106 protein-coding genes and 1 tRNA gene (1 of these 107 cut by a window edge) are annotated in these 113,857 nt (G+C 65.1%); 72 read left to right on the top strand and 35 right to left on the bottom strand.

From position 1 onward, the window contains the following. Window positions 1–569 carry the beginning of a replicative DNA helicase gene (locus ACJ8FR_RS02640; RefSeq protein WP_407827054.1) on the bottom strand. It extends 928 nt beyond the left edge of the window, so only the first 569 of its 1,497 coding nucleotides appear in the window; it begins with the start codon at window positions 567–569; its stop codon lies beyond the left edge, outside the window. Window positions 570–749: 180 nt separating this feature from the next. Here ACJ8FR_RS02640 and dcd point away from each other — a divergent pair, with 180 nt between their 5' ends. Together dcd and kynU are read left to right on the top strand one after the other, a co-directional pair. After that, window positions 750–1,304: a dCTP deaminase gene (gene dcd, locus ACJ8FR_RS02635; protein WP_407827053.1), complete on the top strand. Its 555-nt coding sequence runs from the start codon at window positions 750–752 to the stop codon at window positions 1,302–1,304. Window positions 1,305–1,341: 37 nt separating this feature from the next. Then, the gene (gene kynU / locus ACJ8FR_RS02630; protein WP_407827052.1) at window positions 1,342–2,565 is read left to right on the top strand and encodes a kynureninase; all 1,224 of its coding nucleotides are present in this window, start codon (window positions 1,342–1,344) and stop codon (window positions 2,563–2,565) included. On the opposite strand, the gene ACJ8FR_RS02625 is transcribed toward kynU, so the two are convergent. The 5 genes from ACJ8FR_RS02625 to rnr form a co-directional block, all read right to left on the bottom strand. Then, entirely contained in the window at window positions 2,562–2,969 is a 408-nt protein-coding gene (locus tag ACJ8FR_RS02625) for a DoxX family protein (protein ID WP_407827051.1), read from the bottom strand. The two genes, kynU and ACJ8FR_RS02625, sit on opposite strands and share 4 nt — an antisense overlap. 65 nt (window positions 2,970–3,034) lie before the next feature. Next, entirely contained in the window at window positions 3,035–3,646 is a 612-nt protein-coding gene (locus ACJ8FR_RS02620) for an NADPH-dependent FMN reductase (protein WP_407827050.1), read from the bottom strand. A gap of 105 nt (window positions 3,647–3,751) precedes the next feature. Then, entirely contained in the window at window positions 3,752–4,045 is a 294-nt protein-coding gene (locus tag ACJ8FR_RS02615; protein ID WP_407827049.1) for a hypothetical protein, read from the bottom strand. Between the two features lie 213 nt (window positions 4,046–4,258). Next, complete coding sequence (locus ACJ8FR_RS02610) at window positions 4,259–4,573, bottom strand: hypothetical protein (RefSeq protein ID WP_407827048.1); 315 nt, start codon at window positions 4,571–4,573, stop codon at window positions 4,259–4,261. A 47-nt stretch (window positions 4,574–4,620) separates the two neighbouring features. Then, entirely contained in the window at window positions 4,621–6,894 is a 2,274-nt protein-coding gene (rnr, locus tag ACJ8FR_RS02605) for a ribonuclease R (protein ID WP_407827047.1), read from the bottom strand. Between the two features lie 45 nt (window positions 6,895–6,939). On the opposite strand from rnr, the gene ACJ8FR_RS02600 reads away from it, so the two are divergent. Then, entirely contained in the window at window positions 6,940–7,482 is a 543-nt protein-coding gene (locus ACJ8FR_RS02600) for a hypothetical protein (protein WP_407827046.1), read from the top strand. A gap of 7 nt (window positions 7,483–7,489) precedes the next feature. Here ACJ8FR_RS02600 and ACJ8FR_RS02595 read toward each other — a convergent pair whose 3' ends face one another. Both ACJ8FR_RS02595 and ACJ8FR_RS02590 read right to left on the bottom strand, forming a co-directional pair. Then, window positions 7,490–7,753 carry a DksA/TraR family C4-type zinc finger protein gene (locus ACJ8FR_RS02595; protein WP_407827045.1) on the bottom strand — a complete coding sequence of 88 codons (264 nt, stop codon included), beginning with the start codon at window positions 7,751–7,753 and terminating at the stop codon, window positions 7,490–7,492. Window positions 7,754–7,845: 92 nt separating this feature from the next. Further along, window positions 7,846–9,222 (bottom strand): M28 family peptidase, encoded by a 1,377-nt coding sequence (locus tag ACJ8FR_RS02590; protein ID WP_407827044.1) that lies wholly within the window; start codon window positions 9,220–9,222, stop codon window positions 7,846–7,848. A 111-nt stretch (window positions 9,223–9,333) separates the two neighbouring features. On the opposite strand from ACJ8FR_RS02590, the gene ACJ8FR_RS02585 reads away from it, so the two are divergent. From ACJ8FR_RS02585 to ACJ8FR_RS02485, 21 genes are all read left to right on the top strand, one after another. Continuing rightward, on the top strand, window positions 9,334–11,316 hold the full coding sequence (locus tag ACJ8FR_RS02585) for a M3 family metallopeptidase (protein WP_407827043.1): 1,983 nt from the start codon (window positions 9,334–9,336) through the stop codon (window positions 11,314–11,316). An 81-nt stretch (window positions 11,317–11,397) separates the two neighbouring features. Beyond that, window positions 11,398–12,897: a CoA-acylating methylmalonate-semialdehyde dehydrogenase gene (locus tag ACJ8FR_RS02580; protein ID WP_407827042.1), complete on the top strand. Its 1,500-nt coding sequence runs from the start codon at window positions 11,398–11,400 to the stop codon at window positions 12,895–12,897. A 61-nt stretch (window positions 12,898–12,958) separates the two neighbouring features. After that, window positions 12,959–13,396, top strand: a complete 438-nt coding sequence (locus tag ACJ8FR_RS02575; protein ID WP_407827041.1) for a hypothetical protein — start codon at window positions 12,959–12,961, stop codon at window positions 13,394–13,396. 58 nt (window positions 13,397–13,454) lie between these two features. Next, window positions 13,455–13,697 (top strand): hypothetical protein, encoded by a 243-nt coding sequence (locus tag ACJ8FR_RS02570; protein WP_407827040.1) that lies wholly within the window; start codon window positions 13,455–13,457, stop codon window positions 13,695–13,697. A gap of 12 nt (window positions 13,698–13,709) precedes the next feature. After that, complete coding sequence (gene gstA, locus ACJ8FR_RS02565; protein ID WP_407827039.1) at window positions 13,710–14,333, top strand: glutathione transferase GstA; 624 nt, start codon at window positions 13,710–13,712, stop codon at window positions 14,331–14,333. A 117-nt stretch (window positions 14,334–14,450) separates the two neighbouring features. After that, window positions 14,451–15,593, top strand: coding sequence for an acyl-CoA dehydrogenase family protein (locus ACJ8FR_RS02560; RefSeq protein ID WP_407827038.1), 1,143 nt, complete (start codon window positions 14,451–14,453; stop codon window positions 15,591–15,593). 14 nt (window positions 15,594–15,607) lie between these two features. Further along, window positions 15,608–16,666, top strand: coding sequence for an enoyl-CoA hydratase/isomerase family protein (locus tag ACJ8FR_RS02555; RefSeq protein ID WP_407827069.1), 1,059 nt, complete (start codon window positions 15,608–15,610; stop codon window positions 16,664–16,666). Continuing rightward, window positions 16,663–17,439 (top strand): enoyl-CoA hydratase, encoded by a 777-nt coding sequence (locus ACJ8FR_RS02550; protein WP_407827037.1) that lies wholly within the window; start codon window positions 16,663–16,665, stop codon window positions 17,437–17,439. The genes ACJ8FR_RS02555 and ACJ8FR_RS02550 overlap by 4 nt, the downstream gene beginning before the upstream one ends. Window positions 17,440–17,441: 2 nt before the next feature. Then, complete coding sequence (gene mmsB, locus ACJ8FR_RS02545) at window positions 17,442–18,341, top strand: 3-hydroxyisobutyrate dehydrogenase (RefSeq protein WP_407827036.1); 900 nt, start codon at window positions 17,442–17,444, stop codon at window positions 18,339–18,341. Window positions 18,342–18,362: 21 nt separating this feature from the next. After that, the gene (locus ACJ8FR_RS02540; RefSeq protein WP_407827035.1) at window positions 18,363–18,920 is read left to right on the top strand and encodes a c-type cytochrome; all 558 of its coding nucleotides are present in this window, start codon (window positions 18,363–18,365) and stop codon (window positions 18,918–18,920) included. A gap of 41 nt (window positions 18,921–18,961) precedes the next feature. Beyond that, window positions 18,962–19,579, top strand: coding sequence for a cytochrome b/b6 domain-containing protein (locus tag ACJ8FR_RS02535; protein ID WP_407827034.1), 618 nt, complete (start codon window positions 18,962–18,964; stop codon window positions 19,577–19,579). Between the two features lie 31 nt (window positions 19,580–19,610). Continuing rightward, window positions 19,611–20,183, top strand: coding sequence for a NifU family protein (locus ACJ8FR_RS02530; RefSeq protein WP_407827033.1), 573 nt, complete (start codon window positions 19,611–19,613; stop codon window positions 20,181–20,183). A gap of 45 nt (window positions 20,184–20,228) precedes the next feature. Next, window positions 20,229–20,846: a tRNA (adenosine(37)-N6)-threonylcarbamoyltransferase complex dimerization subunit type 1 TsaB gene (tsaB, locus tag ACJ8FR_RS02525; RefSeq protein WP_407827032.1), complete on the top strand. Its 618-nt coding sequence runs from the start codon at window positions 20,229–20,231 to the stop codon at window positions 20,844–20,846. Next, a complete protein-coding gene (locus ACJ8FR_RS02520) occupies window positions 20,846–21,328 on the top strand; it encodes a GNAT family N-acetyltransferase (RefSeq protein ID WP_407827031.1) in 483 nt (160 codons plus the stop codon). Before tsaB ends, ACJ8FR_RS02520 begins: the two co-directional genes overlap by 1 nt. Before the next feature lie 116 nt (window positions 21,329–21,444). Continuing rightward, window positions 21,445–21,870 (top strand): MucR family transcriptional regulator, encoded by a 426-nt coding sequence (locus ACJ8FR_RS02515; RefSeq protein ID WP_407827030.1) that lies wholly within the window; start codon window positions 21,445–21,447, stop codon window positions 21,868–21,870. Window positions 21,871–21,908: 38 nt separating this feature from the next. Next, window positions 21,909–22,331: a Fur family transcriptional regulator gene (locus tag ACJ8FR_RS02510; RefSeq protein ID WP_407827029.1), complete on the top strand. Its 423-nt coding sequence runs from the start codon at window positions 21,909–21,911 to the stop codon at window positions 22,329–22,331. A 64-nt stretch (window positions 22,332–22,395) separates the two neighbouring features. Then, window positions 22,396–23,091 carry a lysophospholipid acyltransferase family protein gene (locus tag ACJ8FR_RS02505; RefSeq protein ID WP_407827028.1) on the top strand — a complete coding sequence of 232 codons (696 nt, stop codon included), beginning with the start codon at window positions 22,396–22,398 and terminating at the stop codon, window positions 23,089–23,091. Continuing rightward, a complete protein-coding gene (gene miaB, locus ACJ8FR_RS02500; RefSeq protein ID WP_407827027.1) occupies window positions 23,088–24,395 on the top strand; it encodes a tRNA (N6-isopentenyl adenosine(37)-C2)-methylthiotransferase MiaB in 1,308 nt (435 codons plus the stop codon). Before ACJ8FR_RS02505 ends, miaB begins: the two co-directional genes overlap by 4 nt. After that, window positions 24,395–25,399: a PhoH family protein gene (locus ACJ8FR_RS02495; RefSeq protein WP_407827026.1), complete on the top strand. Its 1,005-nt coding sequence runs from the start codon at window positions 24,395–24,397 to the stop codon at window positions 25,397–25,399. Before miaB ends, ACJ8FR_RS02495 begins: the two co-directional genes overlap by 1 nt. After that, a complete protein-coding gene (gene ybeY / locus ACJ8FR_RS02490; RefSeq protein WP_407827025.1) occupies window positions 25,399–25,902 on the top strand; it encodes an rRNA maturation RNase YbeY in 504 nt (167 codons plus the stop codon). The genes ACJ8FR_RS02495 and ybeY overlap by 1 nt, the downstream gene beginning before the upstream one ends. Beyond that, window positions 25,902–26,783 (top strand): hemolysin family protein, encoded by an 882-nt coding sequence (locus ACJ8FR_RS02485; RefSeq protein ID WP_407827024.1) that lies wholly within the window; start codon window positions 25,902–25,904, stop codon window positions 26,781–26,783. The genes ybeY and ACJ8FR_RS02485 overlap by 1 nt, the downstream gene beginning before the upstream one ends. Here the strand turns inward: ACJ8FR_RS02485 and ACJ8FR_RS02480 are convergent. Then, window positions 26,780–27,202: a VOC family protein gene (locus ACJ8FR_RS02480; RefSeq protein WP_407827023.1), complete on the bottom strand. Its 423-nt coding sequence runs from the start codon at window positions 27,200–27,202 to the stop codon at window positions 26,780–26,782. The two genes, ACJ8FR_RS02485 and ACJ8FR_RS02480, sit on opposite strands and share 4 nt — an antisense overlap. Window positions 27,203–27,291: 89 nt before the next feature. Between ACJ8FR_RS02480 and lnt the strand changes: the two genes are divergently transcribed. From lnt to ACJ8FR_RS02460, 4 genes are all read left to right on the top strand, one after another. Beyond that, window positions 27,292–28,806 carry an apolipoprotein N-acyltransferase gene (gene lnt / locus ACJ8FR_RS02475; RefSeq protein WP_407827022.1) on the top strand — a complete coding sequence of 505 codons (1,515 nt, stop codon included), beginning with the start codon at window positions 27,292–27,294 and terminating at the stop codon, window positions 28,804–28,806. A 54-nt stretch (window positions 28,807–28,860) separates the two neighbouring features. Next, window positions 28,861–30,075, top strand: a complete 1,215-nt coding sequence (gene metK / locus ACJ8FR_RS02470) for a methionine adenosyltransferase (protein ID WP_407827021.1) — start codon at window positions 28,861–28,863, stop codon at window positions 30,073–30,075. A 74-nt stretch (window positions 30,076–30,149) separates the two neighbouring features. Then, window positions 30,150–30,848, top strand: coding sequence for a tRNA (guanosine(46)-N7)-methyltransferase TrmB (gene trmB / locus ACJ8FR_RS02465; protein WP_407827020.1), 699 nt, complete (start codon window positions 30,150–30,152; stop codon window positions 30,846–30,848). A gap of 11 nt (window positions 30,849–30,859) precedes the next feature. Next, on the top strand, window positions 30,860–32,092 hold the full coding sequence (locus ACJ8FR_RS02460) for an aminotransferase class V-fold PLP-dependent enzyme (RefSeq protein ID WP_407827019.1): 1,233 nt from the start codon (window positions 30,860–30,862) through the stop codon (window positions 32,090–32,092). Here the strand turns inward: ACJ8FR_RS02460 and ACJ8FR_RS02455 are convergent. Next, complete coding sequence (locus ACJ8FR_RS02455; protein ID WP_407827018.1) at window positions 32,085–33,308, bottom strand: PQQ-dependent sugar dehydrogenase; 1,224 nt, start codon at window positions 33,306–33,308, stop codon at window positions 32,085–32,087. The two genes, ACJ8FR_RS02460 and ACJ8FR_RS02455, sit on opposite strands and share 8 nt — an antisense overlap. 81 nt (window positions 33,309–33,389) lie before the next feature. On the opposite strand from ACJ8FR_RS02455, the gene ACJ8FR_RS02450 reads away from it, so the two are divergent. From ACJ8FR_RS02450 to pnp, 13 genes are all read left to right on the top strand, one after another. After that, a complete protein-coding gene (locus tag ACJ8FR_RS02450; RefSeq protein WP_407827017.1) occupies window positions 33,390–34,433 on the top strand; it encodes a type III polyketide synthase in 1,044 nt (347 codons plus the stop codon). Next, entirely contained in the window at window positions 34,430–34,915 is a 486-nt protein-coding gene (locus tag ACJ8FR_RS02445) for an isoprenylcysteine carboxyl methyltransferase family protein (protein ID WP_407827016.1), read from the top strand. Before ACJ8FR_RS02450 ends, ACJ8FR_RS02445 begins: the two co-directional genes overlap by 4 nt. 135 nt (window positions 34,916–35,050) lie before the next feature. Beyond that, window positions 35,051–35,581 (top strand): ribosome maturation protein RimP, encoded by a 531-nt coding sequence (gene rimP / locus ACJ8FR_RS02440; protein WP_407827015.1) that lies wholly within the window; start codon window positions 35,051–35,053, stop codon window positions 35,579–35,581. Continuing rightward, complete coding sequence (gene nusA / locus ACJ8FR_RS02435; RefSeq protein WP_407827014.1) at window positions 35,582–37,219, top strand: transcription termination factor NusA; 1,638 nt, start codon at window positions 35,582–35,584, stop codon at window positions 37,217–37,219. Continuing rightward, a complete protein-coding gene (locus ACJ8FR_RS02430) occupies window positions 37,200–37,913 on the top strand; it encodes a DUF448 domain-containing protein (RefSeq protein ID WP_407827013.1) in 714 nt (237 codons plus the stop codon). The genes nusA and ACJ8FR_RS02430 overlap by 20 nt, the downstream gene beginning before the upstream one ends. Window position 37,914: 1 nt before the next feature. Then, complete coding sequence (gene infB / locus ACJ8FR_RS02425; RefSeq protein WP_407827012.1) at window positions 37,915–40,425, top strand: translation initiation factor IF-2; 2,511 nt, start codon at window positions 37,915–37,917, stop codon at window positions 40,423–40,425. Window positions 40,426–40,428: 3 nt separating this feature from the next. After that, complete coding sequence (rbfA, locus tag ACJ8FR_RS02420) at window positions 40,429–40,821, top strand: 30S ribosome-binding factor RbfA (RefSeq protein ID WP_407827011.1); 393 nt, start codon at window positions 40,429–40,431, stop codon at window positions 40,819–40,821. Beyond that, on the top strand, window positions 40,818–41,360 hold the full coding sequence (locus tag ACJ8FR_RS02415) for a GNAT family N-acetyltransferase (RefSeq protein ID WP_407827010.1): 543 nt from the start codon (window positions 40,818–40,820) through the stop codon (window positions 41,358–41,360). The genes rbfA and ACJ8FR_RS02415 overlap by 4 nt, the downstream gene beginning before the upstream one ends. Window positions 41,361–41,843: 483 nt before the next feature. Beyond that, window positions 41,844–42,275, top strand: a complete 432-nt coding sequence (locus ACJ8FR_RS02410; RefSeq protein ID WP_407827009.1) for a hypothetical protein — start codon at window positions 41,844–41,846, stop codon at window positions 42,273–42,275. Window positions 42,276–42,404: 129 nt separating this feature from the next. Then, window positions 42,405–43,019 carry a thymidine kinase gene (locus ACJ8FR_RS02405; RefSeq protein ID WP_407827008.1) on the top strand — a complete coding sequence of 205 codons (615 nt, stop codon included), beginning with the start codon at window positions 42,405–42,407 and terminating at the stop codon, window positions 43,017–43,019. Window positions 43,020–43,022: 3 nt separating this feature from the next. Continuing rightward, complete coding sequence (truB, locus tag ACJ8FR_RS02400) at window positions 43,023–43,970, top strand: tRNA pseudouridine(55) synthase TruB (RefSeq protein WP_407827007.1); 948 nt, start codon at window positions 43,023–43,025, stop codon at window positions 43,968–43,970. 18 nt (window positions 43,971–43,988) lie between these two features. Then, entirely contained in the window at window positions 43,989–44,258 is a 270-nt protein-coding gene (gene rpsO / locus ACJ8FR_RS02395) for a 30S ribosomal protein S15 (RefSeq protein WP_407827006.1), read from the top strand. Between the two features lie 159 nt (window positions 44,259–44,417). Next, window positions 44,418–46,814, top strand: a complete 2,397-nt coding sequence (gene pnp / locus ACJ8FR_RS02390; protein WP_407827005.1) for a polyribonucleotide nucleotidyltransferase — start codon at window positions 44,418–44,420, stop codon at window positions 46,812–46,814. A gap of 83 nt (window positions 46,815–46,897) precedes the next feature. Here the strand turns inward: pnp and ACJ8FR_RS02385 are convergent, their stop codons facing one another. The 9 genes from ACJ8FR_RS02385 to ACJ8FR_RS02345 form a co-directional block, all read right to left on the bottom strand. Further along, on the bottom strand, window positions 46,898–47,197 hold the full coding sequence (locus ACJ8FR_RS02385; protein ID WP_407827004.1) for a hypothetical protein: 300 nt from the start codon (window positions 47,195–47,197) through the stop codon (window positions 46,898–46,900). Window positions 47,198–47,294: 97 nt separating this feature from the next. Then, window positions 47,295–47,630 carry a hypothetical protein gene (locus ACJ8FR_RS02380; RefSeq protein ID WP_407827003.1) on the bottom strand — a complete coding sequence of 112 codons (336 nt, stop codon included), beginning with the start codon at window positions 47,628–47,630 and terminating at the stop codon, window positions 47,295–47,297. 179 nt (window positions 47,631–47,809) lie between these two features. Beyond that, on the bottom strand, window positions 47,810–47,938 hold the full coding sequence (locus ACJ8FR_RS02375) for a hypothetical protein (protein ID WP_407827002.1): 129 nt from the start codon (window positions 47,936–47,938) through the stop codon (window positions 47,810–47,812). 39 nt (window positions 47,939–47,977) lie between these two features. Further along, a complete protein-coding gene (locus ACJ8FR_RS02370) occupies window positions 47,978–48,316 on the bottom strand; it encodes a hypothetical protein (protein WP_407827001.1) in 339 nt (112 codons plus the stop codon). A 325-nt stretch (window positions 48,317–48,641) separates the two neighbouring features. Beyond that, entirely contained in the window at window positions 48,642–50,039 is a 1,398-nt protein-coding gene (locus ACJ8FR_RS02365; protein ID WP_407827000.1) for a hypothetical protein, read from the bottom strand. A gap of 557 nt (window positions 50,040–50,596) precedes the next feature. Beyond that, window positions 50,597–51,355 carry a TorF family putative porin gene (locus ACJ8FR_RS02360; RefSeq protein ID WP_407826999.1) on the bottom strand — a complete coding sequence of 253 codons (759 nt, stop codon included), beginning with the start codon at window positions 51,353–51,355 and terminating at the stop codon, window positions 50,597–50,599. After that, on the bottom strand, window positions 51,303–52,547 hold the full coding sequence (locus tag ACJ8FR_RS02355) for a S8 family peptidase (RefSeq protein ID WP_407826998.1): 1,245 nt from the start codon (window positions 52,545–52,547) through the stop codon (window positions 51,303–51,305). The genes ACJ8FR_RS02360 and ACJ8FR_RS02355 overlap by 53 nt, the downstream gene beginning before the upstream one ends. Beyond that, window positions 52,544–53,176: an anti-sigma factor family protein gene (locus ACJ8FR_RS02350; protein ID WP_407826997.1), complete on the bottom strand. Its 633-nt coding sequence runs from the start codon at window positions 53,174–53,176 to the stop codon at window positions 52,544–52,546. Before ACJ8FR_RS02350 ends, ACJ8FR_RS02355 begins: the two co-directional genes overlap by 4 nt. Before the next feature lie 4 nt (window positions 53,177–53,180). After that, window positions 53,181–53,627, bottom strand: coding sequence for an RNA polymerase sigma factor (locus tag ACJ8FR_RS02345; protein ID WP_407826996.1), 447 nt, complete (start codon window positions 53,625–53,627; stop codon window positions 53,181–53,183). A 449-nt stretch (window positions 53,628–54,076) separates the two neighbouring features. On the opposite strand from ACJ8FR_RS02345, the gene ACJ8FR_RS02340 reads away from it, so the two are divergent. After that, window positions 54,077–55,408, top strand: coding sequence for an MFS transporter (locus ACJ8FR_RS02340; RefSeq protein ID WP_407826995.1), 1,332 nt, complete (start codon window positions 54,077–54,079; stop codon window positions 55,406–55,408). 9 nt (window positions 55,409–55,417) lie between these two features. Here ACJ8FR_RS02340 and ACJ8FR_RS02335 read toward each other — a convergent pair whose 3' ends face one another. After that, window positions 55,418–57,706: a glycoside hydrolase family 3 N-terminal domain-containing protein gene (locus ACJ8FR_RS02335; protein WP_407826994.1), complete on the bottom strand. Its 2,289-nt coding sequence runs from the start codon at window positions 57,704–57,706 to the stop codon at window positions 55,418–55,420. 167 nt (window positions 57,707–57,873) lie between these two features. Here ACJ8FR_RS02335 and ACJ8FR_RS02330 point away from each other — a divergent pair, with 167 nt between their 5' ends. Further along, window positions 57,874–58,872 (top strand): LacI family DNA-binding transcriptional regulator, encoded by a 999-nt coding sequence (locus ACJ8FR_RS02330; protein ID WP_407826993.1) that lies wholly within the window; start codon window positions 57,874–57,876, stop codon window positions 58,870–58,872. Next, window positions 58,872–60,305: a glucoamylase family protein gene (locus ACJ8FR_RS02325; RefSeq protein ID WP_407826992.1), complete on the top strand. Its 1,434-nt coding sequence runs from the start codon at window positions 58,872–58,874 to the stop codon at window positions 60,303–60,305. Before ACJ8FR_RS02330 ends, ACJ8FR_RS02325 begins: the two co-directional genes overlap by 1 nt. On the opposite strand, the gene ACJ8FR_RS02320 is transcribed toward ACJ8FR_RS02325, so the two are convergent. From ACJ8FR_RS02320 to ACJ8FR_RS02300, 5 genes are all read right to left on the bottom strand, one after another. Further along, the gene (locus tag ACJ8FR_RS02320) at window positions 60,262–62,097 is read right to left on the bottom strand and encodes a family 43 glycosylhydrolase (protein WP_407826991.1); all 1,836 of its coding nucleotides are present in this window, start codon (window positions 62,095–62,097) and stop codon (window positions 60,262–60,264) included. The genes ACJ8FR_RS02325 and ACJ8FR_RS02320 overlap by 44 nt on opposite strands. A gap of 12 nt (window positions 62,098–62,109) precedes the next feature. Beyond that, window positions 62,110–62,796, bottom strand: coding sequence for a DUF6445 family protein (locus tag ACJ8FR_RS02315; RefSeq protein WP_407826990.1), 687 nt, complete (start codon window positions 62,794–62,796; stop codon window positions 62,110–62,112). A gap of 64 nt (window positions 62,797–62,860) precedes the next feature. Next, the gene (locus ACJ8FR_RS02310; protein ID WP_407826989.1) at window positions 62,861–65,953 is read right to left on the bottom strand and encodes a TonB-dependent receptor domain-containing protein; all 3,093 of its coding nucleotides are present in this window, start codon (window positions 65,951–65,953) and stop codon (window positions 62,861–62,863) included. A gap of 175 nt (window positions 65,954–66,128) precedes the next feature. Further along, entirely contained in the window at window positions 66,129–67,727 is a 1,599-nt protein-coding gene (locus tag ACJ8FR_RS02305; RefSeq protein ID WP_407826988.1) for a tryptophan halogenase family protein, read from the bottom strand. Between the two features lie 190 nt (window positions 67,728–67,917). Continuing rightward, a complete protein-coding gene (locus ACJ8FR_RS02300) occupies window positions 67,918–68,133 on the bottom strand; it encodes a cold-shock protein (RefSeq protein ID WP_407826987.1) in 216 nt (71 codons plus the stop codon). Between the two features lie 335 nt (window positions 68,134–68,468). Here ACJ8FR_RS02300 and ACJ8FR_RS02295 point away from each other — a divergent pair, with 335 nt between their 5' ends. The 3 genes from ACJ8FR_RS02295 (at window position 68,469) to ACJ8FR_RS02285 (ending at window position 70,728) form a co-directional block, all read left to right on the top strand. Beyond that, entirely contained in the window at window positions 68,469–68,879 is a 411-nt protein-coding gene (locus ACJ8FR_RS02295) for a hypothetical protein (protein ID WP_407826986.1), read from the top strand. Between the two features lie 86 nt (window positions 68,880–68,965). After that, window positions 68,966–69,940 (top strand): PQQ-dependent catabolism-associated beta-propeller protein, encoded by a 975-nt coding sequence (locus ACJ8FR_RS02290; protein ID WP_407826985.1) that lies wholly within the window; start codon window positions 68,966–68,968, stop codon window positions 69,938–69,940. Beyond that, on the top strand, window positions 69,937–70,728 hold the full coding sequence (locus ACJ8FR_RS02285; RefSeq protein WP_407826984.1) for a quinoprotein dehydrogenase-associated putative ABC transporter substrate-binding protein: 792 nt from the start codon (window positions 69,937–69,939) through the stop codon (window positions 70,726–70,728). The genes ACJ8FR_RS02290 and ACJ8FR_RS02285 overlap by 4 nt, the downstream gene beginning before the upstream one ends. Window positions 70,729–70,738: 10 nt before the next feature. Here ACJ8FR_RS02285 and ACJ8FR_RS02280 read toward each other — a convergent pair whose 3' ends face one another. The 3 genes from ACJ8FR_RS02280 to ACJ8FR_RS02270 form a co-directional block, all read right to left on the bottom strand. After that, window positions 70,739–74,164 carry a glycosyltransferase gene (locus ACJ8FR_RS02280; RefSeq protein ID WP_407826983.1) on the bottom strand — a complete coding sequence of 1,142 codons (3,426 nt, stop codon included), beginning with the start codon at window positions 74,162–74,164 and terminating at the stop codon, window positions 70,739–70,741. A gap of 47 nt (window positions 74,165–74,211) precedes the next feature. Further along, window positions 74,212–75,735, bottom strand: a complete 1,524-nt coding sequence (locus ACJ8FR_RS02275) for a hypothetical protein (protein ID WP_407826982.1) — start codon at window positions 75,733–75,735, stop codon at window positions 74,212–74,214. 84 nt (window positions 75,736–75,819) lie between these two features. After that, a tRNA-Ala gene (locus ACJ8FR_RS02270) sits at window positions 75,820–75,895 on the bottom strand. 224 nt (window positions 75,896–76,119) lie between these two features. On the opposite strand from ACJ8FR_RS02270, the gene ACJ8FR_RS02265 reads away from it, so the two are divergent. After that, on the top strand, window positions 76,120–77,124 hold the full coding sequence (locus tag ACJ8FR_RS02265) for a DUF2171 domain-containing protein (protein ID WP_407826981.1): 1,005 nt from the start codon (window positions 76,120–76,122) through the stop codon (window positions 77,122–77,124). A gap of 122 nt (window positions 77,125–77,246) precedes the next feature. Beyond that, window positions 77,247–78,233, top strand: a complete 987-nt coding sequence (locus tag ACJ8FR_RS02260; RefSeq protein WP_407826980.1) for an NADP-dependent oxidoreductase — start codon at window positions 77,247–77,249, stop codon at window positions 78,231–78,233. Here the strand turns inward: ACJ8FR_RS02260 and ACJ8FR_RS02255 are convergent. After that, window positions 78,230–79,123 carry a neutral zinc metallopeptidase gene (locus ACJ8FR_RS02255; RefSeq protein WP_407826979.1) on the bottom strand — a complete coding sequence of 298 codons (894 nt, stop codon included), beginning with the start codon at window positions 79,121–79,123 and terminating at the stop codon, window positions 78,230–78,232. The genes ACJ8FR_RS02260 and ACJ8FR_RS02255 overlap by 4 nt on opposite strands. Window positions 79,124–79,253: 130 nt before the next feature. Here ACJ8FR_RS02255 and ACJ8FR_RS02250 point away from each other — a divergent pair, with 130 nt between their 5' ends. The 3 genes from ACJ8FR_RS02250 to ACJ8FR_RS02240 all read left to right on the top strand — a co-directional run bounded on the left by ACJ8FR_RS02250 (window position 79,254) and on the right by ACJ8FR_RS02240 (window position 82,040). Continuing rightward, window positions 79,254–80,021, top strand: a complete 768-nt coding sequence (locus tag ACJ8FR_RS02250) for a 3-hydroxybutyrate dehydrogenase (protein WP_407826978.1) — start codon at window positions 79,254–79,256, stop codon at window positions 80,019–80,021. A gap of 79 nt (window positions 80,022–80,100) precedes the next feature. Further along, window positions 80,101–80,730, top strand: a complete 630-nt coding sequence (locus ACJ8FR_RS02245) for a DUF4893 domain-containing protein (RefSeq protein WP_407826977.1) — start codon at window positions 80,101–80,103, stop codon at window positions 80,728–80,730. A 5-nt stretch (window positions 80,731–80,735) separates the two neighbouring features. Next, entirely contained in the window at window positions 80,736–82,040 is a 1,305-nt protein-coding gene (locus ACJ8FR_RS02240; RefSeq protein ID WP_407827068.1) for an amidohydrolase, read from the top strand. Here ACJ8FR_RS02240 and ACJ8FR_RS02235 read toward each other — a convergent pair. After that, a complete protein-coding gene (locus ACJ8FR_RS02235; RefSeq protein WP_407826976.1) occupies window positions 82,037–82,972 on the bottom strand; it encodes an aldo/keto reductase in 936 nt (311 codons plus the stop codon). The genes ACJ8FR_RS02240 and ACJ8FR_RS02235 overlap by 4 nt on opposite strands. Window positions 82,973–83,152: 180 nt before the next feature. Between ACJ8FR_RS02235 and prsK the strand changes: the two genes are divergently transcribed. The 3 genes from prsK (at window position 83,153) to ACJ8FR_RS02220 (ending at window position 88,481) form a co-directional block, all read left to right on the top strand. After that, on the top strand, window positions 83,153–85,210 hold the full coding sequence (prsK, locus tag ACJ8FR_RS02230; protein WP_407826975.1) for an XrtA/PEP-CTERM system histidine kinase PrsK: 2,058 nt from the start codon (window positions 83,153–83,155) through the stop codon (window positions 85,208–85,210). Next, entirely contained in the window at window positions 85,207–86,568 is a 1,362-nt protein-coding gene (prsR, locus tag ACJ8FR_RS02225) for a PEP-CTERM-box response regulator transcription factor (RefSeq protein ID WP_407826974.1), read from the top strand. The genes prsK and prsR overlap by 4 nt, the downstream gene beginning before the upstream one ends. 98 nt (window positions 86,569–86,666) lie before the next feature. After that, window positions 86,667–88,481 carry a DUF885 domain-containing protein gene (locus ACJ8FR_RS02220; protein WP_407826973.1) on the top strand — a complete coding sequence of 605 codons (1,815 nt, stop codon included), beginning with the start codon at window positions 86,667–86,669 and terminating at the stop codon, window positions 88,479–88,481. Here ACJ8FR_RS02220 and ACJ8FR_RS02215 read toward each other — a convergent pair. Further along, a complete protein-coding gene (locus tag ACJ8FR_RS02215) occupies window positions 88,478–90,283 on the bottom strand; it encodes an ABC-F family ATP-binding cassette domain-containing protein (RefSeq protein WP_407826972.1) in 1,806 nt (601 codons plus the stop codon). The genes ACJ8FR_RS02220 and ACJ8FR_RS02215 overlap by 4 nt on opposite strands. Window positions 90,284–90,422: 139 nt before the next feature. Between ACJ8FR_RS02215 and ACJ8FR_RS02210 the strand changes: the two genes are divergently transcribed. The 11 genes from ACJ8FR_RS02210 to ACJ8FR_RS02160 all read left to right on the top strand — a co-directional run bounded on the left by ACJ8FR_RS02210 (window position 90,423) and on the right by ACJ8FR_RS02160 (window position 103,699). Next, window positions 90,423–90,725: a hypothetical protein gene (locus ACJ8FR_RS02210; protein WP_407826971.1), complete on the top strand. Its 303-nt coding sequence runs from the start codon at window positions 90,423–90,425 to the stop codon at window positions 90,723–90,725. Window positions 90,726–90,837: 112 nt separating this feature from the next. Continuing rightward, window positions 90,838–91,503, top strand: coding sequence for a response regulator transcription factor (locus tag ACJ8FR_RS02205; RefSeq protein WP_407826970.1), 666 nt, complete (start codon window positions 90,838–90,840; stop codon window positions 91,501–91,503). A gap of 92 nt (window positions 91,504–91,595) precedes the next feature. Continuing rightward, window positions 91,596–92,915: a sensor histidine kinase gene (locus tag ACJ8FR_RS02200; protein ID WP_407827067.1), complete on the top strand. Its 1,320-nt coding sequence runs from the start codon at window positions 91,596–91,598 to the stop codon at window positions 92,913–92,915. A gap of 88 nt (window positions 92,916–93,003) precedes the next feature. Then, window positions 93,004–95,019, top strand: a complete 2,016-nt coding sequence (locus tag ACJ8FR_RS02195) for a M13 family metallopeptidase (protein WP_407826969.1) — start codon at window positions 93,004–93,006, stop codon at window positions 95,017–95,019. 41 nt (window positions 95,020–95,060) lie between these two features. Further along, window positions 95,061–96,074, top strand: coding sequence for a polyprenyl synthetase family protein (locus ACJ8FR_RS02190; RefSeq protein ID WP_407826968.1), 1,014 nt, complete (start codon window positions 95,061–95,063; stop codon window positions 96,072–96,074). 59 nt (window positions 96,075–96,133) lie between these two features. Then, a complete protein-coding gene (locus ACJ8FR_RS02185; RefSeq protein WP_407826967.1) occupies window positions 96,134–98,062 on the top strand; it encodes a S9 family peptidase in 1,929 nt (642 codons plus the stop codon). Between the two features lie 149 nt (window positions 98,063–98,211). Next, entirely contained in the window at window positions 98,212–100,656 is a 2,445-nt protein-coding gene (gene hrpB, locus ACJ8FR_RS02180) for an ATP-dependent helicase HrpB (protein ID WP_407826966.1), read from the top strand. 63 nt (window positions 100,657–100,719) lie between these two features. Next, on the top strand, window positions 100,720–101,001 hold the full coding sequence (locus tag ACJ8FR_RS02175; RefSeq protein ID WP_407826965.1) for an NADH dehydrogenase ubiquinone Fe-S protein 4: 282 nt from the start codon (window positions 100,720–100,722) through the stop codon (window positions 100,999–101,001). A gap of 49 nt (window positions 101,002–101,050) precedes the next feature. Continuing rightward, a complete protein-coding gene (gene wecB / locus ACJ8FR_RS02170) occupies window positions 101,051–102,154 on the top strand; it encodes a non-hydrolyzing UDP-N-acetylglucosamine 2-epimerase (RefSeq protein ID WP_407827066.1) in 1,104 nt (367 codons plus the stop codon). A gap of 31 nt (window positions 102,155–102,185) precedes the next feature. Further along, window positions 102,186–102,956: a cytochrome b/b6 domain-containing protein gene (locus ACJ8FR_RS02165; RefSeq protein WP_407826964.1), complete on the top strand. Its 771-nt coding sequence runs from the start codon at window positions 102,186–102,188 to the stop codon at window positions 102,954–102,956. Next, on the top strand, window positions 102,953–103,699 hold the full coding sequence (locus ACJ8FR_RS02160; protein WP_407826963.1) for a molybdopterin-dependent oxidoreductase: 747 nt from the start codon (window positions 102,953–102,955) through the stop codon (window positions 103,697–103,699). The genes ACJ8FR_RS02165 and ACJ8FR_RS02160 overlap by 4 nt, the downstream gene beginning before the upstream one ends. Before the next feature lie 85 nt (window positions 103,700–103,784). Here the strand turns inward: ACJ8FR_RS02160 and ACJ8FR_RS02155 are convergent, their stop codons facing one another. After that, window positions 103,785–104,954 (bottom strand): glycosyltransferase family 4 protein, encoded by a 1,170-nt coding sequence (locus ACJ8FR_RS02155; protein ID WP_407826962.1) that lies wholly within the window; start codon window positions 104,952–104,954, stop codon window positions 103,785–103,787. Continuing rightward, complete coding sequence (locus tag ACJ8FR_RS02150; RefSeq protein WP_407826961.1) at window positions 104,947–105,513, bottom strand: serine O-acetyltransferase; 567 nt, start codon at window positions 105,511–105,513, stop codon at window positions 104,947–104,949. Before ACJ8FR_RS02150 ends, ACJ8FR_RS02155 begins: the two co-directional genes overlap by 8 nt. Before the next feature lie 183 nt (window positions 105,514–105,696). On the opposite strand from ACJ8FR_RS02150, the gene ACJ8FR_RS02145 reads away from it, so the two are divergent. From ACJ8FR_RS02145 to ACJ8FR_RS02135, 3 genes are read left to right on the top strand one after another with little or no spacing between them, the layout of a single operon-like run. Further along, window positions 105,697–106,521 (top strand): FkbM family methyltransferase, encoded by an 825-nt coding sequence (locus tag ACJ8FR_RS02145; RefSeq protein WP_407827065.1) that lies wholly within the window; start codon window positions 105,697–105,699, stop codon window positions 106,519–106,521. A 5-nt stretch (window positions 106,522–106,526) separates the two neighbouring features. Further along, window positions 106,527–107,198, top strand: coding sequence for a class I SAM-dependent methyltransferase (locus tag ACJ8FR_RS02140; RefSeq protein WP_407826960.1), 672 nt, complete (start codon window positions 106,527–106,529; stop codon window positions 107,196–107,198). Between the two features lie 22 nt (window positions 107,199–107,220). Beyond that, window positions 107,221–108,042 (top strand): glycosyltransferase, encoded by an 822-nt coding sequence (locus tag ACJ8FR_RS02135; protein ID WP_407826959.1) that lies wholly within the window; start codon window positions 107,221–107,223, stop codon window positions 108,040–108,042. A gap of 48 nt (window positions 108,043–108,090) precedes the next feature. Here ACJ8FR_RS02135 and ACJ8FR_RS02130 read toward each other — a convergent pair whose 3' ends face one another. Both ACJ8FR_RS02130 and ACJ8FR_RS02125 read right to left on the bottom strand, forming a co-directional pair. Continuing rightward, entirely contained in the window at window positions 108,091–109,170 is a 1,080-nt protein-coding gene (locus tag ACJ8FR_RS02130; RefSeq protein WP_407826958.1) for an acyltransferase family protein, read from the bottom strand. An 84-nt stretch (window positions 109,171–109,254) separates the two neighbouring features. Then, a complete protein-coding gene (locus tag ACJ8FR_RS02125; protein ID WP_407826957.1) occupies window positions 109,255–110,541 on the bottom strand; it encodes a glycosyltransferase in 1,287 nt (428 codons plus the stop codon). A 245-nt stretch (window positions 110,542–110,786) separates the two neighbouring features. Here ACJ8FR_RS02125 and ACJ8FR_RS02120 point away from each other — a divergent pair, with 245 nt between their 5' ends. The 3 genes from ACJ8FR_RS02120 to ACJ8FR_RS02110 form a co-directional block, all read left to right on the top strand. Continuing rightward, window positions 110,787–112,079 carry an oligosaccharide flippase family protein gene (locus ACJ8FR_RS02120; RefSeq protein WP_407826956.1) on the top strand — a complete coding sequence of 431 codons (1,293 nt, stop codon included), beginning with the start codon at window positions 110,787–110,789 and terminating at the stop codon, window positions 112,077–112,079. Between the two features lie 80 nt (window positions 112,080–112,159). Continuing rightward, complete coding sequence (locus ACJ8FR_RS02115) at window positions 112,160–113,173, top strand: glycosyltransferase (RefSeq protein WP_407826955.1); 1,014 nt, start codon at window positions 112,160–112,162, stop codon at window positions 113,171–113,173. A gap of 212 nt (window positions 113,174–113,385) precedes the next feature. Next, window positions 113,386–113,857, top strand: a 472-nt coding sequence (locus tag ACJ8FR_RS02110; RefSeq protein ID WP_407826954.1) for a hypothetical protein, incomplete at its 3' end; no start/stop codon positions are given.

Genomic DNA, 113,857 nt, shown 5'->3' with positions numbered 1-113,857 from the left:
TTGAGCGCTTTCTCGGCGAGCTGGAGCGCTTCCTTGCTTGCTTCGCCGAAGCTCTTGGCCTTGCCGTCGGCGCCGCCTTCCTCGGCGACGCGGTAAAGCTCGGTCTCGGCGCGCTCGATCTGAGCGAGGGGGGCAACGTCCTCACTCGTATCGAGCGCGCCTTCCACGAGCTCGCGGCCGACGCCGACGAGGGCGCGCAGCAACGCAAGATCGTAGATTTGGGCCGCGAAATCGCGGGCGCCGATCACCGCCGCGCCGGAGCCGGTCAATTGCGCGAGGTAGGAGGGCCCGCCGACCTCTTTCATCCCCTCGTCGCCCTCGAACAACGGCTTGAGCGTTACCGGGTTGGCGATGCGGTTGCTGTCGGTCAGCCGCAGGATCGCTTCGTAGACGCGCCCGTGCAGCGGCTCGAAGAAATGCAGCGGCTTCAATTTGAGCTGGATGTCCTCGACCAGCCGGTTGTCGATCATCAGCGCGCCCAGCAGCGCGGCCTCCGCTTCGACATTTTGTGGGAGGGTGGGAGTTGCAACTTCTGACGCAGACTCGGCGATGCGGATGACTTCGGCCATGCGCGGCTCCTACGCTCGTGCGGCCCCACATCAAGCGCGGCAAAAGTAGCACAACTGTGGATTGGTTGTGCACGAATCGGACTCAGGTTCATGCGAATTGCGGAATCTCGTTTCCGCGCCGTCCACAGAAATAATCCGGGCGAATTTGCTGCTGTCAAACCGGCCCGTTACGCATTCGTCATGTCGATTTTGTCCGACCGCTGGATTCGCGAGCAGGCGCTTAACGCGGCGATGATCGAGCCGTTCGTGGAAGCCCAGCGGCGCGAGGGCTGCATCAGCTACGGCCTTTCGTCCTACGGCTATGACGCGCGCGTCGCCGACGAGTTCAAGATCTTCACCAATGTCGACTCAGCGACCGTCGACCCCAAGGATTTCGCGTCCAACAGCTTCGTCGACCGCAAGACCGACGTCTGCATCATCCCGCCCAACAGCTTCGCGCTCGCGCGAACGGTCGAATATTTCCGGGTGCCGCGCGACGTAATGGTGATCTGCCTCGGCAAATCGACCTATGCGCGCTGCGGGATCATCGTCAACGTGACCCCGCTCGAGCCTGAGTGGGAAGGCCATGTGACGCTCGAATTCTCCAACACCACGCCGCTGCCGGCCAAGGTATATGCCAACGAAGGCGCGTGCCAGTTCTTGTTCCTTCAAGGCAGCGAGCCGTGCGAGGTGAGCTACGCCGACCGCGCCGGCAAATATATGGGGCAAAAGGGCGTAACCCTGCCGAAGCTGTGACTTGCTCTTCTTGTCATTCCCGCGAAAGCGGGAATCCATGAACGTCGCAGACGCCGAACAACTCGACGCTGCCGCTCCGCTCGCCTTCACCCGCGAGCGGTTCCGGCTCCCGGAGGGCGTCGTCTACCTCGATGGCAATTCGCTCGGCGCCCTGCCAGCCGTAGCGTCAGCAGCGCTCGCGAACACGGCCGAGCAGCAGTGGGGCGAGGACCTCATCGCCAGCTGGAACAAGCATGGCTGGATCGACTGGCCGACCCGGCTCGCGGCCAAGCTGGCGCCCATTGTCGGCGCGAAATCGAACGAGCTCCTGATCGCGGATTCGACCAGCATCTGCCTGTTCAAGCTGCTCGCCGCCGCGGTCGGCGCACGGCCTGGGCGCAAAACGATCCTGACGCAAAGGCGGAACTTCCCGACCGACCTCTACGTGGCCCAAGGCCTCGCCGAAATGCTGGGCCTGACGCTTAAGGCGGTCGAGCCCGACGGAATCCTGGCCGCGATCGACGCCGATACCGCAGTCGTGACGGTGACCCATGTCGATTATCGGTCGGCTGCCTTCTTCGACATGCGAGGCATCAACGAGGCTGCGCGCGCAGCCGGTGCGCTGGTCGTGTGGGACCTGTCGCATAGCGCCGGCGCGATCGAGCTCGACCTCAACGGCAGCGGCGCCGAACTCGCGATCGGATGCGGCTATAAATATCTCAACGGCGGCCCCGGCGCGCCCGCGTTCCTCTACGCTGCCAGGCATCTCCAGGATGGGCTCATCAACCCGCTGCAAGGCTGGATGGGCCATGCCGAGCCGTTCGCGTTCGTCGACGATTATCGCCCGGCTGACGGCATGCTGAAATTCCTCACCGGCACGCCGTCGATCCTCGCGCTCGCCGCGCTTGAAGCCGGGCTCGCCACCTTCGACGGCATCGCGATGCGCGACATCGTCGCCAAGTCGCGCTCGCTCTCACAGCTGTTTATTGCCGAAGTCGAGGCGCGCTGCGGCGGCGAGGTCCGCCTCGCGTCCCCGCGCGACCCGGCGATGCGCGGCAGCCACGTCGTCTTCGCGCATCCCGACGGTTATGCGGTGATGCAGGCGCTGATTTCGCGCGGCGTCGTTGGCGATTTCCGCGCCCCCGACCTGATGCGCTTCGGCTTCGCGCCGCTCTACAACAGCCACGCCGAGATCGTCCGCGCCGCCGAAATCCTCGCGGACATCCTCGCCACGCGCGAGTGGGACCAGCCGCGCTTCAAGGCGCGGGCCAGGGTAACCTAGGGCGCCGGCGCCTTCATCCGCATCGCGTCAACGCTCCACGCACCCGGCCCAGCGGCCGCGAAGTAAAGGAAGATGAAGCAGTAGAGGATCGCAGCCTCGCCCATATTGACGATGGGCCAGAAGCTCTTCGGGAAATGAAACAGGAAATAACCGATCGCCATCTCGCCTGCGCAGATGAACGCAACCAGCCGGGTAAACAGGCCGATGGTGATGAGAATCCCGCCGCCCACCTCGATGATTGCAGCCGCGAGGAGCAGCGGCGGAAGCGGGCTTGGAGCGCCAGGCTGGGGCACGGGGAAATGGACCAGTTTCGCCAGTCCGTGTTCCATGAAGAGCAGTGCCGTGACGATCCGCAGGAGAGCGCGAAGCTGCGGCTGATACTTTTCGAGATGCCGGAAATCCATGGCATTCCTCCCCTTGTTGCAATCGTTACGGGCTTAACGGAACGCTTGTTCCGTCGCCAGAAGGATCATGCGTGTTCCCGAGCCTGCGCCGCGTGCGCCGAATCTTCGGCAAGCAGCCGGCGCGAGCGTTGGATCATATCGACCCAGTCGTGAAAAGCGTGCGCCAGGACCGTGACCAGATCCTTGAGCGGCCCCTCCTTGAGCTTTCCATCCTCGTCGAAGCTGTCGTCGGTCACGTGGCCGAGATAGGCCTCCGGCTGCTGCATCATCGGCATGTTGAGGAACACGCCGGCCTGGCGGATCTGGTGATTGGCGCCGAAACCGCCGATGCCGCCGGGCGAAGCAGTAACGATCGCCGCGGGCTTCTTGTCGAACACGCTTTGCCCATAGGGCCGCGAACCGACGTCGATCGCATTCTTGAGTACCCCCGGGATGCCGCGATTATATTCGGGGCTGCAGAACAGCACGCCGTCGGCCTCCGCCACCTGGTCGCGGAACCGGCGCCATTGCTCGGGCGGGTTGCTGTCGAGGTCCTGGTTGTAGAGCGGCAGGTCGCCGATCTCGATCATCGAGCAGTCGAGATTGTCGTTGCGCAAGCCACAGATCGAGCGCGCGACCCTGCGGTTGATACTTCCTTCGCGAAGGCTGCCGACGATGATCGCGATCTTATAGGCCATTGGGCACCTCCTGTCGGGTCGGTCGCCCAATACGCTCCCCAGCTAGAATTTGCGAAATTCAAAATGGCGCCGGCCGCTGGGGACGGCCGGCGCCGCTTTCATGCCTTAGTAGCCGTTGTCACCGTCGACACCGGCTTCGACCTGCTTCCACTCCTTGTCCGTCAAGCATGCCCTCTTGGTGAACCGCGTTCCGCTGGAGGGCAGCAGCTTGCAGGTTTTCTTTTCTTCGACGGCCGGAGCCTGGGCGACTGGTGCCGAATTCGACTGACCGGCGGCAGGCACCACCTGCGCCATTTGGCCGGCGCCCGTGGCGTCGCCGGCAGTTCCGGTGGCGGTCGTCGCCGGCGCGGCGGCCATCGAGGCAAACGCGATCGCAGTCATCAGGATGAGTTTACGCATGTCCCGTCTCCACTTTTTGGGTCCGGGGAAGCTACATCTGTAGCGCACAGGTTTGCCATCCGCCCGTCGTCGAATAGCAGACATGCAAAGCCGCTTTATCGAAGCGATTTCGACGAACGCCGTTTGTCGATGAACGTCAGATAAACGGGCGCTTTTTGGCGGCGCCGACTCGGGAACGTCATGCTGGCGCGTCGTCCGCGCAGGAGAACGCGCTCAGCGAATATGCTGAACCGCTTGGACAGCCACGATCACGAGGAAGATTATCGTCGCGGCGCCAAGAACGCGCATTGTCCAGATGAACCTTTGCCGACGCAACTCCTCATAAATATGCAGGTCGAGCCAATAGCGTCCGGAGCCTGCCTCGCGAACGACGCCTTCGGCGATCAGTTGCTCAAGGTAGCGTTGCTGAATCGGCGCGCGCGGTTCGAACTCGACGGCGCGGTCGGGACTGAAGGCCTCATTGTCGAAAAATAGCTGGTCGACTTCTCGCCGGAGGCGGCCAATGATTGCTGCGGCGGCGGTGGCCATGGGTCACTCCGTACTGGGCTCAACAAGTCGCCACGGCATAGCCGAAGTCAGCGGCGCTTGCGATTATCGTGGCGGATGTTGGGCGGGCGGCCGCGGCGGGTCCGGTCGCGACGCTGCGGCTCTGTCCGCGACCCGCCGTAGCTCCCCTCGGGAAGCTCGAAGCGAAGCGATCCGGACACCGGATTGGCTTCCGCCAGCCGCAGCGTCAGCCGCTGCCCCATCCGATAGGTGTCCCCGCTCTCGTCGCCGACCAACGTCCGCGCTGCTTCGTCGTAGCGGAAATATTCGCGGCCGAGGTCCTTGGCGAGCACCAGCCCGTCGCCGCCGAAATCTTCGACCGTTGCGAAAAAGCCGAACGGCTGCACGCCGCTGATCCGGCATTTCACCAACTGTCCGACCTGGTCGGCGAGGAACGCCGCGACGTAGCGGTCGACCGTGTCGCGCTCCGCCTCCATCGCACGCCGTTCGAGCATCGAGATTTGCGCGCCGATCTGTTCGAACCGTTGCTCTTCGCCGGGCGGCAGACCGCCCTCGCCCAACCGATAGGCACTGACCAACGCCCGGTGGACCAGCAGGTCGGCGTAGCGGCGGATCGGCGAGGTGAAATGGGCATAGGTCGCGAGCGCCAGCCCGAAATGCCCGAGCCGCTCCGGCCCGTAGCGCGCCTGCATCTGGGTGCGGAGCAGCTGCTCCATGATCTCCTCTCGGCCCTCACCGTCGCCAAGCCGATCGATGATTCGGTTGAAGGTGCCCGGCTTCACCACTTGCCCCAGCGCGAACTCGATTCCGAAGGTCGCGAGATAATCCTTGAGCGCGACCAGTTTCTCGCGGCTCGGCGGCTCGTGGACGCGGTACATTACCGGCGACTTCTTCGCTTCGAGCGCGCGCGCGGCGGCAACATTGGCGGCGATCATATAATCCTCGACCAACCGGTGCGCGTCGAGCCGGTCGCGCGGCGCGATCGACATGATCCGGCCCTTCTCGTCGAGCACCACCCGCCGTTCGGGCAAATCGAGCTCCAGCGGGTCGCGTTTCTGCCGCGCCGCGTACAGCGCGCGCCAGCAGGCCCACAATGGCTTCAGCGCTTTCTCGACCAGTTCCTGCGGCACCGGGCCCTCGATCGGCGGCATCGAGCAGGTCGGCGAGCTGACATCGGTCCGCTCCTCGTTCGCTGCGTCCATGGCCGCCTGCGCGTCTTCGTAGGCGATGTTGGCCGCAATCCGGACCTTTGCCCTCGTGAAGCGCCACGACTTCAAAGTGCCGTCCTTGGCGATCTTCAAATGGCAGGCCATCGCCGCCCGGTCCTCGCCCTCCTTCAGCGAGCAGATGTCGGCCGACAGCTCCTCGGGAAGCATCGGCACGACCCGGTCGGGAAAATAGACGCTGTTGCCGCGCGCCCGCGCCTCGCGGTCGAGCTCGGACCCTGGCCGCACGTAGAAGCTGACGTCGGCGATGGCGACGATCGCGTTCCACCCGCCCTCATTGTCGGGCTCTTTGGCGGCTTCGGCCCAGATCGCGTCATCATGGTCGCGCGCATCCTCGGGATCGATCGCGACGATCGGCAGATGCGTCAGGTCCTCGCGCTCAGCCAGCGGTAACTTGGACACACGGTGCGCCTCGTCGATGGCTTCCTGCGCGAATTCATGCCGAAGCCCGTGCTTGTGAATCGCGATCAGGCTGAAGCTGCGCGGTGCGAACGGGTCGCCGAGCACGGCATCAACGCGCGCGCTGACCCGCGGCGGACGGCCGGTGACCTCGCACAGCACGAGGTCGCCGACCTCGGCATCCTTCAAGTCGCTGATGAACAGCTCGCGCCGTTCACGCTTGTCGACCGGCGACAGCCAGAAGCGCTCGCCTTCGCGCTTGACTACGCCGAGAGTCAGCTCAGCGGAGCGCGCGAGCTTCTTCATCGGGTGGGCGATGAAGCCGTCGCCTTTCTGTTCGGTCCGCGACAGCACACGATCGCCAATGCCGAGCGCGCTGCGTTTGCCGCGCTCGACCAGCCGGATCCGCGGCGGCGGGGTCTCGGCATGCCATTGCTCGGGTACCGCGAACGCGTTGCCGCTGTTGTCGACGTGGGTCACCCGCAGCACGGTGACCTTGGGCACGCCGCCCGACTGATGGAAGGCGCGCCCGGGCGATGAGTCGATCAACCCCTCGTCGGCCATGTCCTTGAGCAGGCGCTTGAGGTCGATCTTGTCCTGTCCCGAAAGTCCGAACGCCCGCGCGATCTCACGCTTGCCTGCAGGCTGGTCGGACGACGCGATGAAGTCGAGGATCTGCTTGCGGCTGGGGAGGCCGGCGGAGCGCTTGCGGGGCATCGCATTGGTCTAGACACGACAGACGGGCAAAGCGACAACCCCGCCATGAATCTTGAGATTTTCGGATGGACTCCGACGATCGGTGATCCGACGATCTACGGCTGGCTCACGGTCGCGGCATATGCCCTCGGCGCATTCGTTTGCTGGCGAGCGGCGGCATCCGCCCCCACAAAGGAACGACGGTTCTGGATCGTCCTCGCCGCGATCATGGCTTTCCTCTGCATCAACAAGCAGCTCGACCTTCAGACGCTGATGACCGATTTCGGCCGCTTCCAAGCGAAAAAGCACGGCTGGTACGATGAGCGGCGAATCTACCAGCTTGCCTTCATTTTCGCGTTGGGGGCAGTGAGCGCGCTCGCGACCAGTGCTCTGCTGGTGCGCATGCGGCGCGCGCGCCCACCCGTCTGGGGCGGCATCGCAGGGTTGGCGCTGCTGCTGTTTTTCATCTTCGTTCGAGCGATTTCGTTCGACAAGATGGACTGGCTCATCAGCCAGCACCTTGGCACCGTCCGCGTGAATCACCTGATGGAGCTCGGCGGCATTGCCATGGTGGCAATATCCGCCTTGGCCGCCGCGCGCAGGCGCTGACCGGCAATCAGCGCAGCTGGCTGTCCTTGCTGCCGCGGCGGTTGATGGTCGAGTGGGTCACGGTCTTGTCGCGAACCGACTGGCAAGCGATGCAGGTGCGCACCCCTGGCAGCGCCTCGCGCCGCTTCTTGGGGATCGGCTCGCCGCAATCATCGCATTCCTCGGCGCTTTCGCCCTGCGGCGTCAGCGCGCGGGCGCGCAGCACGGCATCCTTCACCGTGTCCTCGATCTGGTCCTGAACGGCGCCGTCGCGCGTCCATCCGCCGGCCATGGCTGCTCCTTCCGGTGCACAACAAACGTCTCGCCGGACTTGATCCGGCATCTGCCTACTTCTTAGCCATGTGGGAAAGGCACCGCCCCAGCTCAACGCAGGGGTGACACCTTATCCGGGGGCGGCACGTAAGGCTTGAACTCACCGCCAGGCACCGCGGAAGCGACGGGGCTTTCGAAACCGTCTTTGCTGACGGACGAGACGCCGAACACCCAATCGTCGACGCGGATGTGCGGCAGGACGACTATGCAAACGGCGGCGCACTCTCGCGAGGTGACGTTCCGCGAGACCTGCCAATTGTTCGCATCGGTTCGCCGCCACCACACGCGATAGCCAGGCTGTCCCGCCGTCCAGACCAGCCTGGTATCGGTGCTCACTGCCCCGTTGACTTTCGGGTCGGGCGGCGGCGGGACGCTGGCCAGCCCGGCGAGCGCGGCGATGTTCAGCTTCGCGACCTTCGCCAAATAGGGGAAATTCATGTGGTCGACCGTGTCGCCATAGTGGATGCCCTTTTCGACCCGCACGTCCTGGTGCTGCCAGTTGTAATTCTCGACCGCGACAGTGAAGCGCACCGCGGGGAAGCCGAGGTTCAGGAACTCGGTATGGTCGCCGCCGCGGCCGAAGCGGTCGTTGCGCCACACCTGGCGGACGTCGAGGCCGATCCTGAGCCGGTCGGCGAGGCTGTCGAGATAGCGCGAGATGTTGCGGCCGGGCGCGTCATTTTCGCCGCCGAGGCTGCGCTGCGGCCCCGCGAGCGCCTCGTGTCCCTGCCACCGCGGCCCTTCGGAGAAGACTCGGACATGCGTAGAATCGCACACCCCGTCAGATCCGCAGCTGTTGCCGATGATGTCGTTGTTGAGGTTAGCGACAACGTTCCAGCCCTGCGCCTTGGCATAAGCGGCGAGCACCTTGCCGCCGAACAGGCCCTGCTCCTCGCCCATCAGTGCCGCATAGACGATCGTGCCCGGGAATTTGTGCTTCGACAGCACCCGCGCCGCTTCCGTCACCGTTGCCACTCCGGACCCGTCGTCGTTGGCGCCCGGTTCGAAGGCGTTGGAGTTCATGATGTCAGTGACCCGGCTATCGATATGGCCGGTGATGATAACGACGTCGTTGGGCCGCTCGGTCCCGCGCTGGATGGCGAACACGTCAGTGACCCGCGTCGGGGTCGGAATGCGGTCGCCGACGAAGAGGTCGCTCGTCCGACCGACCGTGAGGCAGCCGCCGCACTCCGCGGAGTAGCGATTGAGCTCGGCCTCGGCCCAGTTGAGCGCCGCTCCGATCCCCCGCTTCGGGTCGGTCTGCGATGACAAAGTGTGGCGGGTGCCGAAGCTGACCAGAGTCTCGACCGTTTTTATCATCTGCGCCGCGCTGACCGGCGCAATGATCGCGCGCAGCCTGGCGTCCGAGGACGGCGGCGGCGCCGCGCCCATCACGGCCAGGCTGCTCAAGGCGATCAGTTTGCGCATCACCGCTCTCCCTCGTTCGTCGCCGCTAACCCCCCGCGCCGTCGAATGCGAGTGGCATTGTCGCGCAACAAGCGCTGGTTTACGCAAACGCCGATTCTCGGGAGGGTATTCATGCGTAAATGCGTTGCTCCGCTGCTTGCAGCATCCTGCCTCGTCGCCACTGCCGCGGAGGCGGCACCGAACGCCATTCCGCCGATCCTGACCGGCGCGCCGAGCGCGGCGGCAATCAACGCCCGCTGCGACTGGTTCGTCGGCCGTAGTACCGCGATGCGCAAGGCGCTTGAGCAATCGAAGGCCAAGGCCTCGGTCGTCACCACGCTCACTGCTTACGACAAGCTCAATGAGCTTCTCAACGACGGCAATGGCGAGGCTGGTCTCTACCGCCAGGTGTCCCCGACCGCCGCCAGCCGCGAGGCCGGCGAAAAATGCGAAGTCAGGATGGCGAGCGAGCAGACCAAGCTGTCGCTCTCACGACCGATCTACGATCATCTGAAAGCGATCCCGGCACCGGCCGATGCGGCGACCAAGCTCTACATGACGCGGATCATCAGCGCGTTCGAGCGCGCCGGGATCGGCCTCGATGCCGTCGGCCGCGCCAAGGCGCAGATGCTGTCGGACGAGGTGTCGAACCTCAGCACGAGCTTCGAGGCGAACATTCCGAAGGGTCAGAAGACCATCACCGCTAGCGTCGCCGAGCTCGAAGGCCTCCCACAGGACTTTATTGCGTCGAAAAAGCCCAACGCCGATGGGACGATCACGCTCAAGACCGACAGTACCGACTACGTGCCGGTAATGACCTATGCGAAGAGCAGCGCTCTCCGCGAGCGCTTCTACCGCGCCTACAATTTGCGCGCTTATCCCGAGAATGACGCGGTCCTTCGCGACATGATCAACAAGCGCGGCGAGCTCGCGCAGCTGGTCGGGCGCCCGAACTACGCGACGCTCAATTTCGAGGACCGGATGCTGAACACGCCGGACAAGGTGCAGACCCTGCTCGACGCCATGTCGGCGGCGGCCAAGCCGGCCGGCGAGCGCGATTATACGAAGAAGCTCGCGCTGCTGCAGCAGCTCCAGCCGGGCGCCAAGGCGCTGCAACCGTGGGACAGCGGCTACGTATCGCAACTCGTCCAGAAGCAATCCTATGGCTACGACCGGCAGGAGGCGCGGAAGTATTTCACCTACAGTCGCGTTCGCGACGGTATCCTCAAGCTGACCGAGGACCTGTTCGGGGTCGATATCCGACCGTGGAAGACTCCGAAATGGGATCCGCTCGCCGAATCCTACGAGATCTATGATCACGGCAAGCTGATCGGACGCATTTACTTCGACGCCCATCCGCGCGACGGCAAGTACGAGCACGCCAATGCCATCCCGCTGCGCTACGGAGCACGAACGGCGCTTCCCGTCGGAGCCCTGGTGTTCAACGTCCCCAACGGTTTGATGGAGCACGGCGACGTCGTCACCTTCCTCCATGAATATGGCCATTTGCTGCACCACATCTTCGGCGGGCAGAACCAGCGCTGGGCGGGCCTCAGCAGCTTCTCGACCGAATGGGATTTCGTCGAGGCGCCGTCGCAAATGCTCGAGAACTGGGTCTATGATTATGACACGCTGAAGCAGTTCGGCGTCGATGCGTCAGGAAACCCGATCCCGCGCGACCTGGTCGAGAAGATGAACCGCGCACGCTACTTCGACCTCGGCATGGGCGACATGCGCCAACTTGGCCTGTCAAACATCGCCCTGCAATATTATCTGCGGCCCGCGCCGGCCGACCTCGGCACCGCGGCGCACGAATATGACGCCAAGTACGACCTGCTTCCGCCCGCTCCCGGATCGCAGTTCCAAGACTCTTTCCCCCATCTCGCCGGCTATGGCGCAGCCTACTACACCTACCGCTGGTCGATCGTGATCGCCGACGATCTGTTCACCCAGTTCCAAAAGAACGGGCTGCACGACCGAGCGACGGCCGAGCGCTACCGCCGGCTGGTGCTTGGGCCGGGTGGATCGAAGCCGGCCGCCGAGCTGGTCGCCGACTTCCTCGGCCGGCCGGTCAGCCTCGACGCTTACCGCGCGAAACTGGCCAAGGACCAGTAAGCCCGGCAACTGGAATTCGCTTGTCCGCGGGTCTAGGGGGTCGGCCCAGTCGACCCCCTAAGATTTTGAGGACGCGTACCCATGCTTCGCAGCATCGATCATTTCATCGGCGGTTCCAGCTTTGCCAGCGGCGAGCGGCAAGGCGATGTGTTCGACCCGAACCAGGGCCAGGTCCAGGCCAACGTCCGCTTCGGCACCGCCGCCGACCTCCAGAAAGCGATCGACGCCGCCAAGGCCGCCCAGCCGGCGTGGGCGGCGACCAACCCGCAGCGCCGCGCCCGCGTGATGTTCAAGTATAAGGAGCTGGTCGAAGCCCATATGGACGAGCTCGCCCATCTGCTGAGCTCAGAACACGGCAAGGTGATCGCGGACTCCAAGGGGGACGTCCAACGGGGCCTCGAGGTGATCGAATATGCCTGCGGGATCCCGCAGTCGTTGAAAGGCGAATATACGGTTGGCGCCGGGCCCGGGATCGATGTCTATTCGATGCGCCAGCCGCTCGGCATCGGCGCGGGGATCACGCCGTTCAACTTCCCCGCGATGATCCCGATGTGGATGTTCGGAATGGCCATCGCCTGCGGCAACGCGTTCGTCCTGAAACCCTCGGAGCGTGACCCGAGCGTCCCCATCCGTCTCGCCGAGCTGATGAAGGAAGCCGGCCTTCCCGACGGAATCCTGAATGTCGTCCATGGCGACAAGGAGATGGTCGACGCGATCCTCGACCATCCGGACATCGCCGCGGTGAGCTTCGTCGGCAGCAGCGACATCGCGCAATATATCTATTTGCGCGGCACAGCTCACAACAAGCGCGTCCAGGCGTTCGGCGGGGCCAAGAACCACGGCATCGTCATGCCCGACGCCGACCTCGACCAGGTCGTCAACGACATCGCCGGCGCGGCCTTCGGCTCGGCCGGCGAGCGCTGCATGGCTCTTCCGGTCGTCGTTCCGGTCGGCGACGAAACCGCCGATGCGCTGCGCGCCAAGCTCATCCCGGCTATCGAAGCCCTGCGCGTCGGCGTCTCGACCGATCCAGACGCCCATTACGGCCCGGTGGTCAGCAAGGCGCACCGGGAACGGATCGAGAATTACATCCAGATGGGCATCGACGAAGGGTCCGAGCTGGTCGTCGACGGCCGCGGCTTCACGCTTCAGGGCCACGAGCAGGGCTTCTTCATCGGGCCCACCTTCTTCGACCATGTGAAGCCGAGCATGAAGTCCTACCAGGACGAGATTTTCGGGCCGGTGCTACAAATGGTCCGCGCGGCCGATTTCGAGGAAGCGGTGAGGCTTCCCTCCGAGCACCTCTACGGCAACGGGGTTGCGATCTTCACCCGCAATGGTCACGCCGCGCGCGAATTCACGGCCCGCGTGAACGTCGGGATGGTCGGGATCAACGTGCCGATCCCGGTGCCGGTCTCCTACCACAGCTTCGGCGGATGGAAGCGCTCGGGCTTCGGCGACATCGGCCAGTACGGCATGGAAGGCCTGCGCTTCTGGACCAAGAACAAGGTCGTCACCCAGCGCTGGCCCGACGGCGGGCCGCATGGCGAGAACGCGTTCAATATCCCGACGATGGGCTAGTGGCCCCGCGCTGCAGTTCGCGGTAATAGCATTCGCATCGTTCCGGCGATGGGGGTGAATCATGATCCTGCTTGCGCTTGCGCTCGTTGCCCAGGGCCAATGGACCGGCCCGCGCACCGAGGAATATCGCGGTCCCGGCTATTTCTGCGGGGGCGGCTATGCGATCCGCCTCGCCAGGGGCGACCGCGCCCTGATCCTGCCGCAGGGGCAGGCGCCCCAGGCTACTCGCCTCGTCCTCGCCGGACGCGAGGTCAACGTCCACTCGGGCGAGAGGCCTGAGCCCGGACGCGTCGTAATGCACTATCGCGGCGGTACGGCGGTCAGCCAGCAGAGCGACGACGGCGTCTCTTACGTCGTTGCCGATGAGACCAGCTTCGCGCTGCGCGTCACCAGCGACTCATTTCGCGGGTTCAAGCGGGACGGCTGGTTCTTCGCCAAAGCCAACTTCGCCGGTGACGCCGATCAGCGCGTGAGCTGCCTCGCCGCCTACAGCAACTAGACGGTCGCCTGCGCGAGAGGCAGTGCAACAACTTGCCCACCAAGGTTGTTGAACGGTCGTGCTTCGTCTTTTCTGGATCGGCTGCTCGCTCGTGCTGACCCTGGCCGCCTGCCACAAGCAGCAGCCACAGGCGCCATTGAACCAGACCATGGCGATCGACGAGAATGCGCCCGGGAGCCAGATTCCGCCCAATGCCGACATCGAAACTTTGCCGCCGGACGAAAGCAGTGTCGCGTCGAACGGAGAGCTTGCCAAGGGCGACGATAATCCCGACGTGAACGACCTTGGCAACAGTCACTGAAAGGAGCGCGCGATGAAGCTCTATTACTCGCCCGGCGCCTGCAGCCAGGCGCCCCACATCCTGCTCCACGAGATCGGCCTCGAGCATGACGCCGCGCGCGTCGACCTTCGAGCCAAAAGGCTCGAGGACGGCAGCGACTATCTCGCCGTGAACCCGAAGGGCGCGGTGCCCGCCCTCGAGCTCGACAGCGGCGAGGTGCTGACCGAGAATGCCGTTATCCTCCAATATCTCGGCGACCGCGCGAACTGGCCCGAGGTGCTTCCGCCGATGGGCGACTTCCGCCGCTACCGAGTGCTCGAGATGGTCAACTTCATCACCACCGAGCTGCACAAGCGCTTCGGCTTCCTGTTTAACCCGAACGCGACCGACGAAATGAAGCAGCTAGTCATTAGCGACCTCGGCAAGAAGCTCGACTATATCGACCAGGAGCTCGGCGCCGGTCCCTATCTGTTCGGCGAGGATGTGAAGCTCCCTGACCCCTATCTGTTTGTCATAACCAGCTGGACCGACAAGATGCTCGGCGGCCTCGATCGCTGGCCGAATCTCAAGGCCTTCCACGAAGGGATGCTGGAGCGACGGTCGGTGCGCAACGTCCTCCGCTTCGAAGGATTGCTTGAGGAGGAGACGACAACTTAATCGTCATTGCGAGGGAGCGCAGGCGACGCGGCAATCCAGACCCGTGGATGGCTTCGCCACGCTCGCAATGACGGCACGCCTTGATGACGGCCAGTCCGCCCCCTAATGCCCGCCGCAATGAGCCAGTTCGACCTGACCGACGACCAGCTCCAGATCCAGGAGATGGCGGCCAAATTCACCGCGGACGCGATCACCCCGTTCGCGGCGGAGTGGGACGAGAAGCATATCTTCCCGAAGGACACGATCCGCGAGGCCGCCGAGCTCGGCTTCGGCTCGATCTACGTGTCCGAGGAGAGCGGCGGGATCGGGCTCGGGCGCTTGGAAGCCGCGCTGATCTTCGAAGCGATGGCGTACGGCTGCCCGTCGACCAGCGCGTTCATCTCGATCCACAACATGGTCGCCTGGATGATCGACCGTTTCGGCCCGGCCGAACTCAAGCAGAAATATCTGCCGGCAATGATCACGATGGAGTCGATGGGCAGCTACTGCCTGACCGAGCCGTCCTCCGGCTCGGATGCCGCAGCGCTCAAGACCAAGGCGGTGCTCGATGGCGACCATTATGTCGTCTCCGGGTCGAAGGCCTTCATCTCGGGGGCCGGCGCGAACGACGTGATGGTGGCGATGGTCCGCACGGGCGAAGACGGCCCCAAGGGGATCAGCGCGCTGGTGATCGAAAAGGATATGCCCGGAGTGAGCTTCGGGGCGCAGGAGAAGAAGCTCGGCTGGCACTCGCAGCCGACGAGCCAGGTCAATTTCGACGAGGTCCGGGTCCCGCTCGCGAACCGCGTCGGCGCCGAAGGCGAGGGCTTCCGCATCGCCATGATGGGCCTCGACGGCGGGCGGCTGAACATTGGCGCCTGCTCATTGGGCGGCGCGCAGCGCTGCCTCGACGAGGCGATCCGCTACACCAAGGAGCGCAAGCAGTTCGGCCAGCCGATCGCCGATTTCCAGGCGACACAATTCACGCTCGCCGACATGGAGACCGAGCTCCAGGCCGCGCGATATTTGCTTTACGTCGCCGCTGCCAAGGTCACCGCCAACGCCCCCGACAAGACCAAGTTCGCGGCGATGGCCAAGCGGCTTGCCACGGACACTGGCTCCTCGGTAGTCGACCGCGCGCTCCAGCTCCACGGCGGCTACGGCTATCTGATGGATTATCCCATCGAGCGGTTCTGGCGCGACCTTCGAGTCCACTCGATCCTCGAAGGCACCAACCAGATCATGCGCGTGATCGTCAGCCGCGACCTGCTCCGCCAGTGAATCTGGTCAGCGAAATGACTGGCGACGTCCTGATCTCGACCCAGGACCGGGTCGGACGAATCCGCCTCAACCGCCCCAAGGCGATTCACGCGCTCACCACCCAGATGTGCGAGGCGATGAGCGCCGCATTGCTCGGCTGGATGCAGGACGACAGCGTCGAAGCGGTGGTCATCGACCATGCCGAGGGCCGCGGCTTCTGCGCCGGCGGCGACGTGGTGATGATCGCGCGCAGCGGAAATCAGGACGCGGCCGAGGCCAAGCGGTTCTTTTTCGCCGAATACCGGCTCAACCATCTGCTGTTCACTTACCCCAAGCCGACCGTCGCGATCATGGATGGGATCACGATGGGCGGCGGGGTCGGAATCTCGCTCCCGTGCGATTTCCGGATCGCGACCGAGAACACGCGATTCGCCATGCCGGAGACCGGCATCGGCCTGTTTCCCGACGTCGGCGGCGGCTGGTATTTGCCGCGCCTGCCCGGCCGCGTCGGCGAGTTCATGGCGCTGACCGGGGCGAGGCTCGACGGCGCCGAGTGTCAATATCTTGGCTTGGCCACTCACTATGTCGAGCAGGCGGCATTGCCCGACATGATCGACCGAATCGCCACGACTCCCCAGCGCGTGCAGGGGCCGATCGGTGCGTTCGCGGCCAATCCGCCGGAAGCCAAGATCGAGCAGAACCTGCCCTTGATCACCAAGCTGTTCGCGTCCGACCGCCTGGAGGACGTGCTCGCCGCGCTCGAGGCCGACGAGAGTGATTGGGCGCTGACCGAGCTCGGGACCCTGCGCAACAAGAGCCCTCTGTCGTGCAAGGTGTCGCTGCGGCTGATGGCCGAGGGCGCGAAGCGGACCAGCTTCGCCGAGGAGATGAAGACCGAATATGCGCTCGCCGGTCGCGTCGCCCGCACCCACGATTTTCGCGAGGGGGTGCGCGCGCTGCTGATCGACAAAAGCGGCGACCCGCAATGGGACCCGGCAACGCCCGAAGAGGTCACGGACGAGATGCTCGACGTCCTCTTCGCGCCACTGCCCGAAACCGAAGGCTGGACGCCGTTCCCGGAGACGAACGCATGAGCGAGTACCATACCATCCTGGTTGAGCAGCGCGGCGCGGTGACGCTCGTCACCCTGAACCGGCCGCAGGCGCTGAATGCGCTCAACAGCGAGGTGCTGAAAGAGCTGATCCAGGTCTTTGCCGTCTATGACGCCGATCCCGGGCAGCGCTGTCTCGTGCTCACCGGCTCGGACAAAGCATTCGCCGCTGGCGCCGACATCAAGCAGATGTCGGACCAGGGCTTTGCAGACATGTATTCGTCGGACTTCTTCGCCGGCTGGGAGAAAGTCACAGCGACCCGCAAGCCATGGATCGCCGCGGTCGCGGGCTACGCGCTCGGCGGCGGCTGCGAAGTGGCGATGATGGCCGATTTCATCATTGCCGCGGATACGGCGAAGTTCGGCCAGCCGGAGATCAAGCTTGGCGTCACGCCCGGCATGGGCGGCTCGCAGCGCCTGGCGCATGCCGTCGGCAAGGCGAAGGCGATGGAAATGTGCCTGACCGGCCGGATGATGGGAGCGGAGGAAGCCGACCGCTCCGGCCTCGTTGCCAAGGTCGTTCCCGCCGCTGAGTTGCTCGACGAGGCGCTCAAGACCGCCGAAGCAATCGCTGCCATGCCGCCGCTAGCGGCGATGGCGGTCAAGGAAATGGTCAACGCCGCGTTCGAAATCCCGCTCGGCCAAGGCATCCGCTTCGAGCGCCGGCTATTCCACGGCCTGTTCGGCACCGAGGACCAGAAGGAAGGCATGGCCGCCTTCGTCGAAAAGCGGCCCGGCAACTGGAAGGGACGCTAGCCATGGCGAAGATCGCATTCATCGGCCTCGGCCACATGGGCGGCGGGATGGCGCCGAACCTTGCCAAGGCGGGGCATGAGGTCCGCGCGTTCGACCTCGTTCCCGATGCGGTTAAGCATGCGCAGGAGGGCGGCTGCACCCCGGCCGCTTCCGTGGCCGATGCGGTCAAGGACGCCGACGTCGTCATCACCATGCTCCCCGCCGCGCAGCATGTCCGCGCCGTCTTCACCAACGACATTGCTCCGAACGCCAAGCCCGGCACCCTGCTGATCGACTGCTCGACGATCGACGTCGCCAGCGCGCGCGAGGTCGGCGAGGCGATGCAGGCCAAGGGCTTCGATTTCCTCGACGCCCCGGTCTCGGGCGGAATCGCGGCCGCGGCCTCGGGAGCCCTCACTTTCATGGTCGGGGGCAGCGACGCGCAGTTCGAGCGCGCGCGGCCCTTCATCGAACCGATGGCCAAGGCGGTGATCCACGCCGGCCAGCTCGGGGCGGGCCAGGCGGCGAAGATCTGCAACAACATGATTCTCGGCGCGACCATGGTCGCCACCTGCGAGGGATTCGCGCTGGCCGAGAAGCTCGGCCTCGACCTCCAAACCTTCTTCGACATCTCGTCCAAGGCGTCGGGCCAGAGCTGGTCGATGACCAGTTACTGCCCGGTGCCGGGCGTCGGCCCTGAAACGCCCGCCGACCATGGCTACGAGGGCGGGTTCGCTGCCGCGCTGATGCTCAAGGACCTGAAGCTCGCCGCCGATGCGGCGCGCAGCGTCGGCGCCTATACGCCGATGGGCGCCGAGGCCGAGGCGCTCTATGAGCGCTTCGTCGAGGGCGGCGGCGGTTCGAAGGACTTCTCGGGGATCATCAGGATGATCGACGAACCAGGACAAGGTCGGCAAAACTAGCCCGTCAAACTAGGAGTAACCATGCGTATCGCACCTTTCGCCATCGCCGCCTGTCTCGCCATCACCAGCGGCTGCGGCGGTCCGGAGACGAGCCAGGCGAACAATGCCCAGGCGAACATCAGCAATGATTCGCGCGACGTGAACCAGGCCGCGTCCAACCTCGAAGCGCGCCTGTCGCTCGGCAACGCAACGAAAGTCATGCACGAGCGGCACGAGGGCATGGAAACGATCGGCAAGAATTTCAAAGCGCTCCACCGCGAGCTTGGCGGGCCCTCGCCCGATCTGGGCGTGGTCCGCGCTTCCGCGACGACGATCAACCAGCTGGCCAGCAAGGCTTCCGGCTGGTTTCCCGAAGGCACCGGGCCGGAAGTCGGCAAGACCGGGGCCAAGCCCGAAATCTGGCAACCTCAGAACAAGGCGGATTTCGCGCTCAAGCTTCGCAATTTCCAAGACGCTGCGCAGCGGTTCAGCGCCGCCGCCGCTGGCAATGATCCGAATGCAGCGAAGGCGCGCTTCGCCGACCTCGGCGGTGCCTGCAAGGCTTGCCACGACAAGTACCGGTCGGAGATGCACCACTGAGCTCGGCTGAAGACATGTCGCAGCCGCTCTGGGACTTGCCCGTGCGACTGGTTCATTGGCTGCTCGCCGGTTTGATCGCGTTCAGCTGGTGGTCGGTCCACAACCACCACACCGACTGGCACATCTGGTCGGGATGCGCGATCCTGACGCTGCTGATCTTCCGCCTTCTGTGGGGTTTCGTCGGCAGCTCGACCGCGCGCTTCGCCAGCTTCGTGCGCGGCCCAAGGGCGGTGGCCGATTACCTCCGCGGCCGGTGGAGTGGGGCCGGCCACACGCCGCTCGGCGCTCTCAGCGTCATCGCCATCTTCCTGGCGGTCATCGTCCAAGTTGGGCTGGGCCTGGTCAGCCAGGACGAAGACGGCCTCTACATGGGCCCGCTCGCCCGGCTGGTCGGCAGCGATACGTCGGACAAGGCGCGCGACATCCACGAGCTATGGTTCAACGTGGTCCTCGCGCTGATCGTCCTGCACGTCGCCGCGATCATTTTCTACCGCTTCAGGGGCAAGCGCTTAACCAAGCCGATGATCACCGGCCGCGCCGTGCTCGACCCCGGCACCCGGCCGATGCGTCCCGCCAAATGGTGGCTCGCCCTGATTTGCCTTGCGGCCGCGCTCGGGATCGTGCGCTGGATCGTCGCCGGCGCGCCGCCCTTCTCTTGATTGAGACGAGCCTTAGGGCCACATCGCCGCCATGCTGATCCGTACCGAGCAAACGCCCAACCCCGCTACCCGCAAGTTCCTGCCGGGCCAGAATGTGATGGACGCAGGCACGCGCGACTTCGCCGATGCGGAGAGCGCCCAAGCCTCGCCGCTCGCTCGGGCGCTGTTCGACAGCGGCATGGTCGAAGGCGTGTTCTACGGCCGCGACTTCATCTCTGTGACCGCCGCGCCGGGGGTGTCGTGGACCGACCTCGAGCCGCTGGTGCTCGAGACCCTGCTCGACCACTTCGTCAGCGGCGCGCCGTTGTTCGCGGCTGGATCCGCCGCAGGCATCCTCGTCGCCGATGACACCGACTATGGCGAGGACCCGGCCGACGCCGAGATCATCGACCAGATCAAGGAACTGATCGAAACGCGGGTGCGGCCGGCGGTCGCGCAGGACGGCGGCGACATTGTCTACAAAGGCTACAAGGACGGGCACCTTTATCTGTCGATGCACGGCGCCTGCTCGGGCTGCCCGTCGTCGACCGTGACCCTGAAGCGCGGCATCGAAAGCCTGATTCGCCATTACGTGCCCGAAGTGGAGTCGGTCGAAGCCGTCTAATTCAAGGGGTTGCGGCTGCGCGCGGCTTGTGACCATCATCCGTCGATGATCCTGGCCTTCGACACCTCGAGTGCCGCCTGCACGGCTGCTCTGTTCGATGGCGCCGGCGCGTGCCTGGGCCAGGTCGACGAAATGATCGGGCGCGGCCATGCCGAACGGCTTTTGCCGATGATCGCCGAGCTTCTGAACGGCCGCGCGCCCAGGGACATCCTGGTCGGGGTCGGCCCGGGCAGCTTTACCGGCATCCGGGTTGCGATCGCCGCGGCACACGGCCTCGCGATCGGTTGGGGCGCGGAACTCCGCGGCATGTCCTCGCTTGCTCTGCTGGCGGCCGGCGCCAACGATGACGACGACGACGACGTCGCCGCTGCGGTCACTGGCGGCCATGGCGAGCTGTTCGTGCAGCAGTTCGATGCGGCGAGCCTCGCGCCGACATCTCCACTCCTCAACCTGCCGCCGGCAGATGCCGCTCACGCGATCCGTTCCGAGCTGGTCGTCGGATCCGGCGCGGCGCAGCTCGTTGCTGCTCGCGGTTGGGGCGAAGCGCGCGAGCTCTGGCCCTCGGCGGCGAACGCACTGCGCCTGTCCACATCGCAGCGGGCCCTGGCCCCGCGGCCGGTCTATGCCCGCGCCCCCGACGCCCGGGTGCCCGAGGCGGCATGATGGCGACGGTCGAGCAACGGTTCCGCGTCGAAGCCGGATCGTCGGAGGATATGGACGCGGTGATGACGATCATGGACGACGCCTTCGGCCGCCGCTTTGGCGAGGCGTGGACGCGTTCTCAGCTCGGCGGCATCCTGCCGATGGCCGGCGTCTCCTTGATCCTTGCGCGCGACCCGGACAGCCGACACGCCATCGGCTTCTCGCTGTTTCGCACGGTCGCCGACGAATCGGAGTTGCTGCTGATCGCGGTCCTGCCGACTCACCACCGCCGCGGCGTCGGCCAAATGCTGCTTGACGACTTCTTGTACCGCGCCCGAAACGATGGAGTGGTCCGCGTCCATCTCGAAGTTCGCGACGGCAATTCCGCGGTCGGCTTATACCGCAAGGCCGGGTTCGCGCCGGTGGGCCGCCGCCGCAACTATTATCATGCCTCGGACGGACGCCGTTTCGACGCAGTCACATTGGCTCATCAGCTTAGTTAAGTATTTGTAATGGGTCGGCACTTAGCCTGATTGTTGCAGAGCTTCGAAGAGCGGCGTAGTAATCGCGCTGTGCAGTGCTTGACTGCACTGCCTCTGCTCGAAGTCAGGATAGTGTAATGGCCGAATTGGAAACCAACGAAGATACTTTGCTCACGCTTACGGCCGACATCGTCGCCGCCCACGTCAGCAATAATAGCGTCGCCGTCAACGACTTGCCGAATCTTATTCAGAACGTGCACGGCGCGTTGTCCGCCATTTCCGGGAGCGCAGCCGCGGCGGAGCCTAAGCTCGAACCGAAAGTCTCGATCCGCTCCTCGATCAAACCGGACTACATCGTTTGTCTGGAAGACGGGAAACGTTTGAAGATGCTCAAGCGGCATCTGATGACCCACTATAATCTGACGCCCGACCAGTACCGCCAGAAGTGGGGCCTTTCCGCCGATTACCCGATGGTCGCACCCAATTATGCCGAGCAACGACGCGCGCTCGCCAAGTCGATTGGCCTGGGAACCAAGCGGCGGCGCCCGCGCGGCGGCAAGTAACGCTCGCAAATCGCGAGCCGCGCACTTAACTTGGCCGAATGACGCGCAAGATCGACATCGAGGCGCTGTGCGCCGACAAGGGGCTGCGCATTACCGAGCAGCGCAAGACGATCGCGCGCGTGCTCGGCGACAGCGAGGACCATCCCGACGTCGAGACGCTGCACGCCCGCGCGGTCGCGGTCGACCCGAACATTTCGATCGCGACCGTCTATCGCACCGTCCGGCTGTTCGAGGAGGCGGGAATCCTCGAACGCCATGAGTTCGGCGATGGCCGCTCGCGCTACGAGGCTGCCTCGGAAAGCCACCACGACCATCTGATCGACGTCGAGACCGGGAATGTGATCGAATTCGTCGACGACGAGCTCGAAACCTTGCAGAAGCGGATCGCGGAAAAGCTAGGCTTCCGCCTCGTCGACCATCGCATGGAGCTCTACGGCGTCTCGGTCGATCGCGATCGTTGAGCCGACCGCCGTTCGACTGAATGGCCGGGCCGCGCTGCGCATTGCGGGGCTCGCCGGCCTGTTCATGCTGGTCGGCCCGATTCATATCCTCACCAAGGCGGTGTTCCGCCGCTCTCGCTGGCCCAGGCGTTTCCTGGCCGCCGCCGCCTGGATCGCGGGCGCGCGCGTTCGCGTCAAAGGGCGCGCCATCGGCCAGCATACATTGCTCGTCTCCAACCATGTCAGCTGGCTCGACATCCTCGTGCTGGGCGGCTCGACCGACTGCGCGTTCGTGTCGAAGAACGAGCTCGGCCATCCATTCATTCACTGGCTCGCCGACCAGAACGCGACGGTTTACGTCAAGCGCACGCACCGCAAAGGTGCAAAAGACCAGGCGGTGGGCATTGCCCAGGCGCTGGAGCGCGGCAAACCGATCATGCTTTTTCCGGAAGGCACGACCGGTCCCGGCACGCACCTGCTTCCGTTCCGCTCGGCGTTGCTCGAGGCGGCCAACTTCGCCGGGCGGGACGTCGAGATCCGCCCTATCGCCATCGACTATGGGAATACGGCAGCCGAGATCGGCTGGTGGGATGAGCCGGGCAAGGACAATGTGCTTCGCCTGCTCGGCCGCCGCGGTACGCTGCAGGTGACGATCGACGTCCTCGAGCCGCTCCACCGCACCGGCGACCGCAAGCAGCTCACGCAGGCGGCGCGCGAGGCGATCGTGCAAAGGCTCGGCTTAACCTCGCCGGGACACTCGCCTATAGGTGGGGTCGAATGACCCCCAAGACTTTCAGAATCAAAAATTTCGGCTGCCAGATGAACGTCTACGACGGCGAGCGCATGGCCGAGCTACTGGGCGATCAGGGCATGAACGCTGCCGCCGATGGTGAGGACGCCGATTTGGTCGTGCTCAACACCTGCCACATCCGCGAGAAGGCGGCCGAGAAAGCCTATTCGGACGTCGGGCGGTTGCGCCGCGAGGATGGCTCGAAACCGCTGATCGCGCTGGCCGGCTGCGTCGCCCAGGCCGAGGGCGCTGAAGCGAAGCGGCGGTCGCCAATGATCGACCTGGTGGTCGGTCCGCAGGCCTATCACCGGCTCCCGGAAATGGTGGCCGAAGCGAGCCGGGGTGCGCGCCCGGTCGACACCGACATGCCCGCTGCGGCGAAGTTCGACGCGCTTCCCGCGCGACGCCGTGCCGCGCCCTCCGCATTTCTCACGGTCCAGGAAGGCTGCGACAAATTCTGCACCTATTGCGTCGTGCCCTACACCCGTGGCGCCGAGATCTCGCGGCCCTGGCCGGATATCGTCGCAGAGGCACATTTGCTGGTCGAGGCCGGCGCGCGCGAGATCGTTCTGCTCGGACAGAATGTGAATGCCTGGGCGGACGGGGACCGCGGCCTTGCGGAGCTGATCCGCGCGCTTGCCAGAATCGATGGCCTCGAGCGGATCCGCTACACCACCAGCCACCCCTCCGACATGTCGGATACACTGATCGCCGCTCATGGCGAGATCGACAAGTTGATGCCCTATTTGCACCTGCCGGTGCAGTCGGGCAGCAACCGCATCCTGAAAGCCATGAACCGCAATCATACGACAGACACCTATCTCGCCATTATCGAAAAGGTGCGCGCGGCCCGTCCCGACATTGCGATCTCCGGCGATTTCATCACTGGCTTCCCCGGTGAGACCGAGGAGGATTTCGAAGCCACGCTGAACATCGTCGATGCGGTGCGTTACGCCTCAGCCTATTCGTTCAAATATAGCTCGCGGCCCGGCACTCCGGCCGCGACCATGGAGGACCACATAGCAACCGAGACCATGGACGAGCGGCTGCGCCGGCTCCAGGCGCGGATCGGCGAGCACAGCCTTGCCTTCAATCGATCGAAGGTCGGCTGCGAGACTCGGGTCCTGGTCGAACGCAAAGGGCGGCGCCCCGGACAGATGATCGGCCGCTCGCCGTGGCTGCAGTCGGTCCACGTCGAGACCGATGCGCAGCCCGGCGCCATCCTCGACCTGACCCTCGTAGCAGCCGGGCCGAACAGCATGACCGGCGCGGTCCGCCGCCGGGCGGCCGCCTGATGGCGCGCCGCGACCTTGCCGCCGTCGGCGCCAACGATGCCGGCCGCGCCCGACTCGAGCTGGAGTTCGAGCAGCCGTACCTGCTCGGCCCCCTGTTCGGCGACTATGACCGCCACCTGATCACCATCGAGCAGCGGCTCGGCGTGCACATCTCGGCCCGCGGCAATCGCGTTCAGATCGAGGGCGAAGCGGACGCCGCGTCGCGTGCCCGCGACGTGCTGACCGGCCTCTACAATCGGCTCGACCACGGCCAGGACGTGGATGCCGAAGCCGTCGACGCGGTGCTCGGCATGGCCGCCCAGCCCAACCTCGACGGCATCATCCAGGAGGAGGTCACCTCGGCGCCGCGGGTGATGATCCGCACGCGCAAGAAGACCATCGTCCCGCGCTCGCCGGTGCAGACCATCTACATGGAAGCGCTGGGGCGCGACGACATGATCTTCGCACTCGGGCCGGCGGGCACCGGCAAGACCTATCTCGCGGTCGCCCAGGCGGTGTCGCAGCTAATCAGCGGCAGCGTCGACCGGCTGATCCTGTCGCGGCCCGCGGTCGAGGCCGGCGAGCGCCTCGGCTTCCTCCCCGGCGATATGAAGGAGAAGGTCGACCCCTATCTCCGCCCGCTCTACGACGCGCTGTACGACATGCTCCCGACCGAGCAGGTCGAGCGCCGAATCACCTCGGGCGAAATCGAGATCGCGCCAATCGCATTCATGCGCGGCCGAACGCTCAACGACGCCTTCATCATCCTCGACGAAGCGCAGAACACCACGCCGCTACAGATGAAGATGTTCCTCACCCGCTTCGGCATGCGCAGCCGGATGGTGATCTGCGGCGATCCCCACCAGGTCGACCTGCCCGACCCCACCAAGTCGGGCCTCGCCGACGCCGTGCAGAAACTCGACCAGGTGAAGGGCATCGCGACCGTCCGGTTCACCGCCGCCGACGTGGTGCGCCACCCGCTGGTCGGGCGGATCGTCGAAGCCTATGAGGGACCGGGGCGGTGATGCTTGAGATTGCGCTCGACGCCGATGAGGAATGGGACAGTAGCCGCTTCTCGGAGCAGCTCGTCCGCCGCGCCGCCGAGGCCGCCATCGCCGAAAGCGCCTTTCCGCAGCTCGCCGAGTTCGGACGGACAATCGAGCTGTCGGTGCGGCTGACGAAGGACGAGCAGGTACGCACGCTTAACGCGCATTGGCGGGGCCAGGACAAAGCGACCAACGTCCTCTCTTTCCCGATGGCGGAAGAGCATGAGTTGCGCGACGAAAGGTTTGCCCAAACGGAACTGTTGCTTGGCGACATCGTTCTCGCCCGCGGAGTGTGCGAGGCGGAGGCCAGGGAGAAGGGCATTACGTTGGAGAGCCATGCAACCCATCTGATCGTCCATGGCACTCTGCACCTGCTCGGTTACGATCATGGGGACGAGCGCGACGCCGCGGACATGGAGGCGCGCGAGGCCCGCGCACTTGAACGCCTCGGCATCGCCAACCCCTACGAGGTCCCCGCCTGATGGCGACGCGCGGGGACGAGGGCGGATCATCGCGGCTGTGGCGCGGCATGCGTCACCTGATCTTCGGCGAGGACAGCGAGCCGACCCTTCGGGAGGAGATCGAAGAGGCGATCGACGAGGCCGAAGATTCCCGGCCCGTCGCCGGCGACCTTTCGCCGACCGAGCGGCAGATGCTCCGCAACCTGCTGCACTTCGGCGAGCAGACCGCGGGCGAGATCGCCGTGACTCGCGGCGACATCATGGCTGTCCCGTCCGACATCAGTTTCGATGATCTGGTCCGCGCTTTCGCCGACGCCGGCCACAGCCGGCTGCCGGTCTACGGCGAAAGCCTCGATAACGTCGTCGGCATGGTCCACATCAAGGACGTCTTCATCGCGAACGTCGACCCGTCGCGCGATCGGTCGCTCGCCGCACTGATGCGTGTGCCGCTGTTCGTGCCCGAGTCGATGAGCGTCATTGAGCTGCTCGCGCGGATGCGCAGTCAGCGCGTCCATCTGGCGATCATCGTCGACGAATTCGGCGGGACGGAAGGGCTGGTGACCATCGAAGACGTGGTCGAGGAGATCGTTGGCGACATCGAGGACGAGCATGACGAAGCCGAGGCCGGTATGCTGACGATGCTCGACGACGGCCTGTGGGAAGCCGATGCGCGGGTCGAGATCGAGGAGCTGGCCGAAACGGTCGATCCGCGGCTGTCGTCCGCCGAGGACGAGGTCGACACGCTGGGCGGCCTGATGTTCCTGCTCGCCGGCCGCATCCCGGGCAAGGGCGAGTGCGTGACCCATCCGTCGGGCTGGAAGCTCGAAACGGTCGATTCCGACCCCCGCCGAATCATCCGGGTACGGCTGCACGCGCCACAAATGTCTTCCGACCGAACCTAGTCTTTGGCGAACAGATTCTCCGGCTTCGCCATCGCTTTGAACTCGAGCGCGTTGCCGGCGGGATCGAGGAAGAACATCGTCGCCTGCTCCCCCGGCTGTCCTTCAAATCGGACCGTGGGCTCGATGACGAAGTCGACGCCGGCGCCCTGCAGCCGCTGCGCGAGTGGCTTCCACTCGTCCATCGGCAACACGATCCCGAAATGCGGCACCGGCACGTTCTCGCCATCGACCGGGTTGGTGATGCGGCCCTGAACCTTCTCTGGCGCGAGGTGCGCGACGATCTGGTGGCCATAGAGATCGAAATCGACCCAATGATCCGCGCTGCGCCCTTCGGCGCAACCGAGCGCCCCACCATAGAAACGGCGCGCGGCGGCGAGATCGTCGACCGGGAAAGCAAGATGGAACGGCGGCAGGCTCATCGGCCTGTCATGTCATTGCGAGCGTAGCGAAGCAATCGAGCCGTTTGTGGATTGCTTCGTCGCTGCGCTCCCCGCAATGACGGGATCCGATGCTCTACGTTCTGTACGCCCTTCTTGCCGGCGCAGCCTCGGCCTTCGCGTTCCAGCCGGTGGGCCTGTGGCCGCTGCTCCTCGTTGCGTTTGCGTTGCTCTGCGAATTCCTGTGCCGCTCGAAGAGCATGGGGAGCGCGCTGCTCATCGGCTGGGCGTTCGGCCTGGGACAATTCGTCATCGGCCTCAACTGGATCGCGACCGCCTTCACCTTTCAGTCGAACATGCCCGCCTGGCTCGGCTGGGTCGCGGTCCTTCTCCTGTCGCTCTACCTCGCCGTCTATCCGGCGCTCGCCGCGGGCCTCGCATGGCGGTTCGGCCGCGAGGACCGCGCGGTCCTGGTGATCGTGCTCGGGGGGGCCTGGGCAATCACGGAATGGCTGCGCGGGGGGATGTTCACGGGCTTCCCGTGGAACCCGGCGGCGGCTGCGCTCGCCTCGACTCCGCTGATCAGAACCACGCCGCTGATCGGCAGTTATGGCCTCTCCGGGCTCGCCGTCATGCTCGGCGGCGCGATCTGGCTCGAGTACCACCGCAAGTGGCTGCCGCTGGTGGTGATCGTCGGCGCCACGATCTTGCTCTGCGTCCTGCCGTCCTCGTCGGTTCCGGCGGACCCGCTTGCCGTCGTCGACGTTCGGGTCATCCAGCCGAACATTGGCCAGGAGGACAAATGGCGCCCCGGCTTCGGCGAGGAGGCCGCGCGGCGGCTCGCGATGCTGTCGGGTCCGCCCTCCGCCGAGCCACGGCTCCTGCTGTGGCCCGAGGCCGCGGTTACCGAGCCGCTCGACGACGCCCGCACCGATGAGCACCAGACCTTTGCCGACTTCCAGCGCACGCGGGCCGCCTCGCTGCTCGGACCCAACGACCGTCTGCTGACCGGCGGCATCGCGATCGCATCGAAGGACGGCGTCCACGTCGACGGCGCCGCCAACAGCGTGTTCGCCCTCGCTCCGGGCGGGAAGGTGCTCGGCCGCTACGACAAGGCGCACCTCGTCCCCTACGGCGAATATCTTCCGATGCGGCCGCTGCTGTCGGCGATCGGCCTTTCACGCCTCGCGCCAGGCGACCTCGATTTCACCTCGGGTCCCGGCCCTCGCACCATCGACATCGGCGGGGAGTGGGGCAAGATCGGATTCGAGCTGTGCTACGAGATCATCTTCTCCGGCCACGTAGTCGACGAGAAGCATCGTCCCGCGTTCATCTTCAATCCCTCCAACGATGCCTGGTTCGGCCGCTGGGGCCCACCGCAGCACCTCGCCCAGGCGCGGCTTCGGGCCGCCGAGGAAGGATTGCCGGTCCTGCGCTCGACGCCCACCGGAATCAGCGCGGTGATCGACGCGCGCGGCCAAGTCGTGAAATCGCTGCCGTGGCGCACCGCCGGAGTGATCGACGCGGTGCTGCCGCCAGCCGCCAACTCGCCACCGCCCTTTGCCCGGTTCGGCAATGTCATCCCCCTGCTGCTCGGCCTCGCCTTGATCGTCGGCGGCATTGTGCTCGGCCGCCGCCGCCGCTAGGACGCGCGCATATAAAGCTTTCCTTATATCCCTAATTCAGGACGCCACTCCCTCATGCGCAGCTCGTACCTGTTCACCTCCGAATCCGTGTCCGAAGGCCACCCCGACAAGGTCGCCGACCAGATTTCCGACGCGATCGTCGACCTGTTCCTGTCGAAAGACCCGGAAGCGCGCGTCGCCTGCGAGACGATGACCACGACCAACCGCGTCATGCTTGCCGGTGAGATCCGCGGGCATGGCATCATGGATTCGGAAGGCAATTGGGCGCCGGGCATCCGCGAGGAGATCGAGGAAGCCGTGCGCGGCGTCGTCAAGCGCATCGGCTACGAGCAGCAGGGCTTCCACTGGGACCGCTTCGATTTCGCCAACCACCTCCACCCGCAGTCGGCGCACATCGCCCAGGGCGTCGACGCGGCCGAGAACAAGGATGAGGGCGCGGGCGACCAAGGCATCATGTTCGGCTTTGCCTGCGACGAGACGCCCGACCTCATGCCGGCGACGCTCGATTACAGCCACAAGATCCTCGCCGAGATGGCCAGGGATCGGCACTCGGGCGCGGCGCCGTTCCTCGAGCCCGACGCCAAGAGCCAGGTCACGTTGCGCTTCGAGGACGGCCACCCGGCCAAGGCGACCGCCATCGTCGTCTCGACCCAGCACAAGCCGGGCTACGACAAGGGCGAGAAGCAGGCGCAGCTCCACGCTTATGTGAAGGATGTCGTCGCCCGAGTCATGCCCGCGCGCCTGCTCGGCAACGAAACCGTCTATCACATCAACCCCACCGGCAGCTTCGAGATCGGCGGGCCCGACGGCGACGCCGGAGTCACCGGCCGCAAGATCATCGTTGACACCTATGGCGGCGCCGCTCCGCACGGCGGCGGCGCCTTCTCTGGCAAGGACCCGACAAAAGTCGACCGTTCGGCCGCTTACGCCGCCCGCTACCTCGCCAAGAACATCGTCGCGGCGGGGCTGGCCAGCCGTTGCACCATCCAGCTTGCCTATGCGATCGGCGTCAGCGAGCCATTGTCGCTTTACGTCGACACCCACGGTACGGGCACGATCGGCGATGATGCCATCGAAGCGGCGATCGGCCGCATCGACAAGCTCGGCAAGCTGACCCCGCGCGGCATCCGCACGCACCTGGATCTCAACAAGCCGATCTACGCCGTCACGGCCGCATACGGCCACTTCGGGCGCAAGGCGGAAGGCGACCTGTTCCCGTGGGAGCGGCTCGACCTCGTCGAGGACCTCAAGGCGGCGGTCGCGGCCTAGCCCGGCAGCACGCGTCGAACTGCTCCGAATATGAAGCGCTGCAAGCCGCCGCTCTGAGTGCTAGCGCGCCGCTTATGTCTTCGCATAAGCCTGGCGATCCCTTATCCCTCAACCGCCTCTACGGCCGGTCGAGCGGACACCCGTTGCGCAAGGGACAGCAGGAACTGATCGATCGGCTGCTCCCGGCGATCGCGGTGCCGGCCGAGGGCGAGATCACCGCCGCAGCATTGTTCGGCGAGGATCGCCCGCTGCACTTCGAGATCGGCTTCGGCTCGGGCGAGCATCTTGCCGCGCGCGCAGAAATGCTTCCCGACGACGGCTTCATCGGCGCCGAGCCGTTTTTGAACGGCGTGGCGACGGCGCTTGGCCATGTCCGCGACCGCCGCCTCGCCAATGTCCGGCTATGGCGCGGCGACGCGCTCGACGTGTTGCAGCGCCTGCCCAACGGTGCTTTGAACTTCCTCTATTTGCTCCACCCTGACCCGTGGCCCAAGGCGCGCCACGCCAAGCGGCGGATGGTCAACGACCGCCCGCTCGACCTGTTCGCATCCAAGCTCAGGCCGGGCGGCGAGTTCCGCCTCGCGACCGACGATCCGACCTATCTCGCCTGGTCGCTGATGGTGATGCAGCGCCATTCGGCTCAATTCGAATGGCTCGCCCAAAGCCCCAAGGACTTCCTCGAGCCGCCACACGGCTGGATAGAGACTCGCTACGGCGCCAAGTCACGGCGCGAGGGCCGCAGGCCCTATTATCTGCGCTATGTTCGGACGTAAGTGGGGGGATGATGGAAGTTGATCGCAGGACCGTGCTCGGCGGCGCCGCTTTGCCCTTCGCGGCCGGACCGATCGCCGCCGCGGCCGCGAGCGATGACTGGGAGCGTATTGCGCGCGAATATGACGTAACGCGCGAAGTCGTTCAGCTCGAACATGGCAATTGGGGGATGATGGCCCGGCCGGTGCTCGCCGCCTATCGAGCGCACGTCGAGCGGGTGAACCGCGACACCAGTTTTTATGCGCGCCGCGGGATGGTCGGCGACCTCGAGGGCGTGCGCGCCACGCTGGCCAGCGCGATGGGTGCGGCGGTCGAAGAGATCGCCTTCACCCGCAACGCGACCGAGGCGATGAAAGCGCTGATCTTGCAGTACAATCGCCTCAAGCCCGGGGACGCGGTGCTCTACGCCGACCTTGATTACGACAGCATGCAGACGAGCATGGAATCACTGGCCGTGCGGCGCGGCGTGCGAGTGATCAAGATCAGCTTGCCCGAACCCGCGACCCGTCAGTCCCTGATCGACACCTATCGCGCGGCCTTCGACGCCAATCCCGTAATCAAAATGGTACTCCTGACGCACCTGAGCCATCGCACCGGCCTGGTGCTGCCGATCGCCGATATCGTGACGATCGCCCGCTCGCGCGGAATCGACGCGGTGGTCGACGCGGCCCACAGCGTTGGGCAGCTCGACTTCCGCCTTCCGGACCTGAACGCGGATTTTGTCGGGATGAACCTGCACAAGTGGATTGGCGCGCCGCTCGGCGTCGGCGCGATCTACGTCCGGCGTGAGCGGATCGGCGCGATCGACCCCGACCCGGCGGAACACCCGGCGAGCAGCGACATTCTCACCCGCGTTCATACCGGCACGCCCGACTATGCCGCGCAGCTGACCATCCCGGCGGCACTGGCGTTCCAATCGGCGATCGGCGGCGCCCGGCGCCAAGCTCGGTTGCGGGCCCTGCGCGATCGTTGGGTGCGTCAGGTTGTTGGATTGCCGCAGGTCGAGGTCCTGACGCCGCAAGAGCCGGGAATGTATGGCGCGATCACCGCCTTCCGCCTGCGCGGCCGGACCAGCCACGAGGACAATGTCGCGCTGGCCAAGGCGCTGCTCGACAAGTACCGCATCTTCACGGTCCACCGCGACGGCCTCGCCTCGGGATCGTGCGTCCGCGTCACGCCCGCACTCGCCAGTCGGATGAGCGACTGCGACGCCCTTGCCGCCGCAATCCGCTCGCTTGTTACTTAGCCTGAGTCAGCCGCAGCAGCCGCGCACCATCCCCGTCCTCGAGGAGGTAGACCTCGCCGCGCGGCCCCTGCTCGACCTCGCGGATGCGGTGGTCCAAGTCCCACTGGTCGGCCTTACTCGCCTGGTCGCCGCGGATGCGGACGTGGATCAGCGCTTCCCCCGATAGTGCGCCGAGCAGCGCATCGCCCTTCCATTGAGGGAACAGTTCGCCCGTGTAGATGATCAGACCCGCGGGGCTGACCGACGGATTCCACCAGACCTTGGGCGCTTCATATCCGTCGCCCGGGCGGTGATCGGGGATCTCGACCCCGTCGTAATTGCTGCCGTTCGACACGTTGGGCCATCCGTAGTTGCGCCCGGGCAGGATCAGATTGACCTCGTCGCCGCCGCGCGGGCCCATCTCATTCTCCCACAGCCGCCCGTCGGGCGCGAAGGCGAGGCCGAGCGAGTTGCGGTGCCCGCTAGTCCAGGTCTCGGCGGGCGTCAGGTTCGGGCCGGGCCATCTGAAAGGCCGGCCGGTCGCATGCTTTGCCGCCTCGGTGTCGCGTGGCGGATTGGTGATGGTGACGGACGCGGCGCCGATCCGGCCGGCCATCGGGTTGCCGGGCGTCGGATTGCCGTCGAGCGTCAGGTGCAAGATCTTGCCAAGCGGCTGGCTCGGGTCCTGCGCCGGGGTAAAGCGCTGCCGCTCGCCCGAGCTCAGGAACAGCGACTTGCCGTCCGGCGCAAAGACGATTCGCGCGCCGAACTGGCCGCCCTCACCACCCGCCGGGTCGTGCCACAGCACCGCCAGATTCTGCAGCCGCGCACCGGTGCGATCCACGACGAGCTGCGCCCGCGCCAGCGCGAGACCGCTCCCGCCGTTCGCCGAGGGCTCGGAATAGGTCAGATAGACCAGGCGGTCCCCCGCGAAATCTGGCGAAGGGACGATGTCGAGCAGGCCGCCCTGGCTCGACACGACGACGCGGGGAGCCCCCGAGACCGGCTGCTTCTGACCGGTCGCAACATTCACCAGCCAAATGCGGCCGGGCTTCTCGGTCACCAGCGCCGTGTTGGTCGTGCGAATTCCGGAGCCGGGCAAGAACGCCATTGCCCACGGCGAATCGAACTTCGCGACCTGAATCATCGTGAACGGCGGGTTGGCGCCGGCCGACGGCGATGCACCGCATGCGCCGAGCATCAGCAACAGCGCGCATTGAATTAAGCGTGGCGTCATCTCATCTGTTCCATTGCCGTAATCTTGGTTAGTGCTGCGTCATCGCGGGGGCGATCGTGGAATACGAAGGAAAACGTCCACATGCCCCCCTGCAGTTTACTCTCACTCGCGACGGCGGTTCCGCCGTTCGTCGTCGAACAGGCCGACGCGAAGGCGACCGCGCGGCGCGCCTTCAACCGCAAGAACCTCTTCGACAAGCTGTCGGGCGTCTTCGACAATGCGGAGATCGCCACCCGGCACCTGGTCGCGCCGCTCGAATGGTACGAACGTCCGCACGGCTGGCATGACCGCAACGCCGTCTACCTGGAAGCCGCCGAGCAGTTGTTCATCGACGCGGCGACCGCGGCGATCGAAAAGGCCGGCCTGACGCCGCGCGACATCGACGGTGTTGTCACCGTCTCGACCACCGGCATTGCCACCCCCAGTCTCGAAGCGCGCGCCGCGAGCCGCGTCGGCTTTCGCGACAATGTGCGCCGCGTGCCGGTCTTCGGCCTTGGCTGCGCCGGCGGCGTCAACGGCCTCGCCCTCGCCTCGCGGCTCGCAACCGCCGACCCCGGAAGCATCTGGCTGTTCGTCACGGTCGAGACCTGCTCGATCTCGATCCGCCTCGACAGCGACGATCCCGCGGCGGTCGTCGCGACGGCATTGTTCGGCGACGGCGCCGCTGCCGCCGTCGTCACCAGCGGCCTCCACAGCCTCGCGCGCATCACCGGCTCGGCCGAGAAGTTATGGCCCGGGACTCTCCGCATCATGGGCTGGGATGTCGAGGATCCGGGTCTCGCCGTGGTGTTCGACCGGGCGATCCCGCCGTTTATCGATGCGGAGCTCGAAGCTGCGGCCGAGGGCATGTGCTCCGACCTCGGCATTACCCGCGATGAGATCGACCGGTTCTGTTGCCATCCGGGCGGGGTAAAAGTGATCGATGCGATCGAGAGCGCGCTTCAGCTCAACCAGGGCGAACTCAACCTCGAGCGCGAGGTGCTTCGCGGCTATGGCAATATGAGCGCGCCGACTGTGATGTTCGTGCTCGACCGGCTGCTCAAGCAAGGGCTGCCCGACAAGGTGATGATGACCGCGTTCGGCCCCGGCTTCACCTGCGCCGGGCTTCTGCTCGAAGCGGCGTGACGCTCAACCTCGTCGTCATCGCGCTGGTCACTTTGTCGCGGGCGGTCGAGCTGCCCATGGCGCGAGCGAATACCCGCCGATTGCTTGCGGCTGGCGGCCGCGAGGTCGCGCCCGGTCATTACCCGCTGATCGTCGCGCTTCATGCGTCGTGGCTGCTGTCTCTTTGGTGGCTCGCCCCGGATCGGTCGGTCAATCTTCCGCTGCTCGGACTGTTCGGCCTGGTCGAGCTCGGCCGCATCTGGGTGATCCAGACGCTCGGCAAGAGGTGGACGACGAGGATCGTCGTCGTTCCCGGCGAGACGCTCGTCGCCCGCGGCCCCTATCGGTGGATCAACCACCCGAACTACGCGGTCGTGGTCGCCGAGATCGCCCTCCTCCCCCTGGTCTTCGGCCTGTGGCAGGTCGCGTTGATGTTCACCGTCTTGAATGCCGCCGCGCTCACCATCCGCATCCGCGAGGAAAATCGCGCGCTGGGGCGCTAGCGCGGTCGGTCAACATCGCTTGCTCTTGCCATTGGCCGCGCCTATATCGCGGCTCTCTCCTCGACATCGTCAGATGCTGAGGCTGGGGCCCCCAAGGCTCCGGTCCGAGAGGCGTTTGGGTTCAATGGAGTTCGAGTGGCCGAGATCACAGAAGTCGCGCAAAGGATCGAGCCCGAGGTGCAGAGCCTCGGCTACGACCTCGTGCGCGTCGCGATGATCGGCGGCACGTCGGACCCGACGCTGCAAGTGATGGCCGAGCGGCCCGATACGCGCCAGCTCAACCTTTCCGATTGCGAAACCATTTCGCGCCGGCTGTCCGAGTGGCTTGACGCCAACGACCCGATCGAGGGCAGTTATCGGCTCGAGGTCAGTTCGCCCGGGATCGACCGGCCGCTCACTCGTCCGCGCGACTATTCCGACTGGGCGGGGCACGAGGCCCGGCTTAGCCTCAAGGAGCCGCTAGGCGGGCGTAAGCAATATTCCGGGACGCTGGGAGGCCTCGACGGCGATCGCGTGAAGCTCACCGACAAGAGCGGCGCCGCCCACGTTTTGCCGTTCTCCGACATCTCATCGGCCAAGCTGCTCTTGACCGACAAGCTCATCAACGCCACCGCGCCGCTCAGCACCGACGGCGCGGAACACATCGAAACCGTAGAGGAAGAATAAATGGCAACTGCCGCACCCGCTGCCGTCAGCGCCAACCGCGCCGAGCTGATCGCGATCGCCGACGCCGTCGCGCGCGAGAAGCTGATCGACAGGGGTATCGTCATCGAGGCGATGGAAGACGCGATCCAGCGCGCCGCCCGCTCCCGCTACGGCGCCGAGAACGACATTCGCGCCAAGCTCGACGCGGAGACGGGCGACCTCCGCCTTTGGCGCGTGCTCGAAGTGGTCGAAGAACCCGAAGACCATTTCAAGCAGATCGACGAGAAGGCTGCACAGAAGCTTCAGAAAGGGGCCACGATCGGCGATTTCATCGTCGACCCGCTACCGCCGATCGAATTCGGCCGAATCGCCGCCCAGGCGGCCAAGCAGGTGATCTTCCAGAAGGTCCGCGATGCCGAGCGCGAGCGCCAGTTCGAGGAGTTCAAGGACCGGGTCACCGAAGTCATCACCGGCGTCGTCAAGCGCGTCGAGTTCGGCCACGTCGTCGTCGATTTGGGCCGCGCCGAGGGCGTGATCCGCCGCGACCAGCAGATCCCGCGCGAGATGGTACGCGTCGGCGACCGCATTCGCTCGCTGATCATGTCGGTGCGCCGCGAGGCGCGCGGGCCGCAGATATTCCTCTCCCGCGCCCATCCCGATTTCATGAAGAAGCTGTTCGCCCAGGAAGTCCCCGAGATTTACGACGGCATCATCGAGATCAAGGCGGCCGCGCGCGACCCCGGCAGCCGCGCCAAGATCGGCGTCATCAGCCACGACAGCTCGATCGACCCGGTCGGCGCCTGCGTCGGCATGAAGGGCAGCCGAGTCCAGGCCGTGGTCCAGGAGCTCCAGGGCGAGAAGATCGATATCATTCCGTGGAGCCAGGACCTCGCGACCTTCGTCGTCAACGCGCTCCAGCCGGCCACCGTCAGCCGCGTCGTCATCGACGAGGAAGAAAGCCGGATCGAGGTGGTCGTCCCCGATGACCAGCTCAGTCTCGCGATCGGCCGTCGCGGCCAGAACGTGCGGCTCGCGAGCCAGCTCACCACCTCGCAGATCGACATCCTCACCGAGGCCGATGCCAGCGAGAAGCGCCAGCGCGAGTTCGTCGAGCGTTCGGCCCTGTTCCAGAACGAGCTCGACGTCGACGAGACCCTGTCGCAGCTGCTGGTCGCCGAAGGCTTCACCAGCCTCGAGGAAGTCGCCTACGTCTCCATCGACGAGATCGCGTCGATCGAAGGCCTCGATGACGATATCGCGTCGGAGCTGCAGAACCGCGCCGCCGAGGCGCTCGAGCGGCGCGAGGCCGCGTCACGCGAAGAGCGCCGCGCGCTCGGCGTGTCCGACGACCTCGCCGAAATCCCGCACCTCACCGAGCAGATGCTGGTGACCCTGGGCAAGGCGGGCATCAAGACCCTCGACGACCTCGCCGACCTTGCAACCGACGAGCTGGTGCAAAAGAAGCGGCCCGAGCAGCGCCGCCAACGCGAGCCGAGCAACCGTCCGGAGGACAAGGGCGGGATCCTCGCCGACTATGCCTTGAGCGAAGAGCAGGGCAACGAGATCATCATGGCGGCGCGTGCCCACTGGTTCGACGACGAAGCACCGGCTGAGACTGCCCAAACCGAGGAGGCCGCCAATGCGGAATCCTCAGAATGAGGCGTTAAAGCTAGCAGACGAGGTTGAGGCGCATGCTCCCGAACGGACGTGCGTCCTCACCCGCAGCAAGGGCAGCCGCGACACGCTAATCCGGCTCGCGCTTGGTCCGGACGGCGGCGTCGCGCCCGACGTCCGAGCCCGCGCGCCGGGCCGCGGCGCGTGGATTTCCGTCACCCGCGCCGAGCTCGACGCCGCCAACGCCAAGGGCAAACTCAGGGCCGCGCTCCAGCGCGCCTTCAAGACCAACGACCTGAGCGTCCCCGCCGACCTCGGCGAGCGGACCGAGGCGGCGCTGCGCCAGGCGGCGCTGGACCGCCTCGGCATGGAAGCGCGCGCCGGCAACCTGGTCAACGGCACCGATCGGGTCGAGCAGGCCGCCCGCTTGGGCAAGGTCGCGCTGCTGATCCACGCCGCCGACGCCGGTGAAGACGGCCGAAGGAAGCTCGATCAGGCGTGGAGAGTCGGCGGAGGTGACCCACGGGGGGTGATCTTCCCGCTCGGCCGCACTATCTTGTCGATGGCGCTGGGCCGCGAAAATGTGGTACATGTTGCCCTGATTGATCCCGCTGCCGCTTCGCGTGTCCGTCACGCGCTTGACCGGTGGCGGAATTTCACTGGCCCCGATTGCGGTCTGGAAGGCGCTGAACCCGCCTTGGGGACGCTTTCGGCTGAAGACGATTTGACGAAGGAATAGAATGGCAGACCAGACCGAAAAACCGAAGCTTGGCACCCGGCCGCCGCTGGGCCTCAAGCGCACGGTCGAGACCGGCAAGGTCAAGCAGAGCTTCAGTCACGGCCGCTCCAACACGGTCGTGGTCGAGGTCAAGAAGCGCCGCATCCTCGGCCGTCCGGGCGAAGCACCGCCCGCGCCGGCGCCCGAGCCCGTGGCCGAAGTACCCAAGCCCGCGCCGAAGTCGGCCGCGGCCGCCGCGCCGACTGCGCGCAAGCCCTCGCCCCAGGACGACATCACCAGCCGAAAGGAGCTTCAGACGAAGCTTCTCCGGGAGGCCGAGGAAGCGCGTCTTACATCGCTTGAAGAGGCCCGCCGGCGCGAGGAGCGCGTCCGCTCCGCGCAGAGCGAGGACGAACGCCGCCGCGCCGAAGAGAATCGCAAGGCCGAGGAGCAGACCGCCGAGGAGGCTCGCCTCCGCGCCGAGGAAGAAGCGCGCGTTGCCGAAACGCCCGCCGAGCCCGCAGCCGCCCCACCGGTCGTCGATGACGACGAAGATCGCGGCCCCGCACGCCGTCCCGGCGGCCATGCGGCCGCGCCCAAGCGCCCCGAGCCCGCTCGCCCCGGCCGCGGCCGCGGCGACGACCATCGCCAGCGCGGCAAGCTCACCGTTACCCGCGCCCTCTCCGACGAGGACGACAGCCGCGCCCGTTCGCTCGCCGCTCTTCGCCGCTCGCGCGAGAAGGAAAAGCGCCACCACATGGAGGCGGGCCCGTCGGCCAAGCAGGTCCGCGACGTCGTCGTCCCGGAGGCTATCACGGTGCAGGAGCTCGCCAACCGCATGGCCGAGCGCGGCGCCGACCTGGTCAAAGCGCTGTTCAAGATGGGCAGCCCGGTCACGCTCACGCAGACCATCGACCAGGACACGGCCGAGTTGCTGGTGACCGAGTTCGGGCACCGCATCAAACGCGTCAGCGAAGCCGATATCGACATCGACAGCTCGGCCGACGTCGACGCTCCCGAAAGCCTCAAGCCGCGCCCACCCGTGGTCACGATCATGGGCCACGTCGACCATGGCAAGACTTCGTTGCTGGATGCGATCCGCGGCGCGGACGTCGTCGCGCATGAGGCCGGCGGCATCACCCAGCACATCGGCGCTTATCAGGTGACCCTGCCGGACAAGTCGAAGATCACCTTCCTCGACACGCCGGGCCACGAAGCGTTCTCGGAGATGCGCGCGCGCGGCGCCAACGTCACCGACATCGTCATCCTGGTGGTCGCGGCCGACGACGGCCTGCGCCCACAGACGATCGAGGCAATCAACCATACCAAGGCGGCCGGCGTTCCTATGATCGTCGCGATCAACAAGATCGATAAGCCCGACGCCAAGCCGCAGAAGGTCCGCGAGGAACTGCTGCAGCATGAGATCATCGTCGAGGACATGGGCGGCGAGGTCCAGGACGTCGAAGTCTCGGCGACCAAGAAGACCAATCTCGACAAGCTCCTGGAAGCAATCGAGCTCCAGGCCGAAATCCTCGAATTGAAGGCCAACCCGGAACGCGCCGCGGAAGGCACGGTGATCGAGGCCAAGCTCGACAAGGGCCGCGGTCCGCTCGCCACCGTGCTGGTCGAGCGCGGAACTCTGCGCGTCGGCGCCGTGTTCGTCGCCGGTGCCTCGTCGGGCAAGGTCCGCGCTTTGGTCGACGACCACGGCCGCCAGGTGAAGGAAGCCGGGCCGTCGGTCCCGGTCGAGGTCCTCGGCCTCTCCGCTGTCCCGTCGGCCGGCGATCCGTTCACGGTCGTCGAGAACGAGGCGCGGGCTCGCGAAGTCGCAACTTATCGCCAAGGCGTGCTCGACCTCAAGCGGACCACCTCGGCACCGATCAGCCTCGAGAACATGTTCGCGAGCCACGCCTCTACCACCAAGGAACTGCCGCTGGTCGTCAAGGCCGACGTCCAGGGCTCGGTCGAAGCGATCGTCCATGCGCTGAACCGCCTGTCGACCGACGAGATCAAGGTCCGCGTGCTCCATTCGGGTGTCGGCGCGATCACCGAGAGCGACGTGACCCTCGCCAGCGCCAGCGGCGCCCCGATCATCGGCTTCAACGTCCGACCCAACGCCAAGGCGCGCGAGGTTGCGGACCGCAACAAGGTCGAATTCCGCTATTACGACGTCATCTACCACCTCACCGACTGGGTGAAGGGTGCGATGGCGGGCGAGCTCGGGCCCGAGATCATCGAGACGGTCGTCGGCCGCGCCGAGGTCAAGGAAGTCTTCCCCGCGGGCAAGAAGGACAAGGCGGCCGGCCTGCTCGTTCTCGAAGGCGTTATCCGCAAGGGCCTCAACGCGCGGCTGACGCGCGAGGACGTGATCGTTTCGGCGACGACCATCAGCTCGCTTCGGCGGTTCAAGGACGACGTGGCCGAAGTCGCATCGGGCCTTGAGTGCGGCGTGATGCTGGCCGACACCAACGACATCAAGCCGGGCGACACGCTCGAGGTGTTCGAGGTCGAGGAGCGCGCGCGGACGCTGTAACCGATGCGGACGAAGGAAACGCCCGAAGGCCGCTCGGTCCGCCTGCTCCGCGTCGGCGAGCAGGTTCGGCATATTCTGAGCGAACTGCTCCAGCGCGGGAATGTCCATGATGATGTGCTGCAATCGCACCTCGTTAGCGTCACCGAGGTGCGCATGTCGCCCGATCTCCGGCACGCGACGGTGTTCGTGAAACCGCTGCTCGGCCAGGACGAGGAAGCTGTGCTCAAGGCGCTCCGCCAGAACACCGCCTTCCTTCAGCGCGAAGTCGCCCGCCGCGTGCGCCTGAAATATGCGGCGAAGCTGAAATTTCTCGCCGACGAAAGCTTCGACGAGGGCACGCATATCGACCGGCTGCTGCGCTCGGAGAAAATCGCACAGGATCTGAAGAGCGAATGATCGGCCTGGACCGGCTCGGCGAGCCGATGACCGGCGAGAGCTGCCGCGCCGAGCTGTTCTCCGAACAATATCGCGAACGGCTCAAGGCGGCCTGCGCCGAGGACGGCGAGATCTGGCAGCTCTACGCCAACAATTTCGGCCGCGATGGTTTCGACGCGAGCATCGACAACTACACGTCGAACCCGCGCAACCTCACCTTCGTCCTGTTCGAGGGCGATGAGCTCGCCGGGATGTCGAGCTATCTCGGCATCGACGAAGGCCGCCAGGTGCTGGAGATCGGCGGAACCTACTGCCGCCCGCATCTGCGCGGCACCGGCTTCAACCGGCGCGTCAAGGACATGATGCTTGCCCGCGCCTTCGATTGCGGCATCCGCCGCGTCGAGTTCCGCGTCGACCGGCGCAACGCGCGCAGCCAAGCGGCGATGAAAAAGCTCGGCGCTGTGCGCGAAGGCGTGCTCCGCGCCGACCGCATCACCTGGACCGGCCACGTCCGCGACACCGTGCTGTTCAGCATTCTGAAGGACGAGTGGCCGGCTTAGTGCGCGTCAGATGTTCGACGGCCTCAGCGTGATGATCCTCACGCCGTTCGTCGCCCATTCCTTGTCGACATCCACCTCGAGCTGAGCCCAGGCGTCGCGAGTCTCGCAACGAATGGTCTCCATCCTGCTTCCCGTAATGGGGTCGACCCGAAGGCAATAGCGTGCTTCCGGGGGGGCAGCCGGAGCGCCCGGCTGCTGAGGCGGCGGGGGCTGCGACGCCCATAAAGGCGAAGGAAGCGCGGTCACGCTCAAAGCGAAAAGTATGTGCTTGTGGGCCATTTCGTTCTCCTCAAACGGCAACGGTGGCAGGCCAAGTCGGCGTCAGGACACTAGCGCGACTTGCGAGCCGGCGCGAGGCCGCGGAGGCGCTGAGCGCCTTTGCCTGACCAGACGAATTAAAGTTCGTCCACAAATGAGTTGCATTGTGGAACTGGCTTTATCGCTCCCCACTTGAGTCTGTCCTCAATGCGGAAGGACAACATCATGCGAATCCGGACTGCATCCCTGCTCGGCGCGGCCGCTCTGTCGGTCAGCGCCTGCGCTGCCTCGAACGGCGCCTATCGTCCGGGCTATGCCTATGGCTACGGGCCTCCCAATGCTTTCGGCTGCGCAGACGGCACCTACGACGGCTATGGTGTGTACGGACTCGGCTATTGCGGCTGCTATGATGGGTTCTTCTACCCCGGCTTCGGCAACTCCGTATTCGATCGGCACCACCACAGGCGCGAAATGACCAGCCGCCAACACGACTATTTCACCCGCCAGGCGGCAGCAACCGACGGCGGTCGCAGGGTCGGGCTCGGCAGCAGTGGCGGAACAATCCCGCCGGCCGTCTCCGGGCAGCAGTCCATGCCCCGGAACGGCGGCGTCGCCGCTCGTGGAGGCTCCAGTCGCGGCGGTATGCGGGGCCGATAGCTCTTCGCAGCGCAAACAGCGGTGGCGGCGTCATGTTCGCGCCGCCGCCCTGTCCGCGGGGGGTCGAAGCTGGAGCGCGATGCATTGATGCGATGGCCGGTCTGACGCGACCGCGCTAACAGGCGCTCGATGGCTAAGCTTTATTTCTACTATGCGGCGATGAACGCCGGCAAATCGACCACGCTGCTCCAGGCCGACTTCAACTATCGCGAGCGCGGCATGGAGACGATGCTGTGGACCGCGCGCCTCGACGACCGCGCCGGCGGGGGCACCATCGGCTCGCGCATCGCATTGTCGGCCCCGGCCTACAGCTATGACGAAAGCGTCGACCTGTTGCTCGCGATCACCGACGAACTGAAGCGGCGCACGCTCGACTGCATCCTTGTCGACGAGGCGCAATTCCTCACGCAACGTCACGTCCTCCAGCTGTGCGAGGTCGCCGACCGGTTCGGAATCCCCGTGCTCTGCTACGGCCTCAGGACGGACTTCCAGGCCAAGCTGTTCCCCGGCTCGGCGGCACTGCTCGCGCTGGCTGATGTGCTGATCGAATTGAAGGCGGTGTGCGAATGCGGGCGCAAGGCGACCATGAACCTGCGCGTCGATGCCGAAGGCCATGCGGTGGCCGCCGGCGCGCAGACGGAGATCGGCGGCAACGACCGCTACGTCGCTTTGTGCCGGCGCCATTTCTTCGAACGCTTGCGCGAAAGCGAAGCCCGCCAGCTCAGCCTCGACATCCCGCGTTAGCTGATGCTCCACGGCTGGATCATCCTCGACAAGCCGGTCGGCCTTGGCTCGACCCAGGCCGTTGCCGCGGTCAAGCGCATCCTGCGCGCGGCCGGCGAGCCCAGGACCAAGGTCGGCCACGGCGGCACGCTCGATCCGCTGGCGAGCGGCGTGCTGCCGATCGCGCTCGGCGAAGCGACCAAGCTCGCCGGGCGAATGCTCGACGCGACCAAGGCGTACGACTTCACGATTAGGTTCGGCACGGAGACCGACACGCTCGATGCGGAAGGGTCTGTCGTAACGACCAGCGACGTGCGCCCAATGCTCGATCAGATCGAGGCAGTGCTCCCCCCCTTCACCGGCGAAATCGAGCAGGTCCCGCCGGCTTATTCGGCGCTCAAGATCGGCGGGAAAGCGGCCTATGCCCGGACGAGAGCGGGCGAAGCGCTGGAGATGAAGGCGCGGCGCGTCACGGTCCACGAATTTTCCATTCGTCATCCCCGCGAAAGCGGGGACCCAGCCAAGGAAGAAAAAGCGGGCTCCGGCTTTCGCGCGAATGACAAGGTTGTGCACGAAATCACTCTGTCCGCCACCGTTTCCAAGGGCACCTATGTCCGCAGCCTCGCCCGCGACATCGCCCGCGCGTTGAACACGGTCGGTCACGTCACCATGTTGCGGCGGACGCGCGCCGGGCCCTTCGGCCTCGACCAAGCCATTTCACTGGACTTTCTTGAGGAAGCCGCTAAGGCGCGCGCACTGACGAGGACGGTACTTCCGCTAATCGCGGCGCTGGACGACATCCCGGCCCTCCCCGTCACTCCCGATCAGGCCCGTCTGCTCCGTCATGGTCAGATGCTGTTCGGGGTCCCCGCACCGCCGGGGCTGAGCCTTGCGACATCGGACGAGGTTCCGGTCGCTTTGGTCGAAGCCACGGCCGACGGCCTTCGGGTCGTCCGGGGGTTCAACCTTTAAGACATAAGGAGTGACCCGATGTCGATTACCGCGGAGCGCAAGGAAGCGCTGATCAAGGAGCATGCGCAAGGCAAGGGCGACACCGGTTCGCCCGAAGTCCAGGTCGCGATCCTGACCGAGCGCATCACCAATCTCACCCAGCATTTCAAGACCCATGCGAAAGATAACCATTCGCGCCGCGGCCTCCTCATGCTGGTCAACAAGCGCCGCTCGCTGCTCGATTATCTCCGCCGCGAGGACGAGGACCGCTACACCGGCCTCATCGCCAAGCTCGGCCTTCGCAAATAGCCTAAGGGCGCCGCGCGCGGCGCCCTTTGCATATCGGGGCCAACCGCAATTCGGCGGGAGGCCTTAGGGGCATAACAAGGCCCCGAACCGCTCGCAGGCCGGCTTGCCTGCCTTAGCTGTCCCCGCCGGCATCCGGCCGCCGGGACTGAAGGAAATATAATGTTCAATACCAAAACTGTCGAAATCGAGTGGGGCGGAAAAACCCTCAAGCTCGAAACGGGCCGCGTTGCCCGCCAGGCTGACGGCGCGGTCATCGCGACCCTCGGCGAAACCGTGGTGCTGTGCGCGGTCACCGCCGCCAAGTCGGTGAAGCCGGGGCAGGATTTCTTCCCCCTGACCGTCCACTACCAGGAAAAATTCTCCGCGGCCGGCCGCATCCCCGGCGGCTTCTTCAAGCGCGAGCGCGGCGCGACCGAAAAGGAAACGCTGACCAGCCGCCTGATCGACCGCCCTATCCGCCCGCTCTTCCCGCAGGGGTTCTACAACGAGATCCTCGTGATCGCGCAAGTCATGTCCTACGACGGCGAGAACGAGCCCGACATCCTGGCGATGATCGCCGCGTCGGCCGCACTGACCCTCTCGGGCGTGCCGTTCATGGGCCCGATCGGCGCCGCCCGCGTCGGCTTCTCCACTGACGGCGAATATATCCTCAACCCGACCCAAGCCGAGGTCGCCGAAGGCCGCCTTGACCTGGTCGTCGCCGGCACCCGCGACGCGGTGATGATGGTTGAATCCGAAGCCAAGGAGCTGTCCGAGGACGAGATGCTCGGCGCCGTGATGTTCGCGCATCGCGAGAGCCAAAAGGTGATCGAGGCGATCATCGACCTGGCCGAACAGGCCGCCAAGGAACCGTGGGAACTCGCCGCCAGGGGCGACAAGGCCGCGATCAAGAAGAAGCTCAAGGACCTCATAGGCAAGGACATCGAGGCCGCCTACAAGCTGACCGACAAACAGCAGCGCCAGACCGCGCTCAACCAGGCGCGCGTCAAGGCCGCCGAGGCGTTTGCCGAGGCCGATCCGCAGGACCAGCTCGCCGCGTCAAAGCTCGTCAAGAGCCTCGAGGCCGACATCGTCCGCGGCGCGATCCTCAAGGAAGGCCGCCGTATCGACGGCCGCGACACCAAGACGGTGCGCCCGATCGACATCATGGTTGGTTTCCTGCCGCGCACCCACGGCTCGGCCTTGTTCACCCGCGGCGAGACGCAGGCGATTGTCTCGACCACGCTCGGCACCAAGGAATCCGAGCAGATGATCGACGGTCTGGAGGGCCTCTCCTACCAGCGCTTCATGCTGCACTATAACTTCCCGCCCTACTCGGTCGGTGAAGTCGGGCGCTTCGGCGCTCCGTCGCGGCGCGAGACCGGCCACGGCAAGCTCGCCTGGCGCGCGCTCCGCCCGATGCTGCCGAGCGTGGAGGACTTCCCCTATACCGTCCGTGTCCTCTCCGACATCACCGAGTCCAACGGCTCGTCGTCGATGGCGACGGTGTGCGGCGGCAGCCTTGCGCTGATGGACGCCGGCGTGCCCTTGAAGCGTCCGGTGGCCGGAATCGCCATGGGCCTGATCCTCGAGGGCAAGGACTTCGCGGTGATCAGCGACATCCTCGGCGACGAGGACCATCTCGGCGACATGGACTTCAAGGTTGCGGGCACCAGCGATGGCGTCACCGCGCTGCAGATGGACATCAAGGTCGCCGGCATCACCGAGGAGATCATGAAGACCGCACTCGCCCAGGCGAAGGACGGCCGCGCGCACATCCTCGGCGAAATGGCCAAGGCGCTCGATCATAGCCGCGAAGAGCTCAGCGCCCATGCGCCGCGCATCGAGACCATGTCGATTCCCAAGGACAAGATCCGCGAAGTCATCGGTACCGGTGGCAAGGTCATCCGCGAGATCGTCGCGACGACCGGCGCCAAGGTCGACATTGACGACGAAGGAGTCATCAAGATTTCCTCGTCCGACCTGTCGCAGATCGAGGCCGCGCGCCAGTGGATCCGCGGTATCGTCGCAGAGCCCGAGCCCGGCACCGTGTACACCGGCAAGGTAGCGAGCATCGTTGATTTCGGCGCGTTCGTGACCTTCATGCCCGGCAAGGACGGGCTGGTGCACGTGTCCGAGATCAGGAACGAGCGGGTCGAGAACGTCCGCGACGTCCTCTCGGAAGGCCAAGAGGTCAAGGTCAAGCTGCTCGAGGTCGACCAGCGCGGCAAGGTCCGCTTGTCGATGCGCCTCGTCGACCAGGAAACCGGCGAGGAGCTGCCCGACACCCGTCCCCCGCGCGAACCGCGTGAAGGCGGCGACCGCGGCCCGCGCGGTGACCGTCATCGCGGCGGCGGCGGGCGTGACCGCGACCGTGGACCGCGCCGTGAAGGCGGCGGCGGACGCGGCGGCGAGCGCGATCGCGGACCGCGTGAAGATCGCGGCCCCAGAGGCGAAGGACGCGGCGAAGGACGCGGTGACCGTGGTCCCCGTCGCGAGGGCGGCGAAGGCGGCCGTGACGAAGGGCCCGCGCCCGAGTTCGCCCCGGCGTTCCTCACCGGCGACGACGCGGATTGATCCGGTTCTCGGCGTAGGCCGGGGCGCAGTCCGCTAATACGACAAGGGCCCCGCAAGCGATTGCGGGGCCTTTTTGTAATTGCTCAGTGCACCGCTTTTTGACTGATCCGGTGGTCGAGCCACGCGGCCGCGATCGAGCGGAGCTTGTCGCGCGCATCCAGCATCTGAGCCGAATCGCCGCGGGCGACCGCGGCTTCGAGAAAATGGAGTTGCAGCGAGATGCCTTCGGCCTGCTCGATCAACCGCCGCGGTGCCGACGCCGCATAAAGATCGTCGATGACCGAGTGGATGGTCGCCTTGGCGCCTGGGGGCGCGACATTGGCGACCAGGACTTGGTCGAGCACTTGATAGACCGCCACATGAATGTTCGATGAGTACGCCATCAAACCTCTCCTCACGGTCTATGAATTGAAGGAAGATGGTTAACAAACCCTAAGCTGCTCGCTGAGCTTCCTCGGGGAGCGGCCCGGGGCCGTCGTGTTATCCGCAATCAACCTCGACGATCTGGTTCGACCCTGCGTCATACACGATTGTGAGTCGCTTCGGCTTCGTCGCTCCGCGCGCGCTGCCTTGTGTCACCACGCGATAATCGCCGTTAACGGACCGCGCCTCCTCAAGGCTTTTGCCGACGAGATAGCCGTAATATTTCGCGTCGCATGTCGCGAGACCCTGGCCGGCCGCAGCCACCGCATTGCGCGCCGCCGCGGTCCCTGCGCCGCCGAGCGCTGCCAATCCAACACCGCATATCATCAGCTTGAACATCACGTCTCCCTCCGCTTTCAGGCCGGCGAGACTCGTCGGCTGGAGAGAGTTCATCACATCGGCGCCGCCAAACTTAGCGCATGTCGACCGGCGGCGTGAGCTTCTCGGCGAAGCGGCCGCGGCATCGACGAGTGGGCGCCGGGCGAAGACCAATGCGAGCGAGACGAACGTCGTCCCGCAAAAAAAGGGTGCCCGGCCCTTTCGAACCGGACACCCTCCTTACCGCGCTTTGCCTATTTGCCTTGCGGGCAATCGGGGCAAGAACCCGTGCAGTCGACCATCGCCTTTGCGACCGCCGGAGCCGCGGCGATTGCAGCCGTGCTCGCGGACAGCAGCACGATGGCTGCGAGGAATTTCCTCATAATACTCTCCGTTGTTTGGATTGAATGAAAAGTCTCGTTTCACACCGCTCGCGGAGGCGGCGGATCGAGACCCGGGTCGATCCCGGACAGCGGCTGGAGACCGGCCTGCGCCGGCGCCAAGTGCGGCAGCGCCCGCGGGGCAATCCGCGCCAGCGGCGGAAGCACCGCGCAGCAGGTCGCACACATCTCGTCGGCGAGGCTCATTGGCCCGTGGCGATGCGAGGGCGCCATCGCGTGCCCGCAGACATCTTCATGCGCCTGGGTGGCTGCCGGCGGCCCGAACGGCGGCGCCGCGAGCGACGCGCCGGTCCAGCCGAGCGCGGTCAGCAGACCCAGCGCGGCGAGCAGCACGAGCAGCGAACGCGGGACCTTCGCCATGCGGCCGGTTCTACGCGCGTTGCGCTGTACGCGCCATCCTGAGCGAAAATGTTGGCACGCTGCGGCTTGCCACTCTGTCATTTGGGCCTGAAGAGCATGCACCAACCTGACGGACTGATTGACCCGTTCACGAAGTTACATCCGGAAGGAGCCTGGAAGTAGGCGCAGGCAGCACAATGCGCCGGCCCCCGCGGGCTCGGCTGATAATTCACCGTTTCCTTTGCGACTTTGGCGGTCGCGGCTTTCGCTGCGGATCCAAAACCGACGATTCCGCTTGCCGCGAGGGCGCTGGCGTTCAGGAAGACGCGCCTTGAAAGGCGCGCACTCAAAATGCGATCCATGTGAACAGCCTCAATGCATTGTTGTCGTTAGCGTTGGCGCCCGCGCCGTCGAAGTTGTGCCGGGCGCCGTTGAACTTGCCGTAGAGTGTGTACTGAACGCCAACCCTGGCATTGACGAGCGGGCCCAGCCGCCCTTTGCCGTCGGGCCAGAATGTATAGTCTACCTGCCCCATCAAGCCGTTGCTGTCGGGAAGGCCGTCCCCGTCGAAGACGTTGGTGTTGCGCGAGCCGTAAATGTCGAAGGCGGAGAGTGTTAGGCCGAGCCGGTCGTGGAGCGTGTAGCGCGCGGCGGCGCGCAGTTCGTTCAGCCGGTACCGGCCCCCTTCCGGATCATTGCTCTCGCCGATCAATCCCAGCGCAGAGCTCGCCCGGAGGTTCGCGCGCTCATGCTCATAGCGGAAATTGGCCGAGAAGATGTCCGAACCAAACCCCTTCTGCCACGACAGATCGAGACCCAGGTCCGCGTACTGGTCCGTCAGGCCGCTCGAGCGGTCACGGCCGGGGATGAGCGCAGTCTTCAAGGCGCTTCCGCCGACCTCAAAGGTCCCGCCGCCGACCTTGCTCTGCCAGGCGACGCGTCCGTACGGCGCGACGCCATGGATCGATCCGGGATCGAAGGGATCGGCCCCCAGCCAGTTCAGCGCGCCCCGCGACGGCGAAGTGTAACCTCCGGCTTCGACGTAGACCTTGTGACTGATCCAGCCATAGGCGGTCATGCCCAAGACGTTTTGCGCCAGCGCTCCATCGATAAGCGGCGACGCCGCCGGAGTAGGCGAGACTCCGGTGTCGGTGAACGGGAATCGCCAGGCGGGGAGCGTGTTCCAGGCATCCTGAACGGTCGGGCTGTTGTTGACGGACACGCCGAGGATTGAATCCTCGCCGAAGATCTTCGCCTTGGTCACGGCTCTGAGATCGACGTTGTCCCACGACCAATGCCGGGCAACACCGTCGTAGGTGACTTGAGCGAAGCCGCCAAAATGCTGGCCCAAGCCGCCCGCCACGAACAGGCTGGCCTGGTCGAGCACAACATTGTCGTTTCGGTTGAGGTGCTCGCCCGGCGGATTCTGGTCCTTGCTCGTGTGCGTCACCGACGCAATCGCCATCGCTGCCAAAGGAACCGAGCCGTGCGCACGTAATGTGTAGCCGCCAAGCTTGAACTCCCTACCAAAGGGGGTGAGCTCGGGTCCGAAGCCGCCGACATGGCACGCCTTGCACGGCTGTCCGGTCTGCTGTGCGAATGCGGGGACGGCTCGTGCCGCGCGGGTCATCAGGAGCGTAGCCGTTCCGATCAGCGCAAGACCGGCCAGCCAGAATACGCCCACGATCTTTGCCGTCCGCGCGTCGCATAGGGGCGCGATCGGCCGGTTGGGCGTTGTACCCAAGGCCATTTCCTTCAAGCGATGTTTGGGAGCGGTAGGCTGGCCCGCCAAAGGGAAGCGGGCCAGCCCTCTAGCCGCGGACTAGATAAGATCAGAGTGGTCGCGCGCAAGCGACATCGTACTGCGACACACTCGTTGTATTCTTGGAGTTCTGCGGTTGCTCCCCCGCATACTTGGAACCCGCAACTCCACCCGGGTCTTCATTGAACGCCGATCCCGGCGAAGTGGTCGCGTGTCCCGGGAATGATCCTTCGCCACTCGTCACCAGATCGACGCAGTCCTGGCTTGGCTGCCCAGCCGTGATTGGACGATTGGTTGGACTGGCGTTCGTGCCACCGTTGCCGCCGGGCGCGGCTGACGCGACGCTCGGCGCGACTGCAAGTGCGACGGCGCCGATCATGAGAATCGTGGCTTTCATCGTTCGGAGCTCCTTTTAATGGTGCTCACCGAGGCCGGGTCGCGCGCGTGGGGGCTGAACAGTCATCGCGATCCGGCTCTCGGTGGCTTTGGTAAGTGCCGGGAAAGGAGCGACCGGTTCATTCCGGTGCCGTGGGTCTCGCCTACAGGGTGGTGCTGATGCCGAGGATCAGCGCGGTGTGGCTATGTCCCCGGGAAGCATAGAAGTCGCTGGGTCGACTGCGCGTGGTGACCGCCATATGGAGCGTGACCGTGCCGAAGCTGCGGGCGATTCCAGCGCGGGCATCTACCTGGGGTCGCAGGCTTCCTTGATAATCCTCTGCCCCCAGCGGCACCAGCAACCCGACTTCGCCTTCTGCGAATAGCCGCCTCGACAAGTCGACATGACCGTTGAGCTCGAGATGCGTCGTCCAGCGCGCGGATCCGAGATAGTCGGGAGAGACTGAGATTCGCGCGCCGACGAGCTTGCCTGCGAGCCCCGCATAGACCTCGGTATATGACAGGCCGGAGGCTAGCCCCGAGTAGCGCGAATAACGCGAATGAATGGCGCCGACGTCGATCGTGAGACCGGACCGTAGGCGTCGGGCATAGCCGCCGTTCACCGATGCCCCGAGCAACTTCAACCCCTCGCCGCGACCTGCGACGACGCTCCCCGACGCCGCCGCATACAAGCCGTTGTGAGCGTCATACGACAGATCCAGAGTTCCGACCGGCCGACCGTCGCTGAGCGAGACCCCGCGAAACCGCTCGTCGCTGAAGGCAGAGACGACCGCCCCGACCCGCGCTTGCGCCGACGATGCAACCGCGCTCGCGACGAGGAACGCGATCAGCGCGCGGGCGCCAAAGCGCCTACCGTTCGCCCCTCGCGGCCGCCGACCGACTCGGGTTGCAAGTGCACTCACACGGACCCATCGCTCGAACCAAGGTCGCGCAAGCGTCGATCGCCCCGCCCCCTCGAGATACAAAGACAACGGGCGCCGCGCGGCGCCGCTCGCGCATCAGTGCGATGAGACCGCTGACATGAGCTGCGGCGAACGAGCTCCCGTTGACGAGAATCCATCGACCTCCTGGCTCAGTGGTTGGCACATCGCGGCCCGGGGCGAGATAAACTTCGCCGTGCGGCCCGGCCACTGGCGCATCCGCGACGGCAATAACGCCGGGAACCGATGCCGGGAACCCGCCGTCGGATCGCTTGGAGTCGAACGCCGCAACGATGGCCGTGCCGTGAGCATAAGCGATTTTCAGGATCTCTCGCAGCAGCCTGGCATCGGGGCCACTGAGGCTGAGGTTGATGACATCAGCCCGGTTCTCGACCGCAAAATAGAGGGCCTTGGCAAGGCTGAGCGTGTCGCATGCCGTCGACGCGCGGCTTTGCCAGCAGGCGCGGAGGCCGAGCAGCTTCGTGCCGGGGGCCACTCCGACGATGCCGATGCGATTATTGCCCTTGGCGGCGATGATTCCGGCGACTGCTGTACCGTGTTGTTCAGCGACGAGCGGCCGTCCGAAAACGAAGTTGCGATTGACCACTATCTGGCCGGCAAGGTCCGGGTGGCGCTCGTCGATGCCGCTGTCGACGACCGCGACGCGGGTGCCGCGGCCGTCCGCTAGCCGGTGCAGGTCGGCCAGCCGCCATTGTGCGGTCACAGGCTCAGTTGCAAACCGGGGATCGTTGGGCGACGATTCGGGGGCAGCGCCGCGCGATGTGTACAGCTCGACGGGCTCGGCCCAGGAGACGTCGGCATCGTGGGAGACTAGCTCGGCCACGGCGCTGGTCGGCCGGCCGTCAGGCACGAGCATCACGAAACAGTCGACGCCAACCATCGGCATTGGCCATTCCTCGACCAAGGTCAGGCCATACTTGTGAGCAATGCCGCGCGAGACTCGGTCACGGGCGCTGCGCGCAAGTTCGTCGCCATAGCTACCGCCGTAAGCGCCATTGGCGCGATAGTGGTCGGGCGAATGAGGAATCATGACCAGGATCTGGCGATCCGTCGACGCGGTCCGGCGATCCGCCGCGATAGCCGGCGCGAACCAGCTCGCCGCGACGGCCGCCAGCACCAACGCGATGAGCCGCCAAAGTCGGCTCCGTGTCACGACGCGGCTCCGTCGATCGGCTGCGCCATCTGAATATTGTCGTCGGACTGCAGCTTGGCGAGCGCTCTCTGGCGTTGTTGCGGCGCGACGTGAAGGAGATAGGCATCGGCGGTCGTAGGCCCGTCGACGATCGAGGCTCCCGCCGACTTGAGCGTGCCGCGAACGTCTTCGATCGTTGCATCAGCGCGGAACATGACGATGATGTTGGCCGATACCGGGACGGGAGCCGAACCCAGCGTGTGATAGGCCGGCCTGCTCAGCGAAAGCAGCACGGCGCCCGAGGCGATGACGAAGGCGAGCTGGGCCGCGGCGAGTCCAGCCACGGCCGGACGCGTGATCAAGGCCCAGAATTCCGCCAGCCGACCCGCCCGCCTTTGGCGCTTCGCGATCGGTGCCTGGACGCGCTCTCGCAGCCGCGCCCAGCCGGACTCGATCTCGGGAGACATGGCCTGGAACTCGTCGATCAACTGACGCTCCAGAGCGAGCTGCTGGCGACAAGAGGCGCAGGACGAGAGATGTTTCTCAACCCGTGATCGGTCCGCGTCGTCGAGTTGGCCGTTGGCGTACCACGGGAGCAGCTCTTCGGCCTCGGCATGAGGCTCGCGCTCGAACAGGTTTGGGCCAGCCATCGTCCTAGATCCAGTCTGCGAGACTGCCGGACATCGCCTTCTGGAGGCGGCGCCGGGCGTGGAACATGCGCGTCTTCACGGTGTCGACCGGGCAATCGACAATCTCTGCAATCTCGCGATAGCCCATGCCATGGAAATAGGTGAGGTCGACGACGGCGCGATGGTCGGACGACAATTGGTTCATCGCCTGTATCAGCGCGTCGCGAAGCCGTTGCTGTTGAAATTTCTCGTCCGGCCCCGGATCCGTGCTGACGCGTGTGTCGAACTCCGGATCCTCGATCGGGTCGGGCCATCGTATCCTGGCCTTTTGCGCCTTGCGGTAGGCAATGGCAAAGATCCAGGTCGAAGGCTTGCTCGACCCCCTGAAGCTTCCTGCCGATTTCCACACCACCATCATCGTATCGTCCAGCACTTCCTCGATCAGTTGGGGACGCTTGAGGAGCGTGGTCAAAAACCTGGTCAGGCGCGGCTGATAGATTCGATACAGCCTCTCAAACGCCCTCAGGTCCCCGCTCGCAATGTGCGCAAGCAGCTCCCTCTCGTCCGGAGTGGGCGATCGTGCTGTCTCGGCCCGGGGCCTCTTCAAGATCCCTGACCAACTCACTTCCGGACATTCCCCACAAGCATAGGTGCCTCCAGGTCCCGGAAAGGTTCATCAGCCGCGCAGCTACGTTAGCGCGGTTGGTTTCGGGATGAAACCAAATTGACCGCCCATCCCGTTGTTCCGCTTCTGCCAATGCTCGCCTTCGACCCAAAGCGGACATTAGCGACCTGCCACTGGTTTGACGTCCGTTGCGGTCAATGTTTGCTGCTGTATCACTAATCGAATTCGCCTGCTCGGAGGGTAGTTCGGTGAACATTGTCAACGATCGACCGCGCGCAGCGACGATCCCGAGTCCCATGATCGGCCACCCCTCAAAGGCGCGGTTGCTGCTGTTTGCGTTCGGCGACTTCGCCTTCAACCTTTTTTGGCAGAGCATCATGCTCTTCCTGCTGTTCTATTATACCGACGCGCTGAGCATCCCGATCGGAGTTGCGGCGACCACCTACATGGTGGCGTCGGTTTGGGACGGAATCGCCAATTTGCTGGCAGGGATCCTGGTCGACCGCCGCCACGACAGCTTCCGCTACGGGGCATTGCTCGCCGCGGGCGGGGTGCCGCTCGGGCTAAGCTTCGTGCTCGCCTATTTCCCGCCGCTTGGGTCCGGCGGCTGGGCGGTGGCCAGCATCTTCGGTGCCCACCTGTTGTTCCGCACCTTCTATGCCGCGGTGAATGTCCCCTATCTCGCGATGACCGCGCGGATCAGTGCCGATCCCGGCGATCGGGCATTCATCGCGGGGACTCGGATGATGTTCGGGACCGCGGCCTCGGTCGTCGTCGCTTTGTCGACCGTGCCGCTCGGCCGCCGGCTGATGGGAGCGAGCGCGGCGAATGCCTATTTCGGCGCGGCCATGCTGTTCGCCTGCGTCGGCGCCGCGATCCTGATCGTCGTCGGCCTGACCTATCGCGAGTTCGCGCCGCCGAAACGCCCCTTGCCACCGAGTCTTGGGGCAGCACTGCTGAGCCTCGTGCGCAATCGCGCGTTCCTCGCCTTGAATGCCGCGATGATGGCGATGATCGTAGCGGTGACCGTGCTCAGCAAGGCGGTGCTCTATTATTTCAAATATCTTCTCGACGATCCTGACGCGGGACAGCTGGCGCTTGCCTCCATGGGGCTGGTGAGCGGAATCGCGATCCCGTTGTGGATGCTGCTCGGCCGACATCTTGGCCTCAGAGCCTTGTGGCTCGTTGCCGCCGGCCTGGCGATGATCGGGCTCGTCTTCTTCACGCTTGGCAACTTCGATGGAACGCGGGCAATGCAGCTGTTCTTGGTCGGCATGCAGGCGGCGATCGTCGGCCTGCATTTCGTCTTCTGGGCGATGCTTCCCAATACGATCGAATATGGCGAGCAGGCGACGGGCGTGCGCGTCGAAGGCACCGTCTTCGGAGTTGCCGCGCTCCTGCAGCGGGTCGCGATCGGGATCGCCACCGCGATTCTCGGGTGGAGCTTCGCGTCAGCCGGCTATGTTGCCAACATCCACCAGAGCGCGGCGACGCTGGCGGCGATGCGTGCAACGGTAGCGCTGGTACCCCTCGGCTTCCTCGCGCTGTCCTGCGCGGCGATGATCCTGAACCCGCTGGGGCGTCGTTCGAGACCGGCCTTCGACGCGCTCAGTCCGTCCTCCGGATGAGGCGAGCGGCTAGGCGGTCAGCTGGAAGATGCCGTGGACGCCCTCGGCCTCGGCCGAAGGCGCGATCCACACATCGAACGTGCCGGGCTCCACCTTCAGGCGATTGTCGCGGCCGTAGAAACTGAGGTCGCTTGCCCGCAAGGTGAAGCGCACGACCTGCGACTGGCCGGGCACGAGCGAGATTTTGCGGAACGCCTTAAGCTCGCGGACCGGACGAGTGACGCTCGCCACCCGGTCGTGGGTATAGAGCTGGACGACTTCCTCGGCGCCGCGGGTTCCGCGGTTGGTGACCGTCGCCGTCACCTCAATCGTACCGTTCATCGACATCGTCGGGCCGCTCTGGCTGAAGCCCGAATATCCGATCTTGCCGTACGTGAGGCCATGACCGAACGGGTAGAGCGCGCTATTCGGGATGCCCCTGAAATGCGCTTTGTAAGGCTGCAGCTCGCCCGGCGGATTCGGGCGGCCGGTGCTTTTGTGCGCATAATAATATGGTTCTTGGCCGGAGCGGCGCGGGAAGCTTGCGGGTAGCCGGCCCGATGGGCTGTACGCACCGAACAGGACGTCGGCGATTGAGTTGCCCGTCTCGGTACCGAGAAACCAGGTCGCGAGGATCGCCTGCGCATTCGCAACGGCACCCTCCAGGGCCAGTGCGCGGCCGTGCTTGAGCACGACAACGACCGGCTTGCCGACGGCCGCAATGGCTTCGGCGAGTTGCTGCTGCGGCTCGGGCACTACGATCTCGGTCCGCGATTGCGCCTCACCGGACATGCCGGCGCCTTCGCCAATGGCGAGCACGACCACGTCGGCCTGACGCGCGGCGTCGACCGCCTGCTCGATCCCGCCGGCGAGCGGCTCATCGACGCCCGAGCCCTGGACAACAGTCAGCCGACTCTTGTCAGCTAGCGCGGCTCGCATGCCGCTCGCGAGGTCGACCGCCTTCGCATCGTCGCCGTAGACCACCCACGGACCGACGAGGTCATGCGGCCCGGCGGCGAACGGACCGATCAGCGCGATCCGCTTGCCCGAGCGCGGCAGCGGCAGCAGATCGCCATCGTTTTTCAACAGCACGATCGCCTTGCGCCCAGCCTCGCGCGCGAGCGCACGGGTGGCGGGCAACATCGAGCGGGCGCTCTCGCGCCTGACATCGATTCGGCGGAATGGGTCGTCGAACAGGCCGAGCATCGCTTTCGCCGCAAGCACTCGGCGGACCGACTGGTCGAGCTCGGCTTGCGGGATTTCGCCGCCGCGCACCAGTTCGGGCAGATGCTGGCGGTAGAGACCGCTCTGCATGCTCATGTCGACGCCGGCGAGAAACGCGAGGCGCGCCGCGTCGCGCCCGTCTTTCGCAAAACCGGCGGCGATCATTTCCTCGTCGCCGGTATAGTCGGACACGACCAAGCCCTGGAAACCCCATTCGGCGCGAAGCAGGTCGGTAATCAGCCAGTGATTGCCCGTCGACGGCACGCCGTTGATCTCATTGAACGACGCCATGGCCGACAGCGCGCCCGCGTCGAATCCAGCCTTGTAAGGCTGCAAATATACTTCGCGCAGCCGCGCCTCCGACATGTCGACCGTGTTGTAATCGAGGCCAGATTCAGCCGCGCCATAAGCGGCGAAATGCTTGATGCAGGCGAGCATGTGTTCGGTCGACTTAAGGTCGCCACCCTGGAAGCCTTGTACGCGCGCGGCGGCAAACAGGCGCCCGAGCAGCACGTCCTCGCCGCTGCCCTCGAGCCCGCGGCCCCAGCGCTGGTCCCGAGCCACGTCGACCATCGGCGAAAAGGTCCAGTCGATGCCCGATCCCGCCGCTTCGAACGCCGCGGCCTCGGCGGTACGGCGGGCAAGGTCCGGCTCGAAGCTTGCAACCTCCGCGAGCGGGACGGGAAAGATGGTGCGGTGGCCGTGGATGACGTCGGCGGCGAAGATCAGCGGAATCTTCATCCGCGATTCTCTGACCGCGGCCGCCTGGAGGATCCGGGCGGCGGTCGCGCCATTGCCGTTGAACACGCCGGTCAACTGCCCACGGCGCGCTTCCTCGACCTGCTGCTGGAAATTTGCACCGCCGCTCGCCGGGTTGAGCGAGAGCGCCGCGCTGCCGCCCCAGGCCGATGCCATAAGGCTAAGCTGCCCGGCCTTCTCCTCGAGCGTCATCCGCGCGATCAGTTGATCGATAAAAGCCGGGGCACCGAGCCGTCCGGCGGCTTCGAGCAACGCGCGGGCCGGGCTTGCGAGCCACGCTGTCACCGCGCCGGCGCCGATCAGCGCTGCCCGCCGGGAAATGTGCGTGTCCAGCATGAACTTCCCCTCCGCTCAGTCACGTCCCGGAGCAAGAGCTGCCGCGCTCGGGCCGAAACATTCGTCTGCTTGACGAACTGTGTAACCGGTTACATGACCCACTGCCCCGCCATTTGCAATGTGTGCCGCGCGTGACTTATGCTCGAACTGCGGCCGATAAGGAGCCGATGACCCCCGCGACGATCCGCGATGTTGCCAGGCGCGCGCAATTGTCCGTGGCGACGGTGTCGCGCGCGCTCAACGGCTTCGAGAATGTGAGCGAGGACGCGCGCGAGCGCATCAAGTCCGCAGTCAAGGAGCTCGGCTATGTGCCGCACGCCGGCGCGCGCAGCCTCAGCCTGGCTCGAACCAATGCGATCGGCGTCGTCCTGCCCGCGCTCCACGGCGAATTCTTCTCCGAGATCGTGCGCGGCATGGATCGGGTGGCGAGCGACCGCGGCTATTTCCTTTTGCTCTCGAACATGCACCCCGAAAGCCCCGGCGGCGGAACGGCGGTCCTCCGGGCGCTGCGCGGCCGCGTCGACGGGCTGTTGCTGATGGCGCCGCATGTCGAGGATCATGAGCTGGTCGAGGCGCTTCCGGCCGGGCTGCCGACCCTGCTGATCAACACGCGCGGGCAGCCGGCCGGCTGGCCCGGAATCCACCTCGACAATGCGGCCGGAGCAAAGGCGGTCGCCGAGCATATCTTGGCGCTCGGGCGGCAGCGGATCGTGCACATTGCCGGTCCCGCTGGGAATATCGACGCGCAGGAGCGCGCGGAAGCGTTCCGCAAGAGCATCGCCGCGACAGGGGCCGCGGAGCTGACGACCGTTCCAGGCGACTTCCTCGAAGAGTCGGGCGAGCGCGCGGTGAATGACCTGTTGGCGAAAGGAAAAGAGTTCGACGCGGTCTTCGCAGCCAACGACAATATGGCAATCGGCGCAATGTCCGCGCTTCGCCGTGCGGGTGTAAGCGTGTCGGACGAGGTCGCCGTGGCCGGGTTCGACGACATCCCACTCGCCAATCACATGGGACTGACGACCGTCAGCGTCCGGATCGCCGAGCTTGGCGAGCGCGCGCTGGAGCGGCTGATCGGAATCCTCGGCGGCAGGGACGACGGCCGCGACGAATTGCATGCCCCCGAGCTCGTCGTGCGCTCCAGCACGGACCCGGGCGCCGGCGCCTGATGCTGCTCGACCGGCGCGCTGTCCTCGAAGGTTCGTCGCTGCTGCTCGCCGGCGCTGCACTGCCGTGGCCCGCGCTTGCGTCGCGCCGACGACTGCCGGATTTCTATGACGAGATCGAGCAGCGCACCTTCCGCTTCTTCTGGGAAACGGCGAACCCAAAGAACGGCTTGGTTCCGGATCGCTGGCCCACACCGAGCTTTTCAAGCATCTCCGCGGTCGGATTCGCCCTTCCTGCTTATGCGATCGGGGCGGAGCGCGGCTGGTGCACGCGGGCGGCGGCGCGCGATCGGACCCTGACGACGCTGCGCTTCCTGTGGAACGCGCCGCAAGGGCCGGCGCGGGCTGGCACCAGCGGATATGCCGGTTTCTTCTACCATTTCCTCGATATGGATACGGGGCTGCGTTACCGCGACGTCGAGCTTTCGAGCGTCGATACGGCCATATTGCTCATGGGCGCGCTGTTCGTCGGCCAGTACTTCGACCATGACGATGCCCGCGAACGCGAGATCCGGGAATTGTCGCAGAAGATTTACGCGCGCGTAGACTGGAATCATTTCCGTGCCGATGGCCGTGCCGGGATCGCGATGGGCTGGCATCCCGAGCAAGGGCTGATCGATCGCGACTGGAGTGGAATGAACGAGGGCATGTTCATCTACATCCTCGCGCTCGGCGCTCCCGTGCATCACGTCCCGGCGAACAGCTGGGACGCCTGGACGGCATCCTACGGCCCCTTCTGGCGCGGCGAAGGTGCGACCCGCCGACTCGCCTTCGCGCCACTGTTCGGTCACCAGTACAGCCAGATGTGGATCGACTTTCGCGGCATCCGCGATGCGGTGATGCGGCAGGCGGGTTTCGATTATTTCGAGAACAGCCGGCGCGAGACTTACGCCAACCGCGCCTATTGCAGTTCCAATCCGATGGGGTGGCGAGGCTATTCGCGTAACCTCTGGGGCTTAAGCGCGTGCGACGGCCCCGGCAATCTCGAGCTACCCTACAAGGGGCAGAAGCGGACCTTTTTCGGCTACGCCGCGCGGGGGCCGATCGATGAACCCGACGGCCGCGACGACGGGACGATCGCGCCAACCGCAGCTCTCGGGTCGCTCCCTTTCGCACCCGAGATCGTCATCCCCTGCGCCGCTACGCTGATGAGACAGCCGGGACTGTTCGACCGCTACGGCTTCAAGGACAGCTTCAATCCCAGCTTCAACTACGAGGGTGTGAGGCTGGAGACGGGCTCGGTCGACCCCCCGCACGGCTGGCTGGCCAAAGATTATCTCGGCATCGACCAAGGCCCAATCCTGCTACAGGCGGCGAATTACCGCGACGAGTTCATCTGGCGATACATGCGCCGCGTGCCCGCGGTCCGTCGCGGACTGACGCTCGCCGGGTTCAGCGGCGGCTGGCTGGCTGGCGGACGGGCACAACGCGGCTGAGTTTCGAGACGCCGCTTTCGTTGAACGCTTCGAGGGCGAACCAGTAAGGCACGCCTGCGTTCAGCGAACGAAGTTCCTTGGTCAGCGACGATCCGGTGCCGAGCTCGTCGGCCCACAGTTGGTGTGTCAGGGTCAACCGATCCGGCCTGATCCCGAAGCGAACATTGTAGCCGAGCGCGCCCGGGACCCTCGCCCATCGAACCGTGGCATCGCGTTGGTCGGGATGACGCACAGCGGCCAGTCCGGTTGGAGTAGCGGGCGGTGGTCCGTCGGCATTGCCGAAGATCCTAATCTCGCTGATTGCGAGAGTGGCCGCGCCAACGTGGCCGTGAACGTAACGGACGAACCGCGCCCGTACGGGTGAACCAAGCTCGAAATAGGCGTTGGAGCGGTCGCGACGCGGTGGCTCGGTGCGCGCGATCTCCTGCCAGTGCCGGCCGTCGCTCGAAGCCTGCAACTCAAACTCGGTGTAGATATCCGGCGCGTCGGCGAAGCGGCCGGATTGGTAGTCCGCGAAGCTGACCTGCACCGCGCGGACAGTGTCGACCCTACCGAGATCGAGCGCCAACGTCTCGCCCGGCCGGTTCGCCGCGGCGACCCAGAAGGTGCGTGGGTCTTCGTCGGTCACGGCAGCCGTTCCGAAGCCAGCGCGCGTCGAGGAAGCCGCGACGGGCTTACGGTAAGACAGCAGCATCCAGCCGGTGAACAGCGTATCGGGATCGTCGAATTTCGTTTTCGGCACGAAGTGCGGGAAATCGCCGAACCGCGTCGACACCGCCATCTGTCCGTCGGGGTAGAATTTCGCCGGGTGCATTACGATCCGGCGCTCCATGCCCCAATTGTAGCCGATCCAACTCGTTCCTGTGTTCCACCAATTCCCGGAATTGTCGCGGAAGGTCGAACCGTGACCGGCACCCTCGGCAAAACCGCCTGGCCGGTAAGCAACCGGATTGTACGGCGCGTAGGTGAACGGCCCGAGCGGCTTGTCCGACGTGTAGAGGCCGTTGGCGTAGACGTTGAACTCCGTCCCAGGCGCTCCGTACTGCAGATAATAGGTGCGTCCGACCTTCGTCATCCAAGCGCCTTCCATGTAGGAAGGACTTGGCTTGCCTGGCTGCCAGCAGGCGCAATGGTCCTGCCCGAAGCGCTCCCAGCCGTGCACGTCCGGATGAAGCGAGAGCATCGGCGCCGCGTGTGTCTGGTAGATGAGCTTGCCGGAATCGAATGCGATCTTCTGGCCGTACATCGGGAACACGTTCGACGAGCCCCAATAGAGATACCATTGGTCGTCATCGTCCTTGAACAAGGCCGGGTCCCAGGGTCCGGGCGGCACTTCGCCCGGCTTCATCAGCGCCGGGTCCTTGTTCACCGAGCCCGGGAGTTCGGACATGCGCCGAACCCAGAAGTCGAGCTTGCCGCTGTCGGGATCCGTCGTCGACAGGATCGAACCCGGTTCCATCATCGACGGCTCGATGACCACCCGCGCCCCGTCGGACCAGACCGCAGGCGCGACAATGCTCTGCATCGGCCAGCGCGACGGCGTGACGAATTGCCAATCGATCAGGTTGGTCGACCGCCAGTAGCCGTCGGCCAGCGTCATGAAGAGATAATAGGTCCCGTGATGATTGACGACCGCCGGGTCCGCCCCGGTGCGGTAGGACGCGCCGACGTTGATCTGTTCGAAATTGTAGCGGTAGTCGACATCGACCGGATTGGCGTAGGTACGGCGTTCGGCCGCTGCCGTGGTTGAAAGTAATACGGTACCTGCAAGGATAGCACCCAGGTTACGCATAGTACCTCCTCATCAATCCCCGCGGACGAACAGGTTGGCGGTGAGCCGGCCCTCGCGCGGGTCGGAGCTGAACGACATGCCGGGCGGGATGACGCCCGAATGCAGCAGTCCGCCCTGGTAGATGAGCAAGCGGTCGGGCACGGCTTCAACTGAGGTGATCTGCTCGAAGAATTGGTCCGACCCCGAGACATAGCCGGACTCGGCTGGAAGCAGCCGTGCCTCGCGTTCGGCGGCCGTAACGAAGCGCGCAATATTAGCCTCCGTCACGCGCTCGATGCCGGTCGAACGCTGCCGGTAGAATGCCGTTCCGCTCCCCGCGGGAACACGCAGATAGTGCAGCAACGCATAGTGTTTCGGGTCGGTCGAATCGAAGTGCGGTGCGCGTTGGGGACGCGAGAGATCCGATGGAGCGGTCGTCACCATCGAAAAGCTTGCCTCGATGAGGGAGAAACCCTCAACGTCGAACGCGCCGGCGATGAACTGCGCGGCCTCGCGGCAGAGCCGCTCGACATAATCGTTGGCGGCCCCGTCGGCTGGCTCGATCAGGCGGCGCAGACCCGGATAATAATTGTTCTTGAGCGCTGGGAACGGCGCGAGCGTCTCGGCAAGGCCGAGGATCTCGCCCAGCCGTCCAGTGAACTCGTCGATTACGACGACCGGGCTCTGCTCTCTGCCGATGCGGCGAAGCTCAGGCTTCAAGTGAGGCTCCAACACAAAAGGAGGGAGACGATTTCGTCCCCCTCCCCGATGCGTGCAAGCCTGGTCAGAACTTGTAGTGGAGACCCGCCTGGAATTGGCGGGCATTGTTGGAGAGTTCGCTGTCCTCGGTCCGTGGGGGGTTCGCGCCGCCGCCAGCACCCCACTCGGAGTAGCTGCGATTGAGCCAGTTGAAGACGTTGAACGCCTCGAAGTCGGCGGTAAGCTCGTGACCCCAGGGCATCTTGAACGTCTTGGCGATCCGCAGGTCGAGCCGCTTGTAGCCGATGTCCTGCTTGGGCCAGTACACGCCCCCGAGATTCGCGTAGCAGCCGGCGTCGGGCGGAATTGGGACATTGCAATTGATGTGACCGAATGATGGCCCTGACGTAAGAGTCAGGGTTCCTGACAGGATGAAACCGTATGGCGCCCGCCAGTTGGCGGATGTCACCGACTGCCACTTCGGAACGCCTGCGACATTGTTCCAACCGTACGTGCCGAAACCCGGTTCGTTCCAACTCTCATCTTCGAAGAGATTGAATGCGATGGTGCTTCGGGCCCGCTGCAAAGTCACGGCCTCGGTGAACCCCCAGATACTTTGGTCGGTGAACGGCTTTTCGATCTGCAGATAGAGCGCGTCGAGCCGGGCTTTCCCGTCATTCTCTCCGCGATCGAGCCGGCCTGAGCGGCCTGTCAGCTGGCCGTTGACCGCCGGGCAGTTGGGAAAATTCGCCGGCGGACTGTTGTAATCGCTAATGAACTGGTCGCCGCCGTTGGTGCAGCCAATGATCGCACCGGCCGAATTGGTGACCGGGAACCGGGTATACCAACCGTTCGCAAAAAAGTTCGCACGAACGAACATGAACAGGTTGCGCGATTCAATGTGCGCGTAGGTAAGCGACGTCTGGATAGACCCGAAGCGCTTGCGAACCCCGATGTCGAACTGGTCCGAATAGGGCATCTTCGTCTTGTTCGGCAGAACCCACACGGGACCTCCCTGGCCACTCGCCAACGCGGCGGCAATCGGACGAAGATTGTTCGGATCGAGCAGCGCCGGCGTGAAGTTAACGCAGTTTGCGGGCGGTCCGCCCGGCCGGCCCGCAAATGCCTGGCAGAACGTCACATTCTGGATCTTGCTTGAGTTCGTCAGACTTTCAATGACGCCCTCGATAAACAGCGGCCGATCGTAGTAACGGCCGGCACCGCCGAACAAGACGAGGTCACGATCCCCGTGCACGTCGTAGGAAATGCCCAACCGCGGCTGGAACTCATCCCACACGGGATGACGATTGTGCCCGTTGGAGATGTAGTCTTCGGGGTTGATGCCTCGCGCTGCCCAACCCGGATACGCGCGAAGCGCTGCTGCGATGTCGGGCGGTGTCACATAATCCTTGTCGTTGGGATTGCTTTCGAAATCCCAGCGCAGGCCTGCGTTGATTGTCCAGTGAATGTCGGGCTTCCACTCGTCCTGAACGTAGAGCCCGACCTGCGTGTCCTTGCCGCTAATCGCCTGCGACGGCTGGAGGTTGATCTGTGCACCATAAGGGATGTTCGTGTTGGGATCGAACGTACCGGTCGGACCCGGATTGAAATAATAATAGCGGCCATTGAAGGCGTTGTTCACGGTTCGCGACAAATCGTAGAACGTAACCTGCGCGCCGGCCTTGAAGGTGTGAGCACCGTGGCGGAGTGTCGCATCGTCCTTGACGATCCACGCTTTTTGGATGTCACCCTGCGTAAAGAAGTGCGAACCGGTTGCGGCCCGTACGGAGAAATCAGGATTCAGATAGCCGCCGGAAGTACCGACAGTTGCGCCGCAATTCGTGGCCTGAAAAGCTGGCGGCGTATTTGCAAGACAGACCGCCTGGCTCGAGAAAGGCTGCGAAAGATTGAATTCCGGCCCACTGCCCAAAGTCGGAGTTGACTGCGTCGCCTTGTCGTAGGCGATGTTCACAAAGTTCAAGAAATTGCCGGCGCTGTGCTTCCATTGCAGCTGATACCGGTTCTGATGGGTCAGAAGCGTCCGGGCGTGGCTGGACGTGGCATTGGAATCGATGTCGGCGAGGTTGTTCTCGCGACGGATGAAGCCTTCGAGGTTCACGGTATCGTCGGGCGTCGCGAACCAGGTCAGCTTGCCGAAATATAGGCCCTGCTTGAAAGTCTTCGCGTGCGAGATGTTGATTTGTGAGGCGAGACTTGAGGGGATTCCCTGAACGCTCCCTGTCACACTTGGCAGGCTCTCGCTGGTGCCTTCGCCGGCCACATAGAAGGTAAGCTTGCCTGGAATGATCGGTCCGCCGAGATCGCCGCCGAATTGCCAGCGCTTATAATCGGGCTTGGGAACGTGCCTCAACTTGTCGAAGTGCGGCTGTTCGATGAAGCCCTTCGGCTGGTATTCAACGAAGGCCGAACCGTGGAACTCGTTGCCGCCGGTCTTGGTGATCGCGGTCAAAAGGGCTGACGCAGCCTGACCGGTTTCGGCCCCGAAATTCTGGGTCTGGACCTGATATTCCTGGATGGCGACTTGGGGGAAGGGGTTTCCGATGCCGAAGTTTTGACCGAGCGCGCCGCCGTGATTGATCGGATTCTTGAAGCTCATCCCGTCAATCAGAATGTTGGCGTTCGACGGGCTGAGAGCGCCGGCCTGAAGCTGCTGGGAGCCGCTGGGCGAAACCAGTTGGACGCCCGGCGCCAGCGCCGCGAAGCTGAGGAAATTTCGCGTGTTCTGCGGTAGGTTCTCAATCTGCGCGGTCGTGATGTTGGTTGCGACGGTTTGCGTCTGGACGGGTTGCGCCGTGCGGCGGCCGGTGACGACGATGCCGCCGGCGGCACGCGCCGCGGCAAAATCAACCGTTATCGCCTGGCCAACGCCGACTTGGGCCGTCTGCGCTGCCTTGCCTGCTACCGTCACGTTGTAGGTCGACGGGCGCAATCCGATGATTTCGTAATCGCCCTGCTGGTTGACCGTTCCGACCCCACGCTGCCCGGTGTTGGTGTCGACTGCGATGACCTGCGTGCCGACTGCCGCGCCGTCCACGTGACCTTGGATCGTCCCGTACTCCGCCTGGGCATAGGCAGGCGTCGCTACGCCGAGAGCCGCCGCGATGGCGATGACGGAAATGCCAGACGCAAGCTGGCGCTTGTTGAAAGTCGTGCTCACACGTGTCCCCTCGTCCATTTCCGGTCATGTAACCGGTTACACATACAGCTCGGCCATTTGGCTCGTTGGGACGGGATGAAACTCTTTCACGTCCCTCAAGTCAATTGCAGCTCGAGGCGACTCTCTGCGGGTTTCGCCACCGCTGTGGCTTTCCGGTCACGAAACGGTAACAGCCTCAGCCGGTCGTTTCGCCACGCTCATAGCGAAGGGTGAAACTGACCTGCGGTTGGGCACCAGGTTGCGCTGCCGCCTTTGGCGCCTCGGTGCTTGCCGGGAGGTTGCGCACGAATTCGCCATGATCAGGCATTTTCGATGCGACATCCTCAATGACTTCTGCGACGTCATTCAAGAAGCCAAGCAGTTCCTCATCCGCGACGAATTCCGTCACCGGATCGGGCCGCATCTCGAACCCCTGCCCCAGAAGCACCTGGACCCAGCTCTCCTCGGCGAACAGTTCCTGGGCATTATGCTTGAAGAAGCGACCGGACGAACGGAACAGTTCGAAGCGGTCGTTGAGCGTGTCGGGAACCTCCATCGTGCGGACATGGTCCCAGAACGGATCGCCGGTTCGGCGCGTGACCTTGTAGTGGGCGACGATAAAGTCGCGCACGTCCTCATATTCGGTGCGCGCTTGAAGATTGTATTCGTCAATATCGACGGCTGAAAAACCCGTGCCCGGAAACATCGCCAGCAGCCGGTGAATCCCGGTCTGGATCAGATGGATGCTGGTCGATTCGAGGGGTTCGAGGAACCCGGACGAGAGTCCGATCGCAACGACATTCTTGTCCCAGCTCTTTAGGCGGCGGCCCGGCCTGAACCGTACCGGCCTTGGATCGGCAAGCGCTTCGCCGTCGAGGGTGGCGAGCAATGTCCCGGCCACCTCCTCGTCGCTGATCAGCTCGGACGCATAGACGTAGCCGTTGCCGATCCGGTGCTGGAGCGGGATACGCCATTGCCACCCCGCCTTGCGCGCCGTCGAGCGCGTATAGGGTGTCAGCGGCTCGACGCTGGCGCAGGGCACCGCCTGGGCGCGGTCGCACAGCAGCCATTGGTTCCAGTCCTCGTAGCCGATGCCGAGCGCCTCGCCGATCAGCAGAGCCCGCATCCCTGAGCAATCGACGAACAAGTCGCCATCGACCTCGCGGCCATCGCTAAGGCGGACCTTTTCGACAAAGCCGGTTTCGGTATGCTGGACCGTTTCGACGATGCGGCCCTCGATCCGATCGACGCCGCGGGCCTCGCTCTCGCCGCGCAAGAACCGCGCCACGAGCGACGCGTCGAAATGATAGGCATAATCGATATCGCCGAGCGGCGAGTTGGGATTGCGGTTGTCCGGAAAGGCGAACCTGTTCTTGAGCGACGCGACGCAGCACAGCGAATAATCGTCGAATGGCCTGACCGATTGGGGCTGGCGCTCGCGCGCAGCGAGCCACAGCTGATGCGCGTGAAGCCACAACATGTCGCGGCCGATCTTGCCGAAGCCGTGAATATATTTCTCGCCCGGAGCACCCCAGTCGACGAACTGGATGCCGAGCTTGAAGGTCGCCTTGCTCTCGCTGATCAACTTGAGGGGATCGACACCGGCGAGCGCCAGCAAATTGCGGATGTGGGGAATGGTCGCTTCGCCCACTCCGATTGTCCCGATCTCCTCCGACTCGATGAGCCGGATCTCGACCTTACTCAGCCATTGTGAGAGGACCGCGGCGGTCATCCAGCCGGCGGTGCCCCCGCCTACGATCGTCACCTTCCGTATCGGCTGTTCGGCGCCCGCCAATCATTCCTCCAAGCCCGGAAACGGCCCCTGCCATTACAGCGACTCGGTCCATCGGCACATGCTTGAGCAATGCTGACGACAGCAGCCAGCCCAATCGTGTTAGTTCACCACGACCCGCACCGGACCCGCGATTCCCCCTGACTGTCGAAAGACGGGAGACGCGCATGTGCGGCGCGCCTCCCTTTAAGAACTACTCGCCGTCGGCGGACTTGAGATTGCACGCCTTCATCTTGCCGCGCTGGTCCTGCTCGACATCGTAGGTCACGCGCTGGTTCTCGCGCAGCGTGCTCATGCCCGAGCGCTCGACGTCGGAGATGTGGACGAACGCGTCGGCTCCGCCGCCCTCGGGCTGAATGAAACCGAAACCTTTGGATTCGTTGAAAAACTTGACTGTGCCTGTGGGCATTTGACGATTTCCTTGTCATGTTGGATCCGAGTGCCGGGTCCGAATTGCTAAGAGCAGCGACAGACAAGGAAAATGGAGCCGCAAAGCGCCAGTGCCCGTCCATTAGCGACCGATAGCGGCCTGCGCGTAGCGCAATCGCGCTCCTAACCATAGCCTGCCTCGCCTCTTTTCGCGGCAGGGTCGAACGCCTCCATTCCCAAGCCGGGCCGAGGAACCTGGCGTCGAGCATGCCGTTGGTTCGGCTGGAGCGCGGCTGTCCGGCTCCACTGAACGCGCCCGCGCATGCTGCGCAACCGCATCCGGGCGCTGGGGGCGTAAGCAGAGAGGATCTCCCAATGAAACGCGAACTGATCCTGCTGGCCGCCTCTGCGGCAATTGCCGCGGCGCCGGCCCTTGCCGCGGCTGCCGCGCCGGGCGGCGGTGGCGCCCCCGGCGGAATGCATGGCCCGCCAACGACGACCGCACCGACGAGCAGCCCCACGACGACGACCACGACGTCGTCGCCGACCGGCAATGGCGGAGGCTACAACCACCAGAACGCGCCGCAGCATATGACCGGCCAGCCGATGCAGTCGTGCGAAACCACCGGATCGCCTCCGGGCGGGTCGGGCAGCGCCCCGGGCTCGGCGTTCAACCAGAACGGCGGAACGGCGGGCTCCAACTATGCCGGCGAAAAGCCGGTGAACCAGCGCAACACCGCGTCGTCGTCGCAATATGACGTGGCCTGCGCCAACCAGCCGCACTGAACCCAGCCGCCGAGCGCAAGGCCCCTCCATTCGCACGCACGCGCGCGCTTGCGACTTTTGGGACTTTTCGCGCGTAATGGCGGTCGATGAAACGCCTGATCGCCGCGGCCGCGCTGTGCCTGTCGGTGTCGTGCGCCCGGCACCCGATGCCGTCGAACGACATTGTCTTCGTCTCCAACGAGGCCGGCGGCGTGACCCTGGTCGACGGCGCGACTGGGCGGATCGAGGGGCAGTTTGCGACCGGCCCGCGGCCGCGCGGCATGGCCTTTTCGCCCGACCGCCGCACTTTCTATGTCGCCGCCTCCAACGCCAACCGGATCGAGGCGTGGGACGTGCGCGCACACCGGCTCTTGCGCACCTACGCCTCGGGGACGGACCCGGAGCGCTTCGCGATCAGCCCCGACGGCGCCACCGCCTACATCGCCAATGAGGACCATAGCGCGATCTCCTTCCTCGACCTCAAGACCGGCAAGATCACCCGCGAGGTCAAGGTCGGGCCCGAGCCCGAGGGCATAAGCGTCAGCCCCGACGGCAAGCTGGTGGTGGCGACGTCGGAAGTCGCCAACCTCGCCCATTTTATCGACGCCGCGAGCGGCAGGATGCTAGCGGAACAGCCGGTCGGCAGCCGCCCGCGCTTCGTTCTGTTCCTCGATGGCGGGCCTACGATCTGGGTCTCCTCGGAGCAGCGCGGCACGATCAGCGTGTTCGACGCCGCCACCCGCCAGCTCCAGCGCACGATCGACCTCACCGAGACGTTCGACATCGACCAGCCGGTCCAGGCGGTCGAGATGCGCGCGACCGGCGACCAATCGCGCGTATTCGTCGCGATGGGCCGAGCCAACCGAGTCGCCGAGCTCGACGCGGTCACCGGCAAGGTGCTGCGCTGGTGGCCGACGGGCGAGCGTACCTGGGGCATCGGCCTGTCGCCCGACGAAAGCCGGCTCTACGCCGCCAGCGGCCTGTCGGGCTCGCTGACCATCATCGACTTGCAGGCCGGCAAGGTCATGCGGACGGTCAAGCTCGGCGGAAAGCCGTGGGGCGCGGTCGCGGCGCCGAAATGAGAGCCGCGGCGTTCCTGCTTTGCGCGCTGCTGCTTGGCTCGTGCGGCCCGCCGCGCACGCTGACCGCCTGCGCCGACCCCAACAACCTGCCCTTCTCCAATCGCGCCGGCCAGGGATTCGAGAACAAGCTCGCGGCGATGATCGCCGCCGACCTTCATGCCCGGCTCGGCTACGTGTGGTGGGCGCAGCGCCGCGGCTACGTCCGCAACACGCTCGGCGAGAGCAAATGCGATTTCTGGCCGGGCATCGCAAGCAACGTCGAAATGGTCGCGACGACGAGGCCCTATTACCGCTCGACCTACATGTTCGTCAGCCGCGCCAGCGCCAATCTCAACGGGCTGACGCTCGACGATCCGCGGCTCAAGATACTAAAAATCGGTGTGCAGATGGTCGGCAACGACGCCAGCAACACCCCGCCCGCCCATGCGCTTGCCGAGCGCGGGATCATCGCCAACGTCCGCGGCTTCATGCTCTACGGCGATTACCGCCGGCCCAACCCGCCCGCCGAGATCGTCCGGGCCGTCGAGCGCGGGGACGTCGACGTGGCGCTGGTCTGGGGTCCGCTCGCCGGCTTTTTCGCAGCCGAGTCGCCGGTGCCGCTGCGGCTCGAGCCGGTGACGCCCTGGTTCTCAGACCAGCAATGGCCGATGCAGTTCGACGTCTCGGTCGGCGTGCAGAAGGACAATCAAAAGCTGCTCAAGCAGATCGACCGGGTGCTGGCGCGGCGGAAGAGCGAGATCCGCAAACTGCTCGCCGCCTACCGCATCCCGCTGGTCGAGGGTTCGTAAGCGCAAATGCTCAGCGGCTCGGCCGCTTGCGTTTCGAAAAATCGACCTGCCCCGAGCGGGCGACCGACGACCAGCCGACGAGTGGCCCCCGGACTGCCTGGATAAGCGCCTTGATGACGACATAATACATCACCTGCCGGTAGCCGAACCGCTGCGGCAACAGCCACAGGGCGAGCCGCCAGTTCTCCGCCCGCTCGAGCGCGAAGGCGATCAGCCCGGCGGTAAGGTCGATGGCGGCAAATAGGAGCCAGAAGAATGCGATCCGCTGCAGGTCGCCGCTGACCGCGGTGTAGCCATGCTCGTGGATCGAGGTGACGGTGCTGATGACGCTGACGATGAGCGCGAGGTCGATGATCGGGGAAACCAGCGCGAACATGAGCTGGAACAGGATCGTCTGCGGAAGTCCGATGAAGGCCAGGCCGCGCGGCCGCCCGTCGGCGATGATCTTGCGGTGCTTCCACACGCACTGGATGGTGCCGTAGGCCCAGCGGAACCGCTGCCGGGCAAGCTGCCCGAAGCTTTGCGGCGCCTCGGTCCAGGCGATCGCGCTTTGGTCGTACATCACGCGCCAGCCGGCGCGCTGGACGGCGATGGTCAAATCCTGATCCTCGGCGAGGGTGTCGGGCGGGAACCCACCGGCGTCGATGAGCGCCTGCTTGCGCCAGGCCCCCACCGCCCCGGGCACGACGGTCATCGCGCCAAGGCGGGCGAGTGCTCGGCGCTCGAGGTTCTGGGCGGTCACATATTCGAGCGCCTGCCATTTCGTGACGATGTTGACGCGATTGCCGACCTTGGCGTTGCCGGCGACGGCGGCGAGCTTGTCGTCGCGGGCGAACCACCGCGCGAGGCGGACGATGGTGTCAGGCTCGAACTGGGTATCGGCGTCGAGCGCGACCACGATATCATTGCTCGCGAGCACCAGGCCGTGGTTGAGCGCCGGGGCCTTGCCACCGTTCTCAAGCTTGATCAGGCGCACTCGCGGTTCGTCAGCGAATGCGGTCTGGACGACGGTGGAGGTGCGGTCCTTCGACCCGTCGTCGATCACGATGACCTCAACACGGACCTTCTCGCTCGCCAGCACCTGCCTGACCGAGCGCTCGATCACGCGCTCCTCGTTAAAGGCCGGAATGAGAACGCTGACCGAGCTATCGGCGGCAAGCTCCGGACGGACTGTCCGCCGCTCCTTCGCTGCGGAAATGAGAGCCAGACCCGTCAGCACGAGCGCGCGGGCAATCCCCAATGTAATCGCCGCCGCGAACAGAAAGCCGAGCAGCCGGATCACAAGTCCGACGAGCTCGAACAGGCCGAAATCGATCCGCGCCGCGGCCGCGTCATCGCGCGACAGCGGCGGCATCGCCTGCTGCGGCGAAATGCCGGCAAGCTCCGACACCGGCACGAAACGGTAGCCGTGAGCGCGCAACGTATCGATGAGGATCGGCAACGCAGCGACGGTCTGGCTACGGTCGCCGCCCGAATCGTGCAGGAGGACGATGTTGCGGCTGCACTGATTTTCCACCGAATCGTTGCAATTGACAGGGGCGCTCACGATCCGTGCCAAGACATTGTTGACGATTGCGGGAACGCCCGGGCGCTGCCAATCCTCGCTATCGACGTGGAGGCCGACCGAAATATAACCCCGGTCCTGGGCCTCCCGCACTGGCTCGACTTCATCGGCCGTGGTCGGCTCGGCGTCCCCGAAGAATGGCGCGCGGAACAGCTTCAGCGTGCGACCGGTGAACGCCTGGAACAGGCGCTGCGTGGCATTGAGCTCGAACAGGGTCTGGGTCCGGCCCACCGTCGCCAGGTTCGGGTGGGTGTAGGTGTGACTGCCGATCTCATGACCCTCGCGGATCATCCGTTCGAGCAGCGGGCGCTCGGTGATCGCATTTTCGCCAATGATGAAAAACGTCGCGGGAACATGCCGCGCCTTGAGAATGTCCAGGATTCGCGGCGTCCACCGCGGGTCGGGGCCGTCGTCGAAGGTCAGCGCAACCAGGCCCGGATGGAAGCCGTCGCGGTTGATCGTGTAGGGCCGTGGAACGCGCACGAAGTCGACATTGGTAAGAAGCCCAGTGGCGCCAAGCGTCAGATTGCGCAGACCGGTGGTCGGAAGCGCCGTGATCCTGAGGATTTCCCCGCTGCCTTCGATGTCGACGTTGGTGCCATGGGCGATGTGCGTCAGCCCCTCCGCGTTGATATCCAACGGCACATTCCTGCCGAAGATCGACCATATAGTGGGATCCTCGGCTCCGATTCGCCATAGCGCGACTTCGCGGATCCCCGCGCGATGGAGGACGGTGATCTCATTGTAGGCGCTAGCCGCGTCAAGCAGCCAGACATTGTGCGGATGGCCGTCCTGGTCCTCGTAGCCGAAGGTGCTGTTGGCGGCGATCCGATCGAACGTCGGGCGTGCATCGCTGTCTCCGGCGTCGACCCACGCTTCCTCGACGTTCTCCGGGTCGCCAGTGCCGTCGTGCCAGTCATAGGCATAATTGCCGATCGTCACGATCACCTTGTCGCGCGGGATCTGCCGTATCGCGGCCGCGACGGATGTCGCCCACCATTGCTGCGATGCGATCGGTCCCGGCGGGCCGTCGTTCGAATGCTCGTCATACGCCATGACGAAAAGCTTGTCGGCGACCGCGGCGAAGCGGCGCACGTCCCAGCCCTGGTCGACGGGCGCAGCAACAGTGATCAGCCAGCCGTGGCGGGCAAAGCGCGGCCGTGCCTCGCGCAGAAGCTGCAGGTAATTGAGCTGACCGGCGCGATTGAGCTGCTCGAAATCGAACACCGCCCCGGAGGCATGATTGGCGAGGAGGAAACTTTCGAGCTGGTCGAGAAATCGCCGCCGCAGCGCAGGGTTGCCGAGCAGCCCCTCGATCCCCGCTTCGTCGACCTTGCCGTTGGCGAAATTTTGCACGACCGGCAGGATCAAGGGCCGATGGACGGCGGTGTCGATAACGGCACGGCCGTTGCGGTCGGGCAGGATGTTGAACTGATGGTTGGGTCCGGTGACCGTCAGCCATACCGGCGCCAGCCAGTCGAGATCACCGATGTGCCGCTGAAGCGAATAAGTCGCGCTTTCGTCGAATGACTCGTAGAAGCCGACCGCCAACGGGCGGGCCATCGCCGTCGCCACCGCGGTGGCCCTCCGCGCTCCAACCTGCCGCGCGCTTGGCGGCGCGACGCCAAGCAGCTGCCGAATTGCCGCATTGACGCGCCGCTGCGCGCGACCGAGCAGGGTCGGCTTGGGCACAGGGCGAGGCAGGCCATGTTCCAGCGCAACGGGCAGCGGGGGTTGCGCCGGAACGACGCGGATGGTCGCAAACAGCGCGACGGCGGTCAGAATGTTGAGCAGCAGGAACAAAGCGACCGCGAGCTTGAACCGCCGCCGCCGGCGTCCCGAAGGATCGTGAAAGATCTGCCGCCCTGCCATGCGCTCCGGCTAGTTGGTCATCGCACGCGGCGCCAATGATCTTTGGTTCATAGTGCCACTCGAGCCGCGATCGCTATCAGCGTCGGCAGCGCGACCACGGCCGCAGCGATGGCCGTCGGCCGGGCCGGTACCCGCAAGCGGTGCGATCGCAGTTCGACCGCAAGGACGAGCACCGCCAGAGCCGCGCCAGTGAACGTCCAGAAATAGTAGCGCACGCCGGTCGCGACCCCGACCACGAGATAGGCCGCGCCGTACAGGAACGCCGACGCTGCGAGCGCGCGCACCTCGTTCGGCGTTTCGGTGGCAAGTCCTGCGATCAGCGCCGCGAGGGCCACGCTGATCCAGAAGATCGGCCAGCCCAGCGGGGTCGCTGCGGCCGCATCGGCAAACTCGCCGACCAGCGAGACAATGGCATTGGGCCGGATGTGAAAACCCCACGGGTTCGGCACCGACTGCGACCAGGCGGTGAACGCCGGGCCTTCGGGCACGATGAACCAGGTCGAAAGGTTGAAATGCGTGAGCCGGTGCTGCGCGTAAGCGATCGGGTGCGAGGCGATGGCGTGCACCCACAACGCCCCTGCGTTGACGTCCTCGTCGTCGAGGAACGCTTGGAACCGGTCGAAGCCGAGGGGACATGGCTGTTTCGCCCAATCCGAATAGCTGTCCCACTCATAAGGGTCGTAGCAGCGATGGTTGACGCCGACCGGGTTTCGGACCCCGAGGTCCGGGAACTGGCTGACGCCGGCATGCTCGGTGATCCCGCCGAGGTCGAAGATGATCAGCGACAGGTCGACGCCGGTCTTCTCGGCGTGGAGCAGGGCCGCGACCGCCGGACCGCTCATCATCAGCGCCGCGGTCGCAGCGATCGCTGTCGCAGCAAGCCGCGGCCCGGTGCGGGTGAACGGCTTGGGAAGCGCGGCCAATAGCAGCGGCAGGCAAGCGAAGAAGGCGTTGAAGCGGAGTGCGGCCGCTGCGAAAATGACGAGGATCGACGCAGCGGTCATCGCGGCTTGCAAGGCCGTTCGCCGGACGAGCGTCCGGCACAGGAGCAGGCCGGTAGCGCAGAGCAGGAACCCCGCCATCAGCACGTCCTTGAGGACCGTGCCGGTGAGCGCGAACGATGCCGGCAACCAGCCCGCGCCTGCGATGGCGACCGCGAGCCGGGGGCTGCCGCGGCGCCAGGCCAACCAGGCGATGAGCGCGATCCCGATCCAGTAGAGCGCCAGTTGCAGCACGAGCATCGGCGCCGGGCCGGGCGCAATCACCGCCAGCCGGCTCCACATCCACGCCATCAGCGGCGGATGCCAGTCTTCAAAGGCGTGATCGACGACCTGCTGGTACTGCCAGCGCGTATCGTCGATCATCACGCCCGGCCAGTAGGCGGCGGCGATGATGCAACTGCCCGCGACCACAATCAGCGCGATGGCGAACAGGTACGCACGGCTTGTGACCAGTGGGAACATCCGATCAAGGCGGGTCGGAGGAGCCGAGGTGCCCGCGAGCCTCGTGCCGGTCGCCCCGGCAGCACGCGTCTTAGCAGGCGGGTTGCGGCTGATAGATGCCAATTTCATGAACTTGAATTCATGCGCGCCGGCCGCTCGCTTTGCGACCGAGCCTGTTCTCAGCCTGTCCCCCGGACAGGCCTCCGACCAGGCTGGTGGAGCTGAGGGGAATCGAACCCCTGACCTCTGCAGTGCGATTGCAGCGCTCTCCCATCTGAGCTACAGCCCCGCGCCTCCAGCCGGCCGGCGCGCCCGATGGGATCGGGCGCCGGGGAGCGGCTCCACTAGCGGCGATTCCGGACCCTTGCAATCGCCTGTCCCGCCGCAGTGTCGGCCCGCCGAAAAACAGCCATTTCCCTCTCGTTGAACCCGGAACGGTCGCCAGCACCCATTCGTTGATTTCGCGAGTGTTCGGCCGGTGCTTTGCCGGCCTTTTCATGCTGGGAGAAAATCATGGCCTATGACCGTTACGACACGCGCGACATGCCGCGCGACGAGCGTTCCCGATGGTCCGAGGACCGCAATTCAGACCGAGGCCGCCGGCCGGGCGGCGAATGGCGCGGCGAGCGCTCCGCCGGCGGCCGTGACGACCGCGGCTTCTTCGAGCGCGCCGGAGACGAGGTCGCCTCGTGGTTCGGCGACGACGAGGCCGAGCGCCGGCGGCGCGAAGACCGCATGCGCGACGAGCGCGAGGGCGGCTATGGTCCCCGTCTCGACACGTCCAGCCGTGACCGTGGCTTCGACCGCGACCGCAACTGGAACGACAATCGCGGTCCCTTCGCCGGCGGCGGATCGAGCGACAGCGACTACAACCGCGGCTGGCGCCGGGAGCCATTCGGCGCCGGCGACCGCGACCAGGATCGTTTCCGCGATCGGGGCCGCGACTATCGGCCGATGACCGGCGATTACAGCCGCGCCCGGTCTGACAGCGAATGGGACCTAGATCCTTATCGCAGCACCAGCCGCGCCGGGACCAGCGACTGGTCCGACCGTTCGCGTCATGAGGACCCGAACTACCGTTCGTGGCGCGACCGGCACTTGAGCGAGCTCGACCGCGACTATGATGATTATCGCCGCGAGCATCAGTCGAAGTTCGAAAGCGACTTCGGCAGCTGGCGCGAACGCCGGCAGCAGAAGCGCAGCCTGCTCGGACAGATCCGCGAGCATATGGAAGTCGTCGGCAATGACGACGAGCATGTCGGGACCGTCGACAGGATCGCCGGCGATCGGATCATTCTCACCAAGTCCGATCCGGAGAGCGGCGGAGCCCACCATTCGCTGAGCTGCTCCGAGCTCGACCGCATCGAGGGCGACAAGGTGATCCTCGACTGCTCAGCCGAGGAGGCCCGCAAACGCTGGCGCGACGAAAGGCGCAGCCGCGCCTTGTTCGAGCGCGACGACCAGGGCGAAGTGGGTCCGCGCACGCTCGATCGCAGCTTCGAGGGCACCTACCGCTGAGGCGGTAGAAAGCTGAGCCCCGATCAGCGGGGCTGACACGAGACCCGGCGGTTTCCCCTTCCGCCGGGTCTTTCGCATGCCCCGCGCAAAGCATATGCGGTCGTTTGGCAGGAGAAACGACGATGGCCCGCGCCTGGCACCTCAAGAGCCGCCCGAGCGGCATGCCGACCGACGAAAATTTCGAGCTGAAGGACATCGACCTTCCGCAGCTCGGCGACGGCATGGTTCGCGTCCGCAACCGCTGGCTGTCGGTCGATCCCTACATGCGCGGCCGGATGAACGACGTGAAAAGCTATGTCCCGCCGTTCCAGATCGGCGAGCCGCTCGAGGGCGGCGCGGTGGGCGAGGTGGTTGAGAGCAAGGCTGACGGGCTCGCACCGGGCGACCTCGTGCTGCACATGAGCGGCTGGCGCGACGAGGCGGTGGTCCCGGCGCGCGGGGTCAACAAGCTGCCGGACCTCGGCGTCGAGCCGCAGAAGTTCCTCGGCGTGCTCGGCGTCACGGGCGCGACCGCTTTCTTCGGGCTGCTCGACGTGGCGAGCGCGAAGCCGGGCGACATCGTGTTCGTGTCGGCCGCAGCGGGCGCGGTCGGGTCGGTCGTCGTCCAGCTCGCGAAAGCCAAGGGCATGACCGCCGTCGGATCGGCCGGCGGCGCGGACAAGTGCGATTTCGTCCGCTCGCTCGGCGCCGACCAGGTAGTCGACTATCGCGCGGGACCGGTGCTCAAGAGCCTGGCCGCGGCGGCGCCCGACGGCATCGACGTCTATTTCGACAATGTCGGCGGCGACCATCTCGACGCCGCGTTCGCGCTCGCGCGGAACAATGCGCGGTTCGCGATGTGCGGAATGATCGCCGGCTACAACGACCCCAACCCGGCGAGCTTCCGCTTCATCATGCGGATCGTCGCGGCGCGCATCCGGCTCAAGGGCTTCATCGTTTTCGACTTCCAGTCGCGGATGGACGAATTCTATCGCGAGATGGGGCAACTTGTCGCGAGCGGCGCGGTCAAGGCGCAGGAGACTGTGGTCGAAGGGCTCGAAAACACGCCCGACGCTTTCCTCGGCCTGTTCCAGGGCGCGAACACCGGCAAGATGCTGGTTAAGCTCTAGAGCGTCTTGCAGGCGTCCGGATTGCCCGACTGATAGCCGGTCCGAAGCGCGTTCATGCGTTGCGCCGAAGTGCCGTGGGTGAAGCTGTCCGGCACCACCGTGCCCTGCGTCTGGCGCTGCAGCGTATCGTCACCGATCGCTTCGGCGGCGCGCATCCCCTCCTCGAAGTCGCCAGGTTCCATCACCGGCTGGCCTTCAGGGGTCTTCGCATTGGCGGCCCAAACGCCGGCGTAGCAATCGGCCTGCAGCTCGATCTTGACCTGGATCGCATTGCCCTCGGTTTTGCTTGCCCGAGCCTGCAATTTCTCGGCCTGCCCCAGCGTTCCCATCAGGTCCTGGACATGGTGGCCGACCTCGTGGGCGACGACATAGGCCTGGGCGAAGTCTCCCGGCGCCTGGAACCGGCGCGTAAGCTCATTGAAGAACTCCGTGTCGAGGTAGATGTTGGTGTCGGTCGGGCAATAGAACGGTCCCATCGCCGATTGCGCGGCGCCGCAGCCCGACTGGTCGGATTCCGAATAAAAATGGAGGTTGGTCGGCGTGTAGCGGATGCCCTTGGCCTGGAGCAGCCTGGTCCAGGTATCTTCGGTGCTCGCCAGCACCTGAAGGGTGAAGTGCTTGGTCGCGGGGTCGAGATTGCTTTGCCCCGCAGTTGCGCTGCGTTGTGCGGCCGGAGAAAGGTTCCCCCCACCACCGCCGCCGCCGAGACCGCCAAGCGAGCTCAGCAGGAAATATCCGACCAGCAGGACGACCACCCCGCCGATGCCGAAGCGGCTGAAGACGAGTGGCAGCAGGCAGCCCAGGCCGCCACCTCCGCCGCCGAACCCCAGGCCGCCGCGGCCGGTATCGTCGGTGAAGTTCGTGCTCTCGCGCTCGTCGCCGAACCGCATATGGCTCCCTCCTGTTGCACGGGCCTAATGCGCGCGAGCGCAGACGGTTGCAATTGACGCGCGAGCCGTCATTGCGAGGAGCCGGAGGCGACGCGGCAATCCGCACCGAATCGCAATGACGGAGTGAAGAATGATCCTTCAAGGCAAGGTCGCGCTGGTGACCGGCTCAACCTCCGGTATCGGCCTCGCCATCGCCAAGGCGCTCGCCGCCGAGGGAGCGAAGCTGATGATCAACGGCTTTGGCGACCCCGCGGAAATCGCACGCGAATGCGAGGAACTCGGCGCGCTTCACGACGGCGCGGACATGTCGAAGCCGGCCGAGATCGAGCTGATGATGAAACGCTGCGCCGACGAGCTCGGCGGGCCTGACATCCTGGTCAACAATGCAGGGATCCAGCACGTGTCTCCGGTCGAGGATTTCCCACCGGAGAAATGGGACGCGATCATCGCCATCAACTTGAGCTCGGCGTTCCACACGACACGGCTCGCGGTGCCCGGCATGAAGCAGAAGCAGTGGGGCCGGGTGATCAACACCGCGAGCGCGCACAGCCTCGTGGCCTCGCCCAACAAGAGCGCATATGTCGCCGCCAAGCACGGCATCGCGGGCCTCACGAAAACGATCGCGCTCGAAACGGCGCGTGACGACATCACCGTCAATTGCATTTCGCCGGGGTACGTCTGGACACCGCTGGTCGAAAACCAGATCCCCGACACGATGAAGGCGCGCGACATGACCCGCGAGCAGGTGATGAACGACGTGCTGCTCGCCGCCCAGCCGACCAAGCGCTTCGTGACACCCGAGGAAGTGGCCGCCCTCGCCGTCTTCCTGTGCCGCGAGGAAGCCAGGTCGATCACCGGCGCCAACCTCAGCATGGACGGGGGCTGGACCGCCGCTTGAGCCCGTCATTGCGAGCAACTGGAGGCTGCGCGGCAATCCAGTTGCACCTCTGGATTGCTTCGCTACGCTCGCAATGACGATGAGAATTCTTCCCCTCCTTTTGCTGTTCGGCTTGAGCGCGTGCCACGTGATCGAGCAGCCGGCGGGACTGATCCCACGTTGGACGACGGCCTATCGCGAGGTGATCAGTGACAGCGACCGGCTGCGGTTGCGCGACTGGCGAAAGTCGTTTGAAGTCGGCCTCGCGGCCGCCCGCAAGTCCGGACATGCGGCCGACATCGCTCGCGAAGGCGCATTGCTCAATCCCGACGCGGCTCTTGCTGGCCCCGCGATCCCCGACGGGATCTACCGCTGCCGGGTAATCAAGCTCGGCGCCAAGGATCCGGGCAACCTCGACTATATTGCTTACCCCCCATTCACCTGTCGCATCCGCTCCGAGCGCGGGCTGCAGCGCCTTGGGAAGCTCGGCGGCGCGCAACGCTATGTCGGCCTGATTTTCCCGGGCGACGCCGTCCGCAACGTCTTCCTCGGCACGCTCGCCTTCGCCGACGAGAGCCGAGTCCTCCAATATGGCCAGGACGAGCAGCGCAACGTCGCCGGCTATGTCGAGCGGATTGGCCCCGGCCGCTGGCGGCTGGTGATGCCTGAGCCCCATTTCGAATCCCGGCTCGATGTGATGGAGCTGGTTCCCCTAGGAGCATCGACTTGAAGACCATGCTATGGCTCGCCGCCGCTGCCATGACCGCCTCGACCCCAGCAACCGCGGCCACGCTGCAGGACTCGATCCGCGCCGACATGCCGATGCTGCTGGCGCTCTACCGCGACATCCATGCCAATCCCGAGCTGTCGATGCAGGAAGTGCGCACCCCCGCCAAGGTCGCGCCCGAGATGCGCAAGCTCGGCTTCGACGTCACCGAGCATGTCGGCAAGACCGGCGTCGTCGCGGTCATGAAGAACGGGCCCGGCCCGGTACTTCTGCTTCGTGCCGACATGGATGCGCTGCCAGTCCGCGAACAGACCGGCCTGCCCTTCGCCTCGAAGGTCATGGGCAAGCTCCCTGACGGCACCGACACGCCGGTGATGCATGCCTGCGGCCACGACACCCACGTCGCGACGTGGCTCGGCACCGCACGTCGGCTGGCGGCGATGAAGGGTCAATGGTCGGGCACGCTGGTGATGATCCTGCAACCGGGCGAAGAGCGCGTCATTGGCGCTCAGGCGATGCTCGACGACGGACTGTTCACGCGCTTTCCCAAGCCCCACGTGATGATCGCCTTTCACGACAGCGCTTCGCTCCCGGCCGGCGTCATCGGGGTTACGAACGGGTTCGCGTTGGCGAACGTCGATACGGTCAACATCGACGTGAAGGGCGTCGGCGGACACGGTGCCTATCCGCAAAACACCAAGGACCCGATCGTGCTCGCCTCGCGGATTGTGATGGCGCTGCAGACGCTTGTCAGCCGCGAGAATGATCCCCAGCAGCCTGCCGTCGTCACCGTCGGCAGCTTCCATGCCGGCACCAAGAGCAACATCATCGGCGACGACGCCAAGCTCGCGCTGACCGTCCGCAGCTATACGCCCGAAACGCGCAAATTATTGCTCGACGGCATCCGCCGCATTGTCCGCGGCGAGGCGATCGCCGCAGGCATGCCCGACGACAAGATGCCGACCGTCGAGATCGAGCAGCCTTCCGCTGACGCGACCTTCAACACGCCACAGCTTTCGGGCCATCTCCTGCAACTGTTCGGAAGCCACTTTGGCGCCGCCCGCGTCGTCGAGACCAAGCCGATCATGGCGAGCGAGGATTTCAGCCGTTTCTGGCTCGCCGACAAGTCGAAGCAGAGCGTGATCTTCTGGGTCGGCGGCGTTCCGAAGCCCAAATGGGATGCGGTCAACGGCGATACGCTGAAGCTCCCGGCGCTCCACAGCCCGCTGTGGGCACCCGATGCCGACGCTGTCATCTCGACCGCCACCGAGGCGATGACAATCGCCGCGCTCGACGTCCTCAAGAAGGGCTAGGCGCTCGCCTGGTCGAGCATCCCGATCTGCTCCGGGGTGAGCTGCAAGTGCATTGAGGCAATAAGCTCCGCGAGCTGTGCAAGGCTGGTCGCGCTTGCAAGCGTTGCCGCGATCCCCGGCTGCGCATTGGTCCACGCAAGCGCGATGGCGGCAAGCGGCGCGCCGGTCTCAGCGTGGATACGGTCAAGCGCGGTGAGTACCCGCATCCCCTTGCCTTCGAGATATCCCGCGACGCGATCTCCGCGCGTGCTTTTGCCAAGGTCTTCCTTCGTCCGGTACTTGCCGGTGAGAAAGCCGTTGGCGAGCCCATAGAACGGTAGGATGGCAAGACTATGGGCGAGCGCGATGTCGCGCAGCGGTCCCTCGAGCTTGTCCCGTTCGACGAGATTGTACCAGGTCTGCAGGGCGCTGGGGCGGACCAAGCCATTGTCCTCGGCGGCCCGCATCGCCTCATCGAGCCGGTCCGCCGAATATTGTGACAGGCCGAGCGCCCGAACCTTCCCTGCCTTCACCAACGCATCCATCGCGCCGAGGCTGTCGGCCAACGGGACGGCCGGATCATCCTTGTGGTGATAGTAAAGATCGATCGTCTCGATCCCGAGCCGCGCAAGCGACGCCTCGCAGCTGCTTGCGATCGTCTGTGGCGCAAGCCCCGCCATGAACCCGACCTTGGTTGCGATCACCACCTTGTCGCGCTTCGCCGGGTTCCGCTTCAGCCAACGGCCGATCACCGCCTCGCTTTCGCCGCCCCGATGACCTGGAACCCAGGCCGAATAGACGTCGGCTGTGTCGATCATGTTTCCGCCGGCGTCGACGAACGCGTCGAGTATTGCGAAGCTCGTTTCCTCTTCGGCCGTCCAGTCGAACACATTGCCGCCGAGCGCCAGTGGCGCGACGAGGATCCCGCTGTTTCCGATCGGGCGCTTCTCCATGCCGACTCTCCTACCGTCATGCTGAACTTGGTCAGCATCCATTTCTGGGACGCGCGCCGCCCTTCAACGGGATGGATCCTGAAACAAGTTCAGGATCACGGGTTCCATGTCGTTCACCACTTGTTTGTAAAGTTTAGCGACACCCGTTCCCATGTCGGCTGATTTGACAACGGGTGTCCGATGGACGCGCTGATCACCTTCTGGAGCCATGCGCTCGCCGCGGCCTGTTTCGCGGCGCTGATGATCTGGCGCCTGGGCGAGGCGGCGCGGCAGCCGGCGCAGCGCCTGCTTGCCGGCGCCTTCGCGCTCACGGCCTGCTGGGCGTGGCTCGGCGCAATGGGGTCAGGCGAACCGATCTTCGGGTTCGCAGAAACCGCCCGCAACCTCCTGTGGATCAGTCTCCTCTACAGCCTTTCGGCTGCCGGAGAGGAACGCGAGCACGGGCTGAAGCTGGTCTACGGTGCCGTCGCCGCTGTGATCGGACTCCAGCTGATCGGGGACACGCTGCAGCTGTTCAGCCCGAGCGGCACGATCGCTCAGACCGGACTGGTGCTGCGCGTGACGACGGCCGCGGGCGCGCTGATACTGGTCCACAATGTCTATGGCCAGGCGGCCCCCGCGAGCCGATCGCACATCCGCTTCGCGATGCTCGGGCTGGCGCTGATCTGGATCTACGACCTCAACCTCTACACGAGCATCTACCTTGAGGCCGCCGGCGCCCCCGGCTTGCTCGAATGGCGCGGGATCGTCGTCGCGCTCGCAGCGCCATTGTTCGCGCTCGCGACGCGCAAGCAGGGCGCGTGGCGCGTCCGCCCGTCGCGCGCGGCGACGTTCCAATCGCTCTCGCTGCTGGCGATCTGTGCCTATTTCGCGCTGATGGCGATCCTCACCACCGCGCTTCGCGGAACCGGCGTCGACTGGTCCTCGACGCTGATGATCGGCGCGCTCGCGGTGATGACCGTAGGCGCGATGGTCCTGATCCCGAGCGCCCGCGCTCGTGGCTGGGTCAAGCTCAAGCTCGCCAAGCACCTATTCGAGCACCGATATGACTATCGCACCGAATGGCTGCGTTTCACCCAAACACTCGGCCTCGCCGGACCTGAAGCGCCGCCGCTTAGCGAGCGGATCGTGCGGGCATTCGCGGATATCGTCGATGCGCCCGGCGCAATGCTCCTGGTGAGCGACGGCGGGCGCAGCCTCTCGGTTGCCACTGCCAGTGAGTGGCCCGGTAGCGGTCCCGGACCTGACGCATTCGCGGACTCGATCGATTTCTGGACGGCGCTCGAGGCGAGCGGCCGCGTGGTCGAGTTCGCCGGGCTGCGCGGCGGCTGGGCGGGCGCGGAGGACAAGACGCTCGGCGTACCGCAATGGCTGCTGGACGAGCCGAAGTCATGGGCGGCCATTCCATTGCTTCACCATCAGCGCCTGGTCGGCGTCGTGGTCCTGTCGGCGCCCGACTATCGCCGCCAACTCGACTGGGAGGACTTCGACTTGCTGCGCACCGCCGGCAACCAGGCGGCGAGCTCGCTTGCCGAAGCGCTCAGCCAGGAGGCGCTCGGGGAGGCGCAACGCTTCGAGGAGTTCAACCGCCGCTTCGCCTTCATCCTCCACGACATCAAGAACCTGGTCAGCCAGTTGTCGCTGGTGGCGCGCAACGCCGAGCGCCACGCCGACAACCCCGAGTTCCGCGCCGACATGGTGGCAACGCTGCAGTCGTCGGTCGGAAAGATGAAGGAGCTCCTCACGCGGCTTGCGCCGCATGCTACTGGCCGGGTGCAGCGGATCGAGCCGCAACCGCTGCGGCCCATCCTGACCAATGCCATCGCCGGGAAGCGCCGCGACCGCGAAGTGACATTGCTCGGCGATGCGAGCATCTCGGCGCTGGTCGACTCCAATGCCCTCGAGCAGGCGGTCGGCCACTTGCTTCAGAACGCGCTGGACGCGAGCAGCGGGGAGCCCGTCGCGGTGCGCGTCGGCTGCGACGGCATCAGCGTCTCCATCGCCATCACCGACAAGGGCGTCGGCATGGACGGGGACTTCATCCGCAACCGCCTGTTCCAGCCCTTCGCTTCGACCAAGCCCGGCGGCTTCGGCATCGGCGCATTCGAAGCGCGTTCGCTGATCACCGCGATGGACGGCCGGATCAGCGTCGACAGCCGCCCCGGACGGGGCACGACGTTCACCATCCTCCTGCCGGCGGCCCTGGCGGCCGCCCAACAGCAACGGAAAATCGCATGACCGACCAAGCCAAAGTGCTGCTGATCGTCGAGGATGACGAAGGCCTCCAACGCCAACTGAAATGGGCCTACGACGGATACCAGGTAATCTGCGCCGGCGACCGCGCGCAAGCCATCCAGGCTATCCGCGCGCACGAGCCCGCCGTGGTCACGCTCGACCTCGGGCTCCCGCCCGACCCCGATGGGACGGGCGAGGGTTTCGCGACGCTCGCCGAGATCCTCCGACTCAAGCCGGACGCCAAAGTCATCGTCGCCAGCGGCCACGGCGCGCGGGAGAGCGCGACCAAAGCGATCGCGATGGGCGCTTATGACTTCTACAAGAAGCCCGTCGACATCGACGAGCTCGGCTTGATCGTCGCCCGCGCCTTCCATCTGCACGACATCGAGGAAGAGAATCGCCGGTTGGAAAACGGCGCGGCAGCATCCGTGCTCGGCGCAATCATCACCGCGGCACCGGAGATGCAGAAGGTCGCCAAGACGATTGAGCGCGTCGCATCGGCCGACGTGTCGGTGATGCTTCTAGGCGCCAGCGGCACCGGTAAGGAGCTGCTCGCACGCGCGGTCCACGAGAAGAGCGGCCGCAAGGGCGAATTCATCGCGATCAACTGCGCCGCGATCCCGGAGAACCTGCTCGAGGCCGAGCTGTTCGGCTATGAGCGCGGCGCTTTCACCGGCGCGGTCAAGTCCAACGTCGGCAAGATCGAGCTGGCTGAGGGCGGCACCCTATTCCTCGACGAGGTCGGCGACATCCCGCTGCCGCTGCAGGTCAAGCTGCTGCGCTTCCTCCAGGAGCGGGTGATCGAGCGGATCGGCGGCCGCCAGCCGATCGCGGTCGACACGCGAATCGTCTGCGCGACCCATCAGGACCTGGACGCGATGATTGCTGCGGGGAGCTTCCGCGAGGACCTCTACTACCGCCTGGCCGAGATCGTCGTGAAGATTCCCTCATTGGCCGAGCGGTCGGGGGACTCGGTCCTGCTCGCCCGCCATTTCGTCACCCGCTTCGGACGGGACCTCAATCCCGGCGTCCAGTCGCTCAGCCCCGACGCGATCGAAGCGATCCACGCTCACCCCTGGCCTGGCAACGTCCGCGAGCTCGAGAACCGCATCAAGCGGGCGGTGATCATGGCCGACGGCAAGAGCGTCACCGCCGGCGACCTCGACCTCCAGGCCGGCGTTGTTCCGAGCGAGGACGCGCTGCCGATCAACCTTCGCGCGGCCCGTGAGGTCGCTGACCGCAAGGCGATCCGCCAGGCGATGAGCCGCACCGACAACAACATCTCGAGCGCCGCCAAGCTGCTCGGGATCAGCCGCCCAACGCTTTACGACCTGTTGAAGCAGTACCGGCTGTCGGCCTGAGCGCCGACCAACGCGCCGCCTCATTCGACAAACGGTGTTGCAGGCGGAAACCGCCGCGCTAATTTGCGCGCATCTTCCGCAAATCACGGGGCAAATCGATGGACCGCAGATCCTTTCTCGCCACCGGCGCTACCGCCGCGCTGCTGCCGCTCGCCGACGCTCGGGCGCTTGCCGCCGTCACTTCCAAGGCCGGCAGCGGCGACGCGCGGCTCAACGCGCTGTTCGACCAGGTCTTCAAGGAGCGACTGCAGAATTCGCCGACGCTCGCCTCGTCGCTCGGCCTCGACAAAGGCCCCAATGCCTCGCTCAAGTCGAAGCTCGATACCGACCCGGCGCCGGTCGCTCGCGCGAAAAGTCTCGCCCGAAGCCGCCGCGCCATTGCCCAGCTGCGCGCTATCAGCCCGGCGACGCTGTCGGACGCGGCGCGGCTCAACCGCGAGGTCGTCCTCTATTCGCTTGAGACGGGCGTTGTCGCGCCGTCGCGCTGGAACGTGGATTCAGCCCAGCGGCCTTATCCGATCACCCAGCAGGGCGGGGCTTATTTCTCGACGCCGGATTTCCTCAACACCAGCCACACGATCGACACCGCAGCGGACGCCGAGGCCTATCTGTCCCGGCTGAGCCAGTTCGCGGCCGTGCTCGACAACGACACGGCTGAGCAGCGCTTCCAGGCGGCTCGCGGCTTTCTCGCGCCCGGCTGGTCGATCGACCTCGCGCTCGGCCAGATGCGCAAGCTGCGCGGGGTCGCGGCCGACAAGAGCTCGATGGTCGATTCGATCGCCAGGCGCACGGCCGCCAAGGGCATCGCCGGCGACTGGCGGCGCCGCGCCGCCGACATCGTCGCCAAATCGGTCTATCCCGCGCTCGATCGGCAGATCGCCGCGATGGAGCAGCTGAAACCCACCAGCCGGCCCGGCGACGGCGCCTGGCGCCTGCCCAATGGCGAGGCGATCTACGCCGAGGCGCTCCGCCAGGCGACGACCACCAATTTCTCTCCGGCCGAGGTCCACCAGCTGGGCCTCACCCAGGTCGCCGAGATCAGCGCCGAGCTCGACAAGATCCTGCGCGGCGAGGGTTATACCAACGGCAGCGTCGGAGAGCGTCTGAACGCGGTCGGCAAGACCCAGGAATATGCCGACAGCGACGCCGGGCGCGCCCAGCTGCTCGCCTATCTCAACGAACGGGTGAAGGACATGTACGGGCGGCTGCCGCAGGACTTCGCGACGCTGCCCAACCAGCCGCTCGAGATCCGCCGGGTTCCGCCGGAAATCCAGGACGGCGCGTCGAACGGCTATTATCGCGGAGCCGCGCTAGATGGGTCGCGACCGGCGATCTATTTCATCAACCTCAAGGACCTTGGCGACTGGCCCAAATATACGCTCCCCACTCTGTGCTACCACGAGGGCGTCCCCGGCCATCACCTGCAGATCAGCATCGCACAGGAATCGAAGGACATTCCGACATTGCGCAAGACCGGCGGCTTCTCGGCTTATTCCGAGGGCTGGGCGCTATATGCCGAGCAGCTCGCCGATGAGCTTGGCGTCTATGCCGGCGACCCGCTCGGCCGCGCCGGCTTCCTCCAGTCGTTCCTGTTCCGCGCAGCGCGCCTGGTCGTCGACACCGGCATCCACTCGAAGCGCTGGAGCCGGGAGCAGGCGACCGACTATATGGTGCGCACGACCGGCTATGCCCACGCGCGCTCGCAGCGCGAAGTCGAGCGCTACTGCACGATGATGGGCCAGGCCTGCAGCTACAAGGTCGGGCACACCGCTTGGGTTCGGGCGCGCGACGAAGCCAAGGCAAGGCTCGGACAGAAGTTCGACATCAAGCAATTCCATGAGGTGCTGCGCGAAGGTGCGATGCCGCTGTCGATCCTCGAACGGCGCATCAGGCAACGGACGGCGGCGGCCTAGGCGCCGAGCTGCTCGGCCATTTCCGCGACTTCGAGCCAGCGCAGCTCGGCCGCTTCGATCTCCGTGCGGTTGCGGGCAATGCGCTCGGTCAGCTCGGTAAAGCGCTCCGGGTCGCGCGCATAGAGATCCGCGTCGTGCAGCGCGGCTTCATCCGCCGCAACCTGCGCTTCCAATCGCTCGATTTCGCCGGGCAACCGGTCGTAGTCGCGCTGATCCTTGTACGAGAGCTTGTTCGCCGGCGAAGGCCGGAGTCCAGGAGCGCGGTCACGCGCTGCTTTCGCAGCGCCCTGAGCCCCGGCCTTTGCCGGGGAGCGATGCGCCTCATATCTTTGCCGGACCCAATCCTCATAGCCCCCGGCAACAATGTCGACCTTGCCCGAGCCGTCCAGCCCCGAGGTGATCGTCACAGTGCGGTCGAGGAAGTCGCGGTCGTGGCTGACGATCAGCACCGTGCCCTCATAATCGGCGATCACTTCCTGAAGCAGGTCGAGAGTCTCTAGGTCGAGATCGTTGGTCGGCTCGTCGAGCACCAGCAGGTTCGCTTCGCGCGCGAACTCGCGGGCGAGCAGCAGGCGCGACCGCTCTCCGCCCGACAGCGAGCCGATCGGCGCCTCGGTCAGCGACGGGTCGAACAAGAAGTCCTTCAAATAGCCCTTGATGTGCTTCTTGGCGCCGCGGACGTTGATCCAGTCGCCGCCGTCCGCGAGCATGTCCTTCACGCGCTTGGCCGGGTCCATCAGCTTGCGCTGCTGGTCGATGACGATCCCCGACAGCGTCCGTGCCTGCGTGACCTTACCGCTGTCGGGTTTGATCTCACCGGTGAGCAGCTTGAGCAATGTCGTCTTGCCCGCGCCATTTGGCCCGACGATGCCGATCCGGTCGCCGCGCTGGATGCGCAGCGAGAAATCGCGGATGATCGGCCGCTCGCCATAGCCCTTGCTCACGTCGTCGGCCTCGATCACCGTCTTCGAGCGAACGTCGTCCTTGGTCAGGGCGAGCTTGGCGGTGCCGGCGGCCCCGAGCATCGCCGCGCGCTGCGCCCGCATCTCGTGCAGCTTGGCCAGCCGGCCCTGGTTGCGGCGCCGTCGCGCGGTCACCCCGCGCTGCAGCCAGTGCAGCTCGAGCTTGAGCTTGGCGTCGAGCTTCTCCGCCGCCCGCGCTTCTTCGTCGAAAACGCGCTCGGTCCAGGCATCGAACCCGCCGAAACCGATCTCGGCGCGCCTGAGCTGACCGCGGTCGAGCCAAATGCAGCTCCGCGTCAGCCGCGTGAGGAAGGTGCGGTCGTGGCTGATCACGATGAATGCGCCGGTAAAGCGCTTCAGCCACTCCTCGAGCCATTCGATCGCGCCGAGATCGAGGTGGTTGGTCGGCTCGTCGAGCAGCAGGACGTCGGGATTCTGCGCCACCGCACGCGCGATGGCCGCCCGCCGCCGCTCGCCGCCGCTGGCAGTCTCCGTGGGGCGCGAAAGGTCGATTCCGAGCTGGTCGGCGATGGCCGCCGCTTCATGGGCTTGCGGCGCATCGGCGCCGTGCAACACCCACGCCTCGAGCGTATCGAACCCGTCCATGCTCGGGTCCTGCTCAAGCAGGACGACGTTGGTCCCCGGCACGATTGTCCGCTTTCCCTTATCCGGGTCGATCATATCGGCGAGACACTTGAGCAGGGTCGTCTTGCCCGCCCCGTTGCGGCCGATGAGCGCCAGCCGGTCGCGTTCGCCGATGTAGAGATCGAGGCCGCGGAACAGCCAACCTTCGCCCTGGATGAGCCCCAGGCCTTCGTAGGAGAGGATCGGCGCCGCCATCGCCGCCCCCTAACGAATCGCTCTCCGCGAGCGATAGTGTCCTTTGTGCAACTGCCTGTGACCTGAACGGCTGTGTTCAGCGCTATTCATAGGCTATTCAATGCGTATCGTTAGAAAAGCGGCTTGGAGAGTCGCGTAAATGACCGTGTTTCGGACCCTTGTTCTCGCCGCCGCCGGGCTTTGGACCGGCCTTGGCAGCGCTGCGGCGCTGGCCGACCCGCCGCGCGATGCGGACCGGGCCTGGCAGGCGACGCGCGAAGGCCGCTCGATGCCCTTGCCCCAGCTGGAGCGGCGAGTCATGCCGATGATGGGCGGGGCCGACTATCTCGGCCCTGAAATGAACGGCGACACGTATCGCTTCAAGTTCATGCAGAACGGGCGCGTCATCTGGGTCGACGTCGACGGCCAGGGCCGGGTCATCCGCCGCTCGCGCGACCGCTGATCCCAGCTTTCAATTGACATTTGGACGACACGTCCCAGTTGTTCCGGACAAGCAACTTCTCGCCGCACGACGGGTTGACGGCGCGAAGATGAACAGCTCCGGGGAGCATTGAATGCGCGTTCTGATCGTCGAAGACGAACCCAATCTGGGGCGGCAACTGCGCTCGACGCTCGAAGGCGCGGGTTACGCGGTCGACCTCGCCACCGACGGCGAGGACGGCCATTATCTCGGCTCGACCGAAAGCTATGATGCCGTGATCCTCGACCTCGGCCTGCCTGAAGTGGACGGCCTCACTGTGCTCGACCGCTGGCGCAGGGAAGGGCGAAAGATGCCGGTCCTCGTGCTCACCGCCCGCGACAGCTGGTCGGACAAGGTCGCCGGCCTCGACGCGGGCGCGGACGATTATCTCGCCAAGCCGTTCCAGACCGAGGAGCTGATCGCCCGGCTGCGCGCCCTCATCCGTCGCTCGTCGGGCAATGCATCGAGCGAGCTCAACGCCGGCGACATCCGCCTCGACACACGGTCGGGCAAGGTCACCAAGGCCGGCGAACCGGTCAAGCTCACCGCGCAGGAGTACAAGCTCCTGTCCTACCTCATGCACCATAAGGGCAAGGTGGTCAGCCGGACCGAGCTCATCGAGCACATCTACGATCAGGATTTCGACCGCGATTCGAACACGATCGAAGTGTTCGTGACGCGCATCCGCAAGAAGCTCGGCGCCGACGTGATCACGACCATCCGTGGTCTCGGCTACAGCCTTGAGGAACCGGTGAGTTGAACGAGCAAGCCGCCCCGGTGACGGCGGCGGCCGAGGTTTCCCCCGCCCGCAGGAAGACCCCGCGGCGGCGCATCGGCTCGTTGAGCCGGCGCATGATCGGCGTCGCTGCCTTGTGGATCGCGGCGCTGCTTCTGATCGGCGGCTTCGCGCTCGACCGTGTGCTCACGCGCTCGATCGTGGCCAGCTTCGATAATCAGCTGGCGTTCGTCCTCAACTCGATGATCACATCGTCGGAGATCGGCCCCGACGGCGAGGTGCGCTTCAACCGGCCGCCGGCCGACCAGCGCTTCGTCGAGCCGTATTCCGGGCTCTATTTCCAGATCAGCGGCGCCGGCGCCGAGACCTTCCCCTCGCGCTCGCTATGGGACCGGCGCCTGCGCGTCGTCGACACTCATACCGACGTGAAGCCGCACCTTTATGACAGCGATGAATTCTCCGCGCGTGGTCATGCCGAGCCGCTGCGCATCGCGGAACGCGATGCCATCCTGCCGGGCTCCTCGGTGCGTTGGCGCTTCCAGGTGGCGCAGTCGCGCGAGACGATCGACGATCAGATCCATTACCTGCGATCGACTTTGTTCTGGAGTTTCCTTGCGCTCGGAGTGGGCCTGCTGATCCTCGCCGCGCTGCAGACCTTCTACGGCCTATGGCCCTTGCGGCGCGTGCGCGACGACGTCGCCGCAATTCGCTCGGGCGACAAGATCCGGATCGGCCATGATTTCCCGGCCGAGATCCGGCCGCTGACCGAGGAGATCAACCAGCTGCTCGCCCACAGCGAAGCGCAGGCCGAAGAGGCGAGGCGGCATGCCGGCAACCTCGCCCATGCCTTGAAGACGCCGCTCACGGTGATCACCAATGCCGCGACGGCACATTCCCCGGACCTCGTCGATACCGTCTGCCGCGAGGCTATGGTGATGCGGCGCCAGGTCGATCACCACCTTGCCCGGGCGCGCGCCATCGGCCGCCGCGCCGCAGCCCAGTCGCGAGCGCGCGTGTGGGACAGCCTCGAAGCGGTCGAGCGCGCCGTCGACAGGCTTTACGAAGGCGTCACCGTCGACATTGCCGGCGACCATCAAGTCCAGGTCCGGGTCGAACGCCAGGACCTCGATGAGATGCTCGGCAACCTGGTCGAGAATGCCGCCAAATATGGCGGCGGCCGCGTGTTCGTGACCGTTGAATCCAAGGGTGCCACCGTCGACATTCTGGTCGAGGATGACGGGCCCGGAATTCCCGAGAAGAGTCGCGGCGAGCTGTTCACTCGCGGCGCGCGGCTCGACACCACCGGCAAGCCGGGCACGGGCCTTGGGCTCGCCATCGTCCGCGACGTCGCCGAAATCTATGGCGGCTCGATCCACCTCGAGGTGAGCGAGGACCTTGGTGGGCTGCTCGCGCGGCTGACCCTGCCCGCCGGCTAGGTCCGCCGCCGCTTCGTCGAAAGACCATTGTCCACGCGGCGTAGGGCATTAGGTATCAACGGACGATTCTGGGCTGGGGGATTTTTCTATGCGTTTCCGGTACTTATTGCTCGCCGGTGCCCTGATGGGCGCGGTCCCGGCACTGGCCGCGGCGCCTCGATACGGAACTTGGGGCCTCGAGCTCCAGGACATGGATCGCTCGGTCAAGCCGGGCGACGATTTCTTCCAATATGCGGAAGGGACCTGGCTCAGGAACCATCCGATCCCTCCCGACAAGACGGCGGCGGGTTATAATTACGACCTGCCGGACGAGATCGAGCTGCAGGTCCGGAAGATGGTCGAAGATGCCGCCGCGCACCCGACGTCGGCGACCGCGCACAAGATCGGCGATGCTTATGCCGCCTGGATGGACGAGAGCGGCATCGACGGTCGCGGCCTCGCCCCGCTCAAGCCCTACCTCGACCGGATCGACGCGGTCTCGACCCGCCCGCAGCTGGTCCAGTTGATGGCGCAGCCGTCTTATGCCTCGCCGATCTCCATCGGCATTGCGACCGACCAGGACAACCCGAAGCGCTACGAGGTGCGGATCGGCCAAGCGCCTCTCGGACTGCCCACGCGCGATTATTACCTGCTCAAAGGCGACAAGTACGAATCGATCCGCACCGCTTACCGCCAATATGTCGTCGAGGTGGGCAAGCTCGCGGGTCTATCCGATCCGGAAGGCCGGGCCGATCGGATCGTCTCCCTCGAAACGCGACTGTCGCAGGACCAGTGGACCCCTGAACGCCGCCGTGACCCCGTGGCCACTCATAATGTGATGATGCTCGCACAGCTTCAGAAGCGGGTACCTCAGGTCAATTGGCGGGAGGCGCTTCGCGCAGGCGGCCTCGGAGCGGCCAGGAAGGTCGATGTGGCCGAGACGAGCGCCGTCGCGGCGGCCGGAATGCGGCTCGCGGACGTGCCGCTCTCGACATGGAAGGAGTATCTCGCCTTCCGCTTCATCAGCGACCATTCCAATGTGCTGCCGCGCGCTTTCGATGACGCGCACTTCAATTTCTACGGCAAGACGCTGAGCAGCGTTCCCGAGCAGCGCGCCCGCTGGAAGCGGGGCATGCAAATGGTCGACTCAAGCCTCGGTGAGGCGGTCGGCCAGCTCTACGTCGCCGAGCATTGGCCGGCGGAGACTGCGCGGCAGGCGCAGGAGCTCGTCGACGACATGCGCGCCGCCTATGCCGAGAAAATCTCCAACGCATCGTGGATGGACCAGGCGACCCGCAACGCCGCACTCGCGAAGCTCGCCGCCTTCGACCCTCGCATCGGGCATCCGGTCAAGTGGATCGACTATTCGAACCTCGAGGTCAGCCGCGCCGACGCACTCGCCAACGAAGTCGCGAGCGAGAACTTCCAGTGGCAGTTCGAGCTCGAGCATTTTCCCAAGCCGGTCGACCGGACCTTGTGGAGCATGACCCCACAGACGGTGAACGCTGAATACGATCCCACGCTGAATCAGGTCACGGTGCCCGCCGCGATCCTCCAGCCGCCGTTCTTCGACGCCAATGCCGATCCGGCGGTCAATTACGCCGAGACCGGAGCGACGACGCTGGGTCATGAGATGGGCCACGGCTACGACGACGAAGGACGCCAGTTCGATCCCACCGGCAAACTTCGCGACTGGTGGACGCCGGCGACGGCTGTCAAGTACAAGGTCAAGGCCGATCGGCTGGCCGCCCAGTTCGACCAATATGAGCCGCTGCCCGGCGTGCACATCAAAGGCAAACTGACGCTGGGCGAGAATCTCGCCGATCTCGGCGGGCTGGAGACGGCCTACGCCGCCTATCGGCGCTATGTCTCGCGCCATGGCGAACCGCCCGTGATCGATGGCTTCACCGGCGACCAACGGTTCTTCATTGCCTACGCCCAGGCATGGCAGGGCAAGCGGCGCGAAGGATCGCTGCGCCAACAATTGCTGAGCAATCCGCACAGCCCCGAACAATATCGGGTCGACGGAATCGTCCGCAATTTCGACGCCTGGTACAAAGCGTTCAACGTGCAGCCGGGCGACAAGCTCTATTTGCCGGCCGATCAGCGTGTCCATGTCTGGTAGTCGGCTTTGAAAAAACGGCGCCGTCCGTCTAGGGCGGCGCCGTGACTGCCACGATCCTTCCCCTGTCGACCCAGCGCCCGCCGTCGCTCGACCCGATGATGGCGCTCGTCGCCGGCGACATGAACGGCGTCAACGCCGTCATCCTCGAACGCATGCAAAGCAAGGTCGCTCTGATCCCCGAGCTTGCCGGCCACCTCATCGCCGGCGGCGGCAAGCGCATGCGGCCGATGCTCACCCTGGCCTGCGCCGCCCTGCTCGGTTATCCCGGCACGCGCCATCACAAGCTCGCCGCGGCGGTCGAGTTCATCCACACCGCGACCCTGCTCCACGATGATGTCGTCGACGGCTCGGGCATGCGCCGCGGCAAGCGCACCGCGAACCTCATCTGGGGCAATCCGGCGAGCGTGCTGGTCGGCGATTTCCTGTTCAGCCGCGCGTTCGAGCTGATGGTTGAGGATGGCAGCCTCCGGGTCCTGCGAATTCTCAGCCATGCCTCGGCGGTGATCGCCGAAGGCGAGGTCGATCAGCTCACCGCGCAGCGCCGGATCGAAACCGACGAGGACCATTATCTCGAGATCATCACCGCCAAGACCGCGGCCTTGTTCGCCGCCGCCTGCCGCGTTTCACCAGTGGTCGCCGAGGCGAGCGAGGACGCCGAGTTCGGGCTTGAATGCTTCGGCAGGAACCTTGGCATTGCTTTCCAGCTCAGCGACGACGTCATCGACTACGCGTCCGATGCCGCGACCATGGGCAAGGGCGTCGGCGACGACTTCCGCGATGGCAAGATGACCCTGCCAGTGATCCTCGCTTACGCGCGCGGGGGTGAACAGGATCGCGCGTTCTGGCGAGCCGCAATCGGCGGGGAGCGCATATCGGACGACGACCTCGCACAAGCTATCGACTTGCTCGGGGAAACCGGGGCGCTCGCTGACACGATCGAGTGGGCGCGCCAATATGCCCGGCGCGCGATCGATGCGCTTGGCATGTTCCCCGCCAGCAAGGCCAAGGCGGCGCTGACCGAGGCCGCCGAGTTCGCCGTCGCGCGCGCCTACTGAGCGGCTGGCCTCGGCACATATTCCTGCTAGCTTTTCGGCGACCTCACCGGAGTTTGCCGATGCGCCTGTTGATCGCCGCCGCCCTTGTTTTTTTCGCGTCCACACCCGCCGCCGCGATGACGCTGCACCAATATTCCGACATTGCGTTGTCCGCTGCCGGCGACCGCGTCGCTGCAGTCGAAAGCGATACCGAGCCGAATGCGCCTCGCCTGCCTGCCGAGCGGATCGTGATTCGAAATGCTCGGACCGGTGCCATGCTTGCGACGGTCGATCAGTGCGCGGGCTGCCGTTACTACACCCCAAGCTTCATTCCTGACGGCCGGCTATTGGCGATCGTTCGCGATGGATCGAAGGCGCGGCTGATCCTTGTCAGCCCCAACGGTCACGCAGCGACTCTCAGCGAGTTTGAAGGGATCGCGCAAAAGCCATTGTTATCGCCGGACGGCCGCAGCGTCGCCGTGCTCGCGACCCTCGCCGCGCGGAAGGAAGCGGGCGCGACGCAGGCCGGGGTTCGTCAGGTTGGCGAGATCGGCGAAACCAATGACGAACAGCGCATCGCGGTCGTCGCGCTTGCCGGCGGGCCGCTCCGTCCGATCAGCCCATCCGATCGCTACGTGTACGAATATGATTGGCTGCCCGACGGCAGCGGCTTCGTCGCGACGAGCGCGCGCGGCAATGGCGACAACAATTGGTGGGTGGCGACGCTCGACAGGATCGATCGCGCCAGCGGATCGCTGAGCGCGATCGCCGCACCGGCCATGGAGCTTAATTTCCCGCGCGTCTCGCCCGATGGCCGGACCGTTGCCTTTATCGGCGGACTGATGAGCGACTTCGGACCCGTCGGCGGCGACATCTACACAGTTCCGGTCACCGGCGGCACTCCAACCGACGTTACCCCGGGATATCGCGGCACTTTTACTTCCTTGGTGTGGGACAGGAACGGGCTGGTGGCGTCTGCGGTCATCGGCGACCGGATGGCGATCCTGCCGATCGTCGCAGGACGGGGACCTGGCTCGCCGCTGTGGAGCGCGCCAGTGACGATCAAGGGCGGCGACGCGCGGTTTGCGCGCAGCCGCGATGGCCGCATTTACGCGGCGGAGGTCGAAGACTTCGAACGCCCGCCGTCCATCTATGCCGGCCCGCTCGCGCGCTTCTCCGCCGTCACGCATGACAATGACAATTGGCCATCGCTGGTGCGGGCGCAAAGCGTCACGTGGCGGAACGAGGGATTCGACGTTCAAGGCTGGCTTGTCGCACCGCGAACGGCGCCATCGGCAGGCAAGGCGCCGCTCGTGGTCACCGTCCACGGCGGTCCCTCGTCGGCGGCGTCACCATCATTCATCTGGGAGGCATACCGCGCCGATCTCGCCCGGGCCGGCTACTACCAATTCTTTCCCAACCCGCGCGGAAGCTATGGCCAGGGCGAGGCTTTTACTCGCGCCAACATCCGCGACTTCGGCGGCGGCGACCTGCGAGACATCCTGACCGGCATCGACGCGGTGGAGAAAGTCGCTCCGGTCGACGACAACCGTCTCGGCCTGATCGGGCACAGCTATGGCGGGTTCATGGCGATGTGGACCAACACACAGACCAATCGGTTCAAGGCGATCGTCGCGGGGGCGGGCCTGTCGGACTGGATCAGCTATTATGGCACGAACGGGATCGACCAGTGGATGATCCCGTTCTTCGGCCAGTCGGTCTATGACGATCCCGCGCCCTACTGGGCTGTGTCGGCAATCCGCACGATCAAGCAGGCGCGCACGCCGACCTTCATCTATGTCGGCGAGCGCGACATCGAAGTGCCGCCGACCCAGTCGATCGAATATTGGCACGCGCTGCAGGCCATGAAAGTGCCGACCAGCCTGGTCATCTATCCTGACGAGGGACATGGCATTCGGGCCCCGGAGCATGATCTCGACCTTCGGCGCCGCACCGTCGAATGGTTCGACCGTTACCTTGGAAGCCCGAGGAGCAACACCGGGCATTGATGCTGTCCTACAGGACCACGCCTGTGCCACAGGCGGAATGTGCGCCGGCTGTTCTCCCGTTCTGATACCGCGCGTGGAACCGGTCCTCGCGCGGGCGCGGGCGCACGCACGCGTAGGATCGCTGCGTTTGCTGCGTTTCGGGCACTTCAATGAGCCGGCTGCCGATCGACGAGGTCCTTCCCGATCTGCTTGCGGAGCTGCGCGAAGGCACGCGCGCGTTGCTGGTTGCGCCGCCCGGCGCCGGCAAGACGACCCGGGTCGCGCCGGAGCTGCTTGGCGAGGGCTGGTGCACCGGGCAGGTGCTGCTGCTGGTCCCGCGGCGGCTGGCCGCATGCGCCGCGGCCGAATTCATCGCCGCCGGGCTTGGCGAAAAGCCGGGCGAGACGATCGGCTATGCCACGCGCCTCGACAGCAAGGTGGGCAAAAGCACACGCGTCATCGCCATGACCCACGGCGTGTTCCTGTCGCGCATCCAGGCCGATCCCGAGCTCAGCACCGTGTCGGCGGTGCTCTTCGACGAGGTGCATGAGCGCAGCCTCGACAATGACCTTGCGCTCGCGCTTGCGCTCGACGCCGCCAAGGCGCTGCGCGCGGACCTAAGGCTCCTCGCCATGTCGGCAACGCTCGACGTCGAGCGGTTCAGGCGCTTGCTCGACGATCCGCCGACCATCATCAGCGAGGGCAAGAGCTTCCCGCTTGAAATCCGCCACATTGGCCGCGACCCAGGCGCAAGGATCGAGCCGCAGATGGCGTCGGCGGTCCGCGCCGCGCTCGCGGAGCATGAAGGCTCGCTCCTCGCCTTTTTGCCGGGCGTCGCCGAGATCGAGCGGACCGCGGAAGCGCTCGGTTCACTTCCCGCGAACGTCGATCTGCACAAGCTCCACGGCGGGATCGAACCGGCAGCGCAGCGCAAGGCGCTTGCGCCACCGCCACCCGGCATGCGCAAGCTCGTCCTCGCCACCAGCATCGCCGAGACCAGCGTCACGCTCGAGGATGTGCGGATCGTCGTCGACAGCGGGCTTGCCCGACGCCCGCACTACGACCGCGGCGCCGGCCTCACCCGTCTTGTCACCGAGCGCGCCAGTCAGGCCGCTATTACCCAGCGCGCCGGACGGGCCGCACGCCAGGCGCCGGGCGTCGCAATCCGGCTGTGGGAGGAAGCTGCGACCGCTTCGCTGCCGGCGCACGACCCGCCCGAAATCCTCCAAGCCGATTTGTCGAGCCTGCTGCTGACCTGCCTGCTGTGGGGTGAGGCAGATCCCTCTCGCCTGCCTTTCCTCGATCCGCCCCCCGGAGCCGGTTTGGACGAGGCGCGGAGACGGTTGGCAACACTCGGCGCGATCGATGATGAGGGGCGCGTTGCCGATCACGGCCGCGCCATCGCGGCCTTGCCGCTCGAGCCCCGGCTCGCGCATATGCTGCTCGATGCCCGCGACCGTGGCTTCGGCGCGGCCGCGGCCGATGTCGCCGTGCTGCTGACCGAGCGCGGGCTCGGCGGCAACGATCCGGATCTCGAGTTGCGCTGGCGCCGATGGCGCTCCGACAAGTCGCCGCGCGCCGAGGCGTCGCGAAAGCTCGCCGCGGGCTGGCGGCGGCGGCTGGAAGTCGAAGCCGGCAAAGTCGAAGTGCCTGACCTCGCCCAAGCCCTCGCTCTCGCCTTCCCCGACCGGGTCTCGCGCCGGCGCGATCTCACCGGCGAGACCTGGCAATCGGTAGGCGGCCGTGGCTTTCGGCTCGACCCGTCGTCGCCAATCGCGGGGAGCCAGTGGCTCGCGGTGGGCGAGGTCGCCGGACATGCGTCCGGCGCCCGAATCTTATCCGCTGCCGCAATCGATGAGCGGGAGGTTCTCGATCTCTTCGCCGACAGGATCGAGATTCGCCATGATGGCGATTTCGACCCCGCGACAGGCTCTGTCACGCCAACGCGCAGCCGGCGCCTGGGCGCGATCCGCCTCGCCAGCGGGCCCGATCCGAACCCGGATCCGGCAGCCATCGAGACGGCGCTGCTCGAGGGAGTGCGCAACCACGGCCTCGGCTTGCTGCCGTGGGACGACCGCGGATTGCAGTTGAGGCATCGCTCGGCCTTGGCGCATCGCTTTGACCCCGCCATTCCATCGCTCGATGACGAAACGTTGCTCGGTCGCGCCGAGGAATGGCTGGCGCCCTTGCTCGGCGGGAAGCGCCGCCTCGGCGACATTCCTCCCAACGCGCTTGCCACGGCCCTCGAAGGGCAGCTGGGTTACGAACGGCTCAAGACCCTCAATCGCCTCGCCCCGTCCGACTTCGTCAGCCCGGCGGGCAGCCGGCACCTGATCGACTATTCGGCACCAGTCGGACCTACGGTCGAGGTCCGCGCGCAGGCGCTGTTCGGCCTTGCCGAACATCCGGCGATTGCCAACGGCCAATTGCCGCTGGTGCTCGCCATTGCGTCGCCCGCCGGTCGTCCGATCCAGACGACCAAGGACCTGCCGGGCTTCTGGGGCGGCAGCTGGCGCGACGTCGCCAAGGACATGCGTGGGCGCTACCCCAAGCATGCCTGGCCCGACGATCCTGCGTCCGCCCAGCCGACGCTGAGGACGAAACGCGCGTCCTAGCTCTTGTTCACCGGAGATTGTGCGGCTTGATTTGACACTGCCACTTTGCCACGGCTGCGATCGATGACCGTCGCCCGCATTTCCGAGGTCGAGCGCAAGACGACCCAATCCGGCAAGGCCAATGCCGGCCGCTGGCTGCTCGAGTTCGAGCGGCAGGAGGCGCTGCGTCCGGACCCCCTCACCGGCTGGAACGGATCGGGCGACACCAATCCGCAGGTCCGCATGACCTTTCCGACGAAAAAGGCGGCGACCGCTTACTGCGACAAGCACGGGTTCGGCTACCACATCATCCCGGCGCCGCCGGTCCGCCTCAAGCTCCAGGCCTACGCCGACAATTTCCGTTGAGCTAAGTCCGTAATGGAGGCAAACTCCCCCGGCCGAGGTAGGGGGAAGGCTGCATTCCGCAGATATCAGGCTGGTCCTCGGGACCAGACCTGAAGCCATCAAGCTCAAGCCCGTCGCCGACGCTCTCGCTGCGTGCGGACTCCGGCCGACCTTGGTATTCACGGGCCAGCATGCCGGGCTTGATCCGGCCGAGTTCGGGCTCGACCCGTTCCCCCGCGTCCTGCTGGGCTGCCCCGGCAGGGAAGACCCGCATGCGCATGTCGCCGCCGTCACCAAGGCGTTGCTGCCGCTGCTGCGCAGCGCGCCCGACCTGCTAATCGTCCAGGGCGACACGTCGAGCGCGTTGGGCGGGGCGCTGGCAGGATTCACCGCCGGCATCGCCGTCGCCCATGTCGAGGCCGGGCTTCGCACGCACGATCCGACGCAGCCCTGGCCGGAAGAGGAATACCGGACCGCGATCGACGCCGGCGCCGACCTCTTATTCGCCCCGACCGAGCTCGCTGCCGCCAACCTGCGCGCGGAGAACGTGCCGGGCGAAATCCACGTCACCGGCAACAGCGGGATCGACGCGCTGCTCGACAGCGTTTCGCGCCTTCCCCCGCCGTCGCTGCACGACAGCGGCGGCCCGCGCCTGCTCGTCACCTGTCACCGGCGCGAGAGCTGGGGTGACGGCCTCGCGTCCATTGCCTCGGCGCTGGCCGAGCTTGCCGAAGCCGGGGCCGCGATCGAGCTGATTCTTCACCCCAACCCATTCGTCGCCGCGAGCATGCGGCGTCTCTTGGCAGAGGTACGCGGCCTCGAGCTCATCGACCCCTGTGGCCACGCGGATCTGCTTCGGCGGATGCGCGACGCGGACCTGGTCCTCAGCGATTCGGGCGGCGTGCAGGAAGAGGCGCCCGCGCTCGGCGTCCCATTGCTTGTCCTTCGCGACAAGACGGAGCGGCCCGAAGGGATTGCCGCCGGATCGTCGCGACTCGTCGGCACGGACCGGGAGCGAATCGTGACCGAGACCCGGCGGCTGCTCGACGACCCCCGCGCCACTGCGATGAGCCGGCCGGCCTTCCCCTTTGGCGACGGCCGCGCGGGCAGGCGGATCGCCGCAATCATCCCGGGCTGGCTGGCGCAACGCACTGCGACGCAGCGGCTCGCCTGACTATTGCCGTTACGCTATGGCTGGAGCAGCGATGGACGACGCGACGGTCATCGACGACACCATCGAGGCGGAGCCCCCTCTCGCGCCGCCGCGGCGGATTGCCTACCGCCACCGTTTGCCGACCCGCCTGTGGCACTGGCTCAACGCGCTTACCGTGTTCGTCATGCTGATGAGCGGCCTGATGATCTTCAACGCCCATCCGCATCTCTATTGGGGCAAGTTCGGCGCCAACTTCGATCATCCGTGGCTGTCGTTCCGTGGACGGCCGATCCCCGGCTGGGCGACCATCCCCTCGACCTACAACCTCGCCGCCGCTCGGCGCTGGCATCTCGCTTTTGCCTGGCTATTGTCGACCGGCCTGATCGCCTTCCTGGTCACGAGCCTCATCAACCGCCATGCCCAGCGCGACCTCGCGCCGACGCCCGAGCAGATCCGGCCGAGCCACATCTGGCACGACATCCGGGAACACGCGCGGCTGCGCTTCCCGACCGGCGAGGCGGCGCTCAAGTACAACATCCTCCAGAAGCTGAGCTATGTCGGCGTCATCTTCGTCCTTCTGCCGCTGATGGTGCTGACCGGCCTTGCCATGTCACCGGCGATGGACGCCGCCTGGCCCCGGCTTCTCGACTTATTCGGCGGTCGCCAGTCGGCGCGCTCGATCCACTTCATTTGCGCGGCGGCCCTGCTTGCATTCATCATTGTCCACCTGGTGATGGTGCTGCTCGCCGGCCCGATCAACGAGATCGGGTCGATGATCACCGGCCGTTTCCGAGTGCCGCCGGCCAGGAGCGACAAGGCATGATCGACCGCCGCCGATTCATAACCACGAGCGCTTCCGGCCTGCTCCTGGGCGGCTGCGACCGTCTCAACAACAGCCCCGAGTTCCGCACCGTGCTGCGCTCGGCCGAGAAGCTGACCATGGCCAGCCAGCGGCTGATCTCGCCACGCGACGCGCTCGCCCGCGAATATTCCGAGGCCGACCTGTCCCCGATCTTCCGCTCCAATGGCACGAGCAGGCCGGGAACTGACGAATATGCGCAGCACGCCGCCAAGCAGTTCGCCAACTGGAGCCTGCAGGTCGACGGTCTCGTCGCGCGGCCCTTATCGATCCCGCTCCGTACGCTCCGCACCCTGCCCCACCGGGTCCAGATCACCCGCCACGATTGTGTTGAGGGTTGGAGCGCGATCGGCAAGTGGCATGGCATCGAGCTGTCGCGGCTTCTCGAGCATGCCGGACTGAGCACGCGCGCGAAATACATCGTGTTCCACTGCGCCGATCGCTTCGGCGACAAGCCCTATTATGAGAGCATCGACCTGGTCGACGCGTTCCATCCGCAGACGCTGATTGCCTGGGGCCTGAATGGTCATCTCCTGCCCATCCCCAACGGCGCGCCGCTGCGCCTGCGGGTCGAACGCCAGCTCGGATACAAGCAGGCGAAATATATCCAGCGCATCGAGGCGGTCGACAGCCTCGCGCGGGTCCAGGGCGGCAAGGGTGGCTATTGGGAAGATAATGTCGACTACGAGTGGTATGCGGGGATTTAGAGCCCGCGATCCAGCGGATGAGATTCGTTATGTTCTGAATCCGGTCAAGGATCCAGAAAGTCAGGCCGTTTGAGAGAACCGGTCGTCAAACTCTGTTTTCCGCCGCCAACCTGTGGATCACCTCGTGCATGGCCTTCGCCCAGCTCCGCCAATTAAGGCGATCCTCATATTCTCGCCGCGCGTTTTCCCGAAGAAGCATGTAACTCTCAGTGTCGCGCCACGCGCCCTCGATTGCGTCGGCGAAGTCGGCGGCGACAGCGTCTCGCGGGAGGACAATGCCATTCTTCCCATCGCGAACAACATCCGCCACCCCACCGACATCGCGCGTAACGGCCGGGGTGCCGTAGGCGTTGGCCTCGGCGAAAACCATCGGTGTGCAGTCCTGATGAGTTGGCAGGAATAGGAAATCGGCGTCGCGGATCAGGCCATTGAGCTGCGCGACTTGCTTTGGGTCGGTTTTGCTGAGGAAACCGTGATTCCTGATCCAAGGTAGACGTTGAAGGCTCTCTGGAGGCTTCGAGCCGACCAAATCCAGCTGAACCGCGACTCCCCGATCCTGAAGTATTTCGGCAGCGGCACTAGCGACGTCGCCCCCCTTCCTGATCCAATCGGCGCCCAGGAAAAGCAGCTTGCAGACGCTGCGCTGAGGATCAGCTCCGCGCACTTGATCGCCGGGCACATCCGCGATGTTGCACCCCCAGGAAATCGCCGACACGTTCGCTTCCGGAGCTCCATAATGCGACACGGCGGAGCGGGCCGCCCAGACCGACGAAAAGCTGTTGTGCACGGACTTGAGGATGCATCGCCGCTCGGCCTCCTCGGCTTCCGCTGCCGCGCCATCCGAAAGGCAGGCGACGTTCGCATAAAAATTGCGCATCAAATCGAACGTTGCGTCGGAGACGTGGATCACCGGAACCGAGGTCGCCAGTTCGCCGGCAAGGGAAGAGATAACGACCGTTATCGCCACTACCCGCTGACCCCGCCACCGGCCCGCTAGACGGCGCGCAAAGTAGCGATTGAGGCCCCGCCATGAAGCAGGGTTATGCTTTCCCTTGGTCAAGGTTTGGACGATCTTTTCAAATCGCTCGAACCACACGGGTCTTGCTGCTCGGATCAACTCGATATCGGGCATGGCCTGCTGGAGCGCCGTGCCCATGTGGAAGACGGTCCCGGAAAATGCCTGAACATTCAGCGGATCATGGCTCGAAATGAATTTTATCCGCAGCGGTACCCCTGCCTTACCGCCCTCAATCATAGACCGACGTTCCCGGCGGCGCCGTGCGCACCTCGCGGGCCGGAATTCCCGCAACCAGCGAGCTGGCGGCAACGTCGCTCGTAACAACCGCCATAGCAGCCACCACGGCGTGATCGCCGATACTTAGTCCGCCGAGGATTTTAGCACCTGCACCTATGTTGACCTCGCACCCAAGCGCGGGGACGCCGCCCCGGCCCAATCCTAGCGTAACCTGTTGCAGGATCAGGCAATTTGGCCCGATGATCACGTCAGCGTGAATCACGATGCCATTGGGATGCGGCATGATGAGGCCCCCGCCGATCTTGGCGTTGATCGGGATATCGGAAGCCGTCACGACCGACCAGAATCGATGACGCAGGACGGCCCATTTGCGGCATAGCGCCGATACTGGCCCACCGCCGCGATGCCGCTGGTAGCTTCGGATGGCCGCCAGCAGCGATCGTGACGGTGCCCACTCGAACAATTTTTTTTGCTCGCGAGTCCAGTCGGGCTCCGACGAGGAGCCAACCTCATTACTTTCAGTTGGAGTCGGCGGAGCTTTGTCAGGTTTGAAGCTCATTTCTCTCATCCGAATCCGAATTGGCCTAGCAAAAACGGCGACGTCGGCGCTCATTACGGTCCGAAACGTTCGTGGCAACGGAGCAGAGACGCGCAACCTCAGTCTTGTGCCGAAAGAGGGCAAGTCTGCAAGACCGCATTCAGCTGGCTAGTTCTCGAAACGATACTGGATTAATCGACCGTGATGTTCTCCGATGCTCGAAAGGCACTGAAGGCGACCGCCAACCGGCGCGGTTTGATTTTGGATCGCCAGATCGCTGTTGAGCGTCAAGATCGACTGCTTGACGCTCTGCGCCCTTGGCAGACCGAACATCCGCTGATCAGGATTGGTGGCGATCACGATGGCGGGTATCTGTTGCCGGACGACCTTCAAGGAATCGTTGCCTGCTTTTCGCCGGGGGTCAGCGATCAGTCCAGTTTTGAGGAAGACATCCTCGCACGGGGCATCCGATGCTTTCAGGCAGACGCCTCAGTGGAGCGATCTCCCGCCCAAGACCATCCGCTCGTCGAATTTGAGCGAAAGTTCATTGGACCCGTAACTGAGGGCGAGTTCACGGCCCTATCGGATTGGGTGGCTGAAAAGCAGCCGATCGGTGATCTTTTGCTACAGATGGACATTGAGGGCGCTGAATGGTTGGCGCTGGCCGCGACTGCCGATCGAGTACTGGGTCGCTTTCGGATCGTCTGTATCGAGCTTCACGGCCTGGAACATCTCTTCGAACCGTTCGCGTTTTCCATCATGGAACAAGTGCTGCAAAAACTGTTGCGCCAATTCTACGTCGTTCACGCGCACCCGAATAATTGGTGCGAAACCGAAGCGGTCGGATCGCGCCGCCGCGTACCGGGCGTTCTCGAATACACTTTCCTTCGAAAAGACCGCGTTCGTCAAAAATCACCGGCAACGCTGTTTCCGCACCCCCTCGATCAAGATTGTCGAGCAGACGCACCCACTGTGGCGCTGCCGGCATCGATGGTTCGAGGCGATTCCCCTGGTCCAATCGGAGAGTGATTGTGATGAGGGAAAAACTGCCTTCAATGGTGCGATCGGGGCTGAGTCACGTCGCCCGACTGGCCCGTCGCATGGGCGGCGTGGATGAGCATAAGCGGACGTTCAATTACTATTACGAAACGGACGCATGGGATGGCGGTTCTGGTCCGGGCTCGACCCCCGAAGCGACTTCGGAATATCGTGAGTTTCTGAGGGAATTTTTGAAAGACCGCGACATCAGCAGCGTTGTCGATCTTGGCTGCGGCGACTGGCAGTTTTCTCAACTGATCGACTGGACCCGAATCGACTATACGGGTTTGGACGTTTCTAGCGCAGTTTTGAAGAATACGAAGCGCTTCGCGAAACCAGGCATCAAGTTCGCCGAATTGAACGGCATCACGAAAGATGTTCCAGCCGCTGACTTGCTGATCCTAAAGGATGTCATTCAACACTGGAGCAATGAAGACGTGCTCCGCTTCATCCCGCAACTGTCGAAATTCAAGTATGCGCTGATTACGAACGTTTCTCACAAGGGATCTCCGCTGACCAACTCAGAAAGTGTAATCGGCGGATTTCGACCCGTCGATCTGACTGCTGCGCCCTTCAGCGTTCCCGGCGAATACGTTTTCGAATTCTTCGCTGGCGAACCGAAAATTACCTTTTTGTGGTCGGCACACCGCTCAATCAATGATTCCTAAAATCCTTCACTATTGTTTTGGCATGGCGCCGGATTTTGGTGGCAAGCCGTGGAGCTTGATTCACTATGTTGGGGTGGCGAGTGCGGTCCGGCACATTACGCCTGACCAAGTCAACTTCTATTACGAATATGAGCCGTCAGGTCCTTGGTGGGAACTGACGAAGCCGCTGGTGACGCCGATCAAGATCAAGGCACCGCGAGAGATATTCGGACGTCCCGTTACCCATCCTGCCCACCGCGCCGACGTGGTCCGCCTGCAGAAGCTCATCGAACATGGCGGCATCTACCTGGACGCCGACGTGCTGGTCCATCGCAGCTTTGATGACCTGCTCGACAATTCGACCGTGCTGGGCCGGGAGGGTTTTGACGACAACAATCCCTCAGCCGCCAACGCCGTTATCTTGGGCGAAGCCCGGGCCCCGTTCCTGCTACGTTGGATGGACGAATACCGCACCTTCCGCGGCGACGAAGGCTACTGGTCGGAACATGCGGTCCAGATCCCCGCTAAGCTCGCGATAGAACATCCTGGCGAAATCACGATGCTGCCGCCGACGGCATTCTTCTTCCCGCTTTGGACGCCCGAACACATCGAATGGATATTCGGCTCGACCCAGCCAATTCCCGCGGGTGCTTATGCAAATCACCTGTGGGAATCGAAGGCGTGGACGAAGTATCTCGACCACCTGACGCCCGGTAGAGTACGGCGGGAAGACACGAATTTCCATCGTTGGGCATCGCCCTACGTCGCAACTTTGCCGGAAAATCTTGGCGCTGCCTCGCTAAAACACAAGCTGCGCAGTGGCCTGAAACGTCATTTGCGTAAGGTCATTTCATCATTGAGTTAATGAGCTGAGCTTGCACACGCTTACTTACATTTGTTACATCGGCACTCTTCACGTCGTCCTGCCTGCTTTCGGAGCCGTAAGCCGCTTGGCGTAAGCGATGAAAGGTTGTTCGAAGCGATACGTCGACAGATGCGCCAGGGCAAAAGTCAGCCCGATCAGGATGGGCCGCTTCAGATACTTCTCCACCAAGTCCCCGGACCCCAGCCACGAGTTCATCAAGACCCCGTGGATGATATAGAGAGCGTAGGAAATCGTCGCGATCCAGGCGGTGACGCGATGCTCGAACACCCGCGCCAGCAGCGGTGGCGGATTGACCAGCGATGCCGCGACCATCGTCGCTGCCAAATACGGTCGCAGGTAAGCGAGCGCGCCGCCAATCTCGTGGCTGGACAGGAAGAGCAAAGGCAGCATCGCGTAGACGTTTATCCGGCCCGCAATCTGCATTGGCCGTGGGCCGAACCACCCCGAATAGGCCAATGCGACAATCCCGCCGGCGAGGATTTCGTCGATGCGAAGCCAGGTGACGATCGAAAGGTGCGTTCCGGTGGCGATGCGGAGGCCGGTCACAGCAAAGCATAGCAGCGGAATCATATAGAGGCCGCGCCTCCCGACCAAGGCGACGATCAGCGCAATCCCTATGTAGAATTGCATCTCGACGCACAGGCTCCACAGATGCGACGTCATCGGCAGCAGCCAGAATGGCGGCAAGTTCCCGTAGAAGAGAAGGTGGGCCGCGTAGGTGCCGACCGATGCCGAATATAGTGGCAGCACGATCAGGCACACAATCCACGACAAGGGAACGATCCGGAAGAAACGGCGAATGACGAATGTGCGGACGCTGGCGTGCTCGGCGGCCAGGAAGCGCGTAATCAGGAACCCCGACAAGGTGAAGAACAGCGCCATCCCCATCGGCGCGACGGCTTCGTTGATCTGCAGACGCTTGGGACCAAGCGGCAGGAGGTGGGCCGCCAGCACAAGGGAAATGCTCAGTGCGCGCCAACCGTCGAGCATGGCAAACCGATGCGCCGCGCGCGGCGTCGCAGCTTGTTCGCGGGTGTCGGCGTCTGTCGCCGTTCCGGAAACGCCGCGGGGCATAGTCTCGTCCGGATCGGCCAGGGACTCACGCATCAACTCATTCTCTCGCGAAAGGTCACCCGTGGCCATGATCGATTTGCAGACTTATCGCACGGCATAGGTCTTGAAAGCCGCCTGCTATAGCGAGGCGTTCCCGCCGTGCCGCGACGAGACGGTTTCAGATAGTCGAAGAAACGTCGCCAACAATTTCCAGCGCCGGCGATGCATTTCTTGGTGCGTGTAGCCTCGCGCGACGGAGAGCGCCCGCATGCCCATCTTCCGCAATGAGGCCCGATCCACGTTCGCCTTTTGGATCATCCCGGCCAATGCAGGGATGTCCTGCGTCGGGCAAAGGTAACCGGCCTGTCCGTCGATCACGCACTCAGCGTTCCCGGCAGTCGCGGTCGCCAACACCGGAACGGCTTGCGAATAGGCGTCGTAAGCGATTCGCGGCTGTTCATCTGTCCGGCCGGGAAGCATGAGTGCGTGATATTCTCGAACCAGCTCAAAGAATGAGGAATCGTACGGCACCGGCGGAAGCAACCTTATACGCGGGTCGCGCCGCGCGGCATCGAGGACTTCCGAAGCAAGCTCGCCCGAACCTATGACATCGAGCCTCAGAGGGAACTGCAATCCGCCGACCGCGGCTAGAAGGTCGCTAATGCCTTTCTCGGGAACCAGCCGTCCTGCGAATAACAACCGAAGCTGCGGGTCCTGGTCTTTAGCATCCCAACTGGCATCCGCGGCGCGCTCGTCGATCAGATCAGCGCCGTCGATCCACGATGCCTGGAAGATGTGGGCCCGATCGGCGCGACCCAGCATCTGCCGGGCATACTCACGCTGGGTGAAGAGCGGCAAAGCGGCTTGCCGGACACACCATCCATTGATGCGCTCCCAAAGCCAGGCCCGCGCACGTTTCGGCAGCGGCGCATTTGGCGGAACTCGCCAGAAGGCGGACTCGATGTTGATTAACAGGGGCCGGCGCCGGAGTTTCGCTGCGATCGTGGCGGCCCAGCCGAGCGGTATGGGCCATTCAGCCACGCCGGCATGCACGATCCGAGCCCGACCAACCGCGTGCCATAGACGCGAAAAGATTCGGGGCCAGTCGAAGACGCCGGCGATCAGTGAATCACTGGCCGGCAGATCGACGTACTTCAGGTCGGCAAATCGAACGTCGTCGCTAATGCATTGCGCACCCGCGGGTTGAGCATGCTGCCGCAGGGGCGCCGCCAGCGTCAGGTTCTTGAGATACGTGAGGTGCTCAACCAGATCCTTGTGCCAAAGGTCGTCAACCCAACGCTTTCCATCAGCATCCACGAATATCGGGATACCGATCACCAGGAGGTACGGCTCGGCAATCGGCCTGAGTTCGTCCGCCGGCTCAGCCACCGGGCCCGTCTCATGTTCGTGACTGCTGATGGTCATTCGGAGGCTTTTTACCTGCCAGGGTGTCGAGTGATAGTCCGGCTGGCGCTGATTGATCGGGCGTGTGTCAGTTTCGTCCCCGTTCGCCGCGATCGTTTGCAAACGCGTTGGAGTTCGCGTGTAGGGGCGCGATGCGTCCAAGCCTCACGATCCATGCGTAGCGTCCTCATCCGATGAGTCCGGCACCCGCTCGACGACGATTGTCAATCGGAGGACTTGCCTCCTTGGCCGGTACGCGAACTGGCGTGCTGGGCCTGACCGCCGTTGGAAACCTGATCGTGCGGACCGGCAGTTCGATGCTCATGACGCGTCTCCTCACGCCGTACGATTTCGGCATCGTGGGGATTATTACCGCAATCTTCTTTGCCGTGACCTTGGTCACCGATCTCGGTTTCGAACAATTCGTCGTTCGTCACGAACGCACCGAAGACAAGCACTTCCTGGACGTGATCTGGACGATCCACGTCAAACGCGGCGTCTTGTCGTTCATCGCCGTCGCAGCCGCCTCACCCCTGATCGCTGCCGGATTCGGGAAGCCGGTCCTCACGCTGCCGCTGGCGGTCGCGTCGCTCTATTTCCTGATCAACGGTTTCGGCTCGCTCTCGCTGAGCACGGCGCTTCGCAACGACAAGGCCCGCCAACTCTCGCTGTTCGACTTCGCGCTGCAGATCTTCCAGACCGCGTCGGGATTGCTGTTGGCCTGGTGGTGGCGGAGCGCTTGGGCGATCATTGCCGCCATTCTCCTGCACACCGCCTTCCGCGTGGTGCTTAGCTACCGCCTCTTCCCGCGTTCGGCGCATCGCGTCGCCAACGACCGCTCCATCTCGCGAGAGTTCTTCGCGTTCTCGCGAGTCGTGTTGATGTCGAGCCTGCTGACCCTGATGATCGGCCAGAGCGACAAGCTCGTGCTCGGCAGGCTGTTCACGCTCAGCGAATTCGGTCTTTATGGCCTCGCGCTGACCATCGCCAGCGCCCCGACGTCGTTCGCGGATTCCTACCTTCGACGGATCGCCTTCCCGGTCTACGCGCAAAGCTGGCGCGGATACCCGGCGGCGTTGCCGGGGCTGTACTACGCCGTCCGGCGCCTGCCGTCCCTCCTTTATGCCTTCGCCTGCGGAGGGCTGATCGGCAGTGCGCCGCTCCTCGTAGCACTGCTCTACGACCCGAGGTACGCAGCGGCGGCTGCTCTCATCTCCTGGCTCATGTTGGCGACCGCGCTCCGCCTGCCGACCTTCGCCGCCGCGGAATTGCTGACGGCCATCGGTCAAGTGAAAGGCACCCTGCGGCTGAATTTCGTCCGGTTGCTTTGGCTCGCAGCGTCCATTCCGCTTGGCTTTTTTACCTTCGGCGCGATCGGGGTGGTCGCGGCCGTCGGACTGGTCGAAGCGCCGACGATGTTGGTCTCCTGGATTTTGCTCAGGAAATTCAACATGCTTAACCTGCGCGAAGAATTTCTGTACCTGGGCCTCGTCGCCGCAGGGGCGGCCATCGGATACGTTGGCACGACGGAAATCCTCCATCTGTTCCCGCGACTGTGATGAGCCATCGGCTGGCGGGCATCGTCACACAGACTCGGTATAAGCGAACGCAAATGCGACCCCGAACAGACTCCTCTGACTTGCGCGACCGTTGGTCTGTCGTTGCCCCGTTCTTCAGTGACGGCGGACGTGACCGATGGATCGACGACTTTGTCACCAACCGGCGCTGGCGGTTCGAGAAGGTCCCGATCGCAGCCCGCGACGATTGGCATACCAGGTCGAAGCGCACGACGGGCTTGTCCAAGTGGCGGCAATATTGGGAACAGTCGAAGCGCGCCTTTCCGTCGGCTGGAATCATCACGGTCTTTCCACAGCCGGCGCTGGCAGTCGCGCTGCGAAAATATTTGCGCCGGACCAACGTCCCGCTGATTGCTTGGTGCTTCAACCTTGGGGATTATCCCACGGGTATCAAGCAGGTCATGGCCCGGGCGGCATTCAAAAACGTTGATCGATTCGTCGTCCATTCGACAGGAGAGATTCGCCTCGTAGCCGAGTTTCTCGACGTTTCTGACGACCGTGTCGAATTCGTTCCCCTGCAACGAGCGCCAATCCCGATAGTCGCTCGCGAAGACGATGGCGATCCCTTCATCGTCTCGATGGGCTCCGCAAACCGCGATTTTGGGACGTTTCTGCAAGCTGCTCGGATTTCTCGCTTGCCCTGCAAGGTCGTGGCGTCGCCGCGCGCGCTGGAAGGATTGGATGTCCCGGACAACGTTTCAGTCATGCACGGACTGACTCCGGTCGAATGTCACACCTTGGTGCAACGGAGCCGTTTCAGCGTGGTGCCGCTAGCCGACGTCGGCGTCGCATCCGGGCAGGTTACCGTAATTGAGTCCATGCGAATGGACCGGGCCGTCGTGGCAACCAAGAGTATCGGCACGACCGACTATATCGACGATGCCCGCACCGGTTTACTGGTGCCGCCGCACGATCCTGCGGCGCTCGCGGCCGTGATGACGCAATTATGGGAGGATCGAGCAACTCGAGAGTCCTTGGCGCAAAATGCTGCTCGCTTTGCGAAAGAATCCTTGTCGGATGAGGCAGCGGCAAAAGCCTTGATCAGAATCATTGGCGATGTCGAGCTGTCACGCTGATCATCTGAGGTTGATATGATCAACTTCAGCTTTACTTCTCGGCAACAGTGATTGTTCCCGTATCCGCACTCACGCTGTGGTGAATGGCGCGTCAACTACCGTTGATTTTGAGCTAAGCCCTCATTGACCCTTTCTTCAGCAGTCAGGCGCAGAAGTTCCTGAGATCAATCCCGGGGGTGCAACCCTGGGGCCATTGGATCTGGGGGTTTCGCATGGCGACATTTGAACGGATCTCGGTTGGCAATTCCGCGCTCTTTTTGCGCGCCAAGCCGAAGCTATTCGCAACTTCCATGTTTGGTTGTCTCGTCATGTTACTCAACGCTTGCGCGAGCTCGAACGGGCCTGCTGATTCAAGCGACGGCGGCGGCATTACCGCCCAGAGCGCATCTAACGGGAAGGGAAAGTCGACGCGCACGCCCGTCCCTGTCCCGGTGCCAACCCCCGCGGTAATCGACCAAGGGGGTTACGACGCATCCATCGGCAACGGCGTCGACGCCAACGGCTTCGCCAATCTGCCGCTTCATAGCGGCGCGCATCGTTATTTCGTCAACTCGGCGACTGGAAATGACGGCAACGGCTGTTCGGCCGCCCAGCAGCCGGCAACTCCGTTGAAGACGATCACGGCCGGCAAGAATTGCATGGCCGCCTGGGGCAACGCCGGCGACCAATTGCTGGTGGCGGAAG

This window comes from Sphingomonas sp. (genome assembly GCF_045810705.1).
GTDB lineage: Bacteria > Pseudomonadota > Alphaproteobacteria > Sphingomonadales > Sphingomonadaceae > Sphingomicrobium.
This window is presented reverse-complemented; position numbering and strand designations above follow the sequence as displayed.

Coding starts and splice junctions, on each gene's coding strand:
- ACJ8FR_RS02215 (WP_407826972.1), bottom strand. CDS start 90,283: ATGGCGGCGCCGATCCTCTCCTACGAAGGCCTGGGGCTCATCCAGGGC.
- rpsO (WP_407827006.1), top strand. CDS start 43,989: ATGTCGATTACCGCGGAGCGCAAGGAAGCGCTGATCAAGGAGCATGCG.
- ACJ8FR_RS02585 (WP_407827043.1), top strand. CDS start 9,334: ATGCGTAAATGCGTTGCTCCGCTGCTTGCAGCATCCTGCCTCGTCGCC.
- ACJ8FR_RS02250 (WP_407826978.1), top strand. CDS start 79,254: ATGATCCTTCAAGGCAAGGTCGCGCTGGTGACCGGCTCAACCTCCGGT.
- ACJ8FR_RS02275 (WP_407826982.1), bottom strand. CDS start 75,735: ATGAAATTGGCATCTATCAGCCGCAACCCGCCTGCTAAGACGCGTGCT.
- tsaB (WP_407827032.1), top strand. CDS start 20,229: ATGATCCTGGCCTTCGACACCTCGAGTGCCGCCTGCACGGCTGCTCTG.
- ACJ8FR_RS02290 (WP_407826985.1), top strand. CDS start 68,966: ATGAAACGCCTGATCGCCGCGGCCGCGCTGTGCCTGTCGGTGTCGTGC.
- ACJ8FR_RS02410 (WP_407827009.1), top strand. CDS start 41,844: ATGCGAATCCGGACTGCATCCCTGCTCGGCGCGGCCGCTCTGTCGGTC.
- ACJ8FR_RS02625 (WP_407827051.1), bottom strand. CDS start 2,969: ATGGATTTCCGGCATCTCGAAAAGTATCAGCCGCAGCTTCGCGCTCTC.
- ACJ8FR_RS02550 (WP_407827037.1), top strand. CDS start 16,663: ATGAGCGAGTACCATACCATCCTGGTTGAGCAGCGCGGCGCGGTGACG.
- ACJ8FR_RS02210 (WP_407826971.1), top strand. CDS start 90,423: ATGACCGTGTTTCGGACCCTTGTTCTCGCCGCCGCCGGGCTTTGGACC.
- ACJ8FR_RS02370 (WP_407827001.1), bottom strand. CDS start 48,316: ATGGCGAAGGTCCCGCGTTCGCTGCTCGTGCTGCTCGCCGCGCTGGGT.
- ACJ8FR_RS02590 (WP_407827044.1), bottom strand. CDS start 9,222: ATGCGCAAACTGATCGCCTTGAGCAGCCTGGCCGTGATGGGCGCGGCG.
- ACJ8FR_RS02430 (WP_407827013.1), top strand. CDS start 37,200: ATGCGGAATCCTCAGAATGAGGCGTTAAAGCTAGCAGACGAGGTTGAG.
- ACJ8FR_RS02460 (WP_407827019.1), top strand. CDS start 30,860: ATGGAAGTTGATCGCAGGACCGTGCTCGGCGGCGCCGCTTTGCCCTTC.
- ACJ8FR_RS02580 (WP_407827042.1), top strand. CDS start 11,398: ATGCTTCGCAGCATCGATCATTTCATCGGCGGTTCCAGCTTTGCCAGC.
- lnt (WP_407827022.1), top strand. CDS start 27,292: ATGCTCTACGTTCTGTACGCCCTTCTTGCCGGCGCAGCCTCGGCCTTC.
- ACJ8FR_RS02240 (WP_407827068.1), top strand. CDS start 80,736: ATGCTATGGCTCGCCGCCGCTGCCATGACCGCCTCGACCCCAGCAACC.
- truB (WP_407827007.1), top strand. CDS start 43,023: ATGCTCCACGGCTGGATCATCCTCGACAAGCCGGTCGGCCTTGGCTCG.
- ACJ8FR_RS02255 (WP_407826979.1), bottom strand. CDS start 79,123: ATGCGGTTCGGCGACGAGCGCGAGAGCACGAACTTCACCGACGATACC.
- ACJ8FR_RS02220 (WP_407826973.1), top strand. CDS start 86,667: ATGGACCGCAGATCCTTTCTCGCCACCGGCGCTACCGCCGCGCTGCTG.
- metK (WP_407827021.1), top strand. CDS start 28,861: ATGCGCAGCTCGTACCTGTTCACCTCCGAATCCGTGTCCGAAGGCCAC.
- ACJ8FR_RS02600 (WP_407827046.1), top strand. CDS start 6,940: ATGAATCTTGAGATTTTCGGATGGACTCCGACGATCGGTGATCCGACG.
- ACJ8FR_RS02260 (WP_407826980.1), top strand. CDS start 77,247: ATGGCCCGCGCCTGGCACCTCAAGAGCCGCCCGAGCGGCATGCCGACC.
- ACJ8FR_RS02130 (WP_407826958.1), bottom strand. CDS start 109,170: ATGCGTGAGTCCCTGGCCGATCCGGACGAGACTATGCCCCGCGGCGTT.
- rnr (WP_407827047.1), bottom strand. CDS start 6,894: ATGCCCCGCAAGCGCTCCGCCGGCCTCCCCAGCCGCAAGCAGATCCTC.
- pnp (WP_407827005.1), top strand. CDS start 44,418: ATGTTCAATACCAAAACTGTCGAAATCGAGTGGGGCGGAAAAACCCTC.
- kynU (WP_407827052.1), top strand. CDS start 1,342: ATGAACGTCGCAGACGCCGAACAACTCGACGCTGCCGCTCCGCTCGCC.
- ACJ8FR_RS02350 (WP_407826997.1), bottom strand. CDS start 53,176: ATGGCTGGCCCAAACCTGTTCGAGCGCGAGCCTCATGCCGAGGCCGAA.
- ACJ8FR_RS02335 (WP_407826994.1), bottom strand. CDS start 57,706: ATGCTGGACACGCACATTTCCCGGCGGGCAGCGCTGATCGGCGCCGGC.
- ACJ8FR_RS02280 (WP_407826983.1), bottom strand. CDS start 74,164: ATGGCAGGGCGGCAGATCTTTCACGATCCTTCGGGACGCCGGCGGCGG.
- ACJ8FR_RS02205 (WP_407826970.1), top strand. CDS start 90,838: ATGCGCGTTCTGATCGTCGAAGACGAACCCAATCTGGGGCGGCAACTG.
- ACJ8FR_RS02380 (WP_407827003.1), bottom strand. CDS start 47,630: ATGAACTCTCTCCAGCCGACGAGTCTCGCCGGCCTGAAAGCGGAGGGA.
- ACJ8FR_RS02175 (WP_407826965.1), top strand. CDS start 100,720: ATGACCGTCGCCCGCATTTCCGAGGTCGAGCGCAAGACGACCCAATCC.
- prsR (WP_407826974.1), top strand. CDS start 85,207: ATGACCGACCAAGCCAAAGTGCTGCTGATCGTCGAGGATGACGAAGGC.
- ACJ8FR_RS02245 (WP_407826977.1), top strand. CDS start 80,101: ATGAGAATTCTTCCCCTCCTTTTGCTGTTCGGCTTGAGCGCGTGCCAC.
- ACJ8FR_RS02135 (WP_407826959.1), top strand. CDS start 107,221: ATGGCGCCGGATTTTGGTGGCAAGCCGTGGAGCTTGATTCACTATGTT.
- mmsB (WP_407827036.1), top strand. CDS start 17,442: ATGGCGAAGATCGCATTCATCGGCCTCGGCCACATGGGCGGCGGGATG.
- ybeY (WP_407827025.1), top strand. CDS start 25,399: ATGCTTGAGATTGCGCTCGACGCCGATGAGGAATGGGACAGTAGCCGC.
- rbfA (WP_407827011.1), top strand. CDS start 40,429: ATGCGGACGAAGGAAACGCCCGAAGGCCGCTCGGTCCGCCTGCTCCGC.
- ACJ8FR_RS02540 (WP_407827035.1), top strand. CDS start 18,363: ATGCGTATCGCACCTTTCGCCATCGCCGCCTGTCTCGCCATCACCAGC.
- ACJ8FR_RS02495 (WP_407827026.1), top strand. CDS start 24,395: ATGGCGCGCCGCGACCTTGCCGCCGTCGGCGCCAACGATGCCGGCCGC.
- ACJ8FR_RS02165 (WP_407826964.1), top strand. CDS start 102,186: ATGGACGACGCGACGGTCATCGACGACACCATCGAGGCGGAGCCCCCT.
- ACJ8FR_RS02560 (WP_407827038.1), top strand. CDS start 14,451: ATGAGCCAGTTCGACCTGACCGACGACCAGCTCCAGATCCAGGAGATG.
- ACJ8FR_RS02405 (WP_407827008.1), top strand. CDS start 42,405: ATGGCTAAGCTTTATTTCTACTATGCGGCGATGAACGCCGGCAAATCG.
- ACJ8FR_RS02185 (WP_407826967.1), top strand. CDS start 96,134: ATGCGCCTGTTGATCGCCGCCGCCCTTGTTTTTTTCGCGTCCACACCC.
- ACJ8FR_RS02300 (WP_407826987.1), bottom strand. CDS start 68,133: ATGCCCACAGGCACAGTCAAGTTTTTCAACGAATCCAAAGGTTTCGGT.
- nusA (WP_407827014.1), top strand. CDS start 35,582: ATGGCAACTGCCGCACCCGCTGCCGTCAGCGCCAACCGCGCCGAGCTG.
- ACJ8FR_RS02155 (WP_407826962.1), bottom strand. CDS start 104,954: ATGATTGAGGGCGGTAAGGCAGGGGTACCGCTGCGGATAAAATTCATT.
- ACJ8FR_RS02140 (WP_407826960.1), top strand. CDS start 106,527: ATGAGGGAAAAACTGCCTTCAATGGTGCGATCGGGGCTGAGTCACGTC.
- ACJ8FR_RS02505 (WP_407827028.1), top strand. CDS start 22,396: ATGCTGGTCGGCCCGATTCATATCCTCACCAAGGCGGTGTTCCGCCGC.
- ACJ8FR_RS02150 (WP_407826961.1), bottom strand. CDS start 105,513: ATGAGCTTCAAACCTGACAAAGCTCCGCCGACTCCAACTGAAAGTAAT.
- ACJ8FR_RS02330 (WP_407826993.1), top strand. CDS start 57,874: ATGACCCCCGCGACGATCCGCGATGTTGCCAGGCGCGCGCAATTGTCC.
- ACJ8FR_RS02620 (WP_407827050.1), bottom strand. CDS start 3,646: ATGGCCTATAAGATCGCGATCATCGTCGGCAGCCTTCGCGAAGGAAGT.
- ACJ8FR_RS02515 (WP_407827030.1), top strand. CDS start 21,445: ATGGCCGAATTGGAAACCAACGAAGATACTTTGCTCACGCTTACGGCC.
- hrpB (WP_407826966.1), top strand. CDS start 98,212: ATGAGCCGGCTGCCGATCGACGAGGTCCTTCCCGATCTGCTTGCGGAG.
- ACJ8FR_RS02610 (WP_407827048.1), bottom strand. CDS start 4,573: ATGGCCACCGCCGCCGCAGCAATCATTGGCCGCCTCCGGCGAGAAGTC.
- ACJ8FR_RS02320 (WP_407826991.1), bottom strand. CDS start 62,097: ATGCGTAACCTGGGTGCTATCCTTGCAGGTACCGTATTACTTTCAACC.
- ACJ8FR_RS02595 (WP_407827045.1), bottom strand. CDS start 7,753: ATGGCCGGCGGATGGACGCGCGACGGCGCCGTTCAGGACCAGATCGAG.
- ACJ8FR_RS02385 (WP_407827004.1), bottom strand. CDS start 47,197: ATGGCGTACTCATCGAACATTCATGTGGCGGTCTATCAAGTGCTCGAC.
- ACJ8FR_RS02555 (WP_407827069.1), top strand. CDS start 15,608: ATGACTGGCGACGTCCTGATCTCGACCCAGGACCGGGTCGGACGAATC.
- ACJ8FR_RS02485 (WP_407827024.1), top strand. CDS start 25,902: ATGGCGACGCGCGGGGACGAGGGCGGATCATCGCGGCTGTGGCGCGGC.
- miaB (WP_407827027.1), top strand. CDS start 23,088: ATGACCCCCAAGACTTTCAGAATCAAAAATTTCGGCTGCCAGATGAAC.
- ACJ8FR_RS02295 (WP_407826986.1), top strand. CDS start 68,469: ATGAAACGCGAACTGATCCTGCTGGCCGCCTCTGCGGCAATTGCCGCG.
- ACJ8FR_RS02375 (WP_407827002.1), bottom strand. CDS start 47,938: ATGAGGAAATTCCTCGCAGCCATCGTGCTGCTGTCCGCGAGCACGGCT.
- trmB (WP_407827020.1), top strand. CDS start 30,150: ATGTCTTCGCATAAGCCTGGCGATCCCTTATCCCTCAACCGCCTCTAC.
- gstA (WP_407827039.1), top strand. CDS start 13,710: ATGAAGCTCTATTACTCGCCCGGCGCCTGCAGCCAGGCGCCCCACATC.
- ACJ8FR_RS02455 (WP_407827018.1), bottom strand. CDS start 33,308: ATGACGCCACGCTTAATTCAATGCGCGCTGTTGCTGATGCTCGGCGCA.
- ACJ8FR_RS02145 (WP_407827065.1), top strand. CDS start 105,697: ATGTTCTCCGATGCTCGAAAGGCACTGAAGGCGACCGCCAACCGGCGC.
- ACJ8FR_RS02125 (WP_407826957.1), bottom strand. CDS start 110,541: ATGACCATCAGCAGTCACGAACATGAGACGGGCCCGGTGGCTGAGCCG.
- ACJ8FR_RS02160 (WP_407826963.1), top strand. CDS start 102,953: ATGATCGACCGCCGCCGATTCATAACCACGAGCGCTTCCGGCCTGCTC.
- ACJ8FR_RS02265 (WP_407826981.1), top strand. CDS start 76,120: ATGGCCTATGACCGTTACGACACGCGCGACATGCCGCGCGACGAGCGT.
- ACJ8FR_RS02200 (WP_407827067.1), top strand. CDS start 91,596: ATGATCGGCGTCGCTGCCTTGTGGATCGCGGCGCTGCTTCTGATCGGC.
- ACJ8FR_RS02510 (WP_407827029.1), top strand. CDS start 21,909: ATGACGCGCAAGATCGACATCGAGGCGCTGTGCGCCGACAAGGGGCTG.
- dcd (WP_407827053.1), top strand. CDS start 750: ATGTCGATTTTGTCCGACCGCTGGATTCGCGAGCAGGCGCTTAACGCG.
- ACJ8FR_RS02530 (WP_407827033.1), top strand. CDS start 19,611: ATGCTGATCCGTACCGAGCAAACGCCCAACCCCGCTACCCGCAAGTTC.
- ACJ8FR_RS02235 (WP_407826976.1), bottom strand. CDS start 82,972: ATGGAGAAGCGCCCGATCGGAAACAGCGGGATCCTCGTCGCGCCACTG.
- prsK (WP_407826975.1), top strand. CDS start 83,153: ATGGACGCGCTGATCACCTTCTGGAGCCATGCGCTCGCCGCGGCCTGT.
- ACJ8FR_RS02615 (WP_407827049.1), bottom strand. CDS start 4,045: ATGCGTAAACTCATCCTGATGACTGCGATCGCGTTTGCCTCGATGGCC.
- ACJ8FR_RS02415 (WP_407827010.1), top strand. CDS start 40,818: ATGATCGGCCTGGACCGGCTCGGCGAGCCGATGACCGGCGAGAGCTGC.
- ACJ8FR_RS02450 (WP_407827017.1), top strand. CDS start 33,390: ATGCCCCCCTGCAGTTTACTCTCACTCGCGACGGCGGTTCCGCCGTTC.
- ACJ8FR_RS02480 (WP_407827023.1), bottom strand. CDS start 27,202: ATGAGCCTGCCGCCGTTCCATCTTGCTTTCCCGGTCGACGATCTCGCC.
- infB (WP_407827012.1), top strand. CDS start 37,915: ATGGCAGACCAGACCGAAAAACCGAAGCTTGGCACCCGGCCGCCGCTG.
- ACJ8FR_RS02520 (WP_407827031.1), top strand. CDS start 20,846: ATGGCGACGGTCGAGCAACGGTTCCGCGTCGAAGCCGGATCGTCGGAG.
- ACJ8FR_RS02285 (WP_407826984.1), top strand. CDS start 69,937: ATGAGAGCCGCGGCGTTCCTGCTTTGCGCGCTGCTGCTTGGCTCGTGC.
- ACJ8FR_RS02340 (WP_407826995.1), top strand. CDS start 54,077: ATGATCGGCCACCCCTCAAAGGCGCGGTTGCTGCTGTTTGCGTTCGGC.
- ACJ8FR_RS02195 (WP_407826969.1), top strand. CDS start 93,004: ATGCGTTTCCGGTACTTATTGCTCGCCGGTGCCCTGATGGGCGCGGTC.
- ACJ8FR_RS02325 (WP_407826992.1), top strand. CDS start 58,872: ATGCTGCTCGACCGGCGCGCTGTCCTCGAAGGTTCGTCGCTGCTGCTC.
- ACJ8FR_RS02575 (WP_407827041.1), top strand. CDS start 12,959: ATGATCCTGCTTGCGCTTGCGCTCGTTGCCCAGGGCCAATGGACCGGC.